The following is a 111815-nucleotide window of genomic DNA, read 5'->3' on the forward strand; positions in this document are numbered from 1 at the left end:
AGGGCGGGGTCGGGGCGCGCGGCTCTTTCGCGGCCATTCTCGGGGCGGGCGGGTTCGAGCTGCTGGCCCATTCCAGCCTCTCCAGAAATCTCACCCCCGAATACGCCGCGGTGCTGCGCAGCCATCTCGACGCCCTGGAAGGGGAGCGCAGCGCGCCGTATTTTGTGCCCTCGCTGCAGGGAGAGCTCTGCCCCGGGCGCTGCGAACTGCTTCTGGTCTGCCCCCTGGACGAAGGCAAGGACGGCGTCCTGGGCCTGGAAGCCAATCTGGCCGGGCGGCCCTACGACGAGAACGACCGCCAGCTCGTGTCCGGCCTGGGCACCCTTTTCCAGACCAGCCTGCGTTTCTCGCTCTTCGCTGCCCGCGTCGAACTGCTCAACGCCGAACTGACCAAGCGCAACGATACCCTCGACCGCCAGATCTTCCACCTGAGCGCCCTGCGCGAGCTCTCCCGTGAGATCATTCGCGTGGACATGGCCGAGGTCATGGATTCCCTGCTGCTGACCATCCTCGGACATTTCGTCCGCCCGCGTGGGGTTCTGGTCCTTCACGACCGGGGGACGGGCGCAACCCTGACGAGCGCCAAGGGGGGAGCGGAACAGCCTCGGCTGAGCGCGGCGGAGATAGATCGCCTTTTCTTCCTGTGCCTGGCCGGGGCCCGAGAGAAGCACCTCGAACCCCTGCGGGTCGAACCCGTGGAGCGGCTTGAGGCCGTGTCGGAACTGCCCCTAGGCTTTGCGCCGGACCGCGCCTTCATCTTCATGCTGCGCGAAAACCTCTACGGCGTCCTGCTGCTGGGGCGAAGTCTCGACCCCACGACGGAAGCCGAGGACGAACTTTTGCAGGCCTTCGTCTCCCAGGGTGTCATGCATCTCAAGAACGCCGATTCCTTCGCCACCATCAGCGCCCTGAACGCGGACCTGGCGCGCCAGAATGAGGAACTGCGCGCCACCATCGCCGAACTGACCCGCGCCCGGGACCGCATCAGCGTGCTCGAGGCCGCCGGCCGGCGCATCGCGTCGGTGGTGCACAGCAAGGCCCAAAGCCTCGAACGCGTGCGGGCCGTCGATTTTCTGCTCATCCTGCTGCTGGGCCTCGGCCTGGCCCTGGCCTTCAACACGCACAACCCCCGCGGCATCCCCCTGGTGGAGCCGCCCGGGGTCGTGGTCGAGTCCATCTCCAAGGAAAGGGCCCTGGCCCTCGTGGCCGACGAGGACGCCCTTTTGGTGGACGCGCGGCCGCGCGAGTTCTTCGAGCGGGAAACCGCTCCCGGCGCCGTCAACGTCCCGGCGCAACTCTTCGATCTGGTCTACATGATGCAAATGGCGTCCGAGGACCCGCAGCGGCCCATCGTGGTCTTCGGCCGCAGCGTCAGCAGGCGCTACGACCTCACGGTCGCCCGCAGATTCCTGGGCCGCGACCACGAGCGGGTCTTCATCGTCACGGACGTCCGGCCCCGCGATCTGTACGGAGGGGCGAAATGACCCGGCGCATCCTGAACCTGCTGACGCATCCCGGCCTGGCCCTGATCCTGCGCCTCTACCTGGCGGGGGTCTTCATCTACGCCAGTCTGTACAAGATCAATTTTCCGGCGGAGTTCGCCGACAACATCGCCGGCTATCTCATCGTGCCGCACTGGCTGGTCAACCCGCTGGCCGTGTTCATGCCGTGGCTCGAACTCGTCAGCGGCCTCTTTCTGCTGGCCGGGGTGCGGGTGCGGGCCGCGAGCCTGATCATCTCCGGCATGCTGGCCATGTTCACCGTGGCCGTCGTCGTGGCCCTGCTCCAGGACACGCCCATCAACTGCGGCTGTTTCCAGAGCGTGGGCGAGGCCATTTCCTGGTGGACGGTGCTGCGGGACCTCGTCTGGCTCGGCATGTCGGTTCACGTTTACCGTTACGACCGGCTGGTGCATATGGATCGCCTGTTCATGGTCAAACCCGAGGAGCTTGGACTGTGATGAAGAAGATGGTGTGGCTGATGCTCGCGCTGTGCCTGGCCTGTTCGAACCGGGCGGAGCTGGACGGCCGCTACGAGGCCCTGCATCACGGGCCCGGAGGGAAGGTCGCCGCGGTCATGACCCTGGCCGATGACGGGAGCGGGAAGTGGGAGATCGAAGGCGAGGTGCTGCCGTTTTCCTGGTCGGTGACGCCTGGCGGCCTGCGGGTGCACACCCGTGACGGGGCCGTCATCGAGGGGTTCATGGAAGGCGGCGCCGTGCGCCTCGACGTGCCGGGAGTGGGAATGCTCCTGTTCAGGCGGCGCTAGCAGCCGTCCCAAAACGGGATCTTCCGCGTCAGCGAAAAATCCAGGACGCGCAGTGTACTTTCGGATACATGCGCGGTCTGGCTTTTTTTGCGTCCGTGCATCGCGCCATGTTTGAAGGGCCGGCGAATTCCGGGTTTTTCAGGCAGCTAGGGGCGGTCCGGCGTGTCGCGCAGGAGCCGCAGATCGTCGGGATAATTGACGTTGAAGAAGAAACGCCTTTCCTCCTCCGTATAGCTCAGGCAGTGACGCTGTTCGGCCGGGATGAGACGGCCGAGCTTGTAATGGCCGTCGCGCACACCCGTCTCCAGAAGCGGCAGGGCCCCCGGTTCGTAGATGGCGACGAGATTCTCGAAGAAGTCCGAGTCCATGAGGCGCCAGGCCGTGACAAGGGCCCCCGCGGGGCGCGTCTCCCTGGCTTTCAGCAGGCGGGTGACGAAGCTGTCCTCCATGAAGGGCAGGTCGCAGGCCAGCGCGAAGACCGGACCGCCCAGCCGTTTCAGGGCCGTCATGATCCCGCCGGCCGGGCCGATGCGTTCCGTCTCGTCGACGATGACGGGCCACGGCGCCGGAACCCGCTCCGGGTGGCGGCAGGAGACGTAGACTTCCGGCATGTGCCGCCGCAGCAGCTCCGCCGAGCGCACCAGCAGGGTCCGCCCTTCGTGGACCACATGGGTCTTGTCCTGTCCGAGCCGGGAGGATTGCCCCCCGGCGAGCACCAATCCGTACATGGCCTTCCTTGTGTGCCGCGCTTCCGGGCGGGAGGCGCGGCGTTGCGGTTCGCAAGAGTAAAAGAGCGTGAAGATTAAGGCATGGATTCCCGCCTACCCATCCGGGCACACGTTCGCGGGAATGACGTAAGGACCGTACGCCCTGCTTCAGTGTCATTCCCGCGAAGGCGGGAATCCATGCCTTTCATGCCGCTTTGTCATGCAGAAAATGAAGATGGATTGCCGCGTCGAAGACTCCTCGCAATGACGTTTGTGGCAGGGCGTCATTGCGAACTTGTGCGTGTGCGGCAATCCGTGTCCCGTTTTTCTTTTCGGTGTCTGAGTCTTCGCGGCGGGCCGCAGTCAGCCGGCGACTCTAGAACCCCCAGGCTGAGAGGGTGGGGCGCTTGTATTTCTTGTCCCGGGCGACGATGTCCAGGGCCAGCGATTCCAGATCATCCATGAGGGGCAGGGTGCGGCGGTCAAGATTCCGGAAATCCGTCTGCTTGATGTACATCTTGCAGCTTTTGCAGGCGTTGATGCGCACGCCAGGCTCTTCCTTGGCCTCGTAGTATTCGAGCTTGGCCATGTCCTTTTCCAGGCAGAACGGACACTGCAGGCGTACGGCGTGGTATTCGGCGTGGCAGAAGCCGCAGATGTTGTAGCGGAACCCTTCCTTTTCCCGCAGGTCCGACATGATGGGCATGCTTCCGCACAGGGGGCAGTGGCCGTGGGACCATGATTTTGTCAGGTCGGTCCTGGCGGCCAGTTCCAGCGCGGCGCGTTCCAGGGAGGGCGTCATGGCCGCCTGAACGAGCATGGGCAGGGTGCGCGGAGCCGAAGGCGTTTCCTTGGCCCAGCCGGAGAACCAGGCTTCGTCGCCGTTCAGATGGGCCTGCATGGCGGCGTCGAGGTCGAGCCTGCCGTCCTCGACGGCCTTGGAGATGATCGCGGCCGCCTCGGCCAGGGCGGGGATGCTCGACGGGAGGAACCCCAGAAATTCGTGAAAGAGCGCCGTTGCCTGGTCGCGGTCGAAGGGGAAGCGGCTGCGTTCCGTCATGGGTGCTCCCTGGGACTGCTGCAGGGCGTCCGCCACCTCCATGGTTTGGGCGGCAGGCACGTTAGCCTGGTCGCGGGATTCGAGTTGCCGCGTATAGATTTTTTCGACCAGATCGATCAGTTCCGTGGGCAGAAATCCGCGGGTTCTGCAGGCGGCGATCTTTTTGACGAGCAATTCCTGTGCTTTCCGGGCTTCGAGCATGAGCGGTCTCCGTTGATGAAGGGTGAGGAACGGGTCCGTTCCTACCGTGTCTGACGTTACATCACAATGCTTGTTTTGCGACGTGCTTTGCATTAGAGAATTATCTGTTGAATTTCCGACACCTTATCCAAGCGAGGCGAAAGCCGAGGGAGGGAACATGACCGATTCCGCGATGGGCGAAACCCTGACCATGCGTCTGCATCTCTGGTTCGAGCGTGACGAGAAGATTTTCCTGGGCATCGGAAGGGCCCTGCTGCTGGAGAAGATCGAGGAGTACGGATCCCTGCGGCAGGCCGCCACGGAAATGAAGATGTCCTACCGGGCGGCGTGGGGCAAACTCAAGGCCGCCGAGGAGAGCATCGGCAAGCCCTTGGTGCAGAAGGTCAAGGGCAAGGGGCAACGCTACGAGCTGACTCCTGTCGGACGCCAGCTGGCCAGGCAGTTCATGCAGTTGCAGCAGGACGTCGAGGCCTTTGCCAAGACCAAGGCCCAGGAGCTTTTCGGGGACAACGTGCAGTATTACGCCGACGCCTACCCAGAACACAAGCTTTCGTCCTTCAAGCCGGAGTAGGTCATGGATCACGGTTTCTTCCGGGTCATCAGCCCGGCCAGATTCTGCGAACTGCTGTCCGCCTTCCAGGCCGTCGGCAGCGAGGATGTCCCCCTGGACGATTGCCTGGGCAGGGTTCTGGCGGCCGACGTCCCGGCCGGTGAGAACATACCGGCCGTGGACCGCTCCTGCATGGACGGCTACGCCGTGCGCGCGGCCGAAACCTTCGGCGCCAGCGAAGGCAACCCCGGCTACCTGGAGCTGATGCGCAGCGCGGCCATCGACGAGGTCGTCAGCCACCCGCTGGGCGCGGGCGAGTGCATGGGCATCGCCACGGGCGGCACCCTGCCACCTGGCGCCGACGCCGTGATCATGGTCGAGCACACCCAGATGCTGGGGGAGACCACCGTCGAAATCCGCAAGACCGCGACTCCGGGCGAAAACGTCATGCTTGCCGGCGAGGACGTGGCAGTCGGCGACGTGGCCCTGCCCGCCGGTCGGCGGCTGCGCCCCCAGGACGTGGGCCTGCTGGCCGCCCTGGGCCGGACCTCCCTGAACGTCTTCCGCCTTCCGCGCTGCGGCATCGTCTCCACGGGCGACGAACTGGTGCCCGTGGACGCCGCGCCGCGTCCCGGCCAGGTGCGCGACGTCAATTCCCACACCCTGGCCTGCCTGGCCCGCCAGACCGGGGCCCTGGCCCGCAACCACGGCCTGGTCCCGGACGTGCGCGAAGCCCTGCGGCGGGCACTGGCCGAAAGCCTGGCCGAGAACGACGCGGTCATCATCTCGGGCGGCAGTTCCATCGGCACGCGCGATCTGACCATCGAGGTCCTCGAATCCTTCGAGGACGCCGAAATCCTGGCCCACGGCGTGTCCATCAGCCCCGGCAAGCCGACCATCCTGGCCCGCGTCGGGGGCAAGCCCGTCCTTGGCCTGCCCGGACAGGTCACCTCGGCCCAGGTGGTCATGCTCGTCTTCGGCCAGCCCCTGTTGCGTCATCTGGGCGGCGAGGCGGGCGCCTTCGACCCGGGGGGCCGGGTCATGCGCCGGGCCGTGCTCGGGGCCAATCTGTCCTCCAAGCCCGGCCGGGAGGACTATGTCCGCGTCAGGCTGGAGGACCGCGACGGCCGCCTCACGGCCATGCCGCGTCTGGGCAAGTCGGGGCTGCTGCGCACCATGCTCGACGCCGACGGCCTGCTGCGTCTCGACGCGTCCCTGGAAGGCCTGACGGCCGGCCGGGACGTGGACGTCTGGATTTTCTAACCACTGCGGGATTCATGAAACAGCGAAACATCTATCTGAAAACGGTGCCGGTGGCCGAGGCCGTGGCCCTGGCCATGGCAGCCCTGGACCGGGAAACCCTTGTCCGGGCCGAGACCGTGCCCTCGCACCAGGCCTGCGGCCGGGTCACGGCGGCGCCCGTGTACGCCGTGTGTTCCTCCCCGACCTTTCACAGCGCGGCCATGGACGGGTACGCCGTGCGCGCCGAGTCCACCTTCACGGCCCGCGAAGGCCGTCCCGTGCGGCTGTCCAAGGGCAGCCAGTGCGTGGCCGTGAACACGGGCCATCCGCTGCCCGCGGGCATGGACGGGGTGCTCATGATCGAGAAGGTCGTGCGCGAGGACGACGGGGCCATCGAGATCGAGACCCCGGTCTTCCCCATGCAGCACGTGCGCCGCATCGGCGAGGACATCGTGGCCACGGAGCTGCTCCTGCCCCAGAACCGGACGCTCTCCCCCTACGACGTGGGGGGCCTGTTGAGCGCGGGCATCTGGGAGGTGCCGGTCTGGGAGAGGCTGCGCATGGATTTCATCCCCACGGGCGACGAGGTCCTCGACTTCACCTTGCGCCCGTCGCCGAAGCCCGGTCAGGTCATCGAGAGCAACTCCCAGGTCTTCGCCGGCCTGGCCGCGGGGCAGGGCTGCCTGTTCACCCGCGTGAACCCGGTGCCCGACAACGAGGAGGCCCTGACCGCGGCCGTTTTGGCCGCCGTGGACGGACCGGCCCACGTCGTGGTCGTGGGGGCGGGGTCCTCGGCCGGGTCCAAGGATTTTTCGCGCTCCATCATCGCAGGGCTGGGGCAGGTCCTGGTCCACGGCATCGACGTCATGCCCGGCAAACCCTCCATCCTGGGCGTGGTCAAGGGCAAGCTCGTGGTCGGCGCGCCCGGCTACCCGGTCTCGGCCGTGGTCTGCTTCGAGGAACTGCTCATTCCTCTGCTGTCCTGGCTGTCCCGCAGGACCGTGCCGGCGCGGCCCGTCGTGGAGGCGGAGCTGTCGCGCAAGGTGCCTTCCAAGCTCGGCACCGAGGAACTGGTCCGCCTGGCCATCGGCCGGGTAGGTGAGAAGTACGTGGGCACGCCGCTTGGCCGCGGCGCGGGCATGCTGACGACCCTCATCCGCGCCCAGGGCGTGACGCGCATCCCGTCGGACTCCGAAGGGACAGAGGCCGGGAGCCTGGTCCGGGCCGAGCTGCTCGTGCCCGAGGCCGAGCTGGACCAGACCCTGGTCGTCGTCGGCAGCCACGACAACATCGTCGACGTCCTGGGCAACGAGCTCATGGGGCTGCCGCGGCCCGTGCGCATCTCCTCCAGCCACGTCGGCTCCATGGGCGGCCTGACGGCCCTCAAGAACCGCTCGGCCCTCATGGCCGGGACGCACCTTTTCGATGAAGGGAGCGGGGATTTCAATTTCCCCTTCTTCCGCAAGTACCTGCCGGGCCTGGACGTGGCGTGCGTCAACCTGGCCATCCGCCATCAGGGCCTCATCGTGGCCAAGGGCAACCCCCTGGGCATCCGGGGAGTGCAGGATCTGGCCAGACCTGACGTGCGTTTCATCAACCGCCAACGTGGGGCAGGCACGCGCATCCTCCTGGATTACCACCTGAAACAGGCCGGAATCGACCCGCGCCAGGTGCAGGGCTACGACAAGGAGGAGTTCACGCACATGGCCGTGGCCGTCAACGTCCTGACCGGCACGGCGTCCTGCGGGCTGGGCATCTACGCCGCGGCCAAGGCCCTGGGCCTGGATTTCGTGCCCCTGGCCCGTGAGCGCTACGATCTGGCCTTTCTGCCGGAGTTGGCCGACTGGAAGATCGAGACGGTTCTTGAACTGATCCGCTCCGAGGCCTTCAAGGCCCGCATCGAGGCCCTGGGCGGGTACGAAACGACGCTGACGGGACGCATCATGGAGCCGGGCCTGGGTTTAGGCTAACTCCTTATTTTTGCTTGACGCTACTGCGCACCGTGCAGTAGCTGCATGACCTCGCGGGCGGGAGTAGCTCAATGGCTAGAGCATCAGCCTTCCAAGCTGAGGGTTGCGGGTTCGAGTCCCGTTTCCCGCTCCACGAGAAAGACGGCGGCATAGCCAAGTGGTAAGGCAGAGGTCTGCAAAACCTCCATTCTCCAGTTCAAATCTGGATGCCGCCTCCATAGACCAGCGGGAGTAACTCAGTGGTAGAGTGCAACCTTGCCAAGGTTGAAGTCGCGGGTTCAAATCCCGTTTCCCGCTCCAGATGACACGCCGGCCCAGAACCGGCTCAAAACAAAAACAAACCCTCGTCGTAAGTTGCGGCGAGGGTTTGTTTTTTGGCGTTGTCTCGATGAGGCGGACGACCAGCATGTCGCCTCTGATCGTGCGCAAGGTCATCAAGACCATGTTTCAATCCACGCCCTCCACGCGGAGGGCGACTATGCGTTTTGGCGGCAAAACTGATATTGCTGGCGTTTCAATCCACGCCCTCCACGCGGAGGGCGACCACGCCAGTTCAAAGCACCGTCTCCACGATCAGGTTTCAATCCACGCCCTCCACGCGGAGGGCGACTCCCTCCACTCGACGCCAGCCTGGCCCTCGGCGGCGTTTCAATCCACGCCCTCCACGCGGAGGGCGACCTACATTCCCCGCCGCGTCACCGGCAATGCCCACGTTTCAATCCACGCCCTCCACGCGGAGGGCGACATGGTGCTCGAAGCCGTACAGGTTGACGATAATGTTTCAATCCACGCCCTCCACGCGGAGGGCGACGTGGATATGGGTAATGACGTTGCTAATCATTGTAGTTTCAATCCACGCCCTCCACGCGGAGGGCGACGCGTCCATGATCGAGGCTATGCGTTTGGCGTCGAGTTTCAATCCACGCCCTCCACGCGGAGGGCGACTTCGGGGAGGACGGCGCGCGAGAGGTCTGCCGGGTTTCAATCCACGCCCTCCACGCGGAGGGCGACTGCCTTGTGCCCCGGACAGTACCGGGACGTAGTCGTTTCAATCCACGCCCTCCACGCGGAGGGCGACACGACGCATTAATACCTCCTACGTTACTATCAGTTGTTTCAATCCACGCCCTCCACGCGGAGGGCGACCCAGATACAACCACCAGACTTTGACCTGACAGAGTTTCAATCCACGCCCTCCACGCGGAGGGCGACGTGGTGATAGGCACCGCATCAAAGAACTGTTTTGTTTCAATCCACGCCCTCCACGCGGAGGGCGACATCATCGCCTTCTACGGCGAGGGCGCGGACGAGGTTTCAATCCACGCCCTCCACGCGGAGGGCGACGCCAGCAGGCGCCAGCCCCGTGGCGACTTGCCCGTTTCAATCCACGCCCTCCACGCGGAGGGCGACGCTGGGCATCCTGGTGCCGCTTGGGCTGCGGGTGGTTTCAATCCACGCCCTCCACGCGGAGGGCGACATGACAGCCCATTCTGGGACACCTTCTATCCACCGTTTCAATCCACGCCCTCCACGCGGAGGGCGACATGATGCAATGGAAGACGAGGAGCAAGAGGAAGTGGTTTCAATCCACGCCCTCCACGCGGAGGGCGACCTCAAGTATTCCTGAGTGATCCCAAACTCTTTTTCTGTTTCAATCCACGCCCTCCACGCGGAGGGCGACCTGACGGCCTTCCCGTGGCCCTCGGCACGAGCGTTGTTTCAATCCACGCCCTCCACGCGGAGGGCGACATGGACGGACGGCAAGACAAATTCTGGCGAGTGGTTTCAATCCACGCCCTCCACGCGGAGGGCGACCGCAAACCGACGCAGCGCCTGCCCGCCAGCGGCGTTTCAATCCACGCCCTCCACGCGGAGGGCGACCATATAGCGTTAAGGTTTATATATCTGCTTGGGTGTTTCAATCCACGCCCTCCACGCGGAGGGCGACCGCCCGGCACAACGCGCTGGGGGAGGCGGTGAAGGGTTTCAATCCACGCCCTCCACGCGGAGGGCGACTTGATTGGACCGTTGAGGTCGAGGAGGAGTGATGAGTTTCAATCCACGCCCTCCACGCGGAGGGCGACTGTTGGGTGCAAAACATGTTGGTATCATTGCGCTCCTCAAGACGATTCCGCGAATCATGTCGGAGAAGTCACAAATGTTCCGTTCGCCACCAACCAAATCCAATATTTGCAAACCAAAACAAATCGTTCCCGTAATCGCGAACCTACCAGGAAAAACGGGGCCGCTTGGGGTTCGCGCTACAAAATCAAGGGGCCTTCCGGGTCATACGCGGGCTTGGCACCTACATGTTCGATCTTTCGTTTCCATTTGGCGCCCAGATAGTAGAAACGCAGGCTGTCCTTCCGCTCATCCATTTCGGTCAGCAGCCTGTGCTTGAGCCTCGCCCATTGCGCCGGATCGACCACGCATTCGAATACGGAATACTGCACCCGCTGCCCGTAATCCTGACAGGCTTTGGCGATGCGCCGCAGACGTCTCTCACCCCCCGGGTCCTCGAAACTCACGTCGTAGCTTATGAGTACCAGCATGTCGTCATTTCCCCACAAACGGCGGATATCCATCCACGTCGCCGCGAAGCCATCTCGCCATGAGCATGGCCTGTACATGGAAGACGAGCCCCATGGAAATCCGCTCATTCAGAAACGGATGCACGATCTCATCCTGTTTGCGTTTCTGGTAAGCGACCAGCAGCGTTTTTCGGGCGTCATTGGTCATCCTGACCGCACCGGTTTCCAGAATCTCGAAGTCGTCTTTCTTGATTTGCCCCAGATTGATGAGCGAAAGTGCCAGACGGTCACCGACGAAGGCCCTGAACTCTTCCATGACGTCGAGCGCCAGTCCATGGCGTCCGGGCCTGTCCCGGTGCAGGAATCCCACCTCGGAATCCAGTCCGACGCATTCCAGAGCGCTGCGTACATCATGAGCCAGCAGGGTGTAGATGAACGACAGCAGGCAGTTGACCCGATCCAGCGGCGGGCGTCGACTGCGGCCAACAAAGCGGAATTCCGGTCCCCCCGAGAGGATCAGATGGTCGAACACGCCGAAATAACCGTTGGCCGCTTCGCCCTCGATGCCGCGGGCGACATCGAGGCTGACCGGCTGCTGCAGACGCTGCAGGCAATCCTTCAAATGCGAAGCCTCATTGTCCAAGGCTGATCCGTCGATCTTACCGCCATGGTCTCGCAGGGCCCGCTGTACCACGCGTCGGGCGTTGATGATCTTGGCGCTGATGATGGACCTGGCCACCTCTGCGCTTGCCTCCGGAGAATCCGCCCGGCGATACTGCTCACGTCGGAGCAGAACATTGCCGGAAACAGGCCCCTGCACCCGGGCCAGAAAACGCCCGTTCTCGGTCAGGAAACTGAAGCCCAGCCCGCGCTCGGCGGCGAATCCCATCAAAAACGGGCTGCACGAGACCTGCCCGAAACAGACGATGCCGCCGAGGGTATGCACCGGCACGCGCAGCCTGACTTCATTGTCCACGCGCACTGCCACGCATTCCCCGTCCTTGGCCAGATATGCGCCCTGAGTCGTCACGTAGAGCGTATTGAGCAGCTTCTTCATTCGGTGTCCGCCATTGCAGCCAGATACTTCCTGACGCTTTTGCCTCGTGGAAGTTCCGGCATGCACAGATCGATCAGTGAACAGGCCTCGCACTTCGCTTCGTAGTGGGCTGCAGGGGTTTTGCCCGACGCGACCAGTTCATGCAGACGCGCCGATGCTTCGACCGTTTCCTCACGCAAGGCGGCATCGAATGCGACCACCTCTCTTCGTCTGGTCTTTCCGTAAAAAAGCGCCCCTTCGGCGATGGTCACGCCGAGCATCTCCTCCAAGGCCATGGCCTGGGCGCAGAGCTGAATCCTGTCCCAGTTGGCGGCCTTGCTGCGGCCCCGCTTGTATTCGATGGGGTACACATCCCCCTTTTCAGGGCCGAACTCGACCACATCGGCCAGACCGGACATCCCGAGTCGCAGGGAGCGCAAGGGCAGACTGCGTGCGATGCGCCGTCCCGCACGCACAAAATCCTCTCCGGCATCAACCTTTTCGTGAAGGATGCGGCCTTCGGCCGTGAACTGATTCTCCTCCCAGGCCCGCTCGATATGGATGAGCGCGCATTGCCGCTCGCAATAGAGCAGATGCTGCAAGGCCGATATGGGGAGAAGGTCCTCTTCCGTATACACGATGATTGACTTCCCTTACGCTTTGCGACGTCGCGGCTTGGTAGAAGAGCGCGTCAAAGGCAGCGCCTCAGCCTGTCCAGAAGAAGTTCGCGCATGCGCGGTTTGTCTGCCGGGTACAGGGAGATGAGCCGCTTGCCTTGCTGCTGATACAGTTGCTGCTTCTTGAGCATGCCGATCTTGTAGTCTGCGGTCTCCATGCCCCAATACTCGATATAGACATCGAACTCGGGCAGATAGAAATCCGGTCGGATGGCGTAGCCGTCGAGGATGCGAAAGCGTTCGTCGTACCGATAGCGGATGCCCTCGGCGCTCAGGGCCTCGCAGACAAGCCTTTCGCCCTCGGACTGCACCCAACTGCCGTCCTTGGCGCGGATGGTCTTCTGCAGTTCGATCTTGGTTTCGTAGTTGCGGCGCTCCAGGAAGACCTCGTCAAAGCAGTGATCGCAGAATGGTCGCTGAAAGGCTTTGTGGCTGCGCACATATTCGTCGGCAGCCAGTTCCACGCCGCACCGCTGGCAGCAATGCACGACCGCGCGGTCCGCGATATCCGAGGCCGCGCGGATCAGCTTTCCCGCCGTAAGCACGCTGCGCTTGACGTAATCTCGCTCTGCGGGGTTGGCATAGAGATCGCGCAGATCCGGCAGCACGGTCCGGGCTGCGGCCCCATACGAGCCAAGGGCCTTGGCCGCGTACTGTCGCACCTGCGGATGGCCGTCACTCAGCAGCGGATGCAGCGCTTCCACGGCCGGAGCAGGATCCGCCATACCCGCCAGTTTGCCCAGACCCGAGGCCGCAAGTCTACGTACCAGCGGCGACACGGATTTGGCCAGCTCCAGCAGCTCGGGCAGGGCTTGCGGGTCCGCGCTGTTGCCGAGCTCCGTGGCGCGCCTGGCCAGCGTCTTTTCGGTCGAGGCGTTCATGTGTTTCATGACTGATTCCGATTCCTGGGAATCTCCATGGCGTCGTGGCAGTTCGCACCGTCGCGACGCCATGGTGTGCGGTTAGAGTTTTTCAATGGCCTCGACGCCGGCGGGAGCCTGGCCAACCGTGACCGTGTAGTCGGCAAAGGAGCGTGCCGGGCCGGCGGAGCCCTCGGCGCGCCTGATCTGCACCAAATCGAAGAGCTTGTGCGCCGGGGCGTTGCCGAGCTTGTTCTCGTGCCGGAAGACAACGAGCTTGCGGCTGCTCATGAGGCCCCGGGCCGCCGAGCGGTCATGCTCGAACATGTTCGCGAGGGCATCCCAGAGCAGGTCCAGGTCGTCGTCGGAGAAGCCGGTCTTTTCCGCCAGCGGCGCGGAGACAAAGCCGTGCGCCACATACAGGCCGTAGGGCACGATGTGCTTGCGGCCCATGGTGCGCTCCTTTTCGAGATCCTTCTCGTTGGTCACGGCCATACGGGTGATGCTGACTTCCTGCGGGATGATCGGCTCTACGCTTTTGGCAAAGGCAAGTTGCACCGGGCCGCGCACCTGGCCACAGTTGACCTCGGTCGTCATGACCGCGCCGAACGTGCGGATGTCGTAGAAGTTGGCGCACATCCATCCGGTTATTTTTTGCGCATCCTCGAGTTTTTTGGGCAATTTTTTCGCTTCATGCGTCAGCTGGGCTTCGGTGTATGCTTCTAAGTGACTTGTATTCAATACTGATTTCTCCTGAATATAAATGCGAAAACCCGTAGCTCCTTCCTTGGCCAGAGCCACATGATTCCTGATCTTGCGCTTCAGGCACACATCCGTGACCAGCCCATGCCCTGTTTCAGGATCGATGCGCGGCATGTTGCCCGCGTCCGGGTCGCCGTTGGGGTTGCCGTTCTCGACGTCAAAAAGCAGCACGAATTCGTAGCGGTTGGCGATGGCGGTCATGGTTAGTTCTCCTTGCTCTTCTTGGTGAAAAAGTCTTTGCGCTGGTGGTAGTAGCCGATCATGAACAGGCCTTGATCCTCGGATGACATGGTAGTCGGGAAGTCGCTGAAGGCGCTGATAATGTCCTGCATCATGACTTCGTAATGAAAGGCCATCCCTTTCTTTTCGGGGTCTTTGCGCAGCTTGGCCGTGTGGTTGGCCGCGTTCTTGAGCAGCATGTGGAAGACCTGTCCCGGATTGGCCGACGCGGAGGCCAGATAGCGATCCTTGATGGTCGCGCCGGCTCCGGGAATCGCCTCTTCCTGGGCTTTTTCCAGGACGGCGAAAAGTCGGCCAAGCAGATACGGGCGGTCTGTTCTTGCGGGGGCGAGTGACACGGGTACCTCCAACTGTTTGTTTCGCGTGAAAAATGCCTTGATGAGCGCGGCCCGGTAATACGTCACCGCGTGTTCTGCGCGGATGCGGCCGAGCACCGCCGGCAACAGGCTTTGCGGGTACTGCCCGCCGGTGAGCATGGCCCTGGCCACGCCTCCGGCCAGCACGGGCGAGATGTTCTCGCTCTTGTTCAGCGTCGCGGTCTGCCGAAGCAGGAGCCAGAGCGGCGGAAACTCCGGCTCGTTGTCGTACTGCCGGATGATTTCCAGATCCCGGAAATGCCTGCCGATCTTGTGCAGCAGACCGCCCACGGTATCGACTTCCCAGAAACGGATGGACAGGCGGGCGGCGTTGGGAGCCAGGGCCAGTACATAGAAATGCACGGATTCATCCAGGTCGGGCACGATATCGACGGCGTGCTTGCCGGAACGGATGGCTTGGAGCAGGTCGTGCAGCTTGATCGCGGTCTGATGATCGACAGCGGTTTCCGGCTGTGGCGATTGTGACGACGGATCAAAGAGATCGGCCAGAAAATCTTCCGCAGGGCTGGTGCGCTCGGCCCAGAAGACGATTGTGGCGTCGCCGATGGTGATTTTCTGGCGATTTGACGGACTCAGCAGATAATTCAAGGCGGTCACATAGCAAAATGCAGCCTCTTGACTCACGGGAGCATTGATCGATTGCTCCTTTCCGTACGATTTAAAGGCCGATAAATTGAACGACACTATTGACGCCCCAACGGACTGAGCGCCACGAACTCCTTTTATTGACGGATGAAGCCTGGCAATCGGCTTTGAGCATTCCCCGGTAATCAGGCACTGCCCAAGCACCCCCTGTTCTTTTTGGTTCAGACATGTCGCCCACGCCTTGCGTGCAGCAGGACGATCGTGAACAAAGCCGCGTTCGCCCTCGATCCGAAAAACTACATTGGAGCCGATGATTTCTTCAGGATTTGGAAAACCGGAAATATCTTTGTCTTCGTGTTCGAGAAACTTCAAAACGGCCGCAAGACCAAAATCTGAAGGATCGCAATATGCTTTCATATGCTCGATAAAGGCGGAATGGCATTGTTCCGTTCGCCCCTGATTTCCCCTGTCGTCCTTGCCGAGTACATAGTTTGTCGTATCCCAAAGGAAATTGGCTTTGATGCCGCTGGCTTTCTTTTCGGCGATCGGAACCAACATCTTCCGAGGCCGCAACTTCCCGCCATCCTGCTCCCGCAGGTCCTCAATGCCCCGCAAATTCCCATCCCCGTCCAGCACCAGTGCAAAAGAGATGTTCTCCGTGCTGGTGCCATACGGAGGAATGCCCGAATCCGGGTCTGCGCTCATGCGTTCGTAATACCCGTGCAGTGCTTGCAGAATCATGCCCGCACCTCCGGAGACAGACGTGACGGCGGAGCGATCACTCCGTCCTGCATGATGGCCTTGAAGAAGAGCGGGGTCATGTCGCGCTCAAAATCGATGTCCAGCAGCATGTAGCCCAGTTCGCGCTTCTCTCCGGCGTAACAGGACGGCGGGACATCGCCTTCCAGCAGTTCGAAGGACGCCGGAAACTCCCGGCAGCCCAGGCACGGCTGATGGAAGAACTGTCCTGTGCGCGCGCGGCGGTTGAAGATGTCCAGATGCTTGCCCTCGTTGTCCGCCGGTCCGGCCTTGTCGGTCAGTTCGAAATGGGCCTCGATGACGTACTCCACGTTGCGAAGCAGCGTCGCGGCCCGCTGCTGGCGGTTGCCGCCGTCATCGACCAGAAAATAGAGCGGCCTTTTGTCGCGCATGGCCGTGATCGGGTTGGGTTTGATGGGGATCTTGGAGCTGACCTCGTTGCGGCGCACGTTGTCGAAAACGATGGGCCGCAGGACATGGATTCTGTCCACCACCCAGCGGATGGCCGGCTTCCAGTGAATGGCCTCCAGAATACCCCGGGCGGCGGACGGGGTCATGACGTCATAGGACACCCGCTCCACCTTCATTTCCGGCCTGGTGAAGCAGGCATAGTCGCCCCAGACTCGCAGTTTGATGCCAAATGCCATAACCTCCTCCTTATTCAGGCTATTAAACCTTCAGCTTCCCAAACCCCGCCAGCATCCACGCAGAGACCGACATCGTCGCTGTACGCAGCCATATTGCGCAGCACGGGGTACGTGTCCCGGATCATTTCGACGGCGCCATCGGACCTGAGCCGTGCCAGATCCCTGCTTCTGACCGTCACGGAATACTGTTGCACCTTGCGCAGGACAGGACGCGGGAACTCGGTGAAGCGCAGTTGTCGAATCAGTTCTTCCGCCTCGTCTTCCTTGGGGACGATCACGGCGGTCCCTTCATCCTCGATGAAACGGAACTCCTCGGCGGTCTCCCTGAACGGAAAGAGCAGATCCTTGCCCACGGAAGCGTTCAGGCGTTTGACGATCTGTTTCTTGTCCAGCTCCTGCACGTCATAGAGCAGTTCAAAATATCGGCGCATTGCCGACAGACCGAGCGGGTCTTCCGTCGGCAATGACCGAAGGGTTTCGCCCGCACGGCCGGCACATCGCTGCAGCCATGGCATCCTGGGCGGAGTTTCGGGCTCGTACACGACAACCCGACCCAGTCCGTCCAGTCGCCCCTCGCGGTTGCAGCGGCCCGCGGCCTGGGCGATGGAATCGAGGCCAGCCATGGCCCGGTAGACGACCGGGAAATCCACATCCACCCCGGCTTCGATGAGTGAGGTCGATATGACGCGACAGGGTCGTTTGTCCTTGAGCCGCCGCCGGATGGCGTCGAGCGTGCGCCTCCGGTGTTCGGGATACATGTTCGTGGACAGGTGGAACGCGCCCTCCCGCTCGTGCAGCTGGTCGAACACAGACTTGGCCTGGGCCTTGGTGCCGACAATGCAGAGCACCTGCGCCAGCCCGTCGAGGCGTCCGGCCAGCGCCTCGTCAGTCAGTCTGCCTGCAAAGGTGACTTCGGTGCGCCTGAGATCGGCGTAAAGTTTCGCCGGGTCGGCGATGATTTCCCGTACGCCCGGCAAGCGGGTGCGCAGACTTTCGTCATCCACTGCGGGCTGGGTGGCCGTGCACAAGACCACCGAGCACCCGTAGTGATCCACCAGCTCTCGCAGGGCGCAGAGGCAGGGGTCCAGATACTCCGTGGGAATGGCCTGCGCCTCGTCGAGGACGATGACGCTGCGGGCGATGTTGTGCAGCTTGCGGCAACGCGACGGTTTGTTGCTGAACAGGGATTCGAAGAACTGCACGTTGGTGGTCACGACCACCGGCGCGTCCCAGTTTTCCGCGGCCAGGCCGCGCCACCTGTCGTACCCGCGTTCTTCGGGTTCGTCCTTGCCCATGTAATTGCAGTGATGCTCCAGCACATTTTCCCTTCCCAGCACGGCGCTGAAGACCCCGGCGTTTTGTTCAATGATGGAAGTGAACGGAATGGCATAGATGATCCGGCGAAGACCGTGCGTCACGGTGTGATCAAGGGCGAAGGCCATGGACGAATAGGTCTTGCCCCCGCCAGTCGGCACGGTCAGGGAAAAGAACCCCGGCGCGTCGCCAGCCCTGGTCCGACAATCGGCAAGAACTGTCTGGCGCAGTCTGTTCACCCGGGATGGCGCCGCGTCGCGGGTAAGCTCAGCAAGCCGTCCATTCAAGGCATCGCGCAAAATCCCGAGGTCGGAACGATGGTTGCCGCTGCGCACGCAGGACTGGCCTGGGTTGCAGAATGCCTCGGTATCCAGAAAATCCGCGTCCGTGAGGCAGGAAAAAAGCATGCGGGTGAAAAAAGACAGGGAAAAACCGGGATTCGCCGGCCGTTTTGAAAAAGGCAATCGCAACGCGGCGGGCTAGGTTACACTAGGCAGAATCGCGACATCCGCCGGAATCCGCTCATGCCGGAGACGGTAGTGAAGCTGGCCTTCCTGCATCCCACCATCCGGAAGACCGCCGTGATGCCCGGCGATGATGTACGATAACATTTGACCGAGCCTGCCGCCCTCATCCCGGCCAAGCCTGGCTCCGAAAATGGAATGATTGACCCTCCGTGGCTTGCCTTCGAGGCGCCAAATGAATTCTTGCGAGGCCTTTCCGGCGTCGTGCAAAAGGCCGGCAGCCTTTCCCCAGTCGCTTGCGCCGAAGGCTCCGGCAAACCCTGAAGCCAGGCTGGCCACGTTCCGAAGATGCTCCTCCAGCCCCTGCCAATCGGACTTGTCCGGATTGTCCGTCGAGTGTGCGTAATATTTCATCCCGTCACCTGCATTTCGTATCTTTCCGCCATCCCCCGCACCTTCTCCATCGCCTCCGCCCTCAACCACCCCGGCTCCAGCACCTCGAAATCCGCGCCCCAGCGCATGGCCCACCACAGGACTTCCCTGGGCTCAGTTGCCTGCACCTCGTAGACCAGCGAGCCGTCGGCATTGTCCGTGAGGATCTGGCTGGGGTTGTGGTACTCCTCGCGGATGTACGGGGCCGCGAAAGGAGAGAACCATATCCGCACCGTCTCGGGCTCGCGGTCGGCGGCGAAGACGCGAAACGAGTTTTGGCGGCGCTCGTCGTAGGCGTAGCCCCGGTTGTTGGTGAACGTGATCCCCGTAAGCCTGGCCCTCTTCATGCGGCAGGCCTTGAAGCATCGCACGGCCCTGCGTCCCCAGTGGTAGCCGTCCAGGTACAGGGCCCCGTCCAGGACGTAGAGTTGGTACGGGTCCACCTCGAACTCCTCGGGTTCTGCGTGGGGCTTGGCGTAGGAGACCTCGACCCGTCGGCGTTCGGTGACCGCCCGGAACAGGGAGTCCACGACTTGGCCCCGGCCGCCCACGTGCGTCGGCATTTCCGGTCCGCTCAAGAGGGCCGAGCAGGCGGTGGCGACGGGCGCCTCGTTCACGGCCAGGAGTTTGGTCGCAGCCTTTCTTGCCCGCGAGGCCAGGAAAGACTCCTGCAGCCCGCCGAGCCGGCCCACCGCCAGGATGATGGACAGGCGCTCGTCAAGGGTCAGATCCGGCGCGGTCAGGAAGGCATCCTTCTCGATGACGTGTCTTCTGGCCTTGCGGTCGAAGCGGAAATCAACCCCGAGCCCCTTGAGCAGCGCGCAGTATCTGCCGTAGGCCGATTTTTCGACGCCGAGTTCCTGTCTGAGCTCGCACGGCGATTTGCCGGGTGTCGCCTTGATCGCCATGTAGAGGTGGAGAATTCGTTCCAGCTTCGAGGTGTCAAAGACCTTTGCGCCCATCTTCTGCCCCTTTGATTCGTTATCATGCAAGCGCAGTGACCGGGATCTTCCCCGACAGCGGGGAAGATCCTTGAAGGTGATGCACTGTGCTGCAACAAAATTTTACACCCGTTGTTGCCGAATATTTCCGGGGAAAACAAGGAAGAAGAACTGTAAGACAAAAAACAATCTTTTGAGTAAGAGGTATTCGTCAAAAAATCAGTGCGGTTGTATATAAGATGCTGATTTTTGTATGGCAGGGTAGACAGTGTTGCAGTGAAGCGTGTGGCGGTCAGTCTTTCGGGCAGGGAGGGGTGAGGGATTGATCGGATCGAAGGCTGTCCGGCGGCGCAAGAGTGCAGGTCTGCTTCGGAGGGTTGGAAACCGGTGAAGGATGCTGCGGATGCGGGGATGTCGGTGCGTGGACGAGGCGGCGCCCAGGCCGTAGCGGGACGGAATCCGGGCGACAGAACTGAAAAATCCTCCCGGCTGAGGAGGCGGGAGGATTTTTGCGTTGGCGCCGTCTGCGCGGAGTCTGGCGGACCGGGCGGGCGCTTTGGAGCTGAGTACCTGAATCCGTGGACATCTGCTGTCAAAACTGTCCACTCTAAATTTTGAGCCCTTTTTTTCAAAAAATGGGTAAACGTTGGCCACTCAATTTACTTTTGATGACCTCTTATTCTTTCAAGAGTTCCTGGACACCGACTTTTTGCAGTTTTCAGACGTACTACTCCTAGGAATGCAGCCTAATGGCCCTTTCGTTACGCCGTCTTGAGACGATAAAACAGGTCAGAGACCACCTTGAACCATGGCTCCGGGCAGGAGACATGCAGGATCACCTTCCGTGCATGGCGGGTGATCCGGGCGCAAATGCTCATCATGCTCCGCATGACCGTCTTGGTTCTGCGACGGTTGGCTTTTTTCAGCCCCAGCATCCGAGCCACAACCAAGTCCACGGAGGCCACCCGAAGCATGTTGTAGACCAGCATGCCCAAACGCAGAAAGGGTGCATTCACGGCAAACTTGCCCGACGGCAGGCGTTCCATGTCCATCTCGGTCTTGAATTCCCCGTGGTGCTGCTCGCTGGTGCCCCGCTTGCGATACAGCTTCAAAGCCTGATCGGCATCGAATTCCAGGTTAGTCCACAAAACGCAAACGCGGACCTCTGGAATCATCATGAACACACCGTCCTTGCTCAACACTTCCGTGACCTCGAAAACCTGACGGACAGGCATGTTCTTCTTTCCGATCTCGCACATCACGAAGCCCCGGTAGATCCGGCCTTTTTCTCGGGACGTTGCGAAATTCTCTACTTTCTGCGCATGCTCCTTGGCCGTGGCGAGCCAACCGGTCACCGGCTCCCTGCGCAGATTGTGCTTGATGATGAAGCCGGTGCGCGACTGCGTGCACAGCGTCTCCAGACGCTCCTTGCTGTCAAATCCGCTGTCGGCGACCACGAGAACGTTCGCATCCACCATGGACTTGGCGTACCCGAGGCTCTCCAGGATGAACTCATCCGTGCCCTCGCAACTGGAATGGCTCGATCCGGGACGAAGCTTGCCGTTGACCATCCAGCCGCCACCAAGATGAGCAAAGATCGGAGCGAAGCCGAATCTCTTGTCGTACGTCGCGCTGGCACCTTCCTTCTCGGTGTCGGCGTTATCGAAAATGCTGACGTCGATATCAAGGCGCACCCAGTGCTCTTTCTTGTTGTCGTCCCTGGTCATCTCGATAAGTTCAGGCTGCATTCCAGTCTTCTTCCACAACTCGACCGAGCAGCGGGGCAACTGGGCATCCAGGTCAGTTTCCAAGGCGATCCGCTGAAACCGTTGCCGCAAAATCTCGGCGGAAGGAACGCGTCCAAGGCCAAGGCTGGTCGCGAAGAAATCGTCGCCGTAGTACTCACGAACATGGTCGAAATCCGTTTTGCCTTGGCACATGAGGCCAACCAATGTGCGGAAAATTTCACGCTCCTTGATCTGCGGAGCTTTTCCAGGCCCAAGACGGTCGACCAGTGTGTCCAGACCGCAAACCCTGGCCATCTCGCTAATCAGAGCCAGACCGACATGGCCAATGTTGTTTCCTTCGTTTCGCTTGATATCGGTGATGAGCATTGCAAACTCCTGTCGCACCCAATGGGTGCAAAAAATCATTCAGGAAAAGCAGGCTCAATATACCGGTATCATTGATTTATTTCAAGTACAAAATGTTTCAAAACTGTATGTTCAATGTAACTTTTTCACGGATTTAGGCTGAGTATGCTTGGGTGCTAGATGCGGCCCATGGAGTGGCGCAGCCTGAGTTCGTTCAGGATGGCGTTTTCGTAGTGGGCTGAGGGCGGGCACTCGTGTTCGGGGGTTTCGAGGTACTTGTCGAGCATCTGGCTTTCTTCCCAAAAATCGAGCAATTCGTCGTTGCCGAGGATCTTGAGCTGGTCTTCCAGGGTGAAGGGATCCTCATTGGGAAGGAATCGTGCCATCGAGTATGCTCCTTGGACAGGGTTACGGGGGCCGCAAGCCCAGTCCTTACCCATACCAACCTGGGCTGTCCATCCTTTTTCAGGGTGTCCCGGAGGGCGACGGCGCGCAGGGAGAGGCCGCGGAGTCCCGCCCCGGGAATGGGCCCGGAGAGGCCCTTCGTCGCGTGGGGCGTTTCCCTGCGCATGCTTGACCTGAGGCGTCTTTTGGGCAACGTAGGGTTGCCGCAGCTTGGGCCCAGCCCGGCCGCGCATGGCCGAAACCCGATGCACAAGCCGCCTCCCGACGGGGGGCGGCCTTTCCCCGTTCCTCCAACCCGTGACCGGTACCGCGTGTTCATTCCTCCCGCCCTGCACAAGCTCGTTTCCGGCGCCGACCGACAGCAGCGCATTTTCAAGAGCGGCCCCGCGGCCCAGATGTACCTGGCGCACGCCTTCATGGAACAGGGCCAGAACGTCGTGCTTGTCCTGCCGCCAAGCGCCGACATGCCCCTGTACGCCTCCCTGGCCCGCATCCTGTCTCCGGGCGATCAGGAGCGGGACTTTTGGGAGCGCCGCTGGCTGCGCTTTCCGCACTACAACATCGAGGACCCGCGTCGCTCCCCCTGGCCCGACCGCTGGCGGGCCCTCTTCACCTTGGCCCACAAGGGCAAGGGCAGAGGCGTTCTCTTGCCCCTGGAAAACCTGATCCAGAAATGGCCGCATCCGGACCTGCTGCAGCGTGAGCACCTTTCCGTAGCGCAGAGTGACGAGATCGACCAGGACGACCTCCTCGAAACACTGGTCAACTGGGGGTACACCCGGGTGTCCATGGTCACGGCCATGGGCGAGGCGTCCCTGCGCGGCGACATCATGGACATCTTCTGCCCGGGCTACGAGCATCCCCTGCGCCTGGAGTTCTTCGGCGACGCCCTGGAGCGCATCCGTCTCTTCGAGCCCATGACCCAGCGTTCCCGGGCAGAGCTCAAGTCCGCCGTGGTCCTGCCTGTGGCCGGCTGCATCGGCGCTGAAACCTACCGTGAGGCGGCGCGGGGCATGTTCGACGGGTGGATGCGTCTGGGTGAAATTTCCAAGGGGACGCGTGCCGATCTCGAAAAGGAACTGCTCCAGCCCCACCCGCACCTGCCCCCGAGCATGTACTATCCCGACACCGTGGGCCTGGAGTCCTGGCTGCCCGAGGGGTGCGTCTTCCTCATGGCTGAGGCCCAGGACCTGCGCACCAAGCTGGAGGAGACGAGCTGGGCCTGGCAGAACCATTTTCGCGACGAGGAGCGCCTGTGGCCCCGGCACGGCCTGATCCAGACCCCCGGCGACGTGCGCCGGATTTGGGAGCAGGGCCGTCAGATCCTGTGCGAGAGCCTGGTCATGGGAGTCAGGGAGGAGGGCGCGGACCTGCCCGAGGAGGCGGTCAACGCCTTCGAGGACCTGTTCTGGACCCCCGAGAGCCGCAACCGCCCCTGGCGGGCCCTGATGCAGGAGCTCGACGCCTGGCGGCGCGAGTGGCGCCAGACCCTGCTGTGCTTCCATTCCGAACAGTCGCGCCGCAAGTTCATGCAGCTCGCGGCCCAGGACGACCAGGTCTTCAAGACGGCCTACGCGCCCGGCGAGTCGGGCATCTTCGCCCTGGTCGGCTCTCTTGGCCACGGCATGCGCCTGCCCTGGGCCGGTGTGCAGCTCCTGCCCGAGTCCGTGCTCCAGCCTGGGGCGCCCAAGGCCCAGCGCGCCGCCAGCAAGGCGTTCAAGGGTCTCGACGCCTTTGACGAACTGGAGCAGGGCGACCTGCTCGTGCACCGCGACTACGGCCTGTGCCGTTTCGGCGGCCTGCAGCGCATCAAGTTCGGCGACGTGGCCAACGACTATCTCCTGCTGCAGTACGACGGCGAGGACCGCCTCTACCTGCCCGTGGACCGCCTCGGCCAGGTCCAGCGCTACAAGGGGCCCGACGGCGCGGCCCCGGCCCTGGACCGACTGGGCGGCACGGCCTGGTCCAAGGCCCGCGAGCGCACGCGGCAATCCATCGCCAAGATCGCCCGCGACCTGGTCGAGATGTACGCCTTCCGCAAGATCGCCAAGGGCTACCGCTACAAGCCCGTCTCGGAGCTGTACTGGGAGTTCGAGGCCAGCTTCGGCTTCGAGGAGACGCGCGACCAGGAGAAGGCCATCGCCGACGTGCTGGCCGACATGGAGAAGGCCGAGCCCATGGACCGCCTGGTCTGCGGCGACGTGGGCTTCGGCAAGACCGAGGTGGCCCTGCGTGCGGCCTTCCGCGCCGTCCTGGACGGCAAGCAGGTGGCCCTGCTGTGCCCGACCACGGTCCTGGCCGAACAGCACTACCAGACCTTTCGCCAGCGCATGGAACCCTTCTCCATCAACGTCGGCCTGCTGAGCCGCTTCGTCCCGGCGGCGGGGCAGAAGCGGGTCCTCGAAGCGACGCGGCGCGGCCAGGTGGACGTGCTCATCGGCACCCACCGCATGCTTTCCAAGGACGTGGAGTTCGCCAACCTGGCGCTCATGATCCTCGACGAGGAGCAGCGCTTCGGCGTCAAGCACAAGGAGCGCCTGAAGAAGATGCGCTCGACCATCGACGTGCTGACCCTGACGGCCACGCCCATCCCGCGCACCCTGCAGCTGTCCCTGTCGGGCATCCGAGGCTTGAGCGTCATCGAGACCCCGCCCCGCGACCGCAAGCCCGTCGAGACCTCCCTCATGGAGCGCGACCCCGAGCAGCTGCGGGCCATCCTGGAGCGCGAGCTGGCCCGCGGCGGTCAGGTCTTCTGGGTCTACAACCGCGTGCAGGGCCTGGAGCGGGTGGCGGAGTTCGTGGCCGGCCTGGTGCCCGGGGCGCGGGTCGGCATGGGCCACGGCCAGATGAAGGCCCACGACCTCGAAGAGACCATGCACAAGTTCTGGCACGGCGAACTCGACGTCCTGGTCTGCACGGCCATCGTCGAGTCTGGGCTGGATTTTCCGCGGGCCAACACCCTCATCGTCGACCAGGCCCAGCTCTTCGGCCTGGGCCAACTCTACCAGTTGCGCGGTCGGGTGGGGCGCTCCAGCGAGCAGGCCTACGCCTATTTCATCATCCCCGACCTGGACCGCCTGCAGGAGACGTCGCGCAAGCGCCTCAAAATCATCCTCGACATGGACTACCTCGGCGCCGGCTTCAAGGTGGCCATGGAGGACCTGCGCCTGCGCGGGGCCGGCAACATCCTGGGCGAGGCCCAGTCCGGGACCATCGGCAAGGTCGGCCTGGACCTGTTCCTCGAAATGCTCGAGGAGGAGGTCACGCGGCTCAGGGGCGGCAAGGTCGAGACCGAGATCGAGCCGGAGCTCAACCTCGGCTTCCAGGCCCTCATCCCCGAGGAGTACGTGTCCGACCCCAAGGAGCGCCTGCACTACTACAAGGCCCTGTCGTCCTGCCGCGACGAGGGGGAGATCGCCGAGATCGTGGACGACATGCGCGACCGCTTCGGCTCCCTGCCCGATGCCCTGAAGACCTTCGTGGCCGTGCTGATGATCAAGATCGACGCGCGCAGGCTGGGAGCGGTGCGCATGGACCTCTTCGAGGACCGGGCGCTGGTGCACTGGGACGAGACGCGGCACAACCTCGACCCGGTCCGCCTCATGGCCTGGGTGGGCGAGAACGCAGCGGCGGCCAGGATCCTGCCGCCGGCCAAGCTGGAACTGCGCATGCCGGGACATGGTACCGTCACGGCGGCCATGCAGGCCCTCAAGGACATGCTCCTGGGCCTGCGGGACAGGTTGGGGGCCGGCGCCGCGGAGGCGGGACAAGATTGAACTGGACTCGGCCTGCGCTCAAGGTTAGTACCGTGAACGCGTTTGACGTTCGCGCGCCCTGGCCCCGCGCTCTTTTCGAGGCGCCTGTTGGGCCGTGCGCGTTCGTCGAAGACATCCCCTTCAGCGACATATTCAAAGGATAAGAGCTTCCGATGATCAAAAAATCGTGTTTCCGTGTTCTTCTGGCCCTGTCTCTTCTGCTCGCCGTCATCGGCCAGGCGCAGGCCGCGCAGGTCCTGGACCGCATCGTCGCCGTGGTCAACGGCGAGATCATCACCTACGTCGACCTGCAGCAGCAGATCCGCCTCATCGCGGGTCAGACCCCGCCGGCCGAGGAGGCCGCCAAGATCGCCCCCCAGGTGCTCGACGGGATGATCGACGACATCATCATGCGCCAGGAGGCGGCCAGGCTCCAGGTCGAGGTCTCCGACTCGGAAGTGGACAACGAGATCCGGCAGTTCAAGGCCCGGCACCGCATGACCGAGGACGACTTCGAGCGTTCCCTGCGCCTGCAGGGGCTGACGGCGGAGCAATTCAAGGAACGCAGCCGCCAGGACATCGTCAAGCACAAGATCATCAACTACATGGTCCGGCGCAAGGTGGTGGTCACGCAGGAAGAGATCGACGCCTACAAGGAGCGCAACAGTGCCGAACTGACCACGGAGCGCACCGTTGACCTGCAGATCCTGGCCGTGATGGACTCCGCCCAGGCCGAGGAACTCTGGACCAGGATCGGTGCGGGCGAAATCGGTTTCGCCGAGGCTGTGGACCGGTATTCCGTGGGTCCCAAGGCCGACGACGGCGTCATGGCCGGCGTGAGGTGGCGCGACCTGGCCGAGCCCTGGCGTCAGGCCCTGCGGGATCTTTCCGTTGGCGACATGAGCCGTCCCGAGCTGATTCAGGAGCGCTGGGTCATCCTCAAGCTGCTGGACCGCAAGGACGAGGCGCGGCAGGAGCAGGGCACCGTCGAAGATGAGGTGCGCGAGGCCATCATGCGTCCCAAGCTCGAAGAGCGTTTCAAGGAATACATGGCCGGGCTGCGCGCCAAGGCCGTGATCGAAAAGCGGCTCTAGGCCCCTTTTTCCAATCCACGATGGAGTGACGCGGAATATGGATCTGATCGAAATCGGAACGTTGCTGCGCGAAACGCGGGAGCGAAAGGGCCTGAGCATCGAGGCGGTCGAGGAGAAGACCAAGATCGCTCCCTCGGTCATTTCCGCCCTCGAAGAGGGCAACCGTGAAAGATTTCCCCACCCGGTCTACGCCAGGGGCTTCGTGCGGAGCTACGCCCTGCTGCTCGGCCTCGACGCGCAGGACCTGTGCGCGCATTTCAGCCGCGAGTATCCCGTGCCTACTGAGGCAGACCACCCCGAGCACCATGCGCCCAAAATCAGGGTCCGGACCCATGATGCGGACCACGTGAACACCATCGTGCGCGTGGTCGCCATCGTCGGCATTCTGGCCCTCGGGGCCCTGGGGTGGTACATCTTCGACGTCTACCGTTCGCGCCAGGCCGTGGCCCCCGCGCCGGCCGTGCAGGAGCCCGCGCCAGCCCCGGCGCCGCAGTCCCAGACCCTGCCGCCCGAGAATGTGCCCGCGCCCCTGACGCAAATGCAGGAGGTGGCCGCCGAGCCGCAGCTTTCGGCCGGAGCCGAGGCCGTGCAGAACGCCACGCCCGCCTCCGAAGCCGCCGCCAACGCCTCTGCCGCACCCGCCGTCGGGCAGGAGTCGGCCCCGGCTGTGGCGAACCGCCCCGATGCGTCCGTCGCCGCTCCGGCGGCGGCCCGGGAACAGGCCCCAAGCGCTCCGACGGCCGCAGGCGGCGAGCGGACGCTGCGCATCAGCGCGAGCTCGGCCAGCTGGCTGCAGGCCCGGCCCGACGACAAGGTCGTGGACTATTTCCTGCGCAAGGGGGAGTCGGCGACGATCACCTTCCGCGACTCCTTGAGCGTCAAGTTCGGCAATGCCGGCGGCGTGGCCCTCGAACTCGACGGCAAACCCTACCCCTTCGAGGCCAAGCTCGGGGAGGTCAAGACGCTGGTCGTGCAGTAGGCCGGCGCCGAAAGCGTCGGCGAGGATCGGAGCGTGGAATTTTCCGAACAGGTTCTTGTGCTGCGGGTGGGCACGTTTCGTGAAGCGGACTGCTGGGTCCGTTTTTTTTCACCCACCCACGGCCTGCTGACGGGCTTCGCTTTTGGCGGACACCGCAGCCGACGGCGCTTCTGCGGCTGTCTGGACCACCTGAGCGTGGTCCACTTCCGGGTCAGCCGGGGCCGTCAGGAGTATTATTGCCTGGAGGAGGGGACCCTCATCAACGGCTTCCCGACCCTCAAGCGGGACCTCAAGAAGTTGGGGATGATCAGCAACTGCGTGCGTTTCTTCGAGTCCCTGTCCTTCACCCCGGACGGGTACGCGCCGGCCTACGCCCTGCTGCGGGAGACCCTGGAGGCCCTGGACCGGGAAGAGCCGGGGTCGTGGTTCATCCCGCTGCTGTTTCGGGCCAAGATGGCCTTTTCCCAGGGCTACCAGCCGGACCTGCGGCGCTGCCGCCAGTGCGGCGGCCCCCTCGACGCCCATCACCGCTCGGTCTTCGCCGTGCAGGAGGGCGGGCTCTATTGTCTGCGCTGCCCGTCTGGGGGCGGCGCCAAGATTTCCACCTCCCGCGAGACCCTGGGGCTGCTGGACCATCTGGCCCGCACGGGCCCCAAGGAATGGGCCGGCCTCATGCCGCCGGCCAGGGTGCGGGAGGAATGCGCCCACCTCGTGGACGCCTTTGTCCAATGCCATCTGGGCCTGACCTGCGAGGGCAACCGCTTCGTGCGGTGCTGACGCGGCCGGGCATATCGTTCTAAGGAGCTTCGCATGAATTTTCAGGACGTCATCAGCAACCTGCAGCGTTTCTGGGCCGGACAGGGCTGCGTGCTGCAGTTTCCATACGACTTGGAGGTCGGGGCCGGGACCTTCAACCCCTCGACCTTCCTGCGGGTCCTGGGCCCCGAGCCCTGGAAGGTGGCCTACCCCGAGTCCACCCGCCGCCCCACGGACGGCCGCTACGGCGAGAACCCCAACCGCCTGCAGCACTATTTTCAGTTCCAGGTCATCCTGAAGCCGTCCCCGGCCAACGTGCTGGAACTGTACCTGGACAGTCTCGGGGTGCTCGGCATCGACAAGCACGTCCACGACATCCGCTTCGTCGAGGACGACTGGGAGAGCCCGACGCTGGGCGCCTGGGGCCTGGGTTGGGAAGTGTGGCTCAACGGCATGGAGGTCACGCAGTTCACGTACTTCCAGCAGGTCGGCGGCATCAACCTGGAGCCCGTCAGCTGCGAGATCACCTACGGCGTGGAGCGGCTGTGCATGTACCTGCAGGAGAAGGAGTCGGTCTACGATTTGGCCTGGAACGACCACGTGACCTACGGGCAGGTCTACCACCAGGCCGAGGTGGAGCACTCGAAGTACAATTTCGACCACTCGGACCAGGACATGCTGCTGGGCTTCTTCAACGCCTGCGAGGCCGAGTCCCGCAAGCTCTGCGAGGCCGGGCTGCCCTGGCCGGCCTACGACTTCTGCTTGAAGTGCTCCCACACCTTCAACCTGCTGGACGCCCGCGGGGCCATCTCCATCACCGAGCGGGCCAAGTACATCGCCCGGGTCCGGGCCCTGGCCTCGGCCGTGGCCAGGCTCTACGTCGAACAGCGCGAGGCGATGGGGCATCCGCTTCTGAAATCCTGACCTTCCCCTTCACGGGTTTTGCATAGGGAGTTTTTTCATGAGTCATTTCGTTCTTGAGATCGGGGTGGAGGAGATGCCGGCGCGCTTCCTGCCGCTGCTGGACCGCGAACTGCGCGAACGCTTCGAGGCCCTGCTCGGCGAGGCCGGGCTCGAATTCGGCGCCGTGGCCTCCTTTTCCACGCCCAGGCGTCTGGTGGTGGACATCACGGGCCTGGCCGACGTGCAGAAGACCGAGGAGATCGTGGTCTCGGGCCCGCCCGTGCGCATCGCCCTCGACGCCGACGGCAAACCGACCAAGGCGGGGCTGGGCTTCGCCAAGTCCCAGAACGTCGAGTTCGACCAGGTCTACGTGGAGAAGACGGACAAGGGCGAGTACCTGGCCCTGAAGAAGACCGTCGGCGGCCGCGCCGCGGCCGACATCCTGGCCGAGGTCTGCGCGGCCGTGCTGCCGTCCCTGACCTTCCCCAAGAAGATGCAGTGGATCGGCAAGGACTGCACCTTCGGCCGCCCCGTGCGCTGGCTCCTGGCCATGCTGGACGACCGGGCCGTGCCCTTCGGGTTCGCGGGGCTTACGGCCGGAGCCGAGACGTGCGGCCACCGCGTCATGGGTCCCGGCCCCTTTGCCGTGCCCCATGCCGACGACTACGCCCGCGTCCTGCGTGAGCAGGGCAGGGTGGTCCTCGACGCCGCCGACCGCAAGGCCGCCATCCGCACCGACGGCGACCGCCTGGCCGCGGAAGTCGGCGGCACCGTCGAGTGGTCCGAGTCCCTGCTGGATCAGGTGGCCAACCTGGTCGAGACGCCGCGGGCCATGCTCGGCGGCTTTCATGAGAAATTCCTGGAGCTTCCGGCCGAGGTCCTGCTGACGAGCATGGAAACCCACCAGAAGAGCTTCGGGCTGCGCGGTGCGGACGGCAAGCTTCTGCCGTACTTCCTGACCGCGGCCAACATCGAGTCCCGCGAGCCCGCCCTGGTCCGCAAGGGCTGGGAGAGGGTCCTGCGGGCCCGCCTGGAGGACGCCCGCTTTTTCTGGGAGGCAGACTGCGCCGCCACCTTCGAGCAGTGGCTGGACAAGCTCGACAAGGTCATCTTCATCGGTCCCCTGGGCACCATGGGCGACAAGACCCGCCGGCTTGAAAAGCTGGCCGCGTCCATCGCCTCGCGCATCGCCCCGGAACTGTCCGCGGACATGGGCCGGGCCGGGCGCCTGTCCAAGGCCGACCTCGTGTCCGAGATGGTCTACGAGTTCGACGACCTGCAGGGCAAGATGGGCGGCATCTACGCTCGCATGAAGGGCAAGGGCGAGACCGTGGCCCGGGCGCTCTACGAGCAGTACCTGCCGGCTGGCCAGGATTCCCCACTGCCCGGAAGCATGGCCGGGGTCATCCTGTCCCTGGCCGACAAGCTCGACAACCTGGCGGGCTGCTTCGGCCTGGGCATGATGCCCACGGGCGCGGCCGACCCGTACGCCCTGCGCCGCAACGCCCTGGGCGTGTGTCGCATCGTTCTCGAAAAGGGGCTGACCCTGGACCTGGCGGAACTCCTGCGCGAGGCCCAGGCCGGGTACGTCGGTGTGGAGTGGAAGCTGCCGCCCGAAGAGGCGCTGGACAAGCTCATGGATTTCTTCGGCCAGCGCCTGCGCGCCTACTGGAACGCCCAGGGCGTCCCGACCCTGGTCCTCGAGGCCGCCATGGCCCCCGGCTTTGGCGACATCTTCGAGACTTGGCGGCGGGTGGAGGCCCTGGCCGACTTCAGCCGCGAGGCGGATTTCGAGGCCTCGGTCCTGACCTTCAAGCGCGCGGCCAACATCATCCGCAAGCAGGCCGGTCAGGAACTCTCGGGCGAGATTCGCGAGAACCTGCTCGAAGGCGACGCCGAGAAGGCCTTCTGGGCCGCGCTACAGGCCGTCGAGCCCGAGTGGGCCCGTCTGGCCGAGGCCGGCGACTACCCGAAGATGCTGGCCCTCCTCGGCACCCTGCGCCCGGCGGTGGACGCCTTCTTCGACGGCGTCATGGTCATGTGCGACGACGCGGTCTTGCGCACCAATCGCCTGAACCTGCTGCAAAGGCTGGTCTCGACCCTGGGACGGGTGGCCGATTTCGGAAAATTCCAGGTCTGATGCCGTCTGCGGGCTTGACAGCGTCCAAAAGCATCGGCTACAGCCTCCGGATTGCAGAGACATCTTCTTACTGACTGAAACACGCGTATATTTTTGAAAGGAGTTTTATCTTGGCCAATCACAAGTCTGCCCTCAAGAGACACCGCCAGAGCCTCAAGGCCCGCGAGCGCAATAGAATGATGAAAACCCGTGTGAAGAACGCCATGAAGGCCGTGCGCACCGCCATCGAGTCCCAGGACCAGGATGCAGTGACCACCGCCCTGAAGGCCGCCACCACGGTTCTGGACAAGGCCGCGAGCAAGAAAGTCGTGCACTGGCGCACCGCCGCCCGGAAGATTTCCCGTCTTTCGCTGGCCGCGAACAAGATGTAGTCCATACGCACCCGATTCAGTCACGAAAGCCCGTCATGATGCTGCATGACGGGCTTTTGCATTTTGGGACCCCGACGGTCATGGGGGGGCGGCCATAGGTCCTATACGATCTATGGGGCCTATGGGACTTATGGCTTCCTTCCTCGATTGACAGGCCTTGTGTCATCAGGTTATCGATTATCGTTCAAATCGTCCGGGTTTCCGGGTTCACCATCACACGTTTCGGAGGTCATCATGAAAGCGGCGAAGTTGCTCGTTGCACTCGTTGTCACCCTGTTGTCCTGCATGCCGGCTCTGGCGGCGGACACGATCAGGATCGGCGCCATCTTCTCCGTGACCGGCCCGGCCTCCTTCCTGGGCGAACCCGAGAAGAACACGCTCCTCATGCTCAAGGACAAGGTCAACGCGGCCGGCGGCTTGAACGGCCAGCAGGTCGAGGTCATCGTCTACGACGACGAGTCCGACGTGAACAAGTGCGTCATGGCCGCCAAGAAGCTCCTTGATCAGGACGGCGTCAGCGTGGTCGTCGGGCCGAGCATTTCCGGCAACACCCTGGCCATCTCCAAGTTCTTCTCCTCGGCCGAGGTGCCGTTGGTGTCCTGCGCGGCCGCCGAAAAGATCGTCAAACCCGTGGACCCGTGGGTTTTCAACACCCCGCAGCTCGACCGCCACGCCGTGACCAAGATTCTGCAAAGCGCCAAGGCCAAGGGCTTCTCCAAGCTGGCCATTTTGACGGTGTCCGACGGCTACGGCCAGGCCGGCCGCGCGGTCCTGAACGAACTCGTCCCGGCCGGGGGCTTCCAGCTCGTGGCCGACGAGGTCTATGGGCCCAAGGACACGGACATGACCGCCCAGTTGACCAAGATCAAAGGCGCATCACCCGACGCCATCATCTGCTGGGGCACCAACCCCGGCCCGGCAGTGGTGGCCCGCAACCGCGTCCAGCTCGGCCTGACCACGCCGCTGTACATGAGCCACGGCGTGGCCTCGGACAAATTCATCGAACTGGCCGGTGACGCGGCCGAAGGGCTCGTCCTTCCGGCCGGCCGGTTGGTGGCCGTGGACCTGGTCCCGGCGGACCATCCCCAGAAGCCGGTCCTTGAGGCCTACGTGGCCGACTACGCCAAGGCCTACAATGCCCCGGTCTCGTCCTTCGGCGGCTACGCCCACGACGCCTTCGCCCTGGTCCTGGGGGCCATCGCCAACGGCGGCTCGGCCAAGCCTGCCGACATCCGCGACAACCTCGAGAAGATCGCGAACTTCCCCGGCACCTCCGGCGTGTACACCTTCAGCCCGGAAAATCACAACGGGCTTGACGAGAGCGCCTTCATCATGGTCACCATTAAAAATGGGACCTGGAACGTGACCGAATAACCGCAACGTCCGAGCTGGCCGGCGGATGGAAGCGTCCGCCGGCCTTTTTCTTGGGAGCACATGGACCCGTCGAGCCTCCTGCAGTACCTCATCACCGGCCTGACCCTGGGCAGCACCTACGGTCTGACGGCCCTTGGGTTCACCATCATCTTCAACACCACGGGCGTCATCAACTTCGCCCAAGGCGAGTTCGTCATGCTCGGCGGGATGATGAGCGTCTATTTCACCCGCGTCCTGGGCCTGGGCGAACCCCTGGCCGTGGTCCTGGCCGTGGTCGGTGCCACCCTGGCCGGGGCTTTGGTTGAGCGTCTGGCCATCCGCCCCGTGCGCGACTGCCCGACCATCAACCTCATCATCATCACCATCGGCGTGTCCATCCTCATCCGCGGCCTGGCCATGCTGGCCTGGGGCAAGGACACCCACGTGCTCGAACCCTTTTCCGGCGACCGGCCCATCATGGTCCTGGGCGCGGCCGTCATGCCGCAGGCCTTGTGGGTCCTGGCCGTGAGCCTGCTGCTCCTGGCGGGGCTCAAGGCCTTCTTTTCCGGGACCATCCACGGCAAGGCCATGCTGGCCTGCTCCCATGACCCCAAGGCCGCGTCCCTGGTGGGCATCGGCGTGCAGCGCATGGTCCTGCTGTCCTTCATGATCTCGGCCCTGGTCGGGGCCGTGGGCGGGGTGATTCTTGCGCCCATCACCATGACCTCCTACGACGTGGGCATCATGCTTGGCCTCAAGGGCTTCGCGGCCTGCATTCTGGGCGGCCTGGGCAACCCCTTCGGGGCGGCGGCGGGCGGGGTCATCCTCGGAATCCTCGAATCCTTGGGCGCGGGCTTCGTCTCCTCGGCCTACAAGGACGCCCTGGCCTTCGTCATCCTGCTGGCGCTTCTCTTCGTCAAACCATCGGGCCTTTTCGGCCTCAAAGACACCAAGCGGGTATGACGTGAGCTACCGCAAGGACATGATCTGGCTTGGCTGCTTTTTCGCGCTGCTCATGCTCGCGCCGGCGGCGCTGCCCAACAACTATTTCCTGACCATCCTCATCCTGGGCTGCCTGCACTCCCTGAACGCCGTGGGCCTGTGCCTGCTGGTGGGTCACGCCGGGCAGATCTCCCTGGGGCACGCCGGGTTCTACGGCCTGGCCGCCTACGCGAGCGCGTGGCTCAGCGCCACGGCCGGATGGCCAGTGGAGGTTTCCATGCTGGCAGGCGTGGCCCTGACCGTGGGCGTGAGCGTGCTCATCGGCATGCCGTCCCTGAAGCTCAAGGGGCACTACCTGGCCATGGCCACTCTGGGCTTCGGCATCATCCTGTCCATCCTCTTCACCGAGACCGTGGACATCACCGGCGGCCCTTCGGGTTTTGTCGGCATCCCGCGCCTGTCCTTTTTCGGCCATGAGGTGAAGAAGGACCTGGCTCTGTACCGCATCGTGGCGGGCGTACTGTGCCTGGCCGTGTGGCTGGCCTTCAACCTGCTGCACAGCCGCATCGGTCGGGCCTTGCGCGCCCTGCACACCTCCGAGAAGGCGGCCCAGGCCATGGGCGTGGACATCGCCCGCTACAAGCTCTTCGTTTTCGTGCTCTCGGCCGCGTTCTCGGCCGTGGCCGGCGTGCTCTACGCCCACTACCTGACCTTCATCGCGCCCTCGTCCTTCGGCTTCATGTTCTCGGTGGAACTCATCGTCATGGTCGTGCTGGGCGGCATGGTCAGCGTGCCCGGGGCGATCGTCGGCGCCTTCTTCGTCACCGTCCTGCCCGAGTTCCTGCGGGCCTTCGAGAACGTCGAGGTCGTGCTCTTCGGGGCCATCCTCATCCTGTGCATGATGTTTCTGCCCGACGGCATGGCCGGGGGCTGGAACAGACTGTGGGCCTGGGCCAGACGGGCCAGGGCGGCGCGCGGCGCCTCGGGTGCGGCCCATGGGTAGCGAGGTGCTGACCACGAGCGGCGTGTCCGTGCGCTTCGGCGGCGTGCACGCCCTGGCCGACGTGGATTTCGAGGCTGAAGCCGGAGCCATCACGGCCATCATCGGCCCCAACGGCGCGGGCAAGACCACGCTTTTGAATGTCATCTCCGGCATGGTGCCGCCCAGTGGCGGAAGCATCCTTTTCGATGGACGCGACATCACCGCCGCCCCGGCCCACGAGCGGGCACGGGCGGGCATGGTCCGGACCTTCCAGAACCTGGAGATCTTCTCCAACATGACAGTCCTCGAAAACGTGGCCATGGGTTGCCACGCCCGCCTGAGCGTCCCGGCCTGGCACAGCATGCTGCGCACGCCGCGTTCGCGAAGGGTCGAAGCGGACATCCGGCGCGAGGCCATGGAGGCCCTGGAGTTCGTCGGCATGGCCGAGTACGCCCAGGCCACGGCCAAGGACCTGGCCTTCGGCCGGCAGCGCGCCCTGGAACTGGCCCGGGCCCTGGCGGCCCGTCCCCGGCTCCTGCTGCTGGACGAGCCGGCCGCCGGCCTGAACATCGCCGAGACCCAGGCCCTGGCGGCCATGATCGTGCGCATCCGCGACACCTACGGGCTCTCGGTCATCCTCGTCGAGCACGACATGGAACTGGTCATGGGCATCAGCGACGCCATTATGGTGCTCTGCTTCGGCCAGACCATCAGCCGCGGCACGCCGACCCAGGTCCAGAAGGACCCGAAGGTCGTGGCCGCTTACCTCGGGGGGGACGAGGAATGAAGACCCTGCTGTCCCTCAAGAACGTCGACGTCTTCTACGGACGCATCCACGCCGTGCGCCGCGCCACCCTGCACGTGCGCCAGGGCGAGATCGTGGCCCTCATCGGCGGCAACGGCGCGGGCAAGACGACCATGCTCTGCACCATCTCCGGCTTGAACCGCCCCGGCCAGGGCAGCATCCTTTTCGGCGAGGAGGATCTGACGCGCAGAAGCCCCGAGCAGATCGTGCGCGCCGGCATCTCCCACGTGCCCGAGGGGCGCCTGGTCTTCAGCCCACTTTCGGTGGAGGACAACCTGCGCCTGGGGGCCTACACCCGGCCGCGCTTCCGCGACCGCGCCGCCATCGCCGAGGACCTGGAGACCATGTACGCCATGTTCCCGGTCCTGCGCGAGCGCCGGGCTCAGGCCGCCGGGACCCTGTCGGGCGGGGAGCAGCAGATGCTGGCCATCGGCCGCGCCCTCATGGCCCGCCCGCGAATGCTCCTGCTGGACGAGCCGGGCATGGGCCTGGCCCCGCTGGTGGTCCGCGACATTTTCCGGCATATCGTGGGACTGCGCGACCGGCTGGGCCTGACGGTCCTTCTCGTGGAGCAGAACGCGAAGAGCGCCCTGAAGATCGCCGACCGCGGTTACGTCCTGGAGAACGGCCGCGTCATCCTGCAGGGCAGCGCGGCGGAGCTGCTGGCCAACCGAGATGTCCAGCGAGCCTACCTGGGCCGCGAGCAGGAAGCGTGAAAAGGCCCGATTACCGCGTTGCTGCGGCCAAAACGGGGTCGAAGTGTATCCCGAAATACATGAGGGCCCGTTTTGGCCTTGCGCCTTGCACTCGAACCTTTTCACGCTTCCTGCGCTTGGTCGGGAATTTAGGGATATAGGGGGAGAACGATGTACTGGCAGAGCGAATATGAATGCATGGACCGCGGCGACCTGGAACTGCTGCAGTTGGAACGGCTGCAGGCCACCCTGAACCGCGTGGCGCGCAACGTGCCCCTGTACCGGCGGCGTTTCGCGGAGCTGGGCATCGACCCCTACGACGTGCAGTCCCTGGCTGACGTGCGGCGTCTGCCCTTCACCACCAAGGCCGACCTGCGCGAGAACTACCCCTACGGGCTCTTCGCCGTGCCCCTGCGCGACGTGGTGCGCATGCAGGCCTCCACGGGCACCACGGGCAAGCCCACGGTGGTGGGGTACACCTCGGGCGACGTGCGGCGCTGGTCCGAGCTGGCCGCGCGCATCCTCACGGCCGGCGGCGTGACCAAGGACGACGCCGTGCAGATCGCCTTCAACTACGGCCTGTTCACCGGCGCCTTCGGCATCCACTCCGGGGCCGAGCTCATCGGCGCGTCGGTCATTCCCAGTTCCGGCGGCAACGCCCGGCGCCAGATCTCCATCATGCAGGACTACCGGACCACGGCCCTCGTCTGCACCCCGAGCTACGCCCTGCACCTGGCCGACACCCTGGACGAGATGGGCATCAACAAGACGGCCTTGAGCCTGCGTTTCGGCCTTTTCGGCTCCGAGCCCTGGACCGAGGAGACGCGTCGCGAGATCGAGGAGCGCCTGGGCGTCCAGGCCACGGACAACTACGGCTTGAGCGAGATCACGGGAGTGGCCGGGGAATGCCTGGAACGCTGCGGACTGCACATCAACGAGGACCATTTCCTGGCCGAGGTCGTGGACCCGGAAACCGGCGCGGTCCTGCCCGAGGGACAGCGGGGCGAATTGGTCCTGACCACCCTGACCAAGGAGGCCTTCCCCCTGGTCCGCTTCCGCACCGGCGACCTGACCACCCTCATCGGCGCGCCCTGCGCCTGCGGTCGGACCTTCAGGCGCATGACGCGCATTCCGGGCCGCAGCGACGACATGCTCATCATTCACGGCGTGAACATCTTCCCGGCCCAGATCGAGACGCTCATTGCCTCCACGGGCCTTGCGGACCCTCACTACCAGGTCGTCCTGGACCGCCAGGGGCACATGGACCAGGCCACGATACTCCTGGAGGCGCCGGAGTCCTTCTGCACCGATTCCATCAAGCAGTCCCAGCGCATCCTCGAAAACGTGCGCATCCGCCTGCAGACCGAGCTGGGCGTGTCCTTCGAGGTCCGCCTGGTGGAGCCCCGCACCCTGCAGCGCGAAGGTGGCGGAAGGATCGTGGATCACCGCAAGATCTAGCGCCGAGCGATCAATAACAAAACGCCCGCGGCAGAGATGCCGTGGGCGTTTTGCTTTGACGCGCGGGTGCAGGAGCGCTCTCCCGAGCCGTGCGTTTTCGTGAGGCCTGGTCAGCGGAATACGCTTCCGCGCCTGGTCGGGCTGGGCGTTGCGGCCGCCGGAACCCGCCTCAGCAGGCGCACATATCGTTCTGCAGGTTCGGGACGGGTTTGAAGCCCAGACGGCGCAGGCAGGACCCGCCGCAGGAATTGGCGCAATCGCATTCATCGCCCACGACGGCCACGGGCACGGAACTGCGAGCGCTGACCCTGTCGGACAGTGAGCCGAGGAACGAACGTACGCCGGTCGCGCCGCCGGAGCCCATGATGATCATGTCGCAGCGGTTGGCGCGGGCGGCGTCGACGATGGCGTCGGCCGGAGTGCCGTGGCCGATGACCGTCTTGAACACCACGCCGGCCTCGCGACAGCCGTCCTCGTACAGGCGCAGGACCTTGGAGATGCGCTCCATGTCCTTCATGTTGATCTTCTTGCGGGCCTCGGGGCTGATGCGGGCGCTGACGAGGCTCAGGGCGTGAAAGAGCACGACCTTGCCGCCGCACTGCTTGGCGAGGCCGATGGCGTAACGCTTGGCGCGACGGGACGCTTCGCCGCCGTCAACGGGAACAAGAAATGTTTTGAGACCTGGCAGTTCCATATATGCTTCCTCCGAAAGTTTTAGGTTGGTCAGTCAACCAATTTGTGACACGGCTCACAATGTCCGTCAAGAGGAAAGTTGCTCCATGGACGAGGGGCTGGGAAAATGGGGAGTCGCGAACGGCATGGCATTGCTTGCGCTTGCGTGTGGAGTGACACCGTGCGATCGTTCGCACGTTTCGTCGGGCGGGAATCGTCGTCTGCCCGGCACAGTCTTCCAACAAGCGGGGCAGGTTCCATGCAGGTGTTGCGTCACGCGGCCGGGTTCATCCTTCTCTTCATGGCATCGGCAGGGCTGGTCCAGGCCGGACAGGGCTCACGCGTCCTTCTGAACGGGCTGTGGACCCAGGTACAGCTGGCCGGGACGCCGGCCGACCATGTGGTCAGCCGCCCGTATTCCAAACCCGCGGACATCACGCCGCCTCTGCGGCTCGAACCCGTCGCGCGTCTGGCCCAAGTCCCGGCGGGCTCGCGCGGCGTCATCCGCCGCGTGCATGTCCCGGCCGGGGACAAGGTCCTGGCCTTGACGTTCGACCTGTGCGAGCGGGCCAGCAACCGCACGGGCTACCGCACCGAGATCGTCAATTTCCTGCGCGACCAGGGCATTGCGGCCACGTTCTTTGCCGGGGGCAAGTGGATGCGCTCCCACCCGGAGCAGACCATGCAGCTCATGGCCGACCCGCTCTTCGAACTGGGCAACCATTCCTGGACCCATGCCAATTTCGCCCTGACGGACGAGGCCGAGACCCGCGACCAGGTGCTCTGGACCCAGGCCCAGTACGAACTGCTGCGCGAAGAGCTGGCGCGCCGGGCCGACGAGCGCGGCCTGGGGGCGGAGATGGCCGCGGTGCCTGCTTCCATGACGCTTTTCCGCTTGCCTTACGGCCGCAACGCGCCCGAAACCCTGGAGCGTCTGGCGGCCATGGGGCTGCCCGTGATCCAGTGGGACGTCCTGGGCGAAGGCGGGGCGGGCACGGCGCGGGACATGGCTCTGCGCGCGGCGGGCGAGGTGCGCCCCGGCTCCATCGTGCTCATGCACGCCAACGCCGTGCCGCGCCACACGCACGAAATCGTCCCGGTCTTCGTGGACGAACTGCTGCGCCGGGGCTGGCGTTTCGTGACCGTGAGCGAACTTCTGGCCATGGGCCGGGCCGAGACCGTGCAGGACGGCTATTTCGAGCGGCCTGGCGACAACCGGCAATTCGACACGGGCTATCCGGGCAAGGGAACCCTGCATCCCGCACCCCGGCCCGGGGCCGGGAAGGCGGCGCAGTGACGTTGCGCCGCACCCGTTTGTGCGTGCCGTTCCCGACTTTGCGCTCAAATCCGGTTTTGTCGCGCAGAAGACAAAGATTTCTTTCAACGCCCTTTTGAATCTGCTAGGACATCGAAAAAGGGAGGCAGCCATGGACCGCAAGAAGGTGCTGGTCATCGACGACGAAGAGCACGTGCGCATGCTCTATGATGCGGAGCTCCGGGCGCAGGGCTACGACGTGGCCGTGTCCGACGGCAGCGAAGACCCTCTGGAACTCGTGCGGCGCAATGCCCCCGACCTGATCATTTTGGACATCAAGCTCGGCAGCAGATCGGGGCTCGACCTGTTGCAGTCCATCCGCCAGAAGCATCTGGACCTGCCCGTCATCCTCTGCACCGCCTACGACAGCTTCCGCTGCGACCTCAAATCCATCGCCGCCGACGCCTATGTGGTCAAATCCTACGACAGCACGGAATTGATGAACAAAGTCAAGGAACTTATCTAGATACGCGATAAGGCTCCGTTGCGTACGCGGTGGCGGACCGCTCTTTCTGAATTTTCTCCGAAGCGTCGAAAGCCCCCGCACAGAATGGCTGTGCGGGGGCTTTCGACGCTTTCAAGGAGGACGCTATTGTTCCTTGGCGAAGGGCCAGGCCATGAGGCCGCCTTCCATGACGCGCACGTCGGTGTAGCCTTCCTTTTCCAGGATGCGCTGGGCTTCGTAGCCGCGCATGGAGACCTTGCAGAAGGACAGGATGGTCGCGTTCTTGTCCTCGGGCAGCTCGGACACGCGCTTGCGCAGCTGGCCCAGGGGGATGAGGGTTTCGCCGCGTCCCAGGCGCATCTCCTTGAACTCCTCGGGGCCGCGTACGTCGAGGACGTACAGGGGGCCGCCGGCGTCGAACAGGGCCTTGGCCTCCACGGCCGAGATGCCGGTCATGAGGCCGCGCATCTTGTTCTGCAGGATGTGCGCCGTGGCGATGGCGTGGTCGATGGCCTGGGAATAGGGCGGGGCGTAGGGCAGGTCGGCCATGGCCATGTCGTCCACGGTCCAGCCGGCGGCCACGGCCACGGCCATTTCCGAAGTCTGGCGGTTGACGTCGCCCTGGCCCACGCAGGCGAAGCCGAGGATGCGGCCCGTGGCGCGGTCGGCGATCATCTTGGAGACCAGGGGCCTGGCGTTCATGAACCCGGGCTTATCGGGGCTGGCGTTGATGGCCGTGACCACGTCGAAGCCGGCTTCGCGGGCCCGGCGCTCGGACAGGCCCGTGGAGGCGGCGGTGAAGTCGAAGACCTTGCAGATGCCGCTGCCGATGGTGCCGGGGAAGCGCACCGTGTCGCCGAGCACGGCGTTCTCGCCGGCCACGCGGCCTTCGAGGTTGGCCAGGTCGCCGTAGGGCGCGAACATCTTCTTGCCCGTCAGGCGGTTGGTGACCTCGACGCAGTCGCCCGCGGCGTAGATGTCCGGGTCCGAGGTGCACATGCAGTCGTTGACGACGATGCCGCCGAACTGGCCGATCTCCAGGCCCGCCTCTTTGGCCAGGGTCACGTTGGGGGCCACGCCGATGGCCATGACCACCAGATCGCAGGGCAGCTCGCGGCCGTCGGCCAGGCGCACGCCCGTGACGTGGCCGTCGTGGCCCTCGATGGCGGCGAGGCCCGTGCCCGTCAGGATGTTCGCGCCCTTGGAGCGGGCGTGGTTTTCCACCAGCAACGCCAGCTCGGTGTCCAGGAAGCCCAGGACCTGCGGCAGGGCCTCGACCACGGTGACGTGGACGCCGGATTCATGCAGGGCCTCGCAGGCTTCCATGCCGATGAGTCCGCCGCCGACGATGACGGCGCGCTTGCCCCGGCCGTGTTCGGCCCAGGTGCGCATGCGGTCGGCGTCGGCCATGGAGTGCAGCGTGGTCACGCCCTGCAGGTCGCGGCCCGGGATGGGCGGCATCTTGGGCACGGAGCCGGTGCAGAGGATGAGCTTGTCGTAGGCCAGCATGCCGGTTTCGCCTGCGGCGTTGATCCAGTTCACGACCTTGGCGTCGCGATCGACACGCACGGCCTCTGTGTTGACCATGGCCGTGATGCCCTTGGCGCCGGCGAAGAATGACGGGTCGCGGACCACGCCGGCCGGAGTGCACAGCAGCTTTTCACGCTCCTTGAACATTCCGGAGACGTAATAGGGGTAGCCACACGAGGCCATGGACAGTTCCGGGGCCTTCTGCAGGAGGATGACCTCCGCGCTCTGGTCCAGTCGGCTGGCCCTGGCCGCGGCCTTGGGTCCGGCGGCAGTGCCTCCGATGACGACGATACGCTTGGCAACCATAAGAAACTCCTTGGTGATGAATTTGGTGTTGATCGGGGTCCGGTCCGGCCGTGTCCGCGCGCCCAACGAGAGTCGGCAACGGGCGGCGGGAGGGCCGTCGGGAAAAGTTACTGCACTGCGCCCGGCCTGGTGCGGGCCGCCAGGGCACGGCCCAGGCTGACGGCTCCCAGCAGAATGACGAAGCCCAGGTGCGCCCAGTCCACGGCCATGACGAGGTTCGGGGAAAAGAACGCGTCGGGCTGGTTTTTCATGACCCGCACAAGGCCCGTGACCACGACGCCGGCCCAGCACAAGGTCAGAAGCAGTCCGCCGGGAGTCCACCCGCGCTTCACGGCCAGGGGCAGCCGCCAGCCCAGGAAGACCAGCAGGACGGCGGCCAGGCCGTAGTGCAGGACGTGGTTCAGGTAGTAGTCGGCCGTCCAGGCGAAGCCCGGCACGTCGGCCAGGTAGTAGCGCGCGAAGATGGGCATCTGCGCGAAGCCCGTGAAGAGCAGGGCGAAGACCGTCAGGCGGAAGATCAGGTTCAGGCCGCGCTTATTCATGGTCGTCCTCCGAAGCCGCGCCGCGGATCAGGTGCAGCGCTCCGGCGGCCAGACCGGCCAGGGGTGCGGCGTAGACGGCCCGGGCTAGGGTGTCCTCGGTGGTGAAGGGATTGCCGACGGAGGCCAGGTGCGGCCGGCCCGGCCCCTTTTCGATGGCCTGGTTCAGGACGTCGAAGGGCACGGGCGAGACGTAGAACGTGTTGGTCCCGCCGTTTTCCGTGTCGCCGTAAATGAAGCCGCCGGTCTCCTCGGCCAGCTTGCGGGCCTGGGCCAGGATGTCGTCGCGCGGGCCGATGGTCTGCACGCCCTCGGGACAGACCTCGATGCAGGCAGGCGTGCCGCCGGCCGCGACGCGGTCCTGGCAGCGGTCGCACTTGTACATGACGCCGTTGCCCGCAAAGCTGGGGGCCAGCTTCAGGTACAGGCCCACGCCCGTCTGGCGCTCGGGGATGTGCCACGGGCAGACGTCCTTGCATTTGGAGCCGCCCAGGCAGATCTCGTCGTTGATGTCCACGATGCCGCGTCCGTCCTTGGACGCCGCGCCCCAGGGGCAGAGGTTGGCGCAGGGCGGGTTCTGGCAGTGCAGGCAGCGCCGCGGGATGTTCAGTTCGAAGGGCTTGCCGTCGTACTCCCCTGAAGCCGTCTGGATGTAGAGCCAGTTGTAGGGCGTCAGGCGGTCGTCCACGTCGCGCTTGTCGCTCCAGTCCGCGGCCTTGACCCGGGACGGGTACATCTTCGGGAAGGGTTTGACGGGTTCGGGGTACCTGTGTGCGTTCGCCTCACGGCAGCCCTCCACGCAGGCCCCGCAGCCGATGCATTTGGACAGGTCGAGCAAGGTGGCTAGAACGACTGCCACGCTCGAGGCCGAACTGGATCCTTCCGCGGCCCTGCCCTGCGCAGGTCCGGCCACGGCTCCGGCCGCTGCGGCCAGGCCCGTGGCGAGGAAAGATCTGCGGTTGATTTTCATGCGCTTCTCCAAATGGTTCTAAGTGTAGCGATCCAAAGGCATGGATCCCCGCCTTCGCGGGGATGACTTCTGAGTTGCGGCGCGATGCCTGACAGACACGAAAATATGCAGTCAGCTGAAACGATATGCGATTCGGCGTGGCGCTGAAGGAACCGAAGCGGCTGCCTTGCTCCCCGCCTAGATGTCATCCCCGCGGAGGCGGGAATCCATGCCTTTTCCGGGTTTGCAGGCCTGCTCATCCTCACGCCTTCTCCCCAGGCAGCCGCACGGTCAGCACCGGCACGGGGCTCAGGCGCACGACCTTGCGGGCCACCGAGCCCAGCAGCATGTCGGCGAACACGCCTCGGCCGTGGGCGCCCATGACCACCAGATCGTGGCCGGGGATTTCCTCGAGGATGCGTTCGGCCGGATCGCCGGTCAGGATCTTCACCTCCGCCCCGGCCACGGGGCAGGCAGCGTGGTCCGTGGCGCACTCGGCGGCCATCTCGCGCACGCGCTTTTCGGCCTTGTCCTTGGCCCGCGCCGTGGCCGACGCGTTGAGGCTCTTCCAGTCGGAGGCCTCGAAATGCGTCTCGATGTCGAACCCGGCGTCCTCGCTCATGAGGTCCACGAGGTCCGGGACCACGTGCAGGATGGTCATGGCCGCTCCGTACCGGGTGGCCAGGGATACGGCGTGGCGCAGGGCCAGGCGGGCGCTTTCGGACAAGTCGGTGGCGTAGAGGATGCGTCTGTATTCGGGCAGCATGGTTCTAGCTCCTGCCGGCGGGTTGGGGTGCGGTGAATCCCTGGGTCTGGGCCGGGCCGAAGAGGCGGTCGGTCAGCCGGACGTACCAGGCCGCGCTCTGGACCTGGATGATGTAGGCCATGGCCACGACCAGGGCCGCGTCGGAGCCGCCCGCGCCGAAGGCGTTCATGGCCACGGCCAGGGCGATGGACAGGTTGCGCATGACCGTGCCGTAGACCATGGCGATGGCGTCGCCGCGCGGCAGGAGCATGCGCCCCAGGATCGTGCTGAGGATGAAGTTCGCCCCGTAGATGACGGCCAGGGGGACGAGGATCTGCAGCAGCACGGCGGGCGCGCCCATGATGGTCTTGGCCTTGAGGGCCAGGGCGATGAAGACGATGCCGAGCACCCCGACGGTGGACAGGGCCGGGAATCGCGGGCCCAGGCGCTCGGCGAAGGCCTTCTGGCCGTAGACGCGGACCAGAACCCGCTGGGTGGCGTACCCCAGGGCCATGGGCAGGAAGACGATGAGCACGATCTGGGAGAAGACGGCCGAGACGTCCATCTCGATGCTGGCCCCCAGCAGGCTCCGGACGTAGATCGGCGTGGCCAGGGAGCCCAGGGTCAGCCCGATGACGGTCATCTTCACGGCCGCGGCCACGTTGCCCTTGGCGAAGCCCGTCCAGGAGATGGTCATGCCGCTGGTGGGCACGAGGCCGGCCAGGACGACGCCGAGCATCATGTAGGGCTGTTCGCGAAAGAAGATCCAGGCCACCCCGAAAGCCAGGAAGGGCACAAGGCCGAAGTTGACGAGCTGGGTGATGATCTGGGCCTTGATGTCGCCGCCGGAGAAGACCTGGTTGATCTTGAGGGTGACCATCATGGGGTAGACCATGAGGAAGGTGAACGGCACGATGAGGCCCTTGAGCCATGACACGTCACCCAGCAGGCCGCTGATGAAGCCCAGGATCATGACCGCCGGGATGGCCGTGACCAGATTTTTCGAGATGGTTTGCAGTACGTTCCACATGGTGTCGTTCCCGCTCTATTCTTCGCAGGTCGCGCTGGTTTCGACTTCCCGGCAATCCGGGTTGCTCATGCACGGGGCGTCGGCGACCTTCATGACCCTGAGTCCGCCGGCACGTCTCTCGGCGATGAAATTCTTCCCGCACGAGGGGCATGGGTGAAACTGCGGCGCGTAGTCGTCGGCTTGGGTAATGGTTGTTTCGGCCTGACAATACGGACAGGTGACGGTGATGGCGGACATGTTGGCCTCCTGATTACTGGTTTTCGACCTTGGGAACGGTTCTGGCGACACGGACGAGGTAGTCCGCATTCTCTTCGAAGCCCATGACGCAGGATACGGTCTCGAAGGTGCAGTCGGGGTGCACTCGCTGCAGGTCCGCGAGGAAATTCCTGTCGTTGGCCAGGACGTGTACGCTCTCGCCGGGGTGGAGCCGTTTGATCAGGGCGCAGGTCTTGAGCATGCAGAAGAAATCCATGCTGTTGCGCATGTCGATCCGGGCCGCTGCGTCCTTGCGCTCAAACTGGTCGTGGCACTTCATGCGGCCTGTAGAGCGAAGGCCATGCCACCACGGGAACTTGAGCGGCGCCGCGATGATTTTTTATGTTTAACTATATGAAATATAGAGAATAAATTGTCATTAATCCCTCGGTGCGCGCTTGTTCGAAGCGGAGTTCCTTGAACTTTTCATGTTCATAAAATAAACATCTGAACGGCAGGGTGTTCATAAAAATAACGTTTTGGTTGACAGGTGAGCAGATGGAAGAAAACCTGAATCAGTACTGGAAGACCGTGGTCAACACCATCCAGGACGGGGTCATGATCGTCACCCCGGACGGGCAGATCGTGTCCGTGAACCAGGCTCTGGTGGACATGACGGGCTATGCCCGGGAGGAGCTCATCGGCGCGCCGTGCTCCATCCTCGGTTGCTCGACCTGCGAGCTGGCGCGGGGAATCCCCCAATGCCATTTCTGCGTGATGTTCGAGAAGGGCGAGCTGCGCCGCCAGAAGTGCGGCCTGGTCAGGAAGGACGGGACGCGGCTGCCCGTGGTCAAGAATGCTTCGGTGCTGCGCGACGCCGACGGCTCGGTCATCGGCGCGGTGGAGACCATCACGGACATTTCGGACCTGGTGGACAAGGAGGCGCAGATCGAGATTTTCCGGCGCGAACTGTCGGCCGAGGACAGCTTCCACGGCATCGTCGGCCGCGACGCGCGCATGCAGCAGGTCTTCGACCTCATCGACGGCGTGGCCCAGACCGACGCGCCCGTGGTCATCTACGGCGAGAGCGGCACGGGCAAGGAACTGGTGGCCAAGGCCATCCACGACGCCGGGCCCCGGCACGATCAGCCGTTCATCAAGGTCAACTGCGCGGCCCTGAACGAATCGCTGCTGGAGAGCGAGCTTTTCGGGCATGTGCGGGGCGCCTACACCGGGGCCCACAAGGACAGGGTCGGCCGGTTCGAGAGCGCGGCGGACGGCGACATCTTTCTCGACGAGATCGGGGACCTGCCCATGGCCACCCAGGTCAAGCTCCTGCGCGTGCTGGAGGAGAAGGTCATCGAGCGCGTCGGCGACCACCGCCCCATCCCGGTCCGCGCCCGCATCATCACGGCCACCAACCGCGATCTGCCGGAACTGGTGGCCAAGGGCCAGTTCCGCCAGGACCTTTACTACCGCATCAACGTCATCCCCATCCGCATCCCGCCGCTGCGAGAACGGCGGGAAGACATCGCGCTCCTGGCCTCGCACTTCTTCCGGCGCAGCCAGATGAAGTCGGGCAAGCAGGTCCGCGGCATCTCCCGCGAGGCCATGGATCAGATCCTGCGACACCCCTGGCCCGGCAACGTGCGCGAACTCAGAAGCGCCTTCGAGTACGCCCTGGTGGCCTGCAAGACGGACATGATCGAACCGCGCGACCTTCCGGCCGAGGTCTTCCGCCAATCCGAAGTCTGTCTGCCGGGCGAGGTCTCGGGCCGCAGCCTCGACGAGATCAAGAAGGAGCGCCTGCGCAAGGCCCTGGAAGAGGCCGGGGGAAACAGATCCGAGGCGGCGAGGATATTGGGCATTTCGCGGACCAGCGTGTGGAGCCAGATGAAGCGGTATGGGATTGGGAGCGGGTGAGCCAGACATGGATGTTCGGGACTGAATTGCCGCCCTTGCGAAGACAGGTCAGGCAAATCGTCTTGTGCATCCAACCTTCAAGCGGGCTCTTCTGAGACGGTGCGGTGAATAGCCGAACAATCACCGCGCGAACTGCGGAGAATATGTCGGATTTTGGCTGCACGAAAGCGAGCCCCCCGCGTTTTACGGATCATGCGCCAAGCAGCGCTGAATCGTTTTTTCTCTTCTTTATCGCCGTAGGCCATGAAAAAGGGGGAAAGTCGCCTTCCCCCCTTCAGAGTTGCCAGATTGCCGGCCGCCCGGCTTGCGCCTACCCCAGCGGCGTGTTCGGGATCAGCGTCCAGATGCCGCATGGGCAGGCTCCGGCGCAGAAGCCGCAGCCGATGCATTTCTCGCTGTCGCAGACCATGGCGAACTCGTTGTCCGGCAGGGCCTGGCGGCTGATGGCGCCGCGGGGGCAGATGGCCTCGCAGATGCCGCAATCGCGGCACACGCCGCAGGACGAGCACTCCTCGGCGCACTGGTCCAGGCTCTCGAAGCCGCCCAGGCGCGGGTCGAAGTAGGCCAGGTTCATGCGCGAGTAGTCGATGGTCTCGGACATGTGGTTGCCCGGGTCCATGTACTCGATGCGCGTCTTGAGCTCTTCCATCATGTCGGCCGTGACGGACAGGGGCCGGCGGCCGGCCACGATGTCGTCGATGGCCTGGGCCGCGCGGCGGCCGTCGCCGATGGCCTGGGTCAGCAGGCCCAGCTTGACGAGGTCGCCGATGGCGAAGACGTGCGGGTCCGTGGTCTGGTTGACCTCGTTGACCGTGATGAAGCCGCGTTCGCGGGCGATGTTCTCGGGGAAGGCCTCCAGGTCCGGCGTGTCGCCGATGGAGATGACCACCGTGTCGGCCGGCAGAACACGCCCGTCCGTCAGGACCACGCCTTCGGCCGTGATCTCCTTGGTGAAGCAGGGCCACATGAACTGCGCCCCGGCCTTTTCGGCCTCCTCGCGCTCCTTGCCGAATGACGCGGGCTTCTGCACGTCGATCAGCGTCAGGCTTTTCGCACCAAGGCGCGCGGCCTCGGTGGCCACGTCGCAGCCCACGTTGCCCGCGCCGATGACGACCACGCGCTCGCCGACCTTGCCGTCGCCGTGCTTGGCGGCCTTGAGGAAATCGAGGGCCGTGACGAGCCGCTCGTTGCCGGGCACGGGCAGGGTGCGCGGACGCTGGGCTCCGGTGGCCAGGACGATGAAGTCGTAGTCCTTCCGGATGGCCTCGAAGTCCTCGCGGGTCAGCTTCTTCTCCAGACGCACATGGGGGATGACCTCGCGGGCGCGGTCAAGTTCCGCCGCCAGCACCTCGGGCGGGATGCGGTTCGCCGGGATGGAGGCCTGCAGCTTGCCGCCGAGCTTCTCGTCCATGTCGAAGACCGATGCCTTGTGGCCTTTCAGGCGCAGCTGCCAGGCCACGGAGATGCCGGAAGGCCCGCCGCCGATGACGGCCACCTTCTTGTCCGAGGACAGGGGCAGCATGGGCGGATGGGCGTTGATGCCCTCCTTGCCGAGCATCTTGGCGTCCACGGGCTTGAGATTGCCAAGGCCGCGCGTGCAGCCTTCCATGCACAGGTTGGGGCAGAGGTAGCCGCAGACCGTGGCCGGGAAGGGCGTGAATTCCAGAGACAGGTCCACGGCCTCGGCCAGGCGGCCTTCGCGGATGAGCTGCCAGCGCTTCTGCACGGGGATGCCCGAGGGGCAGCTGGCCTGGCAGGGCGGCATGTACTTGCAGTTTTCCCAGACGGGCACGTTGCGGCGCAGTTCGCCCGTGGTGATGAGGCCGATGGGCGAGCGGTCCACCGAGGTCAGGTCGCCGACCAGGCCGCCGCGGCCGAGCTCCATGTCCCAGACCTTGGCGTGGAACTCGGACATGGACTTGCGCTTTCGGGTGATCTTTTCGTGCGGGGTTTTGGCCCGGGCCAGATGCCACTCCTCGCGCACGGCAAGCGTTGCGAAGAGGTCGTCCTTGCCCAGTTTGTTCAGGAACTGCTTGAGGTTTTCGGTCAGCCAGGCCCAGTCGTCGTCGGTGATGGGGGCGTGGATGGCGTCGGCCGCGCTAACCGTCTGCTCCTGGCCGCGGTAGAAGATGCGGCCGCCGACCATGCCCACGCAGGGCCGGTAGCCCATGGTGCAGGCCGGATCGATGGCGTCCACGCCGCAGACCACGGCCACGCCGCCGGCCATGAACTCGGCGAAGTAGTCGCCGGTCTGGCCCAGGACCCACAGTTCCGGGGCGGCAAAGCGCGGGTTCTGCTTGGTCATGGTCATGGAGCGGGACCCGACGTCGCCGCCGACAAAGACCTTGCCCTGGGCCATGGCGTTGCAGGTGCCGTTGCCGGCGTTGCCGTGCACCACGACTTCGGCGCCGGCGTTGAGCCAGCCCGTGTCGTCCGAGGCCGGGCCCATGACCTCGATGAAGGTGCCGGGCACGCCCAGGGAGGCCATGCGCTGGCCCGGGGCGCCGGTGATGGTGACGTGTATGGGCTCGTCCTTGGCCACCCACAGGCGGCCGCCCAGGCCGTGCTGGCCGCAGGCCTCGATGGTCAGTTCGCGCGCTCCCTGACGCACGGCATCCTGGATGCGTTCCTCCAGGATGCGCGATTCCAGGCGCACGCCGTTTTCCTTGCCCGCAATGAATGTGTTGTTCTGCATATCAGCTTCTCTCCCTACACCACGTACTTGATGGCCAGTCTGTCAGCCGCGTCCTTGTCCGCGATGCCCAGGGCGTCGGACATGCCGATGGGCAGCGAGGTGGAGCGGCCCAGGGGGGCGACGATCTTCTTCAGTTCCGTGTCGAAGCTGACGTAGAGGTCCACCAGCCGTTCGGCGACCTTCTCCGGATCGAGGCGGCGGTAGACGCGCGGATCCTGGGAGGTGATGCCCTTGGGGCAGACGCCGATGTTGCACACGTTGCAGCGGTCGGACTCGGAGCCCACGCACCCTGCCGCGGCCTGCATGGCGTACTTGCCGATCTGCACGGCCGAGGCGCCGAGCATGATCAGGGCCGCGGCGTTGGCGGCCAGGTTGCCGTTCTTGCCGATGCCGCCGCCGGCGATGAGCGGGACCTCGTTCTGTTTGCCGATCTTGCACAGGGTCAGGTACGCGTCGCGGATGTTGGATGCGATGGGGCTGCCCATGTGGTTCATGGACACGTTGTAGGCCGCGCCGGTGCCGCCGTCCTCGCCGTCCACGGCCAGGCCCGCGGCGTAGGGGTTGCGGCAGAGGTTGTTGAGCACGGCGTTGGTCGTGGTCGTGGCCGAGATCTTGGGGTACACGGGCACGCGGAAGCCCCAGGCCATGGACATGGACTGGATCATCTTGGCCACGGACTCTTCGATTGAGTACTGGGTCTGGTGCGTCGGCGGGCTCGGCAGGCTCACTCCCGGAGGCACGCCGCGGATGGCCGCGATGAGCTTGTTGACCTTGTGCCACATGAGCAGGCCGCCGTCGCCGGGCTTGGCGCCCTGGCCGTACTTGATCTCGATGGCGCAGGGGTCTTCCTTCATGTGCGGGATGGCGTGGATGATCTCGTCCCAGCCGAAGTAGCCCGAGGCGATCTGGAGGATGACATATTTGAGGAAACGCGACCTGAGCAGACGCGGCGGGCAGCCGCCCTCGCCCGTGCACATGCGCACGGGCATGTTCAGTTCCTCGTTCAGGTACGCCACGCCCATCTGCAGGCCTTCCCACATGTTCGGGGACAGGGCGCCAAACGACATGCTGCCGATCATGAGCGGGTAGATCTCGCGCACGGCCGGGGCCCAGCCCTGCTCTTTGAAGGTCGCCAGGCCGTCGGCCGGGGACTGGATGCGCCCGATGAGGGTGCGCAGGTCGAACTCGTGGCGGCCCGAATCCAGGGCCGGGTCCGTCAGCATGGAGATGCGGATGAACTTGATCTGGTCCAGGACGGAGTTGTTGTCATTGCGTCGGCCGCCGCGGGTGCGGGGCTGGCCGCCGAGGTTGACGTGCATGCGCAGCTTGTCCTTCTCGTCGGAATGCATGGGCATGATGGCGTCATTGGGGCAGACCATGGTGCAGGTCGCGCAGCCGATGCAGGCCTGATGCGGGGCCGTGCGCTGGCGGATGCCGTAGTACACGGTGTGCTCGTTCTCGGGCTTGCTCTTCAGGCCGGCCGGGACCTTGACGATGCGCTTGCGAAAGGTGCCGAGTTCCAGCGTCTGCATGGGGCACACGGCCGCGCACTGGCCGCACAAGGTGCAGCGGTCCTTGTCCCAGCGGATCTGCCAGGGCAGGTCCTTGAGGCTCAGTTGGGAAGGGGTAATGGCTGCGACTGCCGACATACTCTGACCTCCTGGCGGTCCGGGCCAACGATGGCCGAATCCAGATGCATGGGTTGGAAATCCTGGGACTTGTCACGATCGGGGATGGCCAGGTCCAGGCCGCAGATCTCCGAGGAGAAGGCGTAGATGCCCGGACGGCCGCCGACCACGCCGGGGCGCAGCTTCTTGCTGTCCTGGACCATGAACATGGACTTGTCCGGCAGGCAGCCGATGACGCAGTTGGGGCCGTCGATAATCAGGCGCCGGCAGATCTGCTTCAGCTTGGACAGGAAGGCCTGGTCGGGGTGGCCCTTCATCTCGTGGTCCTTGAGGGGCGTGATGATGTGCTTGTACGCCTCGAAGGGCAGGCCCAGTCTGCGGATGGTGTAGTGCAGGATGTGCGTGAAGACCTCGGAGTCCGAGTTGTAGCCTTCGTAGCCGGGCACACCCTGGCCCATGAGGTAGTCGCGGATGGGCACGAAGGCCGTGTTCTCGCCGTTGGTCATGGTGCTTAAGCCCTCGATGAAGAAGGGGTGGCAGGCGTAGAGGTTGATGGCGTAGTTGGTGTTCTGCCGGCCCTGGGCCAGTATGAGGCGGCTCATGATCTCGGGGCGGTCCAGGCCCAGGTACTCGCCGACCTGCAGCGGGTCGCCGATCTCCTTGATCATGACCGTGTCGGGCCAGAAGGAGAAGACGGTCATGCTCTCGTCCTGCAGGCCCATGTGCTTGAGTTCCAGACGGGTCAGCAGGTAGCCCTGCCCCTTTTCGGTGTCGTTCAGATCCTTCCAGGAGGCGGGGATGTCGTAGGCGCGGACCACGTAACGGTCACGCCTGGGCGTCCAGGTCGGCAGCGGCCCCTTGGGCGTGATGGGCATGTCGTACCTGAGGGTGAAGCCCTTGGCTTCCATGAACTCGTCGAGACGTTTCATGCCCAGGTCGGTGAAGATTCCGGACAGGACGGGGCTGTCCTTCATGGACTCGAACGGACCGGCCAGATCCGACAGGTACAGGCCGACGCCCGAGCCGTCGTGTCCCTCGCGCATGACATCCAGGGCCCGGATGGCATCCATGGGGGAGACGGGGTCGCTGCTGGTCAGCGCAAACAATCGACACATAGCGCGCTACTCCCTGATGAGTGTTCTTTCCCCGTCGCCTTTGAGAGGTGGAGAATCATATGACAGAAATGTCATATTTTCCCAAGGCGACACGGCATTTAATGACAAAATTGAAGAAAATAATGTTCCCTGGCCTGAAATTCGAGCCGGGGAGTTGGAATAAGCAAGGACGAGGCCAAGGAATCGATTATCGGATGGGAAAACGGGCGGTCAAGTAGGAAATATTCCCAGTCTGGTTGGGTGGGATTCCTGCTGTGTCGAGGATGTTCGATGTCGATGGGCGAAGCCGGCGTTGATGAAGCGTCCGGAGCCATTCAAGATTCGCGCCTGTGCGGCCGCCTTCCTGTCCGGTCCGGGCGGGCTCGGTCAGGGCAGTGTGGAGGTGTGATCGGAGTCGGCTCCTGAAGCGGTAATGTGCAGATTGCGTCGTGGCTTGAAAATCGCGTCTGTGCGGCCGCCTTCCTGTCCGGTCCGGACGAGGCCCGTCGAAACTTCTTCGCCGGCCTCGTAACGTTTTCCCGTCGCTTCTTCGGAGTGAGGCTTTCACTTCGGGCGGGGGGCGACGGGAAAACGAACGATGCCTGGCTCAGTCGGACAGTCGACGGGCCTCGTCCGGACCGGACAGGAAGGCTTGGGGTGGCGCCTGGTGGAGAGGTCGGGAAGAGGAAGCCGGAGGAAAAGCGTGGATCCCCGCCTTCGCGGGGATGACACGAGACAGTGCGTAAGGCCATCGCCTGAATGGTCCGCTACTTTCCGCAATATCACCACGTCATCCCCGCGAAGGCGGGGATCCATTCTTTCGGACGACTGGCGGCTTGATGCAGGGGGGGCAGATGCTGAAGGCCATCGCCTGAATGGTCCGCTGCTTTCCGCGATATCACCACGTCATCCCCTCGAAAGCGGGAATCCATTCTTCCGGGCGGCTGGCAAAGGGACCGGCTCAGGCGATGGGCCGATTCTTCCTCTCCGGCGTGTAATGCCACCACGGCCTGGGTTCCTCGCCGTCCATGAATCTGGTCACGGAGACGAGGACATCCAGCACGCAGGGGTCCTGGCGGACGCCGGTCAGTTTGCTGAGGCGGTCGTAGAGGGTCTGCGGGTCCTGGCCGGCGAGCTGCGAGGGGTGGTCGAAGCCCAGCAAGCGCAGGTCGCGGGCCATGGCCGGGCCGATGTTGGGCAGGTCGGTCAGGGTTTCGAGACGGTCGCGGCTGACTTTGGACGGGTTCATAACCTAGCTGACTGTTGAAAATTCAAAATTCGCAGGCCCTTCAAAAATGGTGAGATGCAAGGAAGCGAAAAAAGCCAGGACGCGCAGTGTATTGCGCATACATAAGCGGTCTGGCTTTTTTCGCTGACGCAGCAGATCGCCATTTTGGGGTGGCCTGCTAGCCCATGCGCCGGGTGATTTCGTAATGATTGACGAGGATCTTGCTGACGTAGTCCACGGTCTCGGCGAAATTTGGGATGCGTCCGTAAGGTTCGTAGATGCCGGCCTTGGCGTAGTCCGTGCTGCCGAGGCCCGCGTTGTAGCCGGCCGTGGCCGCGAGGATATTGCCGCTGCGGGAACGCAGGTTCTCGGCCATCATCCTGACCATGGCGTCGATGCAACGCTCGTAGAGGACACGCTGGTCGAATTTTTCGAAGAAGGCCGCGTCCTGGGGGGCGAAGATGGAGCGGCCCCGGAAGTTCTCCTCCATGTACAGCCGGCAGTTGTCCCTGGCCATGGCATAGCTGGATTGCAGCAGGTCCATGCGGTCCAGGGCCAGGGCGTAGGTTCCGGCCGCGGGGATGGCCTTGCCCGCGGTCTGTGCGTTCAGCAGGGTGCGCAGGAGCTTTGCGGGGTTGCCGAAGAGGTCGGGTTGCTCGCGGCGCAGGGCGCGCATCTGGTCGCGGCGGTCGGCCATGTTCGCGAATTCCGGTTCCAGGTCCGGGCGTCGGGCGAAGCCGGCGGGCTGGCCGTGGGCGTCGGCGCAGACCATGCCGTACCCCCGGGCAGTGGCGGAAATGAACTGGCAGGGCCCCACGGCCAGGGCCGAGGACACGGCGAACTCGCAGAAGAAGGATTCGGCCATCATCTGGCCCATGATCCAGCACGGGTCCACCGGATGGATGGCGGCGTGGCGGATCACGCCGCGCACCACGTGTTCGCAGATGAGGGGGATGCGCGTGTTGAAGTCCACCTCGGCCAGGGGTTTTTTCCAGACCGGGAGGTTGCCCTTGGGGTAGCCCTCGATGATGAAGGCCAGCACGGACTGGGCCAGGGAGTGTGCGTAGCCGGGGGCGGACACGCGTTCCAGGGTCCGCGCCGGGTCCTTGGTCTGGATGACGCGTATTTCGGACACTTCGGACACGGCCGTGGCCCGGGCCTCTCCGCCCAGCAGGGGCAGCAGCAGGGGGGCGAGGGCGGCCTTGAGCAGGGTGCGGCGATGTGGGTTCATGATGTGGTGTTCAGGGTGGTTCGGGCCACCACTTTTTGGAAGTACGCCTCGTTTTCCTCCTGCAGGAGGCCGCCATGGCGGATTTTGGCGCGGGCCAGGAAGAGCTGGACCTTCTGGATCTGGCGCATCTTGCGCGATTCGTCCGTCTCGTTCTCCAGGCATTCGATCAGGGCGCGGATTTCACGCTGGGATTGGATGGCTTCGGGCACGTAGCCGGAGTTCTTCAGGACCTTGTAGGCCATGCGCAGGGCTTCGGGCATGAACGGGTCCGACTGGTCGGGCAGCGGCCGTCCCTGACCTTCGAGCCCATCGAATTCGCCGCGCAACTGGGCCTCGATGATCGCCCTTTCGGCCAGTTCCGCCAGAATCTTCATGGGGTTCCCAGCAGACGCTCCACCACGTGGCGGAAGCTTTCCTCGGGGATGAACCCGAGGTGGTCGAGGATCTTCTTGCCCTGGCGGTCGTAGATCAGGGTGCGCGGGATGGAGCCGATGTCCATCATCTGGCCGATCGAGCCGTCATCGAGGAAGATGGGGAAATTGACATTGTTCTGCTTGACGAAGTTCTCGACGAGCTTGGGGTTGTAGTCCACGGAGATGCCGACGATGCTCAGGTCGCTTTCGGCGAATTCCCTGCGAACGTTCATGAGGCCCGGAAACTCCTTCACGCATGGGCTGCACCAGGTGGCCCAGTAGTTGATGATCAGGACGCGCCCCTTGCTCGAATCGATCAGGTTCCGCAGGCCCTGCACGCCGATTTTCTCGACGCCCTGGGCCATGAGGATCGTGGGTGCGCAGAGGAGCAGCAGGGTGACGAACAGGGTTTTCAGGGCCTTCATGGGCGATCCTTGTTGGGGTGGTTGGTGATGAAGCATGAATGCTAGCCCGAGTTGCGATTGGCCGTCAACGTACGGAGCAGTCGGTATTGCGCGTTGCATTTTGGCCCTTTTTGAATGATTCGGGATGCCGTCAACGACGAGGAGGACAACCATGACGACATTCATCAAAAAGAAAACCGAGATCGAAGAGTCTACCGCGACCATGACCTTCCGTCCCGGACAGTTCAAGCGCGCCCCCTTCTCCCTGGCGGAGAAGAACATATACCTGCTCGGCATGCGCGGCAGCGGGAAGACCACCGTGGGCGCGGCCCTGGCCGCCGCTTTGGGCTGCGCCTGCCTCGACACCGACGCCCTGGTCGTCGAAGCCGCGGGCAAGACCATCGAGGCCGTTGTCGCCGACGCGGGCTGGGACGAGTTCCGCCGCCTGGAGTCCGAGGCGCTGGTCCGCGCAGCGGAACTGCCCGGCAAGGTCGTGGCCACGGGTGGAGGCATTGTCCTGGCCCAGGCCAACCGCGACCTCATGTTCCGCACGGGCGTGAGCTTCTACCTGGCGGCCGACGCGGCGCTGCTGGTCGGCAGGCTCCTGCGGGACCCCAACGCGGCCCAGCGTCCCGCCCTGACCCCCCTGGACCTGCACGACGAGGTGGCCGCGGTCATGGCTGAGCGCGAGCCCCTGTACATGGCGGGCATGGACCACATGCTCCAGGCCCACCGCAGTGTGGATGAACTCGTCGACGACATCCTCGTGGCCCTGGGCCTCAAGGAATGGGATTTCACCGAGAAGGAGCGGGTTCTGGACAGGTATTAGGACGTTGCTGGGTCGGGGGTAAATATTTCAAATTGCTTGATTCATTGATGATTCACAAGATTGTCAGATGCGGGCCACGGCCAGGAAGACTGCGTGCAGGGCGATGACCAGAGCGATGAAGACCTGGCGCGCCCGGTCCCGCCCCAGTCCCGGAAAGGCGTAACCCAGATGCCCGTGGGGGCAGCGCGGCAGACAGTCGCCGCACAGGGAGCAGCTCAGGCCGGGGCGCTTTCGTTCGAGGTCGGCCCGCGTCAGGGCGTTGTAGCGGCAGGCCTTGGCGCACAGGCCGCAGCCCGTGCAGGAGCTGTCGATGGACACGCGCCAGGGCAGGACGCGGCCGATGAGGTTGTTCAGGAGGCCGATGGGGCACCAGGCCGTGCAGTGGACCATGGTGCCGCTGTGGCGCGAAACCAGGGCCATGACCGCCACCCCGGCCAGACCGAACACCGCGGCCAGGCCAAGGCCCCACGCCCAGCCCGCGCCCAGGGCGCGCAGGACCAGGGGCACGGCTACGGCGGCGGCCAGGAGGGCGGCCCGCAGGCGCGGCGCCCAGGCCGGCAGGGCCTTGGGTTTGCCGTCGTGGAGCCGGGCCAGGCGGTCGTCCCAGGCGCCGATGTAGCAGAGGTGGCTGCACCAGGCCGGCCCGACCAGCAGCAGCGACACGCCCAGCAGGATGGGCATGAAGAATCCTTCGCCCCGGAACAGCGGGCCCGAAACGATCAGGGCCGGGACGGGCAGGTGGAGTTTCCCGGTCATGAGGAACTGCTCCCACCCCGACAGGCCGAGCAGCAGCTGGCCGAAGAAGACGGCCGAGAAGAGGGTCCAGATGCGCCCGCGGATTTTGGCCGAAGGGCCGTCCAGCATCCAGCCGGCCACGAGGCTGCCGTAGACGGCGAAGAGGGCGATCCAGAACGGCCCCGAGCCGGGGAGAAACCGTTCGCCCAGGAGCAGGGGAAAGGGCGTTTTGGACACGGCCAGGGCGAGGATGCCGGCCACGAGCAGGGCTACGGCCGTGGAGACCATGTCCCGCGGGCGCAGGCTTCCGAAGATGCGCCGACCGGGTCCGCCCGCAAGCAGCAGCGCGGCGGCCGCGTGGGCCAGGCTGACGGCGCCCAGGATCAGGGCCAGGCGCACCCAGGGCAGCCCGAAGCTCATGCGCCAGGCCACCAGGGATTGGACCTGGTAGGCCCACAGGGCCGTTCCGCCGACGGCGGCCAGGATGAGCAGGGGGCGGGGCAGGAATTTCGGGAACCAGACCGCGGGGGCCAGGATGAGCGCGGGCAGGGCTTCCCACAGGGTGCCGAAGCGCAGAAAGTGCGCGGCCGAGGTCAGGGCGCAGAGGGTGAAGAGGACGCGGGTGAAGGTCTTCATGGCCGCACCGCCGCGTCGAAATTTTCCCGACCCATCCTCTCGACGAGATCCCCGAGCCGCAGTCCGGGCCGACCTTGAGTCATGAGCGTGCGCAGGACGCGCTCCAGGATGCCCATGGCTTCGGGCAGACCGTAGACACCCAGTTCGTGGGCCAGGCGCGGGTGCCGGCCGAGCTTGCCGCCCAGGACCACGCGCCAGCCTGTTGCGGCGGTGCGCAGGGCTCCGGAGGGGCAGACCCGAACGCAGGCACCGCAACCCAGGCAGCGCGACGGGTCAAGACTGATCGGGCCGTCCAGGGTCAGGGCCTTTTCGGTGCAGGCGTCGACGCAGAGCCCGCAGGCCGTGCATGCGTCCGGCTCGACGCCGACCCGGCCGAAGGCGATCAGGCCGAAGTCTGCGATGTGCGGCTGGGAGCACCCGTTGGGGCACGAGGCCAAGGCGAGACGGAATTGGTGGTGATGGCGGATGGGCTTCACGCCGGCGGCGAGGAAGGCGTTCCAGCCGGAACGGGCCATGACGGCGTCGATTTCCTTCGAGATGTCCCGTCCGATGACGGCATGGGGGCATCCGGTCGCGCCGCGGCAGACCTTGAGACTGTGCGTGGGGAGAGTGTCGGGTGTGGTCATGCCGTCATCCTGGCGCAAAACGATCCGGGAATCCTTGACCTGAGTCAAAAATTCCCGAATTGCACACGCCGGCGCGTGAGGAATTGCCGCTGTCCGTCAGGCGATCCTGATGGTAAAGGGAATGACGTGCAGGCTGCGCGAGATTTCCCGGGTGGCGCCAAGGGCCCACGAGGCGGGGGTTTTGCCGATGCGTTCGCCGAGGGTCTGGGCCAGCTTGGCCACGGCCAGGACCGGATGCCGGGTGAAAACCTGGGGCAGGCCGTAGGTCAGGTTGCAGGCCAGGCACATGCCCGGGCGCTGGTGCAGCTGAAAGGCGAAGGCGAGCTCGTCCGGAGCGTGCTTTTCAAACCGCAGACGGATGTCGTAAGCCCCGTCCTCGGCGTCGCCGAAAAGGGCCTCGAAGAAGGCGTCGGTCCGCGACTGGGGGAAGACCTCGTCCAGGAAGTCCGGAGTGAAGATCTGGGCGGCGTTGGTCATGGGGCGTCTCCTGTGGATGCCGGATTGATGGCGATTCCCTATCGGCGCCCCCCGCTTCAGGTCAAGGGAGATGACCGACAAACCATCCCGCTGCCGGAGGAGCACATGCAGGAAAGATTCGAAGACATTGAGATCAAATACCTCTATTTACAAAAAACGGTTGATGAGCTGAGCTCGGTTGTCATAGAACAGCAGAAGGAAATCCGGGAGCTTCGGCATCTGGTGACGCTCTTGGGCAGGAAGCTGAAGGACGTCTCCGCCTTGCCTCCCTTCGATCCAGATGAAAAACCGCCCCACTACTGAACAGGCCGGAGTTGCCGTGGACCCCACCCCCTCCCGAAGCGAGACCGTGCCCGGAAAGACCGCACCCGCCGCCGGAGCCGACCGCTCCCTGCACGCCATCCTCCAACGCATCGAGGCCCTGCCTTCGTTGCCGTCGGTGGCCAACGCCATCCTTGGTCAGGTCCTGACCCAGGATTTCGACCACGCAAAGCTCGCCCGCATCATCGAGACGGACCAGGCCCTGACCATGAAGATCCTGGACCACGCCAACAGCGCGACCTACATCTCCAGGGGCATGGTCTCGCAGGTGGAACAGGGGCTCAACCGTCTGGGGAGCAGAGTCGTCCAGACCCTCATGCTCTCGGTCCTGATCAAGGACTCGCTGATCAAGGGCGACAGAAGCGGCGAGGCCGCGCACAAGACCCTATGGCGGCACAGCCTGGCCACGGCCGTCTACGCCTCCCTCATCGCCGGCAGGAGCTATCCGTCCCTGGCCGGCGAGGCCTTCGGCGCGGGCGTCATGCACGATCTCGGCCGCATTTTCCTGCAGCTGCACGTGCAGGACGAATACGTCCATGTCACCGAGCGCATGGAGGAACTGTACGAGGCGGTCCTGGACGCGGAGCAGGAGGTCTTCAGGACGGACCATACGGCCGTGGGCCGCTGGATTGCCCAGAAATGGAAGCTGCCGCCGTCCATGACCGACGCCATCTGGCTGCACCATCACTCGGCGCCTGCGCTGGGCGCCATGAAGGACAACGGCCCCCTCGTGGCCATAGTGGCCCTGGCCAACATTCTGGCCCATTTCACACTGATGGACGCGCCCCGGAGCATGAGCCGGGATAAGCAGCGCCAGGCCGGCCTGCAGGACATGCTGGGACTGGGCGAGAAGGAGATCCAGGACATCCACCGCGCCTTCGCCCCGGCCTTTGCCGAGCGCGCCGAACCTTTCGACCTGGACGGGGACCAGGTGACCCTCTTCCTGTCCTCCCTGCAGCAGGCCAACCAGCAGCTCATGCGCATGGGGCTGGACCTGGAGCAGGCCGTGGGCCGGCTGGAGGACGCCAACCGCTTCACCAACCTGGGCTCCACCGTGGGTCTGAAGATGAGCACGGCGACGAGCGTCGACGAGATCTTCGAGGCCGCGGCCGTGAGCATGCAGGGGGATGTCGGCGTACGCGGTGGGTTCGCCTACTGGATGGTGCCGTCCGAACGGCTCATGCAGGGGCTCATCTGGGGCGGCGGCAACCGCCGCAGCGTGTCCTACGCCCTTGACGGCGACGGCCTGCCCTTGACCTCCGACGGCCCGCCCCTGCCCGAGAGCCTTCTGGTCATCCTGCGCAGCCATCACGAGCGCCACGAAGGCGCCTTCGCCATGGACCGCGAACTGCGCCTCAAACAGTTTTTCGTGGTCCAGGGTTACTGCATCTTTCCCCTCGTCGGCAGCGACTTCACCGGCGAACTGTGCATCCTGCGCTCCCAGGACCGCCCGCCCAAGATGACCCCCCAGGAGTATATGGGTTATTCGCAGGTCTCTTGCGTGGCCTCGGCCACCCTGGACCGCCTACGCCTCTTCGACAGTCTGCAGATGCGTGCCGACGAGTTGTCCCGGGCCCTGTGGAAGAACCAGCAGATCAACCTGCAGCTCCTGCAGACCGAGCGCCTGGCCGCGGTGGGGCAACTGGCCGCCGGCGCGGCCCACGAGATCAACAACCCCCTGGCCATCATTTCCGCGCGCACCCAGCTTCTGGAGAGCCGCGAGGACGACGAGAAGAAGCGCCGTGACCTGCGCCAGATCTCCGAGCAGATCGAGCGCATCTCGTCCATCCTGCTGAGCCTCATGGGATTCGCCCGGCCCAACGCGCCGCAGGTGACCAAGGTGGACCTGAACACCCTGCTGCAGAAGATCGTCGGCCTGGTCGAATCCATTTTCCATACCCACCGCATCCCCATCGTGCAGAATCTGTCGCCGGAGATGCCCCTGATCCTGGCCGACGCCAACCAGCTCGAACAGGTCTTCCTCAACCTGGTCATCAATGCCCAGCACGCCATGGAGATCGGCGGCGGGGTCCTGACCATCACCTCGTCCTTCCTGTCCGACGGCAAGCGCGTCTGCGTGACCGTGAAGGACACGGGCTGCGGCATCCCTCCGGAAAACCTGTCGCGCATCTTCGACCCGTTCTTCTCCACCAAGTCCGAGGGCAAGGGCACGGGTCTGGGGTTGTCCACGGCCTACGGCATCGTCACCAACCACTACGGCGAGATCAAGGTTCTGAGCGAGCCGGGGCGGGGTACCGAGATGGTCGTCATCCTGCCGGTGTCCACCCCCGTGACCATGCCCGAGAAGCCCGTGGCCGTGGCCGCCCACCAGTGCGTCCCCCTGCCGGAGAACGAGGGCCGGATTCTGGTCGTGGACGACGAGGGGCATATCCGCGACATCCTGGCCGAGACCCTGCGCGAGGCCGGCTACGCCGTGGAGGCGGCCGCCAACGGCGAGGAGGCCGTGCGCAAGCTGCGCGCCGGGACGTTCGACCTGATCCTTCTTGACATCCGCATGCCCGTGCATTCGGGCCTCGACGTGCTGAAGCTCCTCCGGCGCAAGGGCGGTTTCCCGCCGGTTATGGTCATCACCGGGCTTGCCTCTTCCGAGGAAATGGACGAAGCCCTGCGCCTGGGCGCGGCCAAATGCGTGCGCAAACCCTTCCAGCTGAAGACCCTGCTGGCGGACATCTCCTGCCTGCTGCAGGGACATCGCTCAGGCCAGGCCTAGCTTTTTCGAGTCATGGAGCAGACGTTGAACACAGTTCGCCACAGGCATACCCGCATCCTGGCACTGGCCAGCGGCAAGGGCGGCACGGGCAAGACCACGGTGGCCGTGAATCTCGCCCTGGCCCTGAACCGCGCCGGGCACACGGTCTGCCTGCTGGACGCCGACTTCGGCCTGGCCAATGCCGAAGTGCACCTCGGCCTGCCCGCGCCCGCCAGGACTCTGGAGCACGTCCTCTTCGACAACCTGCCCCTGGAGGAGTGCCTCGTCCCGGTTCGGCCGGGCCTGGACCTCATTTCCGGCAGCAGCGGCGTGGCGCGCATGGCCGAACTGGACACGGCGGCACGCAAGCGCCTCATCGGCGAGTTTTCGGGCCTTTCGAACTACGATTTTCTCATCCTGGACAATTCCCCGGGCATTTCGGCCCAGGTCGTGTCCCTCTGCTTGGCCACGCGGGAGATCATTCTCGTGGTCAACCCCGAGGCCAGTTCCTTGGTGGACGCCTACGCCCTGATCAAGGTCCTGAAGGAGAACGGCCTGTGGTGGCCGCCGCTGGTCCTGGTCAACCGCGCCGAGTCCGGGGCCCAGGCCCGTCAGGTCTTCGCGCGCTTCCAGGAGACGGTGGTGCAGTTCCTGGATCTCAAACCGCTTTTTCTCGGCGCCATCCCCATGGATGACGCCGCCCGGCGCATTTCCGCCGCGGGCAAGCCTTTCGTGGCCCTGCGCGAGGACTTGCCCGCGAGCCAGGCCATTCTGTCCGTGGCCAAGCTGCTGGCCGAACGGCTGAACAAGGACTGGACCAGGAACGAACCGGCCGGCTTTTTCGAGAACGTGGTCGTGCGCATGAAGCAGCGCCCGGATTTCGGCCGTCTCGTGTCCCACTCCGGAAGTGTCGGGAGCGACGCGTCCCAGCCGGACACGTACATGGAGTTGGTGGCCACCCTCGACAAGGCCGCGGGCCTGTGCGAGCGCCTCCTCGAAAACCCTGCCTACGCCTTCGTGCGCGAGCGTTTCGGGCTGGTCCGCCTGGCCATGGAGAATTTTCTGCAGCCCCTGGACCGCATGCGCAAGCCGCGCGGCGCCCTGAAGCCGCGCATCCTGGTGCTCAGCAACCACGAACAGATGCGCACCATGCTGCGCGAGATCGTGACCGAGGTGGGCTACGAGGCCGAGGCCTGCGTACCGGGAAGCGGCGATTTCCTGAAGTTCCGGGACACCTGCAACCTCGTCCTCGTGTCCTGCGACCGGCCCGAGGCGCTCATCCGCTCCTGTCTCCAGCAGCTGCCCGAGACGCCGCTCATCCTCCTGACGGGTTTCGGCAGCTCGGCGCTGGAGACGGAGTTCCGCCACCGCACCGTGGCCGTGGTGCCAAGACCCTTCCATGTCAACGAGTTGCGCGGCATCCTGCAGTCCGCGCTGAAGTAGGCGCCCTGCCTATTTACAATCCCCGGACCGTGGAATAAGCATTTTTCCTTTATTTCATGCCCCTTTCGCGGGGCGCATCATCTTCCTGCGCGGTTTTAGACCGGACCGCGCGGCAACCGGGACGTTTTTATGCGCAGAGACATCGAACATGTTGGCTGGGGAAAGCTGACCTACGAGATCAGGGCCATTGTGGCCGTGGCCCAGGACCTTCGCAACCTGGGTCTTCAGATCACCTGGGAGAACATCGGCGACCCCATCGAGAAGGGCGAGCAGGTGCCGGGCTGGATCAAGGAAATCATCGCCGACCTGGTCATGAACGACAAGACCTACGGCTATTGCGCCACCCAGGGCGTCCTGGAGACGCGCGAGTTCGTGGCGCAGCTCGTCAACCAGCGCGGCAGCTACCAGGTTACGGCCGACGACATCATCTTCTTCAACGGCCTGGGCGACGCCGTGGCAAAGATCTTCGGCTTCCTGAAGCGCGAGGCTCGCGTCATCGGACCCTCCCCGGCCTACTCGACGCACTCCTCGGCCGAGGCCGCCCATTCGGGTTACGAGCACCTGACCTACGAGCTCGACCCGAACAACGGCTGGATGCCCGACCTCGTCGACCTGGAGAACAAGGTCCGCTACAACGACTCCATCGCCGGCATCCTGTTCATCAATCCCGACAACCCCACGGGCGCGGTCTACCCCTGCGAACTCATCGAGAAGATCGTGGACATCGCCCGGCGCTACAACATCTTCATCCTGGCCGACGAGATCTACGCCAACATCGTCTACAGCGGCCACCCGACCTGCAGCCTGTCCGAGGTCATCGGCGAGGTGCCGGGTATGGCCCTGCGCGGCATCTCCAAGGAATACCCCTGGCCCGGGGCGCGCTGCGGCTGGATCGAGGTCTACAACAAGGACAAGAACCCGGATTTCAAGGCCTACATCAAGAGCCTTTTAAACGCCAAGATGCTCGAGGTCTGCTCCACGAGCCTGCCCCAGCTGTCCATCCCCCCGGTCATGGGCGACCCGCGCTACGCCGCACATCTCGACGCCCGGCGCAGGATGTTCGAGCACCGCGCCCAGGAGGCCTGGGAAGCCTTCCAGGGCGTGAAGGGCGTCAAGGTCATCAAGCCCCAGGGCGCGTTCTACATGTCCGTCATGTTCGAGGACGGGGCCCTGAACCCCGACCAGACCCTGGAGATCGAGAACCCCAGGGTGCGCGAGTACATCGAGGAGATAGTCAAGGGCGTGCAGGTGGACAAGCGCTTCGTCTACTACCTCCTGGGCGCCACGGGCATCTGCGTGGTCCCGTTGACGGGCTTCTGCTGTAACCGCAAGGGCTTCCGCGTCACGCTCCTGGAGACCGATGACGCCAAGCGGCAGCGCACCTGGCGCACCATCGTCGACGCCATCACCCGGTACCTGGCCTCGGCCTGATCCCATGGCCGACGACCCCACACCGCGCTGGCTGGAATGGGCCCGGGAGATCCAGGCCCTTTCCCAGACCGGCCAGGCCTTCACCAAGAGCCATTACGACCGGCTGAGTTTCGAGCGTCTGGAAAAGATCGCGGCCGAGATACTGGCCGCGCACTCCTCGCTCGGGGCCGCCGAGGCGGCCCGCGCCTTTTCCCTGGAGCCGGGCTACGCCACGCCGAAGGTTGACGTGCGCGCCGCGGTGGTTCAGGACGGGCGCATCCTCCTGGTGCGGGAGACGGCCGACGGCAAGTGGGCCATGCCCGGCGGCTGGGCCGACGTGGGCGACCGTCCGTCCGAGACGGCCGAGCGCGAGACCAGGGAGGAGAGCGGCTTCGAGGTCTGCGCGAAGAAACTCGTCGGAGCCTTCGACGCCAACCGCGGGGCCAAGGCCAGCATGTTCTTTCATGCCGTGAAGCTGGTTTTCCTCTGCGAACTCCTCGGCGGGGACGCGCGGGGCAGCATGGAAACCCTGGAGGTCGCCTTCTTCGATTTCGACGACCTGCCGCCCCTGTCGGAACAACGCACCAACCGGCGGCATCTCGATGAAGTTCGCGCCCATCTGCGCGACCCGTTGCGGCCATCCGCCTTTGACTGACATTTTCAACCATTTCGAACAAATGCACGATCCAGACTGTACCCTGCCCATCGGGGTTTTCGATTCCGGCATCGGCGGCCTCACGGTTCTGAAGGCCCTGACCGAGGCCTTGCCGCGGGAAAGCTTCGTCTATCTCGGCGACACGGCGCGCCTGCCCTACGGCACCAAGAGCGCCAAGTCCGTGACCCGTTACTGCCTTCAGACCACGAGCCTTCTGAAGGAGCGCGGCATCAAGCTTTTGGTCGTGGCCTGCAACACGGCCACGGCCGTGTCCCTGGAAGCCCTGCAGGAGGCCTATCCGGGGCTGCCCGTGGTCGGCGTCATCCGCCCGGGGGCCGAAGCCGCCTGCCGCCAGAGCGAAAGCGGGCGCATCGGCGTCATCGCCACCGAGAGCACGGTCAACGGCGGCAGCTACGAGCGCGAGATTCTGCGCCTTCGCCCCGGAGCGAAGGTCTTCTCCAGGCCGTGCCCCCTCTTCGTGCCCCTGGCCGAGGAGGGCTGGTGCGACGGCGAGATTGCCGAACTGACCGCCCGGCGCTATCTCGGCTCCATGGTCGAGGAGACGGGCATCGACACCCTGGTCCTCGGCTGCACGCATTTTCCGGTCCTGGCTGACGCCATCGGCAAGGTCGTCGGGCCGGGCGTGGCTCTGGTGGATTCGGCCCGCACCACGGCCGAGTTCGTGCAGGACATGCTGGAACGGCGCGACATCTGCTCCACGACCACGGAGCGCCGCCTGACCTTCCTGGCCACGGACGGGGCCGAACGCTTCGCGCGGGTCGGCGGGTATTTCATGCACCACGCCCTGAGTCCGGACGACGTGGAGATCGTGGACCTCTGATGTCCGCGCTGCTGGCCGTGGATGCGGGCGTGCGCACCGGTCTCGCCCTGCTGGACCGGGACGGACGGCTCGTGTGGTGCCGTTCCCACAACCTGGGCACCACGGCCCGCCTGAAAAAAGCGGCCGCCAGGGTGCTTTATGAGTTGCCCGCGCTGGAGTATCTGGTAGTGGAGGGTGGCGGGCAGACGGCGGGCATATGGGAGCGCGCCGCGGCCAGGCGGGGCCTGCCTTGCATAGTCATCCAGGCCCAGGACTGGCGGACGGATTTTCTTCTTCCCCGGCAGATGGTCAGTGGAAGTGCGGCCAAGGCCGCGGCTTGCGCCCTGGTGACCGCGATTCTGCGCCGGGAAGGCTGGTCGTCGCCGACCACGCCCGGCCATGACGCGGCCGAGGCCGCTCTCATCGGGCTGTGGGCCGCCGTGCGCCTCGGCTGGCGGGCCATGCCCATGCTCAATTCGTGAAGGCAGGACACATGGAATCTCTCAGCTTCGACCTCCCGGGGATCAGCCCCGTCGGCCTGGACCTCATCGCCATGCTCAACTCGCCGCAGACCACGGTCAAGCAGATCGCGGCCCAGGCCAAGCTCGACCCGGTCATCTTCGGCAACATCATCGCCTGCGCCAACTCGCCCCTTTTCCACGAGGTCAACAACACCACGGACATCCTGACGTCCCTGGTCCGCCTCGGCCAGAGGGAGATCAAGCGCATCGTGTACCAGGTCGTGCTCCGGTCCGCCTTCTTCCACGAGTCCACGGAGATCAACACCATCCTGCGGCGCGTCTGGCAGCAGAGCCTCACGGCCAACGTCTTCATGCAGAAGTTTGTCTCGGCGGTGCCCGAGGCCTACGTGCTGGAAAGCGAAGGGCACGACCATCTCGAATGCCTGGGCCTGATCCACAACATCGGATACGTGGTGCTGCTGGTCAATTACCAGGATCGGTTCCTCGAGTTTTTCACCGCCAGCGCGAACCTGCCCCTGCCCGAGTTTTTCGCCAGGGAGCGCAGCTGGTTCGGCGGGCACGACCATTTTTCCGCAGGGGCCGAGGTCCTTGCGGCCTGGAACTTTCCGGTCTCCATCCGGGAGATCGTCGGGCAGTACGCCCTGCACAGCCGGGATTTCCGCGGTGCGTATCCGGCCCTGCACAATCTGTTGCGCCTCTCCAGGCATGTCATCATGATGACCGAGTGCAACTTCCACCCGCGCAAGCCTGCCGACTTCTGGCTTGAAGGGACGGAGATCCCTTCGGCCGAGGTGGATTACGACCAGATCATCGGCGACGTGCGCGAAACGGTCCGCAGCATCGAGGGGGTCTTCGCATGATGCTCGACCGCAGGGAGTTTCCGACCCGCCTGCGTTGCAGAAAGTGCCGGGCCATGCTGCAGGTCCGCCGGCATTGACGCGGTGTGGAGCTGCGCTGCAGGTCGTGCGGCGCCGTTTACGGGCTTCAGGAGTACAGCGCGAACCTCGACGACCTGCTGGAGGAGTTTCTGGCCAACGTCCCCTGCGACAGGGTCTAGGCCCCGCGCCAGGCCTGCGCAGTGCGGTGCCTCGCCTTTGCCTTTCCGACACCATGAGAATTGAGAACAGGATTTTTTGCGACCTATGACTTCAGTCATCATTCCCCGATCAGAACACACCGTCTCGCGGCAGAACATCCATCCCGACGCCCTGAAGGTCATGTACCGCCTGGTGCGCAAGGGTTTCACCGCCTACCTTGTCGGCGGCAGCGTGCGCGACCTCATCCTCGGACGCACGCCCAAGGACTTCGACGTCAGCACCAACGCCACGCCGAGCCAAATCAAGAAAATCTTCCAGAACTGCTTCCTCATCGGCCGCAGGTTCCGCCTGGCGCACATCCGCTTCGACGACCAGGTCATCGAGACCTCGACCTTCCGGCGCTGTCCCGACCAGGACGAGGAGAACGGCGGCGACGATCTCTACCAGTTCCGCGACAACTGCTACGGCACGCCCGAAGAGGACGCCCTGCGGCGCGACTTCACCATCAACGGGCTCTTCTACGAGGTCGAGCGCTTCACCATCATCGATCACGTGGGCGGGCTCTCGGACATCCAGAACCGTCTCATCCGCTGCATCGGCGACCCGAACATCCGCTTCCGCGAAGACCCGGTGCGCATGATCCGTGCAGTCCGCTTCGCCTCACGCCTGGATTTCCACATCGAGCCGGCCACCTACAACGCCATCCTCCGGCACCACGAGGAGATTCTCAAGGCCTCGCCGCCGCGCATCTTCGAGGAACTGCAGAAGCTCTTCGCCTTCGCGGCCGGCGAAAAGGCCTTCCGCCTGCTCTACAAGACGGGGCTGCTGCATGTCCTGCTGCCCGAGATCGCCGATTTTCTGGACCACGACCACGGTCAGGACTCGGTCCTGTGGACGTGGCTCGAACACTTGGACGAGCGCATCCGGACCGTGGGCAAGGTCGAGCCGGTCCTGGTCTTCGCGGCCCTGTTTACGGCCCCGGTGCGCCACGTGGCCGAACGCTACGAGACGGCCGGGGAACGGGTGGTCTACAACGCCCTGCTGGCCGACCTGCTGCCGCCCATCTGCACGCGCATGAGCATGCCCAAGTGGATGTCGACGCGCATGATCCAGATCATGGCTAACCAGAGCCGCTTCGAGCCCGACAAGAAGAAGCGCTTCTCCAAGCGCGGTTTCGTGGCCCAGGACTGTTTCCCCGAAACTCTGGCCCTCTACCAGTTGGGCCTGCTCGTGGCCGGCGAGGACCTCGGCCCGGCCGAGATATGGGGAAGCCTGCGCAGCGAGGTGGAGGCCGAGACCCCGCAGTTCGTGCGCGTCGAGGGCAGAACCGAGCAGGGGAGGCCGCCCCGCAAGAGGCCGCCCCGCAGGCGACGGAGATGATCTCCCGCGACGTCCTGACCACCTTCCCGACCTGCCCGGGCGTGTATCTGATGAAGAACGCCGCGGGCAGAATCGTTTACGTGGGCAAGGCCAAGCAGCTGCGCCGGCGGCTTTCTTCCTATTTCCAGCCCGAACACCGCCTGCCGCCCAAGGTGCGGGTCATGATGCCCCGGGTCGAGGCCATCGACTTCCTGTGCACGGCCACGGAGAAGGAGGCGCTGCTTCTTGAGGCCAGCCTGATCAAGAAGCACCGGCCCAAGTACAATATCGTCCTGCGCGATGATAAGCAGTACGTCCTCTTCTGCCTGTCCCGAAACCACCCCTTCCCGGCCCTGCGCCTGACGCGCAAGGTTTTGCGCGACGGGTCCGTCTATTTCGGCCCCTTCACCTCGGCCCTGGCGGCCCGCGAGACGAGGCGCGTCATCGACCGACTCTTCCCCCTGCGCAAGTGTCGCGACACGGTCTTCGCCAACCGCACCCGGCCCTGCCTGCAGTACCACATCGGCCGCTGTCTGGGGCCGTGTTGCCTGCCCGTGTCCGAGGAGGACTACCGGCAGGTGGTGCGGCAGGTTGAGCTCTTCCTTTCCGGCAAGTCGGGCGAACTCCTGGACGGGCTGCGCACGGAGATGCTGCGCCGCTCCGACGCCCTGGACTTCGAGGGCGCGGCGCGCCTGCGCGACAGCATCCGCGCCGTGCAGGAAACGGTGGAGCGGCAGGCCGCGGTGCTGTCCGATGGGCGCGATCTCGATGTGTTGGGGATAGGCGGGGGAGAGCAGGGGGCGGCCCTGTCCGTGGTCTTCGTGCGTCAGGGGCGGATCATCGACGGCCAGAATTTCTGGTTCGCCGGAGAGACGCTCGAGACCCCCGAGGACGGAGTCCGACTCGTGGAGTCCTTCCTGACGCAGTACTACACGGCCGAGCGCTTCATCCCGGCCCGCATCGTCACGGCCACGGGCGGGGTGGACCCGGCCCTGGAGGAACTCCTGGGCGACATGCGCGGCGGCAAGGTTCATGTGGCCAAGGCGAGGGGCGACCAGGAACGGCGGCTGGTGGACATCGCCACGGCCAACGCCGCGGCCCACGCCGCCGGGCGCAGGCGGGTCCAGGCCGGTCCGGTCGAACTGGCCCGCGCCCTGGGGCTCGACGGCGAGGTGGAGCGCATCGAGTGCGTGGACGCCTCGCACATCCAGGGCGAGGGCATGCGCGTGGGCATGGTCGTCTTCGTCGACGGCCGGGAGGAGAAGGAGTCCTACCGGTTGTACGGTTTTCCCGAACTCGAAGGTTCCGCCGACGACTATCTGGCCCTGGCGTCCTTTGTGGCCCGCCGCCAGGCCTCGGGTCCGCCCTGGCCCGATCTGCTGCTCGTGGACGGCGGCAAGGGCCAGTTGGCCGCCGTGGAGCGGGCCATGGCCGAGCATGGGCTGGAGGGCGTCGCCCTGGCGTCCATCGCCAAGGGCGAGAGCCGCCGCGCAGGCGAACTGGGCGACGCGATCTTCCGCCCCGGCCGCAAGAACCCCATGCCGCTCAAACCCGGCAGCCCGGAACTCCTGTTCCTGCAGCACGTGCGCGACATCGCGCACCGCTTCGTCATCTCCCGTCTGCGCCGCCACAAGCGCTCGACGCAGCTGTCTTCGGACCTGGACGCGCTGCCGGGCGTGGGACCCGCGACATCGAGGCTGCTCTGGGAGCGTTTCGGCAGCATCGAGGCCATGCTCGCCGCCGGCGTCGAAGAACTCGCATCGCTCCCCGGCCTCGGGCCGCGCAGGGCCGCGAAGCTGTACGAGGCGCTGCGGGCGCTCGATCCGGCCGGGCAGGCCGGACCGTCGACCGCACCGGAAATCACCCGCACATAACCCCGCCTTGGCCGATTTACGGGGTCCGGGGCCGGTCGGGCTGCGGCTCTTTCCGGCTGGAAATTCTGACGCGCCTTGCCAATAAAGCGGGAACTTGTTAGAAAAATACGTGTTTTTTCTGGATAATGACCTTGTGACCACCTTCAGATGTACGGCGGATGACGCGTGAATCTTTTCGAGGAATTCGAGCAGCTTGTCAGGGAGATTGAACAAGAGAAGATCGGATACGTCGTGGTCGGGGCCGTGGCGATGGCCTTTCACGCGGAACCGAGATTCACGCAGGACATAGACATTCTGCTCGAACCTGATGATTTTGCGAAGATAAAAGGGATACTTGAGGCACACGGTTATATGGAATCGGCGCAGCCGTGGACGTTTCAGAGCACGCCGTTGACGCTTCGGCGATTTCTCAAGGTCGAAGGCCGCGACCAGATGATCATGGATATCCTTTTGGCAGGAAACGGTAGGCATCTGGAAATAATCCGCAACGCCCTCGAAGCTTCCGGCGAGGGATGCATCGTCAGGGTGGCCAGCAGATCGGACCTCATCTGGCTCAAGAAACAAAGAGGTTCGCTGCAGGATCTGGCCGATATCGAGAGGCTGTCAGATGAAGGACGTTGAAACCGTCATGAGACAGCTCAGCAACCTGTACGAGTTCAACAGGAGATTGAAGACGTACAGGCTGCGTGAGACTCGCTCCGCCACGGTTCGGCTTCCGGAGCATGAGCGGAACCGTACCTCTCCGAAGCCCCCCCAGGGTTCGGACGCTGCAGACTCCGCGTCCTGAAGTTCAGATCATTCCCGTCTTTTTGAGGGCCTTGGCTGCGAAGAAGCCGCCCACGGCGCCGCCGACGGCCTGGATCACGTTGGGCAGGATCTCGGCCGCCGCACCCTGCAGGCCGATGTTCGGCATCAGCGTCTCCCCGATGAAATACATGGCGATCATGGCCAGCCCGCCCAGGGCCAGCATGGCGTACTGCGTCGCGCCGGTGCGGCCTGCCGCCATCGCGGCCAGTGCCCCCTCGGCGCCCTTGGCCAGGAAGGTCAGGGGGGCGAAGACGGCGAAACCGCTCAGGACGTCGGCCAGGGCCGAGCCCACGCCGCAGGCGGCCAGGGCCCAGAGCGCCCCCTGGCGCGGGTTCATGAAGCCGAGCACCAGGCCGCCGAAGACCACGGCCACGTCGCCGACGTTGAAGTAGCCCCGGCTGGGCAGGGGGATGCGCACGAAGAGGGTCGTCAGGCAGGCCAGGGCCGTGATGGACAGGGCGGCGATGCGGATATTTTTCATGGTTCCTTCCTCAGGTGACGGGTTCGGTGGTCAAAAAGCTCCAGGGTCTTCTCGGTCTGCTGGTAGATGCTGATGTAGGCGGCCACGATGACCCCGCACAGCCGCAGGAATCTTCCGCTGCGGCGGCCGGCGAAGTGCGGCGTCAGGTCCATGAAGAAGCGGTAGCGGTGCAGCAGAGGCGTACATTTTTCCATGACGGCCTTCAAGACGATGGCGTTGCGGCGGGCCCCCGGACGCAGCGGCAGGCCCAAGATGTCGCGGAAGGTGATGGACTCCAGTCCGAGCTTCACGATCAAAAACGAGTTGGGGAAAACGAGGGCCTTGAGCAGGGAGTCGCTCAGCCAGTCCGTGCGGCCCATGAGGCCCGCCCATTGAAAGGCCGCTCCGAAGGCCAGCAGGGAGAGGACGAATGGCAACACGAAGAGGATCGACCGCCCCGCGGAGCGCAGGCCTCCCCTCCACGCCGCGGCGGTGAGCAATATGGCCAGCAGTGCGGCCTGCAGCTCCATCCGTCCGTACCAAGGGCCGAAGACGAAGAGCCCGAAGAAGGCCGTCAGCAGGCCGAAAATCGTCAGCACTTTCAGGCCGGCCACAATCGCTCCAAGCCGAGGTGAACCTCTGGCCTTCCGGCGTCGGGACGCACGAAGGCCAACTCGAAGCCGCTCGGCAGGTCCGGCCTGGCTCCCGGCCTCTCCAGGTGCGAGACCTGCACGACCCAGCCGAAACGTGACAGATTCAGGGCCGTGAACTGGGGGGCGGTCAGGTATTTGTCGAATTCGTCGAGAATGACGACCTCCCTGCAGCCGCCGGCCTCGATCCAGGCCGAGGCCAGGTCGGCCAGGCTCTGCGGCGCTTCGCGGCCCATCAGGGCCAGGGTGGCGCGCATGGTGTTCTGCTGCAGGTCCATGTCCTGGGCCAGGTACAGCAGGCAATGCCGGTCCCGCAGGTTCGGGATGAGCACGTATTCCAGGAAGGTCGTCTTGCCCGCGCCGTTCTCCCCGCGCAGGCGCAGCCAACTGCCCCGCGGCAGCCGCAGGTCGCGGGCGAGCTCGTAGCGCAGGCCCGCGTGGGGGACGGGGTAGGTGCCGGCGGCGAGCTCAAGCATGGCGGCCTGCCGGTTGCGGTACGTTCCCGATCAGGGTGAAGAGTCCGGCCTCGGGCAGGACGGTCGCGAAGCGGTCCAGGAGCAGCTCGCGGTTGCGCGGCGAGAGGGTTTCGAGGACGTGCACGAGCAGGATGCGCAGGGGCCGGCGCGGAAGCAGCGCCATGAGGGCCAGGCAGCAGATGATGGCCTGCTCCCCGCCGGAATAGGACGAGAGCAGGCGGCCAGGTTCGAGGCGGACGCCGAACAGGGCGCACTCCCGGCCGATGTCTGCGAGGGTTCCATCACCGGCGCCCAGGAGCAGAAGCTCGTCCTCCAGGGTAGTACCGACGAAGAGGTTGTGCATGTCGATGACGCAGTGGTCGCGGCCATGCTCGGCCAGGGTCGAGGCGTTCACGGGCGTCCTGCGCTCTTCGGATTTGTTTTGCTTGACTGGCACGGGCGGTGATGCAATGGACATGCTCCATGATCAAATACAGTATCGAATGCTGGCTCTACAACGATCTCCTGGATCGCTTCCTGTTGCTGCGCTGTCCTGTGACGCACCGTCATGATGAATACTGGCAGCCCGTGACCGGCGGCCGCAACGCCGAGGAGCCCTGCGTCGAGGCCTGCCTGCGCGAAGTGGAGGAGGAGACGGGGGTGAAGCTCGCCGCGGAGATGCTCGAAACCGTCATCCCGGAATTCTGCTTCTGCATTCCCGAGGCCCGCATCGAACTGCGCAAGCCCGTGTATTTGGCGCGAGTGCGCAGCGAAAAGGTCGTCCTCTCGTCCGAGCACATCGGCTACTACTGGTTCGACGCCGTGGACGTGGAGGGGCACCTGCACTGGGACTCCAACAAGGAATCCTTCCGTCAGGTCCTGGCCTTCACCCGCCGTCAGTTCGCTCCCGCCCCCAGCAATCCTTCCAGATAGGCGACGATCTCGTCGCCGTCCCAGCGGGCCATGCCCGTGTGCCCGAAAACCACCCTGCCCTGGCGGTCGAAGATGTACGTCGTCGGCAGCCCTTCGGCCTGCAGCTCCGGCGGAACGGGCGGGTCGAAGACGTACAGCGGCATGTCGAGTTCCCTGGACATCGGGTGGGCGCGCACTTCGTCCGCGGTCTCGGTGCTGATGCACAGCACCCGCAGGCCGTCGTTCCCCTCGAATTTCTTCCACAGGTTCCGCAGGTATGGCATCTCGGCCCGGCAGGGCGGGCACCACGTGGCCCAGAGGTTCACGACCACGACCTTGCCGCGCAGGTCCGCAAACGACGTGGCGCGGCCGTCCAGGTCCGAGAAGGTGCCCTGCAGGTCGCCCAGGCGGGTCATGGCCGGGAGTTCCGGCTGGCCGGCGTCGGCGTCCACGAAACCGCCCATGATGACCAGGGCCGATGCGGCTTCCAGCAGAAGCAGGGCGACGGCGGCGAAAAGGGCGCTCAGAGCCGGGTGTTTCGGGATCTTCATGCGGTTTCCCCGCCCTGGGTCAGGCCAAGGCTCGTTTTCAGGCTGCGGATTTCACCGGGGCTCAGGTGACGCCATTTCCCGGACGACAGGTCGCCCAGGGTCAAGGGCCCCAGCCCTACCCGCTTGAGGCGCAGGATGGTCAGCCCAAGGTCGCGGCACATGCGCCGGATCTGGCGGTTGATCCCCTGGCGCAGGGTCATGCGCAGCAGGGTGCCGCCGCTGTGCAGCGTCCTCGCCTCGACATCGACCGGAGCCAGCGTTTCCCCTTCCTCAAGCCGCATGCCCCGGCGCATGACGTTCAAGGCATCCTCCGTCACGGCCTCGCGCACCAGCGCCTCGTAGAGCTTTGGGTGTTCGTGGCTGGGGTGGGTCAGGCGCAGGGTCACCTCGCCGTCGTTGGTCAGCAGCAGCAGCCCTTCGGACATGAAGTCCAGGCGCCCCACGGGAAAGAGTCGCAGCCCGCGCAGTTCGCGCGGCAGCAGGTCGAGGACCGTCTGCCGGCCCTGGGGGTCGCGGACCGTGGTCACCGTATGCGCGGGCTTGTGCAGCATGATGTACACGGGCTCCGCTCCCTGGCCCCCTCTCACGGGCTTGCCGTCGCAGGCCACCTCGTCCCGGCCCGGGACGACCCGCGTGCCGGGTTCGCGCTGGACCGCGCCGTTGACCTTCACCCGGCCGGCCTGGATCAGGGCGTCGGCCCCGCGGCGCGAGGCGATGCCGGCATCGGCCAGGTACTTGTTCAGACGTACTTCACTGTGTTCGGACATGGGCGAAGCAATAGGGAGAAGCCTGCCGCAGGGCAAGCAAAAAGGCGGCCGGCTTCCGTCTCACTCCGCCTTTGCGGGACGTTTCAGGTCGATATGCTCGGGTTCCTGATGCCGTCCGCCGCGCGTGATGCACAGGTCGTGGATGAGGCCGTTGGCGATGGAGTAGATCCAACCGTGCAGGTAGAGGGAGCGGCCCCGGTCCCACGCCTTGCGCACGATGCTGTTCAGGGCCAGGTTGCGGACCTGCAGCTTGACGTTGAGTTCGCACATGTCGTCCAGGTTCGGGGTCCGGTTGCGCTCCATGAGGTCCTTCACGTTCTCCAGCCAGTGGGCCAGCAGGCCCGGCGTCTGGTCCTTGAGCACGGCATCGATGCCGCCGCAGCCGTAGTGGCCGCAGACGATGATGTGCTTCACCTTGAGCACGTCCACGGCGTACTGCAGGACGCACATGAGGTTGATGTCGGTGTTGATGACCTGGTTGGAGATGTTGCGGTGCACGAAGACCTCGCCCGGCATGACGCCGATGAGCTGGTCCGCGGGCACGCGGCTGTCGGAGCAGCCGATCCACAGGAACTTGGGCTTGTGCTGGTTCTCCAGCTTGCGGAAGAAGCCGGGGATGTTCTTTTCGACGTTCTGGGCCCAGATGCGGTTGTTATCGAGCAGTTTGGCTATTTCTTTCATGTCGTTTATCCGTTGGGGGTTGGTGCGTACTGATTGTTTACTCATTTTGTCCGGATCACGCAATGCATCTCCCGTATCCGGAAACAATCGGGCCGTGCGGGTGGACCAAAAGCGTGGGTTTGGCTATAATGGCAGTCCGCCGGCCGGAATCGTCACCCTGTCCGGCAGCGCCGAATGCCATCCCGAAGGCCGGCGCAGCCCCCTCCACGCCTTTGCATCATGCTCCCTTCCGCCGGCATCGGGCGTGGAACCCGTTCACTTCAATCCCTGTGAGGTTGCAATGAACCTGGACAGTTCACGCTGGTGCGCGCGCCTCTTCGCCGCGGAACACGCCGGCATCCTCGACGTGGTCAGGACCGCCGACGACCTCGACGCGGCGCGCAAGGCGCTCTACCTTTTCGTGACCGAGCGTCAGTATCTGATTCTTTTCGACGACCGCGAGCACACCGCCTTCGAGATGACCGTGGCCCGCGACTGCGCCCGCGTCCTGCGCGCTGTTCTGGCCAGAGGCTCCGACGCGCGGGCCGGCTTCAGTGTGGCCCAGGCCCTGTGGGACCTGGCCCGCGGCGTGGAGCGCCCGGACCTGAAGGCCGGCTTTTTCGCCGAGCTGTCGCACCTTTTTCACGGCCTGAACGGCACCCCCCTGGGTGTAACCCCCGAACCCTCGACCCTGGACGAGGTCAGCGGACGCGAGGCGGCCGTGGTCAGGTCCCTTGAACTCGACCGCATCTGGGAGGGTATCGAGCAGGCCATGGCGCGCTACCAATCGGGCCTTGAAGCGGCCTCTTTGGATCGGCGCAGGCAACGCAGGCAGGAACTCCAGACCCTGTTCAACGCCTCGGACCCTGAGTGGGAGGACTGGCACTGGCAGGTGCGCAACATCATCGAGGACGCCGAAGGCCTGGCTGCGGCCGTCAATCTGCGCGATGACGAGCGCGTCGCCGTGGAGCGGGCGGTGCGGACGAAGCAGCCCTTCGGGATCACGCCGTATTACGCCACCCTCATGGACAGCGACCCGGAAACCGGCCGCGACCGGGCCGTGCGCGCTCAGGTCATCCCACCGGCCTCCTACGTGGAGTGCATGGCCGCCCACGGCGACAGCCGGGCCGAGGCCTTCGACTTCATGCGCGAGGCCGACACGTCGCCCGTCGACCTCGTCACGCGGCGCTACCCGGCTATCGTCATCCTGAAGCCCTTCAACACTTGCCCGCAGATCTGCGTCTACTGCCAGCGCAACTGGGAGATCGAGCGGGCCATGGCGCCGGGGGCCATGGCGTCCCGGGCCGACCTGGAGCGCGCCGTGGAGTGGATTCGGCGGCACCCGGCCATCAAGGAGGTCCTGGTCACGGGCGGCGACCCGCTGGCCATGGGCGACGGGCCCCTGGAGCGCATTCTGAAAAGCGTCGCGGACATCCCCCACGTGGAGCTCATCCGCATCGGCACGCGTACGCCCGTGACCCTGCCCATGCGCATCACGCCGGGGCTGGCCCGCATGCTCGGCTCCTTCCGCGAGCCCGGGGTGCGCGATGTCTGCCTGGTCACCCACGTGGAGCATGTCTCGGAAGTGACGCCTGAGTTCGTGGCCGCCGTGGACAGGCTCAAACGGCAGGGGGTGAGCGTCTACAACCAGCTCGTCTTCACGTTTTACGTCTCCCGGCGCTTCGAGGCCGCGGCCCTGCGGCGACTCCTGCGCAGATGCGGGGTGGAGCCCTATTACACCTTCGCGCCCAAGGGCAAGGAGGAGACGGAAGCCTACCGCGTGCCCATCGCCCGCATCCTGCAGGAGCAGCAGGAGGAGGCGCGCCTGCTGCCGGGCATGCGCCGCACCGACGCGCCCGTCTTCAACGTGCCGGGCCTGGGCAAGAACCACCTGCGCGCGGCCCAGAACCGCGACGTGGTGTCCATCCTGCCCGACGGCTCGCGGGTCTACGAATTCCACCCGTGGGAGAAGAACATCGTCGAGCGCGATTCCTACATCGGGCAGGACGTGCCGATACTGACGTACCTCGAGCGCCTGGCCGCCATTGATGAGGATACGGCCGAGTATTCGAGCATCTGGTATTATTACTAGGGCGAAAAAAAGCCTCCCCGGTGAAGGGGAGGCTCGATTGCTTGCGGAAGGCCGTGGCGGTGTTGAACAGCCGCGTGAAATGAGGAAGGCATGGATCCCCGCCTTCGCGGGGATGACACTGATGAGGGACACATGGTCTGCGCGTCATTCCCGCGAAGGCGGGGATCCATGCCTTTCATTCCCTAGATGTTGCGCTCATCCATACCGTTCTGGCGCACCTCGGTCACTCGGCCATGACGAACTTGCCGTCCTTGACCTGGACCATGACCATGGAGTCCACGCCCAGGCCGTTGTGGTCCTCGGGGGTCAGGTTGTAGATGCCCGATATTCCGACATAACCCTTTGTCTGCTCAATGGCCGCGCGCAGCGCCTCGGGCTCGGTGCCGGCCTTCTCGATGCCCTTGACGACGAGCATGATGGCGTCCCAGGCGTAGCCCGAGTGGGTGTTGATGGGGAACTGCTTGGCGTAGCCTTTCTCGGTGTAGAGCTTGATGAATTCCTGGATGACGGCCTTCTGCGGGTCCGTGTCCGGGAGTTCATCCGCGACCATGAGCTTGGTGGCGGGCATGCGGTTGCCCTCGGAGGCCGGGCCGGCCAGCTCGACGTACTTGGGGTCGGGCAGGCCGTGGCACTGGAAGAGGGGCAGGTCGATGCCGAGCTGGGCCACGTTCTTGGCCGTGATGGCGCCGGCCGGGCCTGTGGTCCAGACCACGAGGGCCTGGGGCGCGGCGTTCTTGGCCTTGGTCAGCTGGGCGGTCATGTCCGTGTCGCGTGCGCCGAAGGATTCCTTGATGAGGATCTCTATGCCGAACTCGGGTCCGAGCTGCTCCATCCAGCGCAGGCCGTCCTTGCCGAAGCCGTCGTCGGCCGAGAGCAGGGCGATCTTGGTCAGCCCCTTGTCCTTCAGGTAGGTGAAGAGACGCTTGACCGCGATCTCAGAACGCTGGGGGGACTTGAAGACCCAGTCGAAGGGTCCGAACTTGCCGCCCATGATGACCGGGTCGCCGCCCACGGTCATGACCGTGGGCGTCTTGCCGTCGTGGACGATCTTCTTCACGTTCATGCCCGTGTCCGTCAGCGTCGGCCCGATGATGGCCACGACCTTGTCCTTGTGGATGAACTTGGTGGCGATGTTGGCCGCCTTGGCCGGGTCGCCCTCGGTGTCGGCGACGATCAGCTCGATCTTCTTGCCGCCGATGCCGCCCTCGGCGTTGATCTTCTCCACGAGCATCTCCGCCACCAGCTTGCTCGGCGTGCCGATGAAGGACGCGCGGCCCGACAGGTCGAAGAACCCGCCCAGCTTGATGGTGTCCTCGGCCAGGGCCGGGGCGGCCAGCAGCATGAGGCCGGCCAGAAGTCCTATGATCCTGCGCATGTCGTCTCTCCTCTGGAAAATGGTTGTTGCCGTTGTGGGAACGTCCTTGAAATTACACGATCTCGTCCTGGATGCGGCTGTCGAAGACCCGCTGGCTCTTGCGCTCCGAGCGGGGGAGGCTGCCGTAGTCCACGATGTCCAGATCCACGGAAACCATGAGCTGCCGCTTGATCTGATGCACGGCCTCGTGGGCCATTTCCGGCGCGCGGGACGCCCCTACGCCCTCGGCCCGCTCCACCACCAGACGCAGGTTGTCGCGCCCGCCCTCGCCGCGGGTCAGGTGGATCTGGTACTCGGAGCCCAGTCCCGGCACGGCCGAAAGGATGGTGTCGATGGAACTGGGGTAGATGTTCACGCCGCGGAACTTGATGGTGTCGTCGGAGCGGCCCTTGATGCGCGAGTGGCGGGGCATGACGCTGCCGCAGGTGCAGGGGCCGGGGATGATGCGCGTGATGTCGCGGGTGCGGTAGCGGATGAGCGGCGCGCCCTCCTTGCACAAGGTCGTGACGACCATCTCGCCCCACTCGCCGTCGGGCAGGGGCGTGAGGGTCTCGGGGTCCAGGATCTCCAGGAGATAGTAGTCCGACCAGTAGTGGATGCAGTCGTGGTCCGGGCATTCGATGCCGGCGCCTGGGCCGTAGAGCTCCGTCAGGCCGGTGATGTCGAAGAGTTCGGCTCCGCCGAAGAGCTCCGAGATCTTCTTGCGCATGGAGCGGCTGGAGCGCTCGGAGCCGTAGATGATCTTCTTCACGGCGATCTTGTCGGCGATGCCGCGCTTGTGGATCTCCTCGGCCATCAACAGGGCCATGGAGGCCGTGGAGCAGAAGACCGTGGACTGGAAGTCGAGCAGGAACTGGATCTGCATGTCGATGTTGCCCGGTCCCACAGGCACGGCCAGGGCCCCGACCCTCTCGCAGCCGAGCTGGAAGCCCATGCCCGCGGTCCACACGCCGTAGCCCACGGCGATCTGCACGCGGTCCAGGGGCGTGACGCCGGCCGTCTGGTAGCAACGGGCGAACATGGAGATCCAGTCGTCGAGGTCCTTCTGGGTGTAGCACAGGACCTTGCGCTTGCCCGTGGTGCCGGAGCTTGCGTGCACGCGCACGAGCTGCTCGAAGGGCACGCTCTTCAGGGGGAACGGGTAGCCGTCGCGCAGGTCCTCGGTGGTGGTGAAGGGCAGGCGGCGCAGGTCGTCCAGGCTCTGGATTGCGTCGGGCGTGACGCCGGCGGCCTCGAGCTTGGCGCGGTATGCGGGCGAGCCTTCGTAGGCGTGGCGCACGGTCCACTGCAGCCCTTTGAGCTGGTGGGCCTGGAGGTCCTCGGCGGAGGCGAAGGCGGGCATGAAATCGGTCTGCATGGGCGTTTTCTCCAGTCGGATATTGGTCAGTCCGGCCGCGCCGAGGCGGCTGGCCGAGGGGTTGTCGTGGCTGGCCGCGCCGAGGAAGGCGGCGCGCAGGGCCGGGTCAAGGAGCAGGTCGCGGCTTTTGCCCTGTTCGACGATCCTGCCGCCGGCCAGCAGGAAGGCAGTGTCCGAGGCCGACAGGGCTCGGGCGGCGTTCTGTTCGACGACGAGGATGGTCGTGCCGGCGCGGGCCAGCTGGTGGATGATGGCGAAAATCTCGTCGGTGACGATGGGCGCCAGGCCCAGGCTCGGCTCGTCCAGGAGCAGCAGGCGGGGCCTCGCCATCAGCGCCCGGCCCATGGCCAGCATCTGCTGTTCGCCGCCCGAAAGGGTGCCGGCCAGCTGTGCGCGGCGCTGGCCCAGCTTGGGGAAGCGGGTGAAGACCTCGTCCATGCGCCGCTTCTCCTCGGCCTTGGGCAGGCTCAGAGGGATGGCCCCGAGTTGGAGGTTCTCCAGGACCGGCAGGTCGGCGAAGACCTCGCGGCCTTCGGGCGACATGGCCAGCCCCAGGCGGACCATGCGCGCCGGTGTGGCGCCGGTCACGGGTTTGCCGTCGAGAAGAATCTCGCCGCCCGAGGGCTTGAGCAGACCCATGATGCACTTCAGAAGGGTGCTCTTGCCTGCGCCGTTGGCCCCGACCAGGGCCACGGTTTGCCCGGCCTCGACGGCCATGTCGATGCCGAAGAGGGCCTGGGCCGCGCCGTAGTGGGCCGTCAGATTTTTTATGGTCAGCATCAGGCCGTGGCCTCCATTCGTCCGAGATAGGCTTCGAGCACCAGCGGGTTGCGGCGGACTTCGTCGGCCGTGCCCGTGGCGATGCATTTTCCGCTATCCAGGACCACGACCAGGTCGGCGATGTTCATGACCAGGTCCATGTCGTGCTCGACCAGCAGGATGGTGTGCCCGGCCCGTCGCAGGTTGCGGAGTTGTTCGCCCACGGCTGCCGTCTCCTCGGCGTTGAGGCCGGCCACGGGTTCGTCCAGGAGCAGGAGCTTGGGGCGGCCGACGATGGCCCGGGCCAGCTCCACGCGCTTCTTGTCGCCGTAGGCCAGGACTCCGGCCGGCCAGGAGGCCTTGTCGGCCAGTCCGAAGGCGTCCATGGCCTCCAGTGCCCGCAGCCGCAGTTGCCGTTCGCGGTGGCGCAGGTATGGCAGGCGCAGCATGGCCATGAGCATGGAGCCGCCGGCCTCGCAGGTCAGGCCCGTGAGCACGTTGTCCAGGACCGAGAGGCGCGGGAAGAGCCGCAGGTTCTGGAAGGTGCGGTGGATGCCCAGGCGCGTGACCTTGTGGGCCGGCAGCCCGGCGATGTCCGAGCCCTGGAAGCGGACCGCGCCGCTTGTGGGCGGGTTGACGCCGGTGATGCAGTTGATGAGCGTGCTCTTGCCCGCGCCGTTGGGGCCGATGAGGGCCGTCAGGCGCCCCATGGGCGCGCCGAAGCTCACGTCCTGCAGGGCGGGCAGGCCGCCGAAATTCTTGCCCACGCCTTCAAGTCGCAGCATGACCGCGCCTCCTCAGGGCCAGGCGGACCCGGACCATGTCCGTCAGGCCCGTGATCAGGCCCTGGGGCAGGAACATGAGGACCAGCACGAGGATGCCGCCGTGCACAAAGTCCTTGTAGGTGTCGAAGAACTCCACCCACTCGGGCATGAGCGTCAGGAAGGCTGCGCCGAAGACCGAGCCCCAGATGGAGCCCATGCCGCCGACCACGACCATGATGACGAAATCCGTGGAGGCGAAGATGCCGAAGGTGTCGGGGCTGACGTAGGCGTAGCAGTGGGCGAAGAGGCTGCCGGCCAGGGAGGCCAGCACGGCCGAAAGCACGAAGACCTTGACCTTGGTGGCGCGCGTGTCGACGCCCAGGCAGGCGGCGGCCGTCTCGTCCCCGGCCAGGGCGGCCATGCCCCGTCCCACCCCGCTGCGCACGAGGTTCAGGCACAGGAGCAGGCAGGCCATGGCAAAGCCCCACAGCAGGTAGTGCAGGCTGACGGGGTCGTCGACGGCCGCGCCAGGCACCGAAAGGCTCGGGATGCCGGCGAAGCCGCTGGGCCCGCCCGTTACCTCGTCCCACTGCAGGAGCACCGTGTGCACGACGTAGTTAAGGCCCAGCGTGGCCATGGCCAGGTAGTGGCCCGAGAGACGCAGCACCGGGATGCCCACGGCCAGGGCCACCATGGCCACCAGGGCGGCCACCAGGAACATGGCCGGCCAGGGTGGCAGTCCGAAGGTCACGGTGGCCACGGCCGAACCGTAGGCGCCCAGGCCGAAGAAGGCCGCGTGGCCGAGGGATATCTGACCCGTGTAGCCGATGAACAGGTTCAGGCCCAGGACCACGATGGCGTTGATGGCGATGAGGTTGGTCAGGCCCAGGGTGTAGGGGTTGTCCTCGACGAGGGGGAAGAGCAGCAGGGCCGCGGTCATGAGCGTCACTGCCAGGCCGGTGCGGTGGAGGGTCAGGAAGTAGAGGAGCTGTTGTCTGCCGGTCATGGAAATCCTTATTGCCGGTCATCGGCCGGGTGGGCCGTCGGGTGCGGCGGTGCCGGGAAAGTATAATCGATTTGACCGGGGGTAAAGTCCGGAGATTCGTGTTTCATGTACGCAAACGGCCTTCCGGGGCTGGCTTTTCGGTCGCCGAAACTCCATCGCCGGCCTCGTAACATTGAACCATTGCCCGCAGTGCACAGGGCCGCCTCAACGCGCCGGGCAATGGTTCAACGAACGATGCCTGGCTCAGTCAAACAGTCGGCGGCCGAAAAGCCAGCCCCGGAAGGCCTTGAGCACGTCCGGAGACTGCAGGGAAGAAAAAAACAGGGCCGTCACTTGCCCAGCAACCCCTTGGGCCTGACGAAGAGCACCAGCAGCAGGACCACGAAGGCCACCACGTCCTTGTAGGCGCTGGATATGTATCCGGCCGAGAGGGATTCCAGGAGGCCCAGGCCCAGGCCGCCCAGGATGGCCCCGGGGAAGGAGCCGAAGCCGCCGAGGATGGCGGCAGCGAAGCCCTTGAGGCCCAGGAGCACGCCTACGTCGTAGTTGAGGGTGGTGATGGGCGTGACGAGCACCCCGGCCAGGCCGCCCAGGGCCCCGGCGATGGCGTAGCTCGTCAGGCGGATGCGCCCCGTGCTGATGCCGACCACGGCCGCGGCAGTGGGATTGGAGGCCACGGCGCGCATGGACAGGCCCAGGGGCGTGCGGTGGAAGAACCAGGTCAGCACGGCGATGGCGACCACGGTCAGCCCCAGGATCCACAGGGCCTGGGGCAGGACGCTGGCCCCCAGGATCTGCACGGGCACGTCGGGGGTCAGGGGCGGCAGGGCCATGCGGTTCTTGCCCCAGACCAGCTTGATGACGCCGCGCACGATGATGGACAGCCCGACGGTCAGGAAGATGAGGACCAGATGGTTGTCCGAGCGGGCCGGGCGCAGGCCGAAACGTTCCACGAGCATGGCCGCCAGGGCGACCAGAAGCACGGCCAGGCCCAGGGCCGGAACCGTGGGCAGGCCCAGGGCGAAGAGGGCCGAGAACATGAACATGCCGCCCAGGGTGACGAAGTCCACCTGGATGAAGTTGACGATGCCCATGGTGTTGCTGACCACGCAGAAACCCAGGGCGATGAGGGCGTAAATGGCGCCCCCGGTCAGGCCGCCGAAAACGAATTGCAGGAGATCGGTATGCAAGGTGGCTCCAACTGCTTGATATGCGGTACTATGCATGCGTAGTCGAGACGGTCGGGAATTTCAAGGACGGGAGCCTCCCGGCCTTTGCGTCCGTTTGCATCCTGATCGGCTCAGAGCCGTAGGGTGGCGCTTGCGGTACGCATCCAGGCGGTAGCCTGGGACGCCTGCCGTCGGCCGCGTCCGCCATCCCTCAGGCGAAAAAAAAGGCGGCCCCTATGCGGAGCCGCCATATTTTTCGTCTCGTGGAGCCGGATTACTTCTTCTTGTACACGCCCTTCAGCACGGCCTCGATGCGGCGGTTCTCGGCGCGGCCGGCGTCGGTGTCGTTGCTGGCCACGGGCTTGGACTCGCCGAAGCCCTTGGCCGTGATCTTGGAGCCGTCCATGCCGAGCTTCTTGACCAGGTACTCACGCACGCTGTTCGCGCGGCGCTGGGACAGCTTCTGGTTGTATTCGTCGGAACCCTTGGAGTCGGTGTGGCCGTCGATCTCGACGGACACGCCGGGGTACTGCTGCATGAAGGCGGCGAAGTCGGCCAGTTCCTGGTGGTACTCGGGCTTGATGTCGGACTTGTCGAAGTCGAAGTTGACCTTCAGCTTCACGACCATGGGGATCGGGCAGCCGGCGGCGTCGACGGCCAGGCCGGCGGCGGTGCCGGGGCAGGTGTCCTTGCAGTTGCCGACGCCGTCGCCGTCGTCGTCCAGGGCGCAGGGATCGGCGGGGGCGGAGGCTTCGTCATAGAAAACGTCCTTGACGAACTTCTTCATGGCGGCGTCATCGGCCAGCTGGGCGGCGGAAGCGCCGACGCCGCAGGACTTCAGGGCGGTGATGTCGTCCAGCAGCTTCTGGTTGCCGTTGATGGTGTCGGCGAAGCTGATGGTGTGGAAGCAGACATTGAACTTTTCGGCCATGGCGGCGGCGACCTTCAGGGAGCCTTCGCCGGCGTTTTCCTGGCCGTCGGACAGGATGATGACGGCGTTGCGGCCGGAAGCGCCCTGCAGGGCGGGCTCAAGAGCCTTGAGGCCGACGCCCAGGGGGGTCGGGTTGGCGCCGATCAGGGTCGGGACCTTGGCCACGGAGGCGCCGTAGGAAGCGACGGCGAAGGGGGCCAGGGCCTGGATTTCGCCGGCCGGGGCGGCGGTGTTCAGGCCGCCGTTGTAGCCCAGCTCGGGGATCATGGCGTTCATGCGCTCCAGGAGGGACTTGGCCAGGGCGATCTTTCTGTCCTTGGTGCCGACGTATTTTTCATCCATGGAGCCGGAGCGGTCCACCAGAATGATGAAATTGTCGACTTTCTTCACGAGGTTCTGGGCCGCCATCGAGGCGGTGGCCACGGACAGGGCCAGCAGCAGGCTCAACAGGATCAGGGTGCATTTTCTCATAATTCTCGACTCCTCAGGTTGATATGTGATCTCGTAATGGACGAAATGCTCAAAACGTTTGATCTCTATAACAAAATAAGCGCTGCTGACGAGTACAATTTTTGATTGTGCGTATTTATCGGAAAAGATTGAAAATTTAAGGAATGCTCAGGGGTTGGGGACGGCGGCAGGCGTAGGCCGATTTGCCGAACGCCGCGACACTGGCGCGGTATTTGCCATTGATTTCAGCAGAATCTGTTTCAGCGAGGAGCGTACAGGTCCGATTCGAGTCTGTCCAGTTGTCTGCATCTGAGCGAGTGCGCCCCGGAAAGTGTCTCAAACAGGCATGACTGCGGGTCGTTGTCCGTATCCACAGGCAGGTATGCGTCTGCGGGCGCAGGCTCGAAAGCCTCGTAGCTGCGGAGCATGTCGTCGAGGTGATGCAGCCGTGCGTCGGATGCCCCGCAGGAGCCTTCCCGCCTTGCCAGGCGGAGCCGCAGGGTTTCGACGGCGCAGACGCAGTGAACGAAGACGATGCCGACCCTGAGGTCTGCGGCCAGCTCCGCGGCCGCCTGCCGCCACCTGCTTTCGGAGAAGGTGGCGTCCAAGGCCACGGATGAGCCGTTTTTGAGGTGTTCCTGGGCGAGATTGAGGAGCCTGGCGTAGACGCGTCCGCGCAACAGGGGCCGGTACAGCCCCGTGTTGAAGGGCGACACGGAGTTTGCGGGGCTGCCCAGGTCTTCCTTTCTCACGGCGTCGGACGAAAAGACGGGCATGAACAGTGCCGACGCGGTACGTTCGGCCAGGGTCGACTTGCCCGAGGCCGGGAGGCCGCAGAAGACCCACAGCGTCGGCCGTCCGAAGGACAGGGCGTAGCGGAAGGCCAGGCTCAGGTAGGTTCGGGCTTCGCTTTGCAGAAGGGCGCGGTGACGGTCGTCCGCCTGGGCCATGGACATGCAGGCGACCTTCAGCCTGACCAGGGCGCGGTATGCGGCGTAAAAATCCAGCAGCGCATAGACCTCGGGGTCGGAAGCCGCACGGGCATAGAATGCTACGAGTCTGCGGGCGGCCTCGGCAAATCCCAGACGATCCAGGTCCATGCTCAGGAAGGCCAGGTCAAGAGCCGTGTCGCCGTAGCGGAAGCGGTCGTTGAATTCGATGCAGTCGATGATCTGGATGCCATCGTGAAAATAGACGTGGTCGACGCGTAGGTCCCCGTGGCCGTCCCTGATCCTTCCGCTGCGCACGCGGTGCCGGAAGAGGTCGGGGTGGTCCTTCCAGAACGCGCGGCTGACTTGCCGGATGAGCTCCCATTTTTCAATGTCCAGGAGTCCGGAGGCGTATGGCCCGATCTGCTCGAAGTTCTCCTCCATGTTGAAGCGGATGAGTTCCGGGTCGCCGAAGCCGTCTATGTCCGGGCTGCGCAGGGCGCCGGAGTGAAAGGCTGCCAGGACCCGTCCGAGGGCCTCCAGCCGGTCGTCCGTGAAGTTTCCGGATTCCAGGAGGCGCGCCAAGTTCGCCTCGTCGGGCAACTGCCGCATCTTCACCGCGTACTCGATGATGCGTCCCCCGGGCCCGAAGGACAGCCTGCCCCGGTCGTCCTCATGGATCCCGACCACTCCGGCATAGACGCCGGAACTCAGGCGGCCGTTGAGTTCCGCCTCGCGCCGGCAGAATCGCCTGCGCTCCGCGAGTTTCCTGAAGTCAAGGAAGCCGAGGCTCTTGGGTTTCTTCAGCTTGTAGACCCACTGCCCGGTCAGGAGGACCGCGGAAATGTGCGTCTGCCTGATTTCGATCCGGGACACGTCGTGGGGGTAGAAGGCGGGATCGGACATGGCCCGCAGTATGGCGTCGAGTCTGGAGGGCGAAGTCATGGCTGTCTCCCTTTGGGCATGGTATGGATGACGCCCCCGAGGTACCACAAATCCCGCCGTGCGCAAAATCTTTAACGCCTTGACTTGTATTGCCGGCATTTGACAGCGCAGCGCCCGGCGTGCATAGGCTGTTGGATTATCGTTCCACGGGTGGGCGAAAAATCCGGTGGTTCGAGATTTTTCGTTGCCCGATCGGCCCCTTGAAATTACTGTCATACATAATATGTCTTACAGTCGCCCGTTCGCCAGCCTGCGCATCCGCACGACCATCGTCCTGACCGCCATTTTTACGGCCATGGGGCTGGCCTGCGTGCTCATGGCCGGGCTCATCATTTCCGACCGGGTCGACGGTTTCGAGCGGGAACTGGCCGCGGCCAACGCACGCCGCGCCCGCAACGCCCTGCAGCAGGACATGAAAAAGCTCGACGCCCTGCTCAAGGACTGGGCCTGGTGGGACGACACCTACGCCTTCATGGCCGAACCGACGGAAGAGTACGTGGCCAGCAACGTCACCCCGGACGTGTTCCGCAACCAGCGGCTGAGCGCCATGATCTTCGTTTCCGTCTCCGGGGAAATTCTGCACGCGTACTTCAAGGACTCCGAGAACGGTGAGTTCGGCGCCCCCGTCCCGGGCCTCATCAGATACGTGCAGGAGACGGTCCGGATGGAAGCCGCCGGGCGTGGAACGGGCGGCGGAACCGCCGTGGCGCACATCAACGGCAAGCTCTGGATGGCCGGGAGCAAAACCGTCCTCACCTCCCAGGAGAGCGGGCCGTCCAGGGGCTGGCTGTGGATGATCCAGGAGATCGACACTCCGTACATGCTCGAACTGAAGCGCCGCACGGAGCTCGATCTGGGCCTCATGGTCGCCTCGGAGGCAGCCCTGCCCGAGGCCATGCGTCCGCTGCACGGGGCCGCGGACGCCTTCAACAAGGCAGTGGTCGTTCCGGAGCGGACGAGAATCTGGAGCAGCCTGCTGATCCCCGACGCCGCCGGCGGCGAACCCATCGCCATCGTGGCCAACGCCCCGCGGGAACTCGCCGTGTATGTCAGTTCGGCCATGAGAAACAGCCTGGCCGTGGTCATCGTTTTCGGCGTCATCGGTTTTTTCGCCGGCCTCGTCTTTCTCGACAAGAGCATTCTTTCCCGGCTTGCTGACCTGCGTTCGCGCGTTGTCCGGGACGCTCCGGACGCGCAGATCTGCGCCCTGGACGCCAGCTGCGACGAGATCGATCAGTTGAGCATGATCACGGACGCGGCGTTTCGGTCCGTGCGCGAGAATGAGCGTTTCCTGACCGAGGTCCTGGCCGCCCTCAAGGTCGGCGTGATGCTCATCCGCAAGCGGGACAAGGTCATCGTCATCGCCAACCGTTACGCCTGCGAACTCATCGGCAAGACCGAGGAGGAGGTGCTCGGAAGGTCCTGCCACAAGTTCGTCTGCCCGACGGAATCGGGAAAATGCCCGGTCATCGATCTGGGGCAGGTCTGCGACAACTCCCGGCGGGTGCTGATCGGCCGCGACGGGGAGCGGATCGACATCCTCAAGTCCGCCACCACCGTGACGCGCAGCGACGAGGAGTACCTCCTGGAGACGTTTCTGGACATCCGGGAGATGGAGCAGACGCGGCGATTGCTGGAACAGTCCGAGGCCCGTTACCGCGCCATATTCATGAACACCGGGACGCCCGGCATCCTGATCAACGACGACACGACCATCGCCGTGGCCAACACGGAGTTCCTCCATCTGGTCGGGGCCACGGAGGAGGACGTGGCCGGGCACCCGTCCTGGATGCGCTTCTTCGTGGAGGAGGATGCCCGGCGCATGCTGAATTACCACGTCCGGCGCCGCGAGAACGAGGATTCGGCCCCGCGGTCCTACGAAGCCCGGCTTCTCGATGCCGCCGGCGGCATGCATTTCGTGCGCGTCACCGTGGCCCTCATCCCGCGCACGAAGCAGTCCATCGCCTTCTTCCTCGACATCACCGACATGCGCCGCGCCGAGGCCAAACTGCAGGAGCTGGCCTATACCGACGCCCTGACGGGGCTGCCGAACCGGCTCTGCGCCCTGGAGCGCCTTTCGCGGACCCTGGAGAGCCTGCGGCCCCATTCGGGCAGCCTGGCCGTGCTGCTCCTGGATCTCGACGATTTCAAGATCGTCAACGACTCGTGGGGGCACGCCGCCGGCGACGTGGTGCTCATGGAGGTCGGACAGCGCCTGGCCTCGGTGCTGACCACCTCGGAAATGGTCGGCAGGCTCGGCGGCGACGAGTTCATCATCGTTTCGGCCGTGGGCGCCGGGGAGGAGGACTGGGCCGACCTGGCCAGGCGCCTGATCGAAGCCCTGAACAAGCCCTTCCATCTCGAAGACTCGGAGATTCATCTCGGCGTCAGCGTCGGCATCGCCGTCTTCCCCCGGGACGGGGAGACGGCCGGGCAGCTGGTGCGGTGCGCGGACCTGGCCATGTATCACTCCAAATCCGCGGGCAAGAGCATGTTCCAGTTCCACTCCCCGGAACTGACCCTGCACGTGCAGCATCGCATGGAGATCGAGCGGGAATTGCGCCTGGCCCTGGACGCGGGGGAGATCGAGGCCTTCTACCAGCCCATCATCGACCTGGAGAGCGGCCGCATCGTCGGGGCCGAGGCCCTGGCTCGCTGGCGCAAGCCCGACGGGACGCTGATTCCACCGGCGGCGTTCATCCCCGTGGCCGAACAGACGAATCTCGTCACCGACATCGACCTCGTCGTGCTCTCCCAGGCCTGCCGTCAGGCGCGGTTCTGGAGCGACGAGGGGCACGGCGACCTGCGCGTCTCGTGCAACATTTCCGCCCGCCATTTCCAGCGCGGCAACCTGCTGTCCGACGTGCGCAGAATCCTGGACGCTAGCGGCCTGCCGGCCGTGCGCCTGACCCTCGAGGTCACGGAGACGGTCTACATGGAGAACATCGACCAGGCCCGGACGATCCTCGACTCCCTGCGCAGCCTGGGGGTGTCCACGGCCCTGGACGATTTCGGGACGGGGTATTCGTCCCTGTCCTACGTGCGGTCCCTGCATTTCGACGTGCTCAAGATCGACCGGGCCTTCGTCAAGAACCTGCCCGATGAGTCGTCCCTGGCCCTGGTGCGCGCCATGCTCGGCATCGCCGACAGCCTCGGCATCACGCCCCTGGCCGAGGGCATGGAGAACACCGGCCAGTTCGACCTGCTCAAGTCTCTGGGCTGCCGCTTCGGGCAGGGCTATCTGTTCTCGCCCCCGGTCCCGGCGGACACGTTCGTGGGCCTGCTCGAACGCCAGGCCCCGACGGACTGATTCAGGCCGAGCGCCGCATCCATTCCAGCGCCTCATCGAACACGTCTTTCGAGTGCAGCATGGCCACATGGCTCACGGGCCGCGTCTGCCGCTCCTCCCAGCCCTCCAGCCCGCAGCGCAGGGCGGAATTGGGCATGACCATATTGTCGGCCGGAGAATAGAGGGCCAGGCAGCGCACGCCGGCCGGCGTCGGCAAGGCCGCGACCCGCGTCACGGTTTCGCCCCCGTAGGCCAGGTAGCGGCCCAGGGAGGACAGGGCGAAGGGGGAGAGCTTGCTGCCCCCGTAGGGCGTGCCGAGGGTGACCAGTGTGCGGATGCGCGGATTCGGCATCTGGGCCAGGGCGCAGCGCAGCAGCAGGCCGCCCAGGCTGTGCCCGACGAGGTGCACCGGCCGGTCGGGGTTTTCTTCCAGAATTTTCGTCAGGTATGCCGCAAGGCCGGCGACGGTCTCATCCCACTGCACGGCCCAACTGGGGTAGCCGAAGCAGGCCGTGCCGAAACCCTTGGCGTGCAGCCTGTGCCGAAACAGAATCCAGGCCCCCGGGTTGTGGAAGAGCCCGTGAACCAGAACGACTAGCGGGCGGTCCTGCGTCGGCTTGGACCACAGGCCGGGCCACAGGCCCAGGGGGTGCAGGGCGACGATGGCCAGTTCGCTGGCCGCACTGCGCAGGGCCGTCCGCCCGGCCATTGCCAGGAAGGGCGCAAGCGGCTGTCCCGACTGGTTCGTTTCCTCGTAGCAGTAGAGGGTGTAGGTCAGGAGGGTGACGATGCCGACGAAGCAGGCCAGGGCGAGGAGCAGGAAGGTGATCACGGCCGCACCCCCGCCAGAAACTTCGCGTCCGCGTCGAGATGCCTGACGAGCTTGCGGTGCCCGGCCGGGAAGGCCAGGGCCCTGATCTGCGCCCACGTGGCCCAGCGGTGCTCCTGGGCGGCGCGCAGCTCCAGTTCGGCGGGGTCCGAGAGCAGGGTCACGGCGTAGGCGAACAGGGTCACACGGTACCTCGTGAAGGAATGCTTGAACGAGCCGATGGGCTCGGGGTGGTTGACGGCCAGGCCCGTCTCCTCCAGATATTCGCGGATGACGGCCTGCTGGGGGCTTTCGCCGTCCTCGACGATGCCGCCGGGGAATTCCCACAGGTTGGCCCAGATGTCGTCGGGCATCCGCTTCTGGGCCAGGATGAGCCCGTCGTGGACCAGCACGCCCGTGGCCATGGTCAGGTAGACGGGCTGCGGAGCCGCCGCCGTGACCGGCCTGTCCTCCTGCACGCCGAGGGCCCTGGCCCGGCACCATCCGGCCAGGGGGCAGGCGGCGCAGGCCGGGTTGCGGGGCGCGCAGACCAGACTGCCCAGTTCCATCATGGCCTGGTTGAAGTCCCGCGCCCGACCGGGGGGCAGCAGGGCGGAGCAGCGGCTTTCGATCTCGGCCCTGGCCTGTCGGGACTTGACGGGAACGTCGATATCGTACAGGCGGCTGGCGACTCGCTCGACGTTGGCGTCGATGACGCACACGTCGCGGCCGAAGGCGATGCTGGCCACGGCCCGGGCCGTGTAGGGGCCCACCCCGGGCAGGGACTGCAGGCCCTCCACCGTGTCGGGCAGGCGTCCGCCGAGGCGCTCCCGGACCTCGCGCGCCGCCTTGTGCAGGTTGCGCGCCCGGGAGTAGTAGCCCAGACCCTCCCAGTGCTTCATGACTTCGTCCTCGTGGGCCTCGGCCAGGGCCGCCACGTCAGGGAAGCGCTCCATCCAGCGCTCGAAGTAGGCCACGCCCCGCTCCATCTGGGTCTGCTGGAGCATGATCTCCGAAACCCAGACGTGGTAGGGCTCGTACGTGCGGCGCCAGGGCAGGTCGCGGCGATGGCGCGAGAACCAGTCGAGGAGGGCGTCGGCGAGGCCCCCTTGGGGCGCTTCCGCCGACGGGCGGGTCGAGGGCATGGTGGTGTCCGTCTGCAGGTTGAGGGTGTTTGTCATTTAGTTCGGGAATCGGTTCAGGCTGCGTCCTGCTTCGGTCAGCGCCTCGGGTGCTGTCAAGGCCGGCATGGAGGGGATGGGAGAATGTCGTCGATGAGCCTCTTGCGCCCCGCGGCCTGGCGGGTGGCCCCGTCGGGGGGCGCGCAATGATATCCGTGGTGCTGCCGTGCTTCAACGCCGAGGCGGGCCTGGCCCGGTGCATGGAGAGCATGCTGGGCCAGAGCTGGCGGGACTTCGAGCTCGTGGCCGTGAACGACGGCTCCTCGGATGGGACCCTCGACGTGCTGCGGGCCTTTGCGGCCCACGACGACCGTGTGCGCGTTTTCGACCGCCCCCACGGCGGGGTGGTGCAGGCCATGAACTTCGGGCTCGAACAGTGCCGTGGGGAATACGTGGCGCGCATGGACGCCGACGATGTCTGCCTGCCTGACCGCCTGGCCCTGCAGAAGGCGCACCTGGAACGCCACCCGCACATCGGCCTCGTGGGCGGGCGGGTGCGCTTCGGTGGGGACCCGGTGGCCGGGCGCGGTTACAAGGCGTACGTGGATTGGACCAACACCCTGGTCGCGGAGGAGGACATCCGTCTGCACCGCTTCGTCGAATCGCCCCTGGCCAACCCCAGCGTCATGTTCCGCAAAGAGCTTGTCAGCCGCCACGGCCCGTTTTATGACGGCCCGTTCCCCGAAGACTACGAATTTCTGCTGCGCTGGATGGACGCGGGCGTGCGCATGGACAAGGTGCCCGAGGACGTGCTGGTCTGGAACGACCCGCCGACCCGCCTGACCCGCAACGACCCCCGCTACGACCCCGACGCATTCCACCGCGTCAAGTCGGGCTACCTGGCCGCATGGCTCAGGGCCCGCGGCATCGGCCGGGTCTCGGTCGTGGGCGGCGGCCGCGTGACCAGACGGCGCGCCCTGATGCTCGAAGAGCACGGCGTGGACATCGAACGTTGGCTCGAGGTCGACCCGGACAAGATCGGCCAGACCGCCAGCGGCCGCCCGGTCTGCTCCTGGCACGGTCTGGGGGCGCCGGACGGCGAGTTCCTGCTGTCGTATGTCGGCAATCGCGGGGCCGGGGCCCGCATCGCCAGGGAACTCGCGGAGCGGGGCTGGCGCATGGGAACACATTTTCTGCTGGCCGCGTGAGGGCCGGCATCACACAGTCACCCCAGGAGGTGAGGCATTATGGATATGATCAAGATCGCCAAGGACATGGAAACGGTGCTGCGCAAGGTGGCCACGGAGTTCGAACCCATTTCCGAACCGGCCGAGGACGGCGCCATGTGGGGCTTCGAACTGGGCGAGGACGCCAGCGGCTTCCTGTCCCTGGAATCCAACCAGGGCACCCTCGACGTGCCCACGGTGACGGTGTCCCTTTCCCTGGGCTCCATCGAGGAAGTCACCAAGGAGGACCTCATGGATCTCCTGACCATCAACGGCGATCTGCTGGGCGCGTCCCTGACCATCACGCCGCCCCTGGGCGAGGAGCAGGAGGAGTTCCTCATGCTGCAGACCAAGTTCGTGGCCACGGAGTTTTCCGAGGACATGTTCACCAAGTCCGTGACCTCGCTCATGACCCAGATGTCCATCTTCTTCGAGACGGAGTAGGCCGGGGCCTTCGTCAAATGGGCGGGGGCTTGGCGCTTCGGGGTTGCCGTGGAGAAGCCATGGATCCCCCGCCTGCGCGGGGATGACGTGGTCGGGATGCCCGTAGGCGAGGTTTCGGGCCATGCATCCCCGCTTGTTCCGGATTGACCGTCTGGTCGAGCTTGACGGGTGGCCGACGTGCCATGAATCCCTTCCTGCGAAGGATTGACTCCGCGGCGGTCGTCACTGCGGCGTCATCCCCGCGCAGGCGGGGATCCATGCCTTTGTCGGTGCGCCCGACGTCCTTGAAACACACAAATCCATCAAGAAATGTCCAAAATCACAGTTCAAGCCGTTTCCAAGGCCTATTCCGGCGTCGACCTCTTCCAAGGCCTGTCCATGGAGGTCCATGCCGGGACGCGCCTCGCCCTCGTCGGACCCAACGGGTGCGGCAAGTCCACGCTGCTCAAGATCATGGCCGGCGACATTTCGCCGGATTCGGGCAAGGTGACCGTCCCCAAGGGCTCCCAGATCGGCTTCGTGCAGCAGGAGCTGGGTGGTGCCGACCTGTCCAAGACCCTGCACGATTTCGTGCTGGAGGTCCTGCCGTCCTGGAACGAGTTCTGGCGCGATTGGCGCGCCGCCCTGGACGCCGGCGACGACGCGGCCCTGGTGCGCCTGCACCAGCGCCAGGAGGAACTGGAGCACCAGTACGGGTACAACCCCGAGCACCGCGCCCACGCCATTCTTTCGGGCCTGGGCTTTTCGCAGGCTGCCTTCCCGCGCCCCGTGGGCGAGCTGAGCGGCGGCTGGCGCGAACGGGCCAAGCTGGCCCGCGTGCTGGTGGCCGGGGCAGACATCCTCTTCCTCGACGAACCGACCAACCATCTCGACCTGGAAGCGGTGGAGTGGCTCGAATCGTACGTCCTGGGCTTTCCCGGCGTGCTCGTCTTCGTGGCCCACGACCGCTATTTCCTGGACCGCTGCGCCAACAAGGTGCTTTTCCTGGGCGGGGAGAAGCCCGTGCTGCGCGACGGCAACTTCTCGCAGTTCCTGGAGTGGAGCGCCGAGCGCAGCGAGCAGGCCCGCCGCCAGGCCGACAAGCTGCGCACCGAGATCGGCCGCAAACAGGCCTTCGTGGACCGCTTCAAGGCCAAGGCCACCAAGGCCAGGCAAGCCCAGAGCCGCATGGGGCAGATCAGCAAGCTGCAGAGCGAGCTGGAAACCTTGACTCCCGAAGTCCGCAGCAGGAGTTTGTCCTTTTCCTGGCCCGAGCCCGAGCGCGGCAACCAGACCGTGCTCTCGGCCGTGGACCTGTCCTTCTCCTTCCCCGACGCGCCCCTGTTCTCCGACCTGAACTTCAACATCTACCGCGGCCAGCGCATCGGCCTGGTGGGGCCCAACGGCCGCGGCAAGTCGACCCTCATCAAGCTCATCACCGGCCAGCTCCAGCCCACGGGAGGGCGGATCGTCACGGGGTCGAGCATCGTGACGGGCTATTTCAGCCAGCACCAGACCGACATCGTGCGTCCGGCCTTCACCGTCATTTCCGAGATCAGGCGCCTGGCCGCGCCCCAGGCTTCGGACCTTCAGCTCAAGAGCGCGCTGGGCCTGTTCATGCTTGGCGAGCGCTACTGGGAGAAGAAGGTCGAGGAGCTGAGCGGCGGCGAGAAGAACCGGCTCGTCCTGAGCACCCTGTTCCTGAGCCGCGCCAACTTCCTCATCCTCGACGAACCCACCAACCATCTGGACATGGAGAGCCGCGAGGCCCTCATGGACGCCCTTTCGGCCTACACGGGCACCATGCTCGTGGTGGCCCACGACCGCTACCTCCTGTCGGAGGTGGTGAGCGAGATATGGGAGCTCACCCCCCACGGCATCGAGGTGCACAACTGCGGTTTCGACGAATACCACGCCCGCAAGAAGGAGCGGGATGCCCAGACCGAGCGCGTCCTGCCCGAGGACGTCAAGGCCGTGCGCCAGGAGCAGAAGCAGAAGAAGCGGGAGGAGGCGGAGCTTCGCAACCGCATTTACCAGCAGCTGCGGCCCCTGAAGAAGAAGTTCGACAAGCTCGAGGCGGAACTGGAGTCCAACCTGTCCGAACAGGAGGAACTGGAAACGCGCCTGGCCGACCCTGCCACCTACGAGGACCAGAACCTGTCGCGGGAGCTCGGGCAGAAGTTTTCGGCACTGCAGTCCCGGGCCGAGGACATCATGTCGGACCTGGCCTACCTGGAGAAGGAAATGCAGGAACTCGAACTGCAGAGGGATGCGTGACGCACGACCTAGTCCTCGTCGTGGCCGGCGTGATTGTCCGCGACGGTCGCTTTCTGGCGGCCAGACGCTCGGAGACCATGGCCTGGGCCGGTTTTTGGGAATTTCCCGGCGGCAAGGTCGAGCCGGGCGAGACCCTGGCCGAGGCGCTGAAGCGGGAACTCCGTGAGGAACTTTCCATTGCAATAGATGCTTTTTCCCTCTGGAAAGTAAAGGAAAAAAAGGTTACAGGGGGTGCAATTCGGCTGTTCTTCCATCTGGTGACGGCATTTTCCGGCACACCAGCACCCCGGGAAGGGCAGGAATTGGCCTGGATCACCTGTGAAGAGGCGAAGGATTACACCTTTCTGCCGGCCGACGCGGAGGTTCTGGCCGAACTTCCCGGCTGTCTGCGAACACGGTGAAGCTCACCGGGATTCAAGGCGACGCAGGATTGCATCTTATTCCGACTCAATTTCCGGAGGACGTTCATGCCTATCTTCATTTACAGGGCGAAATCGCGCGCCGGCAGATCGGTCAAGGGTGATCTCGACGCCCCGGCCCTCGAATTTGCCGAGAACATACTCAGACGCAAAGGCTACTCCGACATCAAGGTCAAGCCGAAGCCCAAGGACCTGCTGGAGGGCACCTTTCTGGAGGGCCGCGTCGCGGACCGCGACATGGTCGTCTTCAGCCGCCAGTTCGCCACCATGATCAACGCCGGCGTGCCCATCCTGCAGGCCCTGCAGATCATGTGCGAGCAGACCGAGAACCCCAAGCTCAGGCGCAAGCTCTACAACATCCGCAACGACATCGAGGGCGGCAGCTCCCTCTACGAGGGCCTGAAGAAACACCCGGACGTGTTCGACGCCCTCTATTCCAACATGGTCAACGCCGGCGAGACGGGCGGCATCCTGGACCAGGTGCTCCTGCGCCTGGCCGACTACATCGAAAAGGCCGCCAAGCTGAAGGCCAAGATCAAGGGTGCCATGATCTACCCCAGCGTGGTCGTGACCGTGGCCGTGGCGGTCATCGCGGTCATCCTCATCTTCGTCATCCCGACCTTCGAGATGATGTTCCGCGAGGCGGGCAGCGCGCTGCCGCTGCCGACGCAGATCGTCATCGGCATGAGCAATTTCGTCATCAACAACTTCCTGTTGCTGCTGGGCTTCATCGTCGCCTTCATCGTCGGCTTCAAGTTCTTCTACAAGTGGGAGAAGGGCCAGGTTCTCGTCGACCGCTGGGTCCTGTTCCTGCCGGTTTTCGGGCCGCTGCTCAGGAAGGCCGCCGTGGCCAAGTTCAGCCGCACCCTGTCGACCATGGTCTCAAGCGGCGTGCCCATCCTGAATGCCCTGGACATCGTCTCGCGCACCTCGGGCAACAAGACCGTGGAGCGCGGCGTCCTGGAGGCCAAGAAGTCCATCGCCGAAGGTCAGAGCCTGGCCGAGCCCCTGGAGGAGACAGGCGTCTTCCCGCCCATGGTCATCCACATGATCTCCATCGGCGAGACAACGGGCGCCCTGGACTCCATGCTCAGCAAGATCGCCGACTTCTACGACGACGAGGTCGACGTGGCCGTCGAGGCCCTGACCTCCCTCATCGAGCCCATCATGATCGTCTTCCTGGGCGTGGTGGTCGGCGGCCTGGTCATCAGCATGTACCTGCCCATCTTCTCCATCGCCGAGACGGTGGCGTAACTTCTCAAGGAGATTCAGTGCGCATCGCAGATCTGCTCCGGCGACAGGAACCCTTCCTGTCGCTGGAGTTCTTTCCCCCCAAGGACCGGGCGCAATGGCCCGGTTTTTTTGACGTCGTCAGACAGCTGAAGGTCCTGGACCCGCTGTTCTGTTCCGTGACCTACGGGGCCGGCGGGAGCACCCAGCACAACACCCTGGAGATCGTGACCCGCCTGAAGCAGGAATACGGCCTCGAGCCCCTGGCCCACCTGACCTGCGTGGGCGCCGACCGCGGCCGGCTCGGCGTCTTCCTGCAGGGGTTGCGCGAAGCCGGGGTGGACAACGTCCTGGCCCTGCGTGGCGACCCGCCCAAGGGGGAGACGGAGTTTCGGCCCGACAGCGACGAGTTCCGCCACGGCAACGACCTGGTCTGCCACATCCGCAGCGAGTTCGGGAATCTGAGCATCGGCGTGGCCGGGTACCCCGAGAAGCACCCGGAGGCAGTCAGCCTGGAGGCCGACCTCGAGCACCTGCGCCACAAGGTGGCCTGTGGCGCCGACTTCGTCATCACCCAGCTTTTCTTCGACAACGACCATTATTTCGATTTCGTGGACCGCGCACGAGGCGCCGGCATCGGCGTGCCCATCATCCCCGGCATCCTGCCCGTGCAGAACCTGGCGGCCCTGAAGCGCATGCTGGCCTTCTGCGGTGCCACCGTGCCCGCAGGTTACATGCGCGACCTGGAGCACGTGCAGGAGGTCTACGGGGACAGCGGGGTGCGCGGCCTGGGACTGGGGTACGCCAGGAGCCAGGTCCGAAATCTGCTTGACCGGGGGGCCCCTGGCGTGCATCTGTACACTCTCAATAAAGCCGATACCTGCCTGGAAATCTGGAAGGATTTCGCCGGCAGGCAAGGACGGCGGTAACCATATTCGGAGGCGACGATGAAAAAGAATCCAGTAGTGGCCGTGGTGGGCGCGACAGGCGCCGTGGGCAGGGAGATGCTCGATACGCTCCTGCGCCGCAATTTTCCTCACTCCGAAGTGCGGGCCCTGGCCTCGTCGCGTTCCGCCGGCACCACCGTTGAGTTCGGCTCCAAAAAGCTGACTGTGCAGGAACTGACTGAAGATTCCTTCAAGGGCGTCGATCTTGCCCTCTTTTCCGCCGGCGGCTCCACCTCCGAGAAGTTCGCGCCCTGCGCGGCCAAGGCCGGCTGCGTGGTGGTCGACAACTCCAGCGCCTGGCGCATGGACCCGGCCGTGCCCCTGGTCGTGCCCGAGGTCAACCCCGACGACTTGTCCTGGCACAAGGGCATCATCGCCAACCCCAACTGCTCGACCATCCAGATGGTCGTGGTGCTGAAGCCCCTGCACGACGCCGCCCGCATCAAGCGCGTGGTCGTGTCCACGTACCAGGCCGTGTCGGGCACGGGCCAGAAGGCCATCAACGAACTCGAAAGCCAGGTTCGTCAGCTTTTCAACGGCCAGGACGCCGAGTGCAAGGTCTACCCCTACCGCATCGCCTTCAACTGCCTGCCGCAGATCGACGTATTCCTGGACAACGAGTACACCAAGGAAGAGATGAAGATGGTCCTCGAAACCAAGAAGATCCTGGGTGACGACACCGTCCGGGTCACGGCCACCACGGTGCGCGTGCCGGTCTTCTACGGCCACAGCGAGAGCGTGAACATCGAGACCGAGAAGAAGCTCACGCCCATGGAGGCCAGGGCCATCCTGTCCCAGGCCCCTGGCGTGCGCGTCTACGACAACCCCGGCGAGAAGATCTACCCCATGCCCATCGTGGCCGCGGGCGAGGACGACACCTTCGTCGGCCGCATCCGCACGGACGAGAGCATCGACAACGGCCTGAATATGTTCATCGTGGCCGACAACATCCGCAAAGGCGCGGCCCTGAACGCCGTGCAGATCGCCGAGGTGCTGCTGCAGCGCGACCTGCTGCGCGTGCCCTAGAACCGCCGTTTCCCGCCGACTTCACGCCCCAACCGGAAACGGCTTGGGGCGTGTTTTCTTTGTGCGCCAACCTTCCGATCCGGAGGTGGAGATGATCGAAATCGGAACCGAAGAACTGTACTGGGAGCGCGTACGCACGCTGCCACGTCCCGGCGAGGAGAATTTCCTGGCCTTCTACGACCACCGTCTCGGTGCGGTCTTCACCAACCCCAGGCTCATGCTCATCCCCCTGGACGACCATCTGGTCCACCGCGGCGACGGGGTCTTCGAGGCCATGCGCTTCGAGGACGGCGCCATCTACCAGCTGGACGAGCACGTGGGGCGCCTCATGCGCTCGGCGGCGGCCATCGACCTTCCCTGTCCCGTGGAACCGGCGGCCCTTGCGGACCTGGTCCGCCAGGTCTGCGTGGTCAGCGCCGCGTCCGAGGGCAATGTCCTGGTCTTTCTGGGCCGCGGCCCCGGCGGTTTCACCCTGGACACCAGGGAATGCCCCGAGCCGAGCCTCTACGTCGTGGTCAAGCGCTTCCCGCGTAAGGCCGAGTCCTTCTGGGAGAACGGCGTCAGCGCCGTGCGCACGCGCATCCCGGCCAAGCAGGGCTGGATGTCCCAGATCAAGAGCGTCAACTACCTGCCCAACGTGCTCATGAAGAAGGACGCCGCGGAGCAGGGCGCCGACTACCCCCTGTGCTTCGACGACGAAGGGTTCCTGGCCGAAGGATCCACCGAGAACGCGGTGCTGGTCGACAGGGACGGGGTGTTCGTGGTGCCCGAACTCAGGAACGCCCTTATGGGCACGACCCTCAAACGGGCCATGAATCTGGCTGCCGGTTTCGTGCCGGTGGCCACGCGCCCCGTGCCCGAGGACGAGCTCTACGGCTGCCGCGAGATCATCCTGCTGGGCACGAGCATCGACGCGGTCAGCGTGGTGCGCTACAACGGGCGGGTCGTCGCCGACGGCAGGCCAGGCCCCGTGAGCCGGCGCCTGCGCGAACTGCTGGTGGCCGACCGCAAGGCCCACGGGCAGACCCTGCGGGACGCATGAACGGGGTCGTACCGGCAAAGGAGACGCCGCGGGTCGTGACGCATCTCGATCTGGGATGCGAGTTCCGCGGTGGACAGCGGCAGGTCCTGTACCTGGCTTCGGAGCAGGCAGGGGCCGGCATGGGCGTGCGCATCTGCGCGCCCGCCGGTTCGCCGATCCTGGCAAGGGCTGCGGGCCTCGGCCTTGCAACGCTGCCCCTTCCCGCGCGCCGTGATTTCGATCCGCGCAACCTGGCCGCCCTGGCCGGAGCCCTCGGACTCCACGAGATTCTGCACACCCATGATGCTCGGGCCGCCTCCCTGGGCGCGCTGGTCCGCCTCCTGCGCCGCGGCGTGCGTCTGGTCCACACCCGCCGCGTGTCCTATCCCCTGGGCCGGGGCTGGAGCCGGATGAAGTACCGGCTGGCGGACCTGGTGGTCTGCGTCAGCCGGGAGGTGGAAGAGGCCGTGCGCGAGGTGGGCGTGGACAGAATCGCGGTCATCCCAAGCGCCATCGTCCTTCGGCGCTACTCGCCGAGGCTGCCCGGCAACGGCGGGAGAGCAGGCATCATCGGGGCCCTTTCGCCCCAAAAGGGGCACGGGCAGTTCTTCGAAGCTCTGGCCCTCATGACCGACCCGCCCGAGGTCTGGATCGTGGGCGGGGGGGCGCTCGAAGGGGAGCTTCGGGCTCTGGCCGACCGCCTCGGCATTGGGGGGCGTCTTGTCTGGAAAGGGGAGGTGGAGAGCCCCCAGGTGCTGCCCCACTTCGATGTTCTGGTCGTGCCCTCGGCCCACGGCGAAGGTTCGAGCGGCGTGGTCAAGGAGGCCTGGGCCGCCGCCGTGCCCGTGGTCTGCTCTGATCTTCCCGCCAACCTGGAGCTGGTCCGGGACGGAGAGAACGGTCTGGTCTTCAGAAACGGCGATCCTTCCGACCTGGCCTTCCAGCTGGACCGGCTGCGTGCGGATGTCGGCCTGGCCCGACGCATTGTTGAAGCTGGCCGCATCGACGTGCTGGCCTACGGTGCGTCGGGCATGCGGCAGGCGTACGACCGCGTCTACGCGCGCGTTTGAGCGTATCTTGCGGAAACAAAAGGCATTGTGCCTCGCACATTCGTTCGGATCTCAGATTTGCCGTCGTTCGACGGGTTCCATTCATCACCTGCTCAGCGCATGATTCGCGTCTTCCCGGCCGTCCCGTGCGGCCTGTATGGGTCGTCTCTTGCCGTTGCAAAGTGACATTCCCGTCAGAGTCGCCCTTTGCGCTTTGACAATTTTACCTCAGGCGTTACACAAGAAAATCGCGATCCGCCTTTCACGTCCAACTTTCCGGAGGTTCCCCATGGCCAAATCAACACACGATACCGAATGGTTCCTGCCCGAGGACCAGCGCAAGGCGCTCGGCGAATATCTTCGTGAATTCAAGGAGACCGTGCCCGTCCACCTTTTCGTCAAGCCCGGTCAGAATGACGCCTACGCGGATTTTGCCCGCAAGCTCATGCAGGACCTGGTCCGGCTGACGGACAAGGTCACCCTGCACCTGCACGAGGACGAGGCCGCGGCCAACGAGAAGCACGGCGTAACGCGCTTCCCGAGCCTACTCATCGACCCGGAGCGCTATTCCATCCGCTTCACCGGGGCCCCGGCCGGGGAGGAGGGGCAGGCCTTCCTGCACGCCCTGATGATGGTCTCCACCAGGCACAGCTTCCTGTCGGAGAAATCGAAGGAGCTTCTGGGCGGACTGGGGGAGAAGCGGGTGGTCAAGGTCTTCGTCAGTCCGACCTGCCCCTACTGTCCGGGCCAGTGCGTCAACGCCATCAAGGCCGCCGTGGAGCGGCCCGACCTGATCGCCGTCGAATGCGTTGAAACGGGTGAAAACCCCGACTACGCCGAGGAATATTCCGTGGGCTCCATCCCGCATACGGTCTACAACGAAAATCTGTCCACCGTGGGCCTTGAGCCTGAGCCGTCCTTCGTGGCCCAACTCGTCACCCTGCAAGCCGCCCGCGAACACGCCCATGAGGCCGGCGAAGCCGCCGGGCAGGGCGTGAGCTACCACGACCTTGTCATCATCGGTTCCGGTCCGGCAGGGCTCACGGCCGGCATCTATGCCAAGCGCGCCGGGCTTGACGCCGTGGTCCTGGAGAAGGGCATCGTCGGCGGGCAGGTCAGCATCACGCCCGAGGTCGAGAACTATCCGGGCTTCGTCAACATCGGCGGAAAGATGCTCATGGACATGATCCATGAGCAGGCCAAGCAGTACGTCGATGTGGTCACGGGGCAGAAGGTCGAGGAGATCAAGATAGGCCGCAATCTCGAGGTCTATACTCAGGACAGGGTCTATGTGGCCGACGCGGTCGTCTACGCCGCCGGCGCGTCCTGGAAGAAGCTCGGCGTGCCCGGCGAGGATCGCTTCATGAGCAAGGGCGTGTCCTTTTGCGCGTCCTGCGACGGGTTCATGTTCAAGGGTAAAAAGGTGGCGGTGGTCGGGGGAGGCAACACGGCCCTGACCGACGCCCTGCATCTGAAGAACCTCGGGGTGGACGTGATGATCGTGCACCGCCGCGAGGGCTTCCGGGCCGAGCAGCACCTGATCGATTCCGTGCTGCGTGAGGAGATTCCCGTGCGCTGGAACTCCGTCGTGGAGGAAATCGGGGGGGACAAGGCGCTGGAGTTCATCGCCGTGCGGGACGTGAAGACGGGCGCCACGGAGCGCGTCAAAGTCGATGGGGTCTTTTTGGCCATCGGCATCGTGCCCAACGTCGAAGCCGTGTCCCATCTCGGCCTGACCCTGGAGCCCGGCGGCTATATCAAGGTCGACAGGATGGGACGGACCAGCCTGCCCCGGCTCTACGCGGCCGGAGACATTACCGGCGGCGTGCAGCAGATCGTGACCGCGGTCAGCGAGGGCGCCTCGGCGGCCATGGCCGTGTTCGAGGACCTGACCCGGCGCAAGGTCGAACAGGCCGCCCGCTCCAAATGAAAGTAGCCCCGCAGGGCCCCTCGAAACCGAACCGCCGCCTCTGCGGCGGTTCTTTTTTGTGGTGACGGCGCACGCCGTTCACGACATGGACAGATAGCGCAGCCCCACGCCGTAATGCCTGTCGGATTCGGGCAGGTTTTTCTTCCAGATGACCGTGGCGTAATAACACCGTCGCGGTGCGTTCTCGTCGCCCCACTTTGCGTCGTCGCCGTCTTCAAGGACCTCAATGAGCAGGTTCGCGCCGAGCTTGGGTGGGGGGAACCTGAGTTCGAGATACATTCCGGTGCTGCTGAAGTTGAACATCCGGGCCGGTTGATATTCCTCGTGGCCGCCGATGGAGTACCTCACGACCGCCTGATGCGGCACCCGCCCCTTCTTCCGCTGTTCGGCCGTGTTCCTGCGTTTCATACTGACCTCGCTGTGCCGCATGGCGATGCTTTGCGGTTGGACGCGCCATCCCGCGTATCCGTGCAAGAAACTTTTGTGCCATGTTGTGAATAAATAATTATTCAGGATGGATAGATTGTAATTATGGACAGGGTGCGCGCTTCGTGTGCGCAATAATCCGTATTTTCCGGACAAAAGTGTCCCATCCGATGCCACTCTGGGGGAGATTTGAGGGCCGAGTCGATGCCGCGATCAGAAGATCCAGCGCCGGGAAGGTGAGGAGTCCGAGATTCCGGGATTGTCAGATGCGCGTGCGCACGGAAAAGCGGATGCCGTCCTTTTCCACGCAGGCGACCTTGTCGCCGGGGAACTGGATGAGGCGCCCCACTTTACTCCCCGCCCACGCCCGATCCAGCAGGAGAAGATGGGCGGCCAGGGCCTGCCCAGGGCCCAAGCCGTCCAGGACACGCTTGTAGAGGCGCAGGCGCTGGGCCGGGTGGACTTCCAGGAGCCGGGCTTCGACGAGGAGGCCGCCGGTCTTGGTAGGGAGGTCCGCGAGCCTCTCCTTCCAATAGTCCTCATCGATGCGGGCCATGGTCCAGACTTGCCGGAGCGCCTTTGACAGGCCGGGGTTCTCCCGTCGCAGCAGGGGCAGAACGTCGCTGCGGATGCGGTTGCGGGTGCGGTCCGCCGAGGCGTTGCTGCGGTCTTCCCGCCACGGGACCCCGAGGGTTTCGAGGAGGCTTTGCAGTTCGCACTTTTCCCAGTCCAGCAGGGGCCGCAGGAGGCGGCGCGCCGGGTCCGCACCCGTCATGCCCCCAAGCCCGGGCCAGCCCGTGCCGCGTACGAGGCGCATGAGGATGTCCTCGGCCAGGTCGTCGGCGTGGTGGGCCGTGACCATGAAATCCGCCCCGCATTGCGCGCGGACCGACTCCAGAAAGGCGTAGCGCAGGTTCCGGGCGCATTCCTCCAGGCCGGGGCCGCCGGGTCGCATGGACAAGGCCACGTCCAGCCGGGCCGCCTCCAGTGGGATGCCGAGCCTGGAGCAGGTTGCGCGGGCGTGTTCAAGTTCCTCGTCGGATTCGGGGCGCAGCCCGTGATGGGCGTGGGCGGCCGCGAGCGTCAGCCCGAGGGGCCGGGACAGCAGATGCAGGATGTGCAGCAGCGCCGTCGAGTCAAGCCCGGTGGAGTAGGCCACGACCAGGCTTCGCCCCCGGATGTCCACGCCGAGGCTGTCCCGGCAGAAGCGCGGCAGGCCCAGGCAGCGCCGAGCCATGGGGCGGGGGAGGTCCTGCAGGCGCACGGGGACCTCAGAGGGGGATGTTCAGGTCTTTGAGCAGGTTTTCCAGATAGGAGATCATGTGTTCCTGCTGTTCGGGCGTGGCGTAGGCGATGCACGCGCAGCGCAGGATGCGCTTGGCCCGCACCAGGAGTTCGAGCTTGACCCAGTCCCGGCCCGTCTCCACGGCCATGTAGAAGGGGCCGCACTGGGGCGCGTGATCCTGCTGCAGGGGGGTCAGGAGCCTGGGGGGCAGGTTGAAGTGGTAGAGGTGCTCGATGCTCTGCAGCTCCTGTTCCTTGAGCCAGTTTTCGAGCTTTTCCATGTCCTGCGGCGTGATTTCTTCGATGAGGAAGGAGCGCATGCGATGAATCCTTATTTGCCGCCGCTCTTGCGGTCCAGGTGGGCCTCCGCGGGCACGGTCTCCTCGTCAAGGTTGAAGATGCGGCGGGCGTTGTGGATGAAGCGCTGGGCCGAGCCTTCCTCCTGGGAGCGGCGTTTGAGGTAGCTGATGGGTTCGTGGTAGATCTTGTGGCACAGGGACAGGGCCAGGCGTTCGAGGACGGCCACCATCTGAGGGTCCGGGTCGGGTCCGAGCTGCTTGATGGACTTGCGCAGCTCCTTGCGGGCGATGCGTTCGCCCTGATCAAGCAGGGCGACGATGGTCGGCTGCAGGGCAAGTCCGTCTCGCCAGCGCATGAAGGCCCCGACCTCCTCGGCCACGATGCCGTGGGCCTTGTTGGCCTCCTGCTGGCGACCGGCCAGGTTCTCTTCGACCACTTCCTTCAGGTCGTCGATGTCGTAGAGGTAGACGTTGTCGAGTCCGTTGATGTCCGGGTCGATGTCCCGGGGCACGGCGATGTCGATGAAGAAGATGGGCCGGTTGCGGCGCAGGCGCAGGACCTCCTTCATGTCCTTGGCGCGGATGATGGCCGTGGGCGAGCCCGTGGAACTGATGACGATGTCCGTCTCAAGCAAAGCCTGGTGCAGTTCCTCGAAGGGCATGGACCGGCCGTTGAACTGCTTGGCCAGTTCCACGGCGCGGGCCTGGGTGCGGTTGACCACGGTGATGTCGCGAACGCCGGCCGAGAGCAGGTGCGTGGCGGCCAGTTCGGCCATCTCGCCGGCGCCGATGAGCAGCGCCCGGTGGTTGGTCAGGTCCGAGAAGATCTTGCGTGCCAGCTCCACGGCCGCGTAGCTGATGGACACGGCGCTGGAGGCGATGGCCGTCTCGGTGCGGACCCGCTTGGCCACGGAAAAGGCCTTGTGCAGGAGGCGGTTGACGATGACCCTGGCCGCGCCGTTTTCCACGGCCTTGCGGTAGGCGGTCTTGAGCTGCCCCAGGATCTGCGGTTCGCCCAGGATCATGGAATCCAGGCTCGACGCCACGGTGAAGAGGTGGTCCACGGCCTTGTCGCCGACGTGGCAGTAGGTGTGGTTCTCCAAGTCGGCCTGGGGCTGTCCGCAGTGGTCGGCCCAGAAGCGCAGCACCTTGGAGCGGACGTCGCCCGCGCTGTCGCCGACCACGAGGAACTCCACGCGGTTGCAGGTCGAGAGGATCATGGCTTCGGACACGGCGCCCGTGTCGCTGACCAGCCCAGTGGCCGCAGGATCACAGTCGGTCAGGGCGAAACGCTCCCGGATGTCCACGCCAGCGGTCTTGTGATTGAGTCCGACGAGATAGATTTCCTGATTCATGTTCGGTTGCGGTCTTTCCTGATGATTACGGGCGGAAACTGTGGTGCGTGGGCAGCAGGAAGTTGACCCCGACCAGAGACACGAGACACAGCGCGAAGAGGACGATGGCCATCCTGGCCGGCTTGCGGCCCCGCCAGCCCAGGGCCGTGCGCTGGTGGAAGAGCACGGCGAAGATGATCCAGATGACGATGGTGATGAGTTCCTTGGGATCCCAACTGATGATCTTCTTCCAGGTGAAGGAGGCCCACAGGAAGCCGGACATGACGCTGATGGTGTAGAGCGGGAAGCCGACGGACACGGCCCAGTGGTTGGCGCGGTCGAAGGTTTCCAGGGATGGGAGGTCCTTGGAGAAGCCGGGCATCTTGGCCTTGGTCTTGATGATCTTTTCCAGGTGCAGGTAGGCCACGCCGGCACCGAAGGCCATGGTGATGAGGCCCAGGGAGACGAAGATGGTGCCAACGTGCAGACTGAACCACAGGGCGCTGAAATGCTCGGGCACGGCCAGGACCTGGGTGCGCACGGCCAGGGACGAGGAAAAGAGGACCAGGGCCAGGGGGGCGGTGATCATGGCCAGGAAGTCGTGCTTGAGGCGCCGCCACAGGACGAAGAAGATGAGGACCACGAACCAGGCCAGCAGGCTCATGTAGAACTGGCCTTGCTGCAGGTTTACGGCGCCGATCTCGACGAAACGGACCCCAAGGTCCACGGTGTGCAGGGCGAAGGCGGCCACGGAGGTCCAGACGGCCGCTTTCTTCAGGATCGACCGTCGCAGGACCAGGCCCAGCGGGTAGCTGACGGAGCCGGTCAGGTAAAGGAGCGCAATGAGCAGGTCAAACAGTCGGGATGCAGTCATCGCACCATTCTCCGATTCTGGGGTGCAGGGGGGCGGGCAGCACGGCCCGGAGCAGTTCCAGGCATGCGTCCCGGTCCTTGGCCTTGATCAGCGACGCCAGGGGGGAGGTGGCCAGAGCCCTGAAAACCTCCCGGTTCTCGTTGCTGGGGCGGCCCAGTTCCAGCATGGCCGCCCGGATGGCGGCCAGAAGCCTGGTCAGGGCTTCGTACTCCTCTCCGTACCTGGCCTCGATATCCTGGCGGATGACCCGTGACAGAGCCGGGCTCGCGCCGCCCGTGGACACGGTGATGGTCAGGTCCCCGCGCGTGATGCTGGCCGGCAGGACGAAGCTGCCCGCCTCTGGGGCGTCTGTCATGTTGCACAGCACGCCGTTTTGCCGGCAGACCTCGCCGACCCGGGCGTTGACCTCGCGGCTGGAGGTGCAGGCGAAAACGAGCTGCGCGCCCTGCACGTCCGACTCGGCGAAGGGGCGTCGTTCATACGTCAAGTTGCCGTGGCTGGCAAGGAGGGCCGCCAGCTCGGGGCCGGGTTCGGCCGGGTCCACGACGGTCACGGCGGCCGGGGAGCAGGGCAGCAGTCCCTGGACCTTGCGCAGGCCCACCTCGCCGCCGCCGACCACCAGACAGCGCATTCCCGTCAGATCGAGGAGCAGGGGGTAATATCGCATGCAGGCCGTCTAGCAGAGGCGGACCCGCTTGTCCAAGGTCGTCGGCCCGTGTGCCGGGAGGGCTTGATAATCCGGGGAGTTCTGGACTTTTTGCCGTTTTTCCCGGATGAGGAGGCATGAACCCTCGCGATCCGGGCGCCCCCGCCGGCCCCGACTTCCTCGTCATACAGTTGGCCCGCTTCGGGGACCTGATCCAGACCAAGCGGCTCGTGGCGTCGCTCGCGGCCCAAGGGCGGGTTCACCTGCTCGTGGACCGCTCCCTGGCGGGTCTGGCCCGGCTGGTCTACCCCGGCGTCACGGTCCACGGCCTGGCCGCCCACGGCGCCCACGGGCCGGACATCCTGCCCCGGGTGCATGACGATCTGGAAGGACTTGCTTCCACCGGGTTCCACCGCGTCTACAATCTCAATTTTTCCGGCATGAACTTCGCCCTGGCGGCCATGTTTCCGGCCCGCGCCGTGCGCGGCTACCGGCAGGAGGCGGGGCAGAGGTTCATGGACGCCTGGCCTTCGCAGGTCATGCGCTGGACGCGGTCGCGGGCGTCGGCCGGCCTCAATCTCGTGGACGTCTGGGGGCTGTACGCCGACGAGCCCCTGCCGCCCGACTGCGTCAACCCTCCGGCCCGGCCGCGCGGCGGCGGGCTCGGCGTGGTCATGGCCGGGCAGAATGCCCGGCGCTCCCTGCCGGCGCAGGTGCTGGCGCCTCTGGTCCAGGCGGCCATGGGTCGCGCGGGAAAGGGGCCCATCACCCTGCTCGGGGCCGGGGCGGAACGGCGGGCGGCCAAGGAGCTGACGGCGCTGCTGCCGGGGTCCTTGCGCGGGCAGGTCCGGGACCTGGTGGGCAGGACGGACTGGCGCGAGCTTGTGGACGTAGTGGGCGGTCTGGACCTGGTCCTGACTCCCGACACGGGCACCATGCATTTGGCCGCCCATCTCGGCGTGCCCGTCATGGCCTTTTTTCTGTCCTCGGCCTGGTGCCACGAGACGGGCCCCTACGGTCTGGGGCACCATGTGCTG

General features: G+C 65.1%; 105 protein-coding genes, 3 tRNA genes and 1 CRISPR repeat array (2 of these 109 only partly in view). Of the genes, 53 read left to right on the forward strand and 55 right to left on the reverse strand.

What is annotated here, in order from left to right:
* The 3 genes in view from ACYQ3G_RS08770 to ACYQ3G_RS08780 are tightly spaced (each overlapping or abutting the next) and all read left to right on the forward strand, a layout consistent with a single transcriptional unit that may run on beyond the window.
* Positions 1-1484, forward strand: partial view of a rhodanese-like domain-containing protein gene (locus ACYQ3G_RS08770; protein WP_459824921.1) — the 3' portion only. The gene continues 136 nt to the left of window position 1, outside the view; only the last 1484 of its 1620 coding nucleotides appear in the window; its start codon lies off the left edge, out of view; it ends in the stop codon at positions 1482-1484.
* Complete coding sequence (locus ACYQ3G_RS08775; RefSeq protein WP_459824924.1) at positions 1481-1960, forward strand: MauE/DoxX family redox-associated membrane protein; 480 nt, start codon at positions 1481-1483, stop codon at positions 1958-1960. Before ACYQ3G_RS08770 ends, ACYQ3G_RS08775 begins: the two co-directional genes overlap by 4 nt.
* On the forward strand, positions 1960-2268 hold the full coding sequence (locus ACYQ3G_RS08780) for a hypothetical protein (protein ID WP_459824927.1): 309 nt from the start codon (positions 1960-1962) through the stop codon (positions 2266-2268). The genes ACYQ3G_RS08775 and ACYQ3G_RS08780 overlap by 1 nt, the downstream gene beginning before the upstream one ends.
* Before the next feature lie 146 nt (positions 2269-2414).
* On the opposite strand, the gene mobA is transcribed toward ACYQ3G_RS08780, so the two are convergent.
* Entirely contained in the window at positions 2415-2996 is a 582-nt protein-coding gene (gene mobA, locus ACYQ3G_RS08785; RefSeq protein WP_459824930.1) for a molybdenum cofactor guanylyltransferase, read from the reverse strand.
* A 355-nt stretch (positions 2997-3351) separates the two neighbouring features.
* Positions 3352-4236 carry a formate dehydrogenase accessory protein FdhE gene (locus ACYQ3G_RS08790; protein WP_459824933.1) on the reverse strand — a complete coding sequence of 295 codons (885 nt, stop codon included), beginning with the start codon at positions 4234-4236 and terminating at the stop codon, positions 3352-3354.
* A 157-nt stretch (positions 4237-4393) separates the two neighbouring features.
* Between ACYQ3G_RS08790 and ACYQ3G_RS08795 the strand changes: the two genes are divergently transcribed.
* The 6 genes from ACYQ3G_RS08795 to ACYQ3G_RS08820 all read left to right on the forward strand — a co-directional run bounded on the left by ACYQ3G_RS08795 (position 4394) and on the right by ACYQ3G_RS08820 (position 8298).
* Positions 4394-4807: a winged helix-turn-helix domain-containing protein gene (locus ACYQ3G_RS08795; RefSeq protein ID WP_459824935.1), complete on the forward strand. Its 414-nt coding sequence runs from the start codon at positions 4394-4396 to the stop codon at positions 4805-4807.
* 3 nt (positions 4808-4810) lie between these two features.
* Positions 4811-6049: a molybdopterin molybdotransferase MoeA gene (locus ACYQ3G_RS08800; RefSeq protein ID WP_459824937.1), complete on the forward strand. Its 1239-nt coding sequence runs from the start codon at positions 4811-4813 to the stop codon at positions 6047-6049.
* Between the two features lie 14 nt (positions 6050-6063).
* A complete protein-coding gene (locus ACYQ3G_RS08805) occupies positions 6064-7998 on the forward strand; it encodes a molybdopterin biosynthesis protein (protein WP_459824939.1) in 1935 nt (644 codons plus the stop codon).
* 57 nt (positions 7999-8055) lie between these two features.
* Positions 8056-8131, forward strand: a tRNA-Gly gene (locus ACYQ3G_RS08810).
* A 10-nt stretch (positions 8132-8141) separates the two neighbouring features.
* Positions 8142-8216, forward strand: a tRNA-Cys gene (locus ACYQ3G_RS08815).
* 7 nt (positions 8217-8223) lie between these two features.
* Positions 8224-8298, forward strand: a tRNA-Gly gene (locus tag ACYQ3G_RS08820).
* Between the two features lie 144 nt (positions 8299-8442).
* A CRISPR array of direct repeats spans positions 8443-10082; the repeat unit is 33 nt; unit sequence GTTTCAATCCACGCCCTCCACGCGGAGGGCGAC.
* Positions 10083-10259: 177 nt separating this feature from the next.
* On the opposite strand, the gene cas2 is transcribed toward ACYQ3G_RS08820, so the two are convergent.
* From cas2 to cas3, 8 genes are all read right to left on the reverse strand, one after another.
* Entirely contained in the window at positions 10260-10550 is a 291-nt protein-coding gene (gene cas2, locus ACYQ3G_RS08825; RefSeq protein WP_459824941.1) for a CRISPR-associated endonuclease Cas2, read from the reverse strand.
* Positions 10551-10554: 4 nt separating this feature from the next.
* Positions 10555-11586, reverse strand: a complete 1032-nt coding sequence (cas1c, locus tag ACYQ3G_RS08830) for a type I-C CRISPR-associated endonuclease Cas1c (protein WP_459824943.1) — start codon at positions 11584-11586, stop codon at positions 10555-10557.
* A complete protein-coding gene (gene cas4 / locus ACYQ3G_RS08835; protein ID WP_459824945.1) occupies positions 11583-12203 on the reverse strand; it encodes a CRISPR-associated protein Cas4 in 621 nt (206 codons plus the stop codon). Before cas4 ends, cas1c begins: the two co-directional genes overlap by 4 nt.
* 53 nt (positions 12204-12256) lie before the next feature.
* Entirely contained in the window at positions 12257-13132 is an 876-nt protein-coding gene (locus ACYQ3G_RS08840) for a HEAT repeat domain-containing protein (RefSeq protein WP_459824947.1), read from the reverse strand.
* Positions 13133-13204: 72 nt separating this feature from the next.
* Entirely contained in the window at positions 13205-14065 is an 861-nt protein-coding gene (gene cas7c, locus ACYQ3G_RS08845) for a type I-C CRISPR-associated protein Cas7/Csd2 (RefSeq protein WP_459824950.1), read from the reverse strand.
* 2 nt (positions 14066-14067) lie between these two features.
* Positions 14068-15807: a type I-C CRISPR-associated protein Cas8c/Csd1 gene (gene cas8c / locus ACYQ3G_RS08850; RefSeq protein WP_459824953.1), complete on the reverse strand. Its 1740-nt coding sequence runs from the start codon at positions 15805-15807 to the stop codon at positions 14068-14070.
* Positions 15804-16472 carry a type I-C CRISPR-associated protein Cas5c gene (gene cas5c, locus ACYQ3G_RS08855; RefSeq protein WP_459824955.1) on the reverse strand — a complete coding sequence of 223 codons (669 nt, stop codon included), beginning with the start codon at positions 16470-16472 and terminating at the stop codon, positions 15804-15806. The genes cas8c and cas5c overlap by 4 nt, the downstream gene beginning before the upstream one ends.
* Positions 16473-16486: 14 nt before the next feature.
* The gene (gene cas3, locus ACYQ3G_RS08860) at positions 16487-18025 is read right to left on the reverse strand and encodes a CRISPR-associated helicase Cas3' (RefSeq protein WP_459824957.1); all 1539 of its coding nucleotides are present in this window, start codon (positions 18023-18025) and stop codon (positions 16487-16489) included.
* A gap of 82 nt (positions 18026-18107) precedes the next feature.
* On the opposite strand from cas3, the gene ACYQ3G_RS08865 reads away from it, so the two are divergent.
* Positions 18108-18269: a hypothetical protein gene (locus ACYQ3G_RS08865; RefSeq protein WP_459824959.1), complete on the forward strand. Its 162-nt coding sequence runs from the start codon at positions 18108-18110 to the stop codon at positions 18267-18269.
* Here the strand turns inward: ACYQ3G_RS08865 and ACYQ3G_RS08870 are convergent.
* The 4 genes from ACYQ3G_RS08870 to ACYQ3G_RS08885 all read right to left on the reverse strand — a co-directional run bounded on the left by ACYQ3G_RS08870 (position 18266) and on the right by ACYQ3G_RS08885 (position 22102).
* Positions 18266-18664, reverse strand: a complete 399-nt coding sequence (locus tag ACYQ3G_RS08870) for a CRISPR-associated endonuclease Cas3'' (protein WP_459824962.1) — start codon at positions 18662-18664, stop codon at positions 18266-18268. The two genes, ACYQ3G_RS08865 and ACYQ3G_RS08870, sit on opposite strands and share 4 nt — an antisense overlap.
* A complete protein-coding gene (locus ACYQ3G_RS08875; protein WP_459824965.1) occupies positions 18661-19644 on the reverse strand; it encodes a helix-turn-helix transcriptional regulator in 984 nt (327 codons plus the stop codon). The genes ACYQ3G_RS08870 and ACYQ3G_RS08875 overlap by 4 nt, the downstream gene beginning before the upstream one ends.
* 740 nt (positions 19645-20384) lie before the next feature.
* The gene (locus tag ACYQ3G_RS08880) at positions 20385-21737 is read right to left on the reverse strand and encodes an IS1380 family transposase (RefSeq protein WP_459822997.1); all 1353 of its coding nucleotides are present in this window, start codon (positions 21735-21737) and stop codon (positions 20385-20387) included.
* A gap of 155 nt (positions 21738-21892) precedes the next feature.
* A complete protein-coding gene (locus ACYQ3G_RS08885; protein WP_028578577.1) occupies positions 21893-22102 on the reverse strand; it encodes a hypothetical protein in 210 nt (69 codons plus the stop codon).
* 330 nt (positions 22103-22432) lie between these two features.
* Here ACYQ3G_RS08885 and mfd point away from each other — a divergent pair, with 330 nt between their 5' ends.
* The 13 genes from mfd to ACYQ3G_RS08950 all read left to right on the forward strand — a co-directional run bounded on the left by mfd (position 22433) and on the right by ACYQ3G_RS08950 (position 38354).
* Positions 22433-25897, forward strand: a complete 3465-nt coding sequence (mfd, locus tag ACYQ3G_RS08890; RefSeq protein WP_459824969.1) for a transcription-repair coupling factor — start codon at positions 22433-22435, stop codon at positions 25895-25897.
* Between the two features lie 152 nt (positions 25898-26049).
* Positions 26050-26970: a SurA N-terminal domain-containing protein gene (locus ACYQ3G_RS08895; RefSeq protein ID WP_459824972.1), complete on the forward strand. Its 921-nt coding sequence runs from the start codon at positions 26050-26052 to the stop codon at positions 26968-26970.
* Positions 26971-27007: 37 nt separating this feature from the next.
* Entirely contained in the window at positions 27008-27949 is a 942-nt protein-coding gene (locus tag ACYQ3G_RS08900) for a helix-turn-helix domain-containing protein (protein ID WP_459824974.1), read from the forward strand.
* A gap of 33 nt (positions 27950-27982) precedes the next feature.
* Positions 27983-28726 (forward strand): DNA repair protein RecO, encoded by a 744-nt coding sequence (gene recO / locus ACYQ3G_RS08905; protein WP_028578581.1) that lies wholly within the window; start codon positions 27983-27985, stop codon positions 28724-28726.
* Positions 28727-28759: 33 nt separating this feature from the next.
* Entirely contained in the window at positions 28760-29629 is an 870-nt protein-coding gene (glyQ, locus tag ACYQ3G_RS08910; protein WP_459824977.1) for a glycine--tRNA ligase subunit alpha, read from the forward strand.
* A gap of 37 nt (positions 29630-29666) precedes the next feature.
* On the forward strand, positions 29667-31748 hold the full coding sequence (glyS, locus tag ACYQ3G_RS08915; RefSeq protein WP_459824980.1) for a glycine--tRNA ligase subunit beta: 2082 nt from the start codon (positions 29667-29669) through the stop codon (positions 31746-31748).
* 110 nt (positions 31749-31858) lie between these two features.
* Complete coding sequence (rpsT, locus tag ACYQ3G_RS08920; RefSeq protein WP_459824982.1) at positions 31859-32119, forward strand: 30S ribosomal protein S20; 261 nt, start codon at positions 31859-31861, stop codon at positions 32117-32119.
* 234 nt (positions 32120-32353) lie between these two features.
* Positions 32354-33493 carry an ABC transporter substrate-binding protein gene (locus tag ACYQ3G_RS08925; protein WP_459824985.1) on the forward strand — a complete coding sequence of 380 codons (1140 nt, stop codon included), beginning with the start codon at positions 32354-32356 and terminating at the stop codon, positions 33491-33493.
* A 60-nt stretch (positions 33494-33553) separates the two neighbouring features.
* Positions 33554-34435, forward strand: coding sequence for a branched-chain amino acid ABC transporter permease (locus ACYQ3G_RS08930; protein ID WP_459824988.1), 882 nt, complete (start codon positions 33554-33556; stop codon positions 34433-34435).
* Between the two features lies 1 nt (position 34436).
* Positions 34437-35417: a branched-chain amino acid ABC transporter permease gene (locus tag ACYQ3G_RS08935; protein WP_459824991.1), complete on the forward strand. Its 981-nt coding sequence runs from the start codon at positions 34437-34439 to the stop codon at positions 35415-35417.
* The gene (locus ACYQ3G_RS08940; RefSeq protein ID WP_459824993.1) at positions 35410-36183 is read left to right on the forward strand and encodes an ABC transporter ATP-binding protein; all 774 of its coding nucleotides are present in this window, start codon (positions 35410-35412) and stop codon (positions 36181-36183) included. The genes ACYQ3G_RS08935 and ACYQ3G_RS08940 overlap by 8 nt, the downstream gene beginning before the upstream one ends.
* A 5-nt stretch (positions 36184-36188) precedes the next feature.
* Positions 36189-36917: an ABC transporter ATP-binding protein gene (locus ACYQ3G_RS08945; RefSeq protein WP_459828301.1), complete on the forward strand. Its 729-nt coding sequence runs from the start codon at positions 36189-36191 to the stop codon at positions 36915-36917.
* A gap of 150 nt (positions 36918-37067) precedes the next feature.
* On the forward strand, positions 37068-38354 hold the full coding sequence (locus tag ACYQ3G_RS08950; RefSeq protein WP_459824996.1) for a phenylacetate--CoA ligase family protein: 1287 nt from the start codon (positions 37068-37070) through the stop codon (positions 38352-38354).
* A gap of 169 nt (positions 38355-38523) precedes the next feature.
* On the opposite strand, the gene ACYQ3G_RS08955 is transcribed toward ACYQ3G_RS08950, so the two are convergent.
* Positions 38524-39048, reverse strand: coding sequence for a universal stress protein (locus ACYQ3G_RS08955; RefSeq protein ID WP_028578590.1), 525 nt, complete (start codon positions 39046-39048; stop codon positions 38524-38526).
* Positions 39049-39285: 237 nt separating this feature from the next.
* Here ACYQ3G_RS08955 and ACYQ3G_RS08960 point away from each other — a divergent pair, with 237 nt between their 5' ends.
* Together ACYQ3G_RS08960 and ACYQ3G_RS08965 are read left to right on the forward strand one after the other, a co-directional pair.
* On the forward strand, positions 39286-40323 hold the full coding sequence (locus ACYQ3G_RS08960; RefSeq protein ID WP_459825000.1) for a polysaccharide deacetylase family protein: 1038 nt from the start codon (positions 39286-39288) through the stop codon (positions 40321-40323).
* Positions 40324-40453: 130 nt separating this feature from the next.
* The gene (locus tag ACYQ3G_RS08965; RefSeq protein WP_028578591.1) at positions 40454-40807 is read left to right on the forward strand and encodes a response regulator; all 354 of its coding nucleotides are present in this window, start codon (positions 40454-40456) and stop codon (positions 40805-40807) included.
* Between the two features lie 123 nt (positions 40808-40930).
* Here the strand turns inward: ACYQ3G_RS08965 and ACYQ3G_RS08970 are convergent, their stop codons facing one another.
* From ACYQ3G_RS08970 to ACYQ3G_RS09000, 7 genes are all read right to left on the reverse strand, one after another.
* A complete protein-coding gene (locus ACYQ3G_RS08970) occupies positions 40931-42622 on the reverse strand; it encodes an FAD-dependent oxidoreductase (protein ID WP_459825003.1) in 1692 nt (563 codons plus the stop codon).
* 107 nt (positions 42623-42729) lie between these two features.
* Positions 42730-43164: an iron-sulfur cluster-binding protein gene (locus tag ACYQ3G_RS08975; RefSeq protein WP_459825006.1), complete on the reverse strand. Its 435-nt coding sequence runs from the start codon at positions 43162-43164 to the stop codon at positions 42730-42732.
* On the reverse strand, positions 43157-44131 hold the full coding sequence (locus ACYQ3G_RS08980) for a 4Fe-4S dicluster domain-containing protein (RefSeq protein WP_459825009.1): 975 nt from the start codon (positions 44129-44131) through the stop codon (positions 43157-43159). The genes ACYQ3G_RS08975 and ACYQ3G_RS08980 overlap by 8 nt, the downstream gene beginning before the upstream one ends.
* A 241-nt stretch (positions 44132-44372) precedes the next feature.
* Complete coding sequence (locus ACYQ3G_RS08985; RefSeq protein WP_459825011.1) at positions 44373-44876, reverse strand: universal stress protein; 504 nt, start codon at positions 44874-44876, stop codon at positions 44373-44375.
* A gap of 4 nt (positions 44877-44880) precedes the next feature.
* Positions 44881-45885 (reverse strand): arsenic resistance protein, encoded by a 1005-nt coding sequence (locus ACYQ3G_RS08990; protein WP_459825014.1) that lies wholly within the window; start codon positions 45883-45885, stop codon positions 44881-44883.
* A 15-nt stretch (positions 45886-45900) separates the two neighbouring features.
* Positions 45901-46122 carry a hypothetical protein gene (locus tag ACYQ3G_RS08995; RefSeq protein WP_028578595.1) on the reverse strand — a complete coding sequence of 74 codons (222 nt, stop codon included), beginning with the start codon at positions 46120-46122 and terminating at the stop codon, positions 45901-45903.
* Between the two features lie 13 nt (positions 46123-46135).
* On the reverse strand, positions 46136-46420 hold the full coding sequence (locus ACYQ3G_RS09000) for a hypothetical protein (protein ID WP_028578596.1): 285 nt from the start codon (positions 46418-46420) through the stop codon (positions 46136-46138).
* Between the two features lie 218 nt (positions 46421-46638).
* Here ACYQ3G_RS09000 and ACYQ3G_RS09005 point away from each other — a divergent pair, with 218 nt between their 5' ends.
* The gene (locus tag ACYQ3G_RS09005) at positions 46639-48003 is read left to right on the forward strand and encodes a sigma-54 interaction domain-containing protein (RefSeq protein ID WP_459825018.1); all 1365 of its coding nucleotides are present in this window, start codon (positions 46639-46641) and stop codon (positions 48001-48003) included.
* A 77-nt stretch (positions 48004-48080) separates the two neighbouring features.
* Here the strand turns inward: ACYQ3G_RS09005 and ACYQ3G_RS09010 are convergent, their stop codons facing one another.
* From ACYQ3G_RS09010 to ACYQ3G_RS09045, 8 genes are all read right to left on the reverse strand, one after another.
* The gene (locus ACYQ3G_RS09010; protein WP_459828343.1) at positions 48081-48356 is read right to left on the reverse strand and encodes a hypothetical protein; all 276 of its coding nucleotides are present in this window, start codon (positions 48354-48356) and stop codon (positions 48081-48083) included.
* Positions 48314-50698 carry an FAD-dependent oxidoreductase gene (locus tag ACYQ3G_RS09015; protein ID WP_459825020.1) on the reverse strand — a complete coding sequence of 795 codons (2385 nt, stop codon included), beginning with the start codon at positions 50696-50698 and terminating at the stop codon, positions 48314-48316. The genes ACYQ3G_RS09010 and ACYQ3G_RS09015 overlap by 43 nt, the downstream gene beginning before the upstream one ends.
* 14 nt (positions 50699-50712) lie before the next feature.
* Positions 50713-52347, reverse strand: a complete 1635-nt coding sequence (locus ACYQ3G_RS09020) for a glutamate synthase-related protein (RefSeq protein ID WP_459825022.1) — start codon at positions 52345-52347, stop codon at positions 50713-50715.
* Entirely contained in the window at positions 52311-53441 is a 1131-nt protein-coding gene (locus ACYQ3G_RS09025) for a class II glutamine amidotransferase domain-containing protein (protein WP_459825024.1), read from the reverse strand. The genes ACYQ3G_RS09020 and ACYQ3G_RS09025 overlap by 37 nt, the downstream gene beginning before the upstream one ends.
* 940 nt (positions 53442-54381) lie before the next feature.
* Positions 54382-54669 carry a helix-hairpin-helix domain-containing protein gene (locus ACYQ3G_RS09030; protein ID WP_459825027.1) on the reverse strand — a complete coding sequence of 96 codons (288 nt, stop codon included), beginning with the start codon at positions 54667-54669 and terminating at the stop codon, positions 54382-54384.
* 157 nt (positions 54670-54826) lie between these two features.
* Entirely contained in the window at positions 54827-55879 is a 1053-nt protein-coding gene (locus ACYQ3G_RS09035; protein WP_459825030.1) for a lytic transglycosylase domain-containing protein, read from the reverse strand.
* Complete coding sequence (locus ACYQ3G_RS09040) at positions 55876-56253, reverse strand: DnaJ family domain-containing protein (RefSeq protein ID WP_459825033.1); 378 nt, start codon at positions 56251-56253, stop codon at positions 55876-55878. The genes ACYQ3G_RS09035 and ACYQ3G_RS09040 overlap by 4 nt, the downstream gene beginning before the upstream one ends.
* The gene (locus ACYQ3G_RS09045) at positions 56250-56717 is read right to left on the reverse strand and encodes a TlpA family protein disulfide reductase (protein ID WP_459825036.1); all 468 of its coding nucleotides are present in this window, start codon (positions 56715-56717) and stop codon (positions 56250-56252) included. Before ACYQ3G_RS09045 ends, ACYQ3G_RS09040 begins: the two co-directional genes overlap by 4 nt.
* Before the next feature lie 151 nt (positions 56718-56868).
* On the opposite strand from ACYQ3G_RS09045, the gene aroL reads away from it, so the two are divergent.
* Positions 56869-57525: a shikimate kinase AroL gene (gene aroL, locus ACYQ3G_RS09050; RefSeq protein ID WP_459825039.1), complete on the forward strand. Its 657-nt coding sequence runs from the start codon at positions 56869-56871 to the stop codon at positions 57523-57525.
* A 63-nt stretch (positions 57526-57588) separates the two neighbouring features.
* Here the strand turns inward: aroL and ACYQ3G_RS09055 are convergent, their stop codons facing one another.
* From ACYQ3G_RS09055 to ACYQ3G_RS09065, 3 genes are all read right to left on the reverse strand, one after another.
* On the reverse strand, positions 57589-58896 hold the full coding sequence (locus ACYQ3G_RS09055) for a 4Fe-4S binding protein (protein ID WP_459825042.1): 1308 nt from the start codon (positions 58894-58896) through the stop codon (positions 57589-57591).
* Entirely contained in the window at positions 58893-59522 is a 630-nt protein-coding gene (locus ACYQ3G_RS09060; RefSeq protein ID WP_459825045.1) for a 4Fe-4S binding protein, read from the reverse strand. The genes ACYQ3G_RS09055 and ACYQ3G_RS09060 overlap by 4 nt, the downstream gene beginning before the upstream one ends.
* 96 nt (positions 59523-59618) lie before the next feature.
* On the reverse strand, positions 59619-59999 hold the full coding sequence (locus ACYQ3G_RS09065; RefSeq protein WP_459825048.1) for a pancreas/duodenum homeobox protein 1: 381 nt from the start codon (positions 59997-59999) through the stop codon (positions 59619-59621).
* A 27-nt stretch (positions 60000-60026) separates the two neighbouring features.
* Here ACYQ3G_RS09065 and ACYQ3G_RS09070 point away from each other — a divergent pair, with 27 nt between their 5' ends.
* The 12 genes from ACYQ3G_RS09070 (at position 60027) to ACYQ3G_RS09125 (ending at position 72731) form a co-directional block, all read left to right on the forward strand.
* Positions 60027-60302, forward strand: coding sequence for a SlyX family protein (locus ACYQ3G_RS09070; RefSeq protein ID WP_459825051.1), 276 nt, complete (start codon positions 60027-60029; stop codon positions 60300-60302).
* Between the two features lie 16 nt (positions 60303-60318).
* The gene (locus tag ACYQ3G_RS09075) at positions 60319-63051 is read left to right on the forward strand and encodes an HDOD domain-containing protein (RefSeq protein WP_459825054.1); all 2733 of its coding nucleotides are present in this window, start codon (positions 60319-60321) and stop codon (positions 63049-63051) included.
* Between the two features lie 24 nt (positions 63052-63075).
* Positions 63076-64473, forward strand: coding sequence for a P-loop NTPase (locus ACYQ3G_RS09080; protein ID WP_459825057.1), 1398 nt, complete (start codon positions 63076-63078; stop codon positions 64471-64473).
* Positions 64474-64602: 129 nt separating this feature from the next.
* Positions 64603-65904, forward strand: a complete 1302-nt coding sequence (locus ACYQ3G_RS09085; protein ID WP_459825060.1) for a pyridoxal phosphate-dependent aminotransferase — start codon at positions 64603-64605, stop codon at positions 65902-65904.
* Between the two features lie 4 nt (positions 65905-65908).
* The gene (locus ACYQ3G_RS09090; RefSeq protein ID WP_459825063.1) at positions 65909-66538 is read left to right on the forward strand and encodes an NUDIX hydrolase; all 630 of its coding nucleotides are present in this window, start codon (positions 65909-65911) and stop codon (positions 66536-66538) included.
* A gap of 22 nt (positions 66539-66560) precedes the next feature.
* Positions 66561-67379 carry a glutamate racemase gene (gene murI, locus ACYQ3G_RS09095; protein WP_459825066.1) on the forward strand — a complete coding sequence of 273 codons (819 nt, stop codon included), beginning with the start codon at positions 66561-66563 and terminating at the stop codon, positions 67377-67379.
* The gene (locus ACYQ3G_RS09100) at positions 67379-67840 is read left to right on the forward strand and encodes a RuvC family protein (protein ID WP_459825069.1); all 462 of its coding nucleotides are present in this window, start codon (positions 67379-67381) and stop codon (positions 67838-67840) included. The genes murI and ACYQ3G_RS09100 overlap by 1 nt, the downstream gene beginning before the upstream one ends.
* Before the next feature lie 11 nt (positions 67841-67851).
* A complete protein-coding gene (locus ACYQ3G_RS09105) occupies positions 67852-68700 on the forward strand; it encodes an HDOD domain-containing protein (protein ID WP_459825071.1) in 849 nt (282 codons plus the stop codon).
* Positions 68700-68897 carry a dual CXXC motif small (seleno)protein gene (locus ACYQ3G_RS09110; protein WP_342663440.1) on the forward strand — a complete coding sequence of 66 codons (198 nt, stop codon included), beginning with the start codon at positions 68700-68702 and terminating at the stop codon, positions 68895-68897. Before ACYQ3G_RS09105 ends, ACYQ3G_RS09110 begins: the two co-directional genes overlap by 1 nt.
* 85 nt (positions 68898-68982) lie before the next feature.
* On the forward strand, positions 68983-70257 hold the full coding sequence (pcnB, locus tag ACYQ3G_RS09115; RefSeq protein WP_459825073.1) for a polynucleotide adenylyltransferase PcnB: 1275 nt from the start codon (positions 68983-68985) through the stop codon (positions 70255-70257).
* The gene (gene uvrC / locus ACYQ3G_RS09120; RefSeq protein ID WP_459825076.1) at positions 70254-72110 is read left to right on the forward strand and encodes an excinuclease ABC subunit UvrC; all 1857 of its coding nucleotides are present in this window, start codon (positions 70254-70256) and stop codon (positions 72108-72110) included. The genes pcnB and uvrC overlap by 4 nt, the downstream gene beginning before the upstream one ends.
* Positions 72111-72275: 165 nt before the next feature.
* A complete protein-coding gene (locus ACYQ3G_RS09125) occupies positions 72276-72731 on the forward strand; it encodes a nucleotidyl transferase AbiEii/AbiGii toxin family protein (RefSeq protein ID WP_459825079.1) in 456 nt (151 codons plus the stop codon).
* Positions 72732-72900: 169 nt separating this feature from the next.
* On the opposite strand, the gene ACYQ3G_RS09130 is transcribed toward ACYQ3G_RS09125, so the two are convergent.
* The 4 genes from ACYQ3G_RS09130 to ACYQ3G_RS09145 are packed head-to-tail and all read right to left on the reverse strand — an operon-like array spanning position 72901 to position 74939.
* Complete coding sequence (locus tag ACYQ3G_RS09130; RefSeq protein WP_459825082.1) at positions 72901-73398, reverse strand: ECF transporter S component; 498 nt, start codon at positions 73396-73398, stop codon at positions 72901-72903.
* The gene (locus ACYQ3G_RS09135; RefSeq protein ID WP_028578329.1) at positions 73395-73991 is read right to left on the reverse strand and encodes a hypothetical protein; all 597 of its coding nucleotides are present in this window, start codon (positions 73989-73991) and stop codon (positions 73395-73397) included. Before ACYQ3G_RS09135 ends, ACYQ3G_RS09130 begins: the two co-directional genes overlap by 4 nt.
* Positions 73979-74503 carry a P-loop NTPase family protein gene (locus ACYQ3G_RS09140; protein ID WP_459825086.1) on the reverse strand — a complete coding sequence of 175 codons (525 nt, stop codon included), beginning with the start codon at positions 74501-74503 and terminating at the stop codon, positions 73979-73981. The genes ACYQ3G_RS09135 and ACYQ3G_RS09140 overlap by 13 nt, the downstream gene beginning before the upstream one ends.
* Entirely contained in the window at positions 74496-74939 is a 444-nt protein-coding gene (locus ACYQ3G_RS09145) for a hypothetical protein (protein WP_459825089.1), read from the reverse strand. Before ACYQ3G_RS09145 ends, ACYQ3G_RS09140 begins: the two co-directional genes overlap by 8 nt.
* A 26-nt stretch (positions 74940-74965) precedes the next feature.
* Between ACYQ3G_RS09145 and ACYQ3G_RS09150 the strand changes: the two genes are divergently transcribed.
* A complete protein-coding gene (locus ACYQ3G_RS09150; protein WP_459825092.1) occupies positions 74966-75415 on the forward strand; it encodes an NUDIX domain-containing protein in 450 nt (149 codons plus the stop codon).
* Here the strand turns inward: ACYQ3G_RS09150 and ACYQ3G_RS09155 are convergent.
* The 3 genes from ACYQ3G_RS09155 to ACYQ3G_RS09165 are packed head-to-tail and all read right to left on the reverse strand — an operon-like array spanning position 75379 to position 77393.
* The gene (locus ACYQ3G_RS09155; protein ID WP_459825095.1) at positions 75379-75945 is read right to left on the reverse strand and encodes a TlpA family protein disulfide reductase; all 567 of its coding nucleotides are present in this window, start codon (positions 75943-75945) and stop codon (positions 75379-75381) included. The two genes, ACYQ3G_RS09150 and ACYQ3G_RS09155, sit on opposite strands and share 37 nt — an antisense overlap.
* Positions 75942-76712: a pseudouridine synthase gene (locus ACYQ3G_RS09160; protein ID WP_459825097.1), complete on the reverse strand. Its 771-nt coding sequence runs from the start codon at positions 76710-76712 to the stop codon at positions 75942-75944. The genes ACYQ3G_RS09155 and ACYQ3G_RS09160 overlap by 4 nt, the downstream gene beginning before the upstream one ends.
* 60 nt (positions 76713-76772) lie before the next feature.
* A complete protein-coding gene (locus ACYQ3G_RS09165; RefSeq protein WP_459825100.1) occupies positions 76773-77393 on the reverse strand; it encodes a carbonic anhydrase in 621 nt (206 codons plus the stop codon).
* A gap of 280 nt (positions 77394-77673) precedes the next feature.
* Here ACYQ3G_RS09165 and ACYQ3G_RS09170 point away from each other — a divergent pair, with 280 nt between their 5' ends.
* Entirely contained in the window at positions 77674-79464 is a 1791-nt protein-coding gene (locus tag ACYQ3G_RS09170; protein ID WP_459825102.1) for a KamA family radical SAM protein, read from the forward strand.
* A 223-nt stretch (positions 79465-79687) separates the two neighbouring features.
* On the opposite strand, the gene ACYQ3G_RS09175 is transcribed toward ACYQ3G_RS09170, so the two are convergent.
* The 7 genes from ACYQ3G_RS09175 to ACYQ3G_RS09205 all read right to left on the reverse strand — a co-directional run bounded on the left by ACYQ3G_RS09175 (position 79688) and on the right by ACYQ3G_RS09205 (position 89149).
* Complete coding sequence (locus tag ACYQ3G_RS09175; RefSeq protein WP_459825104.1) at positions 79688-80839, reverse strand: ABC transporter substrate-binding protein; 1152 nt, start codon at positions 80837-80839, stop codon at positions 79688-79690.
* Between the two features lie 52 nt (positions 80840-80891).
* Positions 80892-82976, reverse strand: a complete 2085-nt coding sequence (locus ACYQ3G_RS09180) for an ATP-binding cassette domain-containing protein (protein WP_459825107.1) — start codon at positions 82974-82976, stop codon at positions 80892-80894.
* Positions 82976-83740 (reverse strand): ABC transporter ATP-binding protein, encoded by a 765-nt coding sequence (locus ACYQ3G_RS09185; RefSeq protein WP_459825109.1) that lies wholly within the window; start codon positions 83738-83740, stop codon positions 82976-82978. Before ACYQ3G_RS09185 ends, ACYQ3G_RS09180 begins: the two co-directional genes overlap by 1 nt.
* Complete coding sequence (locus ACYQ3G_RS09190) at positions 83727-84725, reverse strand: branched-chain amino acid ABC transporter permease (RefSeq protein ID WP_459825112.1); 999 nt, start codon at positions 84723-84725, stop codon at positions 83727-83729. Before ACYQ3G_RS09190 ends, ACYQ3G_RS09185 begins: the two co-directional genes overlap by 14 nt.
* Before the next feature lie 329 nt (positions 84726-85054).
* Entirely contained in the window at positions 85055-85915 is an 861-nt protein-coding gene (locus ACYQ3G_RS09195) for a branched-chain amino acid ABC transporter permease (protein WP_459825114.1), read from the reverse strand.
* Positions 85916-86168: 253 nt separating this feature from the next.
* The gene (locus ACYQ3G_RS09200; RefSeq protein WP_459825116.1) at positions 86169-87296 is read right to left on the reverse strand and encodes an OmpA family protein; all 1128 of its coding nucleotides are present in this window, start codon (positions 87294-87296) and stop codon (positions 86169-86171) included.
* A gap of 239 nt (positions 87297-87535) precedes the next feature.
* A complete protein-coding gene (locus tag ACYQ3G_RS09205; protein WP_459825118.1) occupies positions 87536-89149 on the reverse strand; it encodes a bifunctional aminoglycoside phosphotransferase/ATP-binding protein in 1614 nt (537 codons plus the stop codon).
* 223 nt (positions 89150-89372) lie between these two features.
* Between ACYQ3G_RS09205 and ACYQ3G_RS09210 the strand changes: the two genes are divergently transcribed.
* Positions 89373-92459 carry an EAL domain-containing protein gene (locus tag ACYQ3G_RS09210; RefSeq protein WP_459825121.1) on the forward strand — a complete coding sequence of 1029 codons (3087 nt, stop codon included), beginning with the start codon at positions 89373-89375 and terminating at the stop codon, positions 92457-92459.
* A 1-nt stretch (position 92460) separates the two neighbouring features.
* On the opposite strand, the gene ACYQ3G_RS09215 is transcribed toward ACYQ3G_RS09210, so the two are convergent.
* Together ACYQ3G_RS09215 and mutY are read right to left on the reverse strand one after the other, a co-directional pair.
* On the reverse strand, positions 92461-93270 hold the full coding sequence (locus tag ACYQ3G_RS09215) for an esterase/lipase family protein (RefSeq protein ID WP_459825124.1): 810 nt from the start codon (positions 93268-93270) through the stop codon (positions 92461-92463).
* Positions 93267-94427 carry an A/G-specific adenine glycosylase gene (mutY, locus tag ACYQ3G_RS09220; protein WP_459825127.1) on the reverse strand — a complete coding sequence of 387 codons (1161 nt, stop codon included), beginning with the start codon at positions 94425-94427 and terminating at the stop codon, positions 93267-93269. The genes ACYQ3G_RS09215 and mutY overlap by 4 nt, the downstream gene beginning before the upstream one ends.
* A 146-nt stretch (positions 94428-94573) precedes the next feature.
* Between mutY and ACYQ3G_RS09225 the strand changes: the two genes are divergently transcribed.
* The 10 genes from ACYQ3G_RS09225 to ACYQ3G_RS09270 all read left to right on the forward strand — a co-directional run bounded on the left by ACYQ3G_RS09225 (position 94574) and on the right by ACYQ3G_RS09270 (position 105915).
* Positions 94574-95575: a glycosyltransferase family 2 protein gene (locus tag ACYQ3G_RS09225; RefSeq protein WP_459825129.1), complete on the forward strand. Its 1002-nt coding sequence runs from the start codon at positions 94574-94576 to the stop codon at positions 95573-95575.
* Between the two features lie 39 nt (positions 95576-95614).
* Entirely contained in the window at positions 95615-96037 is a 423-nt protein-coding gene (locus ACYQ3G_RS09230; RefSeq protein WP_459825132.1) for a hypothetical protein, read from the forward strand.
* Between the two features lie 309 nt (positions 96038-96346).
* Positions 96347-98293, forward strand: coding sequence for a ribosomal protection-like ABC-F family protein (gene abc-f / locus ACYQ3G_RS09235; protein WP_459825135.1), 1947 nt, complete (start codon positions 96347-96349; stop codon positions 98291-98293).
* Positions 98290-98694 (forward strand): (deoxy)nucleoside triphosphate pyrophosphohydrolase, encoded by a 405-nt coding sequence (locus tag ACYQ3G_RS09240; protein WP_459825137.1) that lies wholly within the window; start codon positions 98290-98292, stop codon positions 98692-98694. Before abc-f ends, ACYQ3G_RS09240 begins: the two co-directional genes overlap by 4 nt.
* Positions 98695-98760: 66 nt before the next feature.
* Positions 98761-99966 (forward strand): type II secretion system F family protein, encoded by a 1206-nt coding sequence (locus ACYQ3G_RS09245; protein ID WP_459825140.1) that lies wholly within the window; start codon positions 98761-98763, stop codon positions 99964-99966.
* Between the two features lie 17 nt (positions 99967-99983).
* A complete protein-coding gene (gene metF / locus ACYQ3G_RS09250; protein WP_459825142.1) occupies positions 99984-100871 on the forward strand; it encodes a methylenetetrahydrofolate reductase [NAD(P)H] in 888 nt (295 codons plus the stop codon).
* A gap of 18 nt (positions 100872-100889) precedes the next feature.
* Entirely contained in the window at positions 100890-101915 is a 1026-nt protein-coding gene (locus ACYQ3G_RS09255) for an aspartate-semialdehyde dehydrogenase (RefSeq protein WP_459825144.1), read from the forward strand.
* 91 nt (positions 101916-102006) lie between these two features.
* Positions 102007-102957, forward strand: coding sequence for an aminotransferase class IV (locus ACYQ3G_RS09260; RefSeq protein ID WP_459825146.1), 951 nt, complete (start codon positions 102007-102009; stop codon positions 102955-102957).
* 35 nt (positions 102958-102992) lie between these two features.
* Positions 102993-104006, forward strand: coding sequence for a glycosyltransferase family 4 protein (locus ACYQ3G_RS09265; protein ID WP_459825149.1), 1014 nt, complete (start codon positions 102993-102995; stop codon positions 104004-104006).
* 268 nt (positions 104007-104274) lie between these two features.
* Positions 104275-105915, forward strand: a complete 1641-nt coding sequence (locus ACYQ3G_RS09270; RefSeq protein ID WP_459825151.1) for an FAD-dependent oxidoreductase — start codon at positions 104275-104277, stop codon at positions 105913-105915.
* A gap of 78 nt (positions 105916-105993) precedes the next feature.
* Here ACYQ3G_RS09270 and ACYQ3G_RS09275 read toward each other — a convergent pair whose 3' ends face one another.
* The 6 genes from ACYQ3G_RS09275 to ACYQ3G_RS09300 form a co-directional block, all read right to left on the reverse strand.
* Positions 105994-106323 carry a PilZ domain-containing protein gene (locus tag ACYQ3G_RS09275; RefSeq protein ID WP_459825153.1) on the reverse strand — a complete coding sequence of 110 codons (330 nt, stop codon included), beginning with the start codon at positions 106321-106323 and terminating at the stop codon, positions 105994-105996.
* A gap of 280 nt (positions 106324-106603) precedes the next feature.
* Complete coding sequence (gene tilS / locus ACYQ3G_RS09280; RefSeq protein WP_459825156.1) at positions 106604-107605, reverse strand: tRNA lysidine(34) synthetase TilS; 1002 nt, start codon at positions 107603-107605, stop codon at positions 106604-106606.
* A 7-nt stretch (positions 107606-107612) separates the two neighbouring features.
* A complete protein-coding gene (locus ACYQ3G_RS09285; RefSeq protein WP_459825159.1) occupies positions 107613-107945 on the reverse strand; it encodes a hypothetical protein in 333 nt (110 codons plus the stop codon).
* A gap of 11 nt (positions 107946-107956) precedes the next feature.
* Positions 107957-109279, reverse strand: a complete 1323-nt coding sequence (gene hemA / locus ACYQ3G_RS09290; protein ID WP_459825161.1) for a glutamyl-tRNA reductase — start codon at positions 109277-109279, stop codon at positions 107957-107959.
* Between the two features lie 25 nt (positions 109280-109304).
* Positions 109305-110132, reverse strand: coding sequence for a cytochrome C assembly family protein (locus tag ACYQ3G_RS09295; RefSeq protein ID WP_459825164.1), 828 nt, complete (start codon positions 110130-110132; stop codon positions 109305-109307).
* Positions 110110-110799 carry a precorrin-2 dehydrogenase/sirohydrochlorin ferrochelatase family protein gene (locus tag ACYQ3G_RS09300; RefSeq protein ID WP_459825166.1) on the reverse strand — a complete coding sequence of 230 codons (690 nt, stop codon included), beginning with the start codon at positions 110797-110799 and terminating at the stop codon, positions 110110-110112. Before ACYQ3G_RS09300 ends, ACYQ3G_RS09295 begins: the two co-directional genes overlap by 23 nt.
* 116 nt (positions 110800-110915) lie before the next feature.
* On the opposite strand from ACYQ3G_RS09300, the gene ACYQ3G_RS09305 reads away from it, so the two are divergent.
* Positions 110916-111815, forward strand: partial view of a glycosyltransferase family 9 protein gene (locus tag ACYQ3G_RS09305; protein WP_459825169.1) — the 5' portion only. Its footprint extends 357 nt past the window's final position; only the first 900 of its 1257 coding nucleotides appear in the window; it begins with the start codon at positions 110916-110918; its stop codon lies beyond the right edge, outside the window.

Source organism: Desulfomicrobium salsuginis (assembly GCF_054657795.1).

What these genes read in the sequence shown, in the direction of transcription:
- ACYQ3G_RS08840 (WP_459824947.1), bottom strand. Translation starts at nt 13,132, where the DNA reads ATGAAACACATGAACGCCTCGACCGAAAAGACGCTGGCCAGGCGCGCC.
- cas1c (WP_459824943.1), bottom strand. Translation starts at nt 11,586, where the DNA reads ATGAAGAAGCTGCTCAATACGCTCTACGTGACGACTCAGGGCGCATAT.
- ACYQ3G_RS08790 (WP_459824933.1), bottom strand. Translation starts at nt 4,236, where the DNA reads ATGCTCGAAGCCCGGAAAGCACAGGAATTGCTCGTCAAAAAGATCGCC.
- ACYQ3G_RS08985 (WP_459825011.1), bottom strand. Translation starts at nt 44,876, where the DNA reads ATGCTGCCCGAATACAGACGCATCCTCTACGCCACCGACTTGTCCGAA.
- aroL (WP_459825039.1), top strand. Translation starts at nt 56,869, where the DNA reads ATGACGACATTCATCAAAAAGAAAACCGAGATCGAAGAGTCTACCGCG.
- ACYQ3G_RS08925 (WP_459824985.1), top strand. Translation starts at nt 32,354, where the DNA reads ATGAAAGCGGCGAAGTTGCTCGTTGCACTCGTTGTCACCCTGTTGTCC.
- ACYQ3G_RS09190 (WP_459825112.1), bottom strand. Translation starts at nt 84,725, where the DNA reads ATGACCGGCAGACAACAGCTCCTCTACTTCCTGACCCTCCACCGCACC.
- uvrC (WP_459825076.1), top strand. Translation starts at nt 70,254, where the DNA reads ATGATCTCCCGCGACGTCCTGACCACCTTCCCGACCTGCCCGGGCGTG.
- ACYQ3G_RS08940 (WP_459824993.1), top strand. Translation starts at nt 35,410, where the DNA reads ATGGGTAGCGAGGTGCTGACCACGAGCGGCGTGTCCGTGCGCTTCGGC.
- ACYQ3G_RS09230 (WP_459825132.1), top strand. Translation starts at nt 95,615, where the DNA reads ATGGATATGATCAAGATCGCCAAGGACATGGAAACGGTGCTGCGCAAG.
- ACYQ3G_RS09090 (WP_459825063.1), top strand. Translation starts at nt 65,909, where the DNA reads ATGGCCGACGACCCCACACCGCGCTGGCTGGAATGGGCCCGGGAGATC.
- ACYQ3G_RS08990 (WP_459825014.1), bottom strand. Translation starts at nt 45,885, where the DNA reads ATGTGGAACGTACTGCAAACCATCTCGAAAAATCTGGTCACGGCCATC.
- mobA (WP_459824930.1), bottom strand. Translation starts at nt 2,996, where the DNA reads ATGTACGGATTGGTGCTCGCCGGGGGGCAATCCTCCCGGCTCGGACAG.
- ACYQ3G_RS08895 (WP_459824972.1), top strand. Translation starts at nt 26,050, where the DNA reads ATGATCAAAAAATCGTGTTTCCGTGTTCTTCTGGCCCTGTCTCTTCTG.
- ACYQ3G_RS09150 (WP_459825092.1), top strand. Translation starts at nt 74,966, where the DNA reads ATGATCAAATACAGTATCGAATGCTGGCTCTACAACGATCTCCTGGAT.
- ACYQ3G_RS08805 (WP_459824939.1), top strand. Translation starts at nt 6,064, where the DNA reads ATGAAACAGCGAAACATCTATCTGAAAACGGTGCCGGTGGCCGAGGCC.
- ACYQ3G_RS09180 (WP_459825107.1), bottom strand. Translation starts at nt 82,976, where the DNA reads ATGCTGACCATAAAAAATCTGACGGCCCACTACGGCGCGGCCCAGGCC.
- ACYQ3G_RS08965 (WP_028578591.1), top strand. Translation starts at nt 40,454, where the DNA reads ATGGACCGCAAGAAGGTGCTGGTCATCGACGACGAAGAGCACGTGCGC.
- ACYQ3G_RS08780 (WP_459824927.1), top strand. Translation starts at nt 1,960, where the DNA reads ATGAAGAAGATGGTGTGGCTGATGCTCGCGCTGTGCCTGGCCTGTTCG.
- murI (WP_459825066.1), top strand. Translation starts at nt 66,561, where the DNA reads ATGCACGATCCAGACTGTACCCTGCCCATCGGGGTTTTCGATTCCGGC.
- ACYQ3G_RS08885 (WP_028578577.1), bottom strand. Translation starts at nt 22,102, where the DNA reads ATGGCACGATTCCTTCCCAATGAGGATCCCTTCACCCTGGAAGACCAG.
- ACYQ3G_RS09030 (WP_459825027.1), bottom strand. Translation starts at nt 54,669, where the DNA reads ATGAACCCGTCCAAAGTCAGCCGCGACCGTCTCGAAACCCTGACCGAC.
- ACYQ3G_RS09175 (WP_459825104.1), bottom strand. Translation starts at nt 80,839, where the DNA reads ATGCGCAGGATCATAGGACTTCTGGCCGGCCTCATGCTGCTGGCCGCC.
- cas7c (WP_459824950.1), bottom strand. Translation starts at nt 14,065, where the DNA reads ATGACCGCCATCGCCAACCGCTACGAATTCGTGCTGCTTTTTGACGTC.
- ACYQ3G_RS09210 (WP_459825121.1), top strand. Translation starts at nt 89,373, where the DNA reads ATGTCTTACAGTCGCCCGTTCGCCAGCCTGCGCATCCGCACGACCATC.
- ACYQ3G_RS09025 (WP_459825024.1), bottom strand. Translation starts at nt 53,441, where the DNA reads ATGTGTCGATTGTTTGCGCTGACCAGCAGCGACCCCGTCTCCCCCATG.
- ACYQ3G_RS08950 (WP_459824996.1), top strand. Translation starts at nt 37,068, where the DNA reads ATGTACTGGCAGAGCGAATATGAATGCATGGACCGCGGCGACCTGGAA.
- ACYQ3G_RS09105 (WP_459825071.1), top strand. Translation starts at nt 67,852, where the DNA reads ATGGAATCTCTCAGCTTCGACCTCCCGGGGATCAGCCCCGTCGGCCTG.
- ACYQ3G_RS09300 (WP_459825166.1), bottom strand. Translation starts at nt 110,799, where the DNA reads ATGCGATATTACCCCCTGCTCCTCGATCTGACGGGAATGCGCTGTCTG.
- ACYQ3G_RS09155 (WP_459825095.1), bottom strand. Translation starts at nt 75,945, where the DNA reads ATGAAGATCCCGAAACACCCGGCTCTGAGCGCCCTTTTCGCCGCCGTC.
- ACYQ3G_RS09200 (WP_459825116.1), bottom strand. Translation starts at nt 87,296, where the DNA reads ATGAGAAAATGCACCCTGATCCTGTTGAGCCTGCTGCTGGCCCTGTCC.
- ACYQ3G_RS09000 (WP_028578596.1), bottom strand. Translation starts at nt 46,420, where the DNA reads ATGAAGTGCCACGACCAGTTTGAGCGCAAGGACGCAGCGGCCCGGATC.
- ACYQ3G_RS08795 (WP_459824935.1), top strand. Translation starts at nt 4,394, where the DNA reads ATGACCGATTCCGCGATGGGCGAAACCCTGACCATGCGTCTGCATCTC.
- ACYQ3G_RS09070 (WP_459825051.1), top strand. Translation starts at nt 60,027, where the DNA reads ATGGCGATTCCCTATCGGCGCCCCCCGCTTCAGGTCAAGGGAGATGAC.
- abc-f (WP_459825135.1), top strand. Translation starts at nt 96,347, where the DNA reads ATGTCCAAAATCACAGTTCAAGCCGTTTCCAAGGCCTATTCCGGCGTC.
- ACYQ3G_RS09225 (WP_459825129.1), top strand. Translation starts at nt 94,574, where the DNA reads ATGATATCCGTGGTGCTGCCGTGCTTCAACGCCGAGGCGGGCCTGGCC.
- ACYQ3G_RS09260 (WP_459825146.1), top strand. Translation starts at nt 102,007, where the DNA reads ATGATCGAAATCGGAACCGAAGAACTGTACTGGGAGCGCGTACGCACG.
- ACYQ3G_RS09065 (WP_459825048.1), bottom strand. Translation starts at nt 59,999, where the DNA reads ATGACCAACGCCGCCCAGATCTTCACTCCGGACTTCCTGGACGAGGTC.
- ACYQ3G_RS08975 (WP_459825006.1), bottom strand. Translation starts at nt 43,164, where the DNA reads ATGAATAAGCGCGGCCTGAACCTGATCTTCCGCCTGACGGTCTTCGCC.
- glyS (WP_459824980.1), top strand. Translation starts at nt 29,667, where the DNA reads ATGAGTCATTTCGTTCTTGAGATCGGGGTGGAGGAGATGCCGGCGCGC.
- ACYQ3G_RS08980 (WP_459825009.1), bottom strand. Translation starts at nt 44,131, where the DNA reads ATGAAAATCAACCGCAGATCTTTCCTCGCCACGGGCCTGGCCGCAGCG.
- ACYQ3G_RS08970 (WP_459825003.1), bottom strand. Translation starts at nt 42,622, where the DNA reads ATGGTTGCCAAGCGTATCGTCGTCATCGGAGGCACTGCCGCCGGACCC.
- ACYQ3G_RS09295 (WP_459825164.1), bottom strand. Translation starts at nt 110,132, where the DNA reads ATGACTGCATCCCGACTGTTTGACCTGCTCATTGCGCTCCTTTACCTG.
- ACYQ3G_RS09130 (WP_459825082.1), bottom strand. Translation starts at nt 73,398, where the DNA reads ATGAAAAATATCCGCATCGCCGCCCTGTCCATCACGGCCCTGGCCTGC.
- ACYQ3G_RS09140 (WP_459825086.1), bottom strand. Translation starts at nt 74,503, where the DNA reads ATGCTTGAGCTCGCCGCCGGCACCTACCCCGTCCCCCACGCGGGCCTG.
- ACYQ3G_RS08960 (WP_459825000.1), top strand. Translation starts at nt 39,286, where the DNA reads ATGCAGGTGTTGCGTCACGCGGCCGGGTTCATCCTTCTCTTCATGGCA.
- ACYQ3G_RS09055 (WP_459825042.1), bottom strand. Translation starts at nt 58,896, where the DNA reads ATGAAGACCTTCACCCGCGTCCTCTTCACCCTCTGCGCCCTGACCTCG.
- ACYQ3G_RS09010 (WP_459828343.1), bottom strand. Translation starts at nt 48,356, where the DNA reads ATGCGGCATCTGGACGCTGATCCCGAACACGCCGCTGGGGTAGGCGCA.
- ACYQ3G_RS09270 (WP_459825151.1), top strand. Translation starts at nt 104,275, where the DNA reads ATGGCCAAATCAACACACGATACCGAATGGTTCCTGCCCGAGGACCAG.
- ACYQ3G_RS09015 (WP_459825020.1), bottom strand. Translation starts at nt 50,698, where the DNA reads ATGCAGAACAACACATTCATTGCGGGCAAGGAAAACGGCGTGCGCCTG.
- cas5c (WP_459824955.1), bottom strand. Translation starts at nt 16,472, where the DNA reads ATGGCATTTGGCATCAAACTGCGAGTCTGGGGCGACTATGCCTGCTTC.
- ACYQ3G_RS09045 (WP_459825036.1), bottom strand. Translation starts at nt 56,717, where the DNA reads ATGAAGGCCCTGAAAACCCTGTTCGTCACCCTGCTGCTCCTCTGCGCA.
- cas2 (WP_459824941.1), bottom strand. Translation starts at nt 10,550, where the DNA reads ATGCTGGTACTCATAAGCTACGACGTGAGTTTCGAGGACCCGGGGGGT.
- ACYQ3G_RS09245 (WP_459825140.1), top strand. Translation starts at nt 98,761, where the DNA reads ATGCCTATCTTCATTTACAGGGCGAAATCGCGCGCCGGCAGATCGGTC.
- ACYQ3G_RS09100 (WP_459825069.1), top strand. Translation starts at nt 67,379, where the DNA reads ATGTCCGCGCTGCTGGCCGTGGATGCGGGCGTGCGCACCGGTCTCGCC.
- ACYQ3G_RS09060 (WP_459825045.1), bottom strand. Translation starts at nt 59,522, where the DNA reads ATGACCACACCCGACACTCTCCCCACGCACAGTCTCAAGGTCTGCCGC.
- ACYQ3G_RS08775 (WP_459824924.1), top strand. Translation starts at nt 1,481, where the DNA reads ATGACCCGGCGCATCCTGAACCTGCTGACGCATCCCGGCCTGGCCCTG.
- ACYQ3G_RS09005 (WP_459825018.1), top strand. Translation starts at nt 46,639, where the DNA reads ATGGAAGAAAACCTGAATCAGTACTGGAAGACCGTGGTCAACACCATC.
- mutY (WP_459825127.1), bottom strand. Translation starts at nt 94,427, where the DNA reads ATGACAAACACCCTCAACCTGCAGACGGACACCACCATGCCCTCGACC.
- ACYQ3G_RS09160 (WP_459825097.1), bottom strand. Translation starts at nt 76,712, where the DNA reads ATGTCCGAACACAGTGAAGTACGTCTGAACAAGTACCTGGCCGATGCC.
- cas8c (WP_459824953.1), bottom strand. Translation starts at nt 15,807, where the DNA reads ATGATTCTGCAAGCACTGCACGGGTATTACGAACGCATGAGCGCAGAC.
- ACYQ3G_RS08800 (WP_459824937.1), top strand. Translation starts at nt 4,811, where the DNA reads ATGGATCACGGTTTCTTCCGGGTCATCAGCCCGGCCAGATTCTGCGAA.
- ACYQ3G_RS08995 (WP_028578595.1), bottom strand. Translation starts at nt 46,122, where the DNA reads ATGTCCGCCATCACCGTCACCTGTCCGTATTGTCAGGCCGAAACAACC.
- pcnB (WP_459825073.1), top strand. Translation starts at nt 68,983, where the DNA reads ATGACTTCAGTCATCATTCCCCGATCAGAACACACCGTCTCGCGGCAG.
- glyQ (WP_459824977.1), top strand. Translation starts at nt 28,760, where the DNA reads ATGAATTTTCAGGACGTCATCAGCAACCTGCAGCGTTTCTGGGCCGGA.
- ACYQ3G_RS08900 (WP_459824974.1), top strand. Translation starts at nt 27,008, where the DNA reads ATGGATCTGATCGAAATCGGAACGTTGCTGCGCGAAACGCGGGAGCGA.
- ACYQ3G_RS08880 (WP_459822997.1), bottom strand. Translation starts at nt 21,737, where the DNA reads ATGCTCATCACCGATATCAAGCGAAACGAAGGAAACAACATTGGCCAT.
- ACYQ3G_RS09035 (WP_459825030.1), bottom strand. Translation starts at nt 55,879, where the DNA reads ATGAACCCACATCGCCGCACCCTGCTCAAGGCCGCCCTCGCCCCCCTG.
- ACYQ3G_RS08870 (WP_459824962.1), bottom strand. Translation starts at nt 18,664, where the DNA reads ATGAAATATTACGCACACTCGACGGACAATCCGGACAAGTCCGATTGG.
- ACYQ3G_RS08955 (WP_028578590.1), bottom strand. Translation starts at nt 39,048, where the DNA reads ATGGAACTGCCAGGTCTCAAAACATTTCTTGTTCCCGTTGACGGCGGC.
- ACYQ3G_RS09255 (WP_459825144.1), top strand. Translation starts at nt 100,890, where the DNA reads ATGAAAAAGAATCCAGTAGTGGCCGTGGTGGGCGCGACAGGCGCCGTG.
- ACYQ3G_RS09165 (WP_459825100.1), bottom strand. Translation starts at nt 77,393, where the DNA reads ATGAAAGAAATAGCCAAACTGCTCGATAACAACCGCATCTGGGCCCAG.
- ACYQ3G_RS09085 (WP_459825060.1), top strand. Translation starts at nt 64,603, where the DNA reads ATGCGCAGAGACATCGAACATGTTGGCTGGGGAAAGCTGACCTACGAG.
- ACYQ3G_RS09170 (WP_459825102.1), top strand. Translation starts at nt 77,674, where the DNA reads ATGAACCTGGACAGTTCACGCTGGTGCGCGCGCCTCTTCGCCGCGGAA.
- ACYQ3G_RS09040 (WP_459825033.1), bottom strand. Translation starts at nt 56,253, where the DNA reads ATGAAGATTCTGGCGGAACTGGCCGAAAGGGCGATCATCGAGGCCCAG.
- ACYQ3G_RS09185 (WP_459825109.1), bottom strand. Translation starts at nt 83,740, where the DNA reads ATGCTGCGACTTGAAGGCGTGGGCAAGAATTTCGGCGGCCTGCCCGCC.
- ACYQ3G_RS08930 (WP_459824988.1), top strand. Translation starts at nt 33,554, where the DNA reads ATGGACCCGTCGAGCCTCCTGCAGTACCTCATCACCGGCCTGACCCTG.
- hemA (WP_459825161.1), bottom strand. Translation starts at nt 109,279, where the DNA reads ATGAATCAGGAAATCTATCTCGTCGGACTCAATCACAAGACCGCTGGC.
- ACYQ3G_RS09020 (WP_459825022.1), bottom strand. Translation starts at nt 52,347, where the DNA reads ATGTCGGCAGTCGCAGCCATTACCCCTTCCCAACTGAGCCTCAAGGAC.
- ACYQ3G_RS08875 (WP_459824965.1), bottom strand. Translation starts at nt 19,644, where the DNA reads ATGGGCGCAAAGGTCTTTGACACCTCGAAGCTGGAACGAATTCTCCAC.
- ACYQ3G_RS09285 (WP_459825159.1), bottom strand. Translation starts at nt 107,945, where the DNA reads ATGCGCTCCTTCCTCATCGAAGAAATCACGCCGCAGGACATGGAAAAG.
- ACYQ3G_RS09205 (WP_459825118.1), bottom strand. Translation starts at nt 89,149, where the DNA reads ATGACTTCGCCCTCCAGACTCGACGCCATACTGCGGGCCATGTCCGAT.
- ACYQ3G_RS09275 (WP_459825153.1), bottom strand. Translation starts at nt 106,323, where the DNA reads ATGAAACGCAGGAACACGGCCGAACAGCGGAAGAAGGGGCGGGTGCCG.